At 64.5% G+C, this 111120-nt stretch carries 97 protein-coding genes; 53 read left to right on the top strand and 44 right to left on the bottom strand.

What is annotated here, in order from left to right:
- From E4O92_RS00530 to E4O92_RS00510, 5 genes are all read right to left on the bottom strand, one after another.
- Window positions 1-721: glycine-rich domain-containing protein (locus tag E4O92_RS00530; protein WP_135187788.1), on the bottom strand; the 721-nt coding region annotated here is incomplete at its 3' end.
- 299 nt (window positions 722-1020) lie between these two features.
- The gene (locus tag E4O92_RS00525; RefSeq protein ID WP_229482853.1) at window positions 1021-2889 is read right to left on the bottom strand and encodes a CHASE domain-containing protein; all 1869 of its coding nucleotides are present in this window, start codon (window positions 2887-2889) and stop codon (window positions 1021-1023) included.
- Window positions 2890-3118: 229 nt separating this feature from the next.
- The gene (locus E4O92_RS00520; RefSeq protein ID WP_135187787.1) at window positions 3119-4528 is read right to left on the bottom strand and encodes an efflux transporter outer membrane subunit; all 1410 of its coding nucleotides are present in this window, start codon (window positions 4526-4528) and stop codon (window positions 3119-3121) included.
- Window positions 4525-7683, bottom strand: coding sequence for an efflux RND transporter permease subunit (locus E4O92_RS00515; RefSeq protein WP_135187786.1), 3159 nt, complete (start codon window positions 7681-7683; stop codon window positions 4525-4527). Before E4O92_RS00515 ends, E4O92_RS00520 begins: the two co-directional genes overlap by 4 nt.
- A 33-nt stretch (window positions 7684-7716) precedes the next feature.
- Window positions 7717-8952, bottom strand: coding sequence for an efflux RND transporter periplasmic adaptor subunit (locus E4O92_RS00510; protein ID WP_135187785.1), 1236 nt, complete (start codon window positions 8950-8952; stop codon window positions 7717-7719).
- A gap of 160 nt (window positions 8953-9112) precedes the next feature.
- Here E4O92_RS00510 and E4O92_RS00505 point away from each other — a divergent pair, with 160 nt between their 5' ends.
- The 3 genes from E4O92_RS00505 (at window position 9113) to E4O92_RS00495 (ending at window position 13183) form a co-directional block, all read left to right on the top strand.
- Window positions 9113-9727 (top strand): TetR family transcriptional regulator, encoded by a 615-nt coding sequence (locus E4O92_RS00505; protein ID WP_135187784.1) that lies wholly within the window; start codon window positions 9113-9115, stop codon window positions 9725-9727.
- Window positions 9728-9846: 119 nt separating this feature from the next.
- Complete coding sequence (locus E4O92_RS00500; RefSeq protein ID WP_167759657.1) at window positions 9847-11445, top strand: EAL domain-containing protein; 1599 nt, start codon at window positions 9847-9849, stop codon at window positions 11443-11445.
- Window positions 11446-11584: 139 nt separating this feature from the next.
- On the top strand, window positions 11585-13183 hold the full coding sequence (locus E4O92_RS00495; RefSeq protein ID WP_167759656.1) for an EAL domain-containing protein: 1599 nt from the start codon (window positions 11585-11587) through the stop codon (window positions 13181-13183).
- Here the strand turns inward: E4O92_RS00495 and tal are convergent.
- The 8 genes from tal to pgi form a co-directional block, all read right to left on the bottom strand.
- A complete protein-coding gene (gene tal / locus E4O92_RS00490; RefSeq protein ID WP_135187781.1) occupies window positions 13180-14109 on the bottom strand; it encodes a transaldolase in 930 nt (309 codons plus the stop codon). The genes E4O92_RS00495 and tal overlap by 4 nt on opposite strands.
- Window positions 14110-14139: 30 nt before the next feature.
- A complete protein-coding gene (gene msrC, locus E4O92_RS00485) occupies window positions 14140-14640 on the bottom strand; it encodes a free L-methionine (R)-S-oxide reductase MsrC (RefSeq protein WP_135187780.1) in 501 nt (166 codons plus the stop codon).
- A gap of 206 nt (window positions 14641-14846) precedes the next feature.
- Window positions 14847-15461, bottom strand: coding sequence for a hypothetical protein (locus E4O92_RS00480; RefSeq protein WP_135187779.1), 615 nt, complete (start codon window positions 15459-15461; stop codon window positions 14847-14849).
- A 154-nt stretch (window positions 15462-15615) separates the two neighbouring features.
- Entirely contained in the window at window positions 15616-16473 is an 858-nt protein-coding gene (locus E4O92_RS00475) for an SIS domain-containing protein (RefSeq protein ID WP_135187778.1), read from the bottom strand.
- Window positions 16474-17943, bottom strand: a complete 1470-nt coding sequence (zwf, locus tag E4O92_RS00470; protein WP_135187777.1) for a glucose-6-phosphate dehydrogenase — start codon at window positions 17941-17943, stop codon at window positions 16474-16476.
- A gap of 319 nt (window positions 17944-18262) precedes the next feature.
- Window positions 18263-20815, bottom strand: a complete 2553-nt coding sequence (locus tag E4O92_RS00465) for a S9 family peptidase (protein WP_135187776.1) — start codon at window positions 20813-20815, stop codon at window positions 18263-18265.
- Between the two features lie 178 nt (window positions 20816-20993).
- Entirely contained in the window at window positions 20994-21890 is an 897-nt protein-coding gene (locus tag E4O92_RS00460; protein ID WP_135187775.1) for an SMP-30/gluconolactonase/LRE family protein, read from the bottom strand.
- A gap of 9 nt (window positions 21891-21899) precedes the next feature.
- Window positions 21900-23543 carry a glucose-6-phosphate isomerase gene (gene pgi, locus E4O92_RS00455; protein WP_135187774.1) on the bottom strand — a complete coding sequence of 548 codons (1644 nt, stop codon included), beginning with the start codon at window positions 23541-23543 and terminating at the stop codon, window positions 21900-21902.
- A gap of 293 nt (window positions 23544-23836) precedes the next feature.
- Here pgi and edd point away from each other — a divergent pair, with 293 nt between their 5' ends.
- The 7 genes from edd (at window position 23837) to E4O92_RS00420 (ending at window position 30079) form a co-directional block, all read left to right on the top strand.
- Complete coding sequence (gene edd / locus E4O92_RS00450) at window positions 23837-25750, top strand: phosphogluconate dehydratase (protein WP_135187773.1); 1914 nt, start codon at window positions 23837-23839, stop codon at window positions 25748-25750.
- Window positions 25747-26376, top strand: coding sequence for a bifunctional 4-hydroxy-2-oxoglutarate aldolase/2-dehydro-3-deoxy-phosphogluconate aldolase (eda, locus tag E4O92_RS00445; RefSeq protein ID WP_135187772.1), 630 nt, complete (start codon window positions 25747-25749; stop codon window positions 26374-26376). The genes edd and eda overlap by 4 nt, the downstream gene beginning before the upstream one ends.
- Before the next feature lie 43 nt (window positions 26377-26419).
- On the top strand, window positions 26420-26923 hold the full coding sequence (locus E4O92_RS00440; RefSeq protein ID WP_135187771.1) for a Rhs element Vgr protein: 504 nt from the start codon (window positions 26420-26422) through the stop codon (window positions 26921-26923).
- Window positions 26924-27230: 307 nt separating this feature from the next.
- Window positions 27231-27737 carry a hypothetical protein gene (locus E4O92_RS00435; RefSeq protein ID WP_135187770.1) on the top strand — a complete coding sequence of 169 codons (507 nt, stop codon included), beginning with the start codon at window positions 27231-27233 and terminating at the stop codon, window positions 27735-27737.
- 158 nt (window positions 27738-27895) lie between these two features.
- Window positions 27896-28957: an alpha/beta fold hydrolase gene (locus E4O92_RS00430; protein ID WP_229482851.1), complete on the top strand. Its 1062-nt coding sequence runs from the start codon at window positions 27896-27898 to the stop codon at window positions 28955-28957.
- A gap of 100 nt (window positions 28958-29057) precedes the next feature.
- Window positions 29058-29735, top strand: a complete 678-nt coding sequence (rpiA, locus tag E4O92_RS00425) for a ribose-5-phosphate isomerase RpiA (RefSeq protein WP_135187769.1) — start codon at window positions 29058-29060, stop codon at window positions 29733-29735.
- A 14-nt stretch (window positions 29736-29749) separates the two neighbouring features.
- The gene (locus tag E4O92_RS00420; RefSeq protein WP_135187768.1) at window positions 29750-30079 is read left to right on the top strand and encodes a hypothetical protein; all 330 of its coding nucleotides are present in this window, start codon (window positions 29750-29752) and stop codon (window positions 30077-30079) included.
- Window positions 30080-30322: 243 nt separating this feature from the next.
- Here the strand turns inward: E4O92_RS00420 and E4O92_RS00415 are convergent, their stop codons facing one another.
- Both E4O92_RS00415 and argA read right to left on the bottom strand, forming a co-directional pair.
- Window positions 30323-30595 carry an oxidative damage protection protein gene (locus E4O92_RS00415; protein ID WP_135187767.1) on the bottom strand — a complete coding sequence of 91 codons (273 nt, stop codon included), beginning with the start codon at window positions 30593-30595 and terminating at the stop codon, window positions 30323-30325.
- Between the two features lie 40 nt (window positions 30596-30635).
- Complete coding sequence (gene argA / locus E4O92_RS00410; RefSeq protein WP_135187766.1) at window positions 30636-31949, bottom strand: amino-acid N-acetyltransferase; 1314 nt, start codon at window positions 31947-31949, stop codon at window positions 30636-30638.
- A gap of 55 nt (window positions 31950-32004) precedes the next feature.
- Here argA and hrpA point away from each other — a divergent pair, with 55 nt between their 5' ends.
- From hrpA to E4O92_RS00390, 4 genes are all read left to right on the top strand, one after another.
- Complete coding sequence (gene hrpA / locus E4O92_RS00405; protein ID WP_135187765.1) at window positions 32005-36090, top strand: ATP-dependent RNA helicase HrpA; 4086 nt, start codon at window positions 32005-32007, stop codon at window positions 36088-36090.
- A 245-nt stretch (window positions 36091-36335) separates the two neighbouring features.
- A complete protein-coding gene (locus E4O92_RS00400) occupies window positions 36336-37232 on the top strand; it encodes a LysR substrate-binding domain-containing protein (protein ID WP_135187764.1) in 897 nt (298 codons plus the stop codon).
- A 128-nt stretch (window positions 37233-37360) separates the two neighbouring features.
- On the top strand, window positions 37361-38134 hold the full coding sequence (garL, locus tag E4O92_RS00395) for a 2-dehydro-3-deoxyglucarate aldolase (RefSeq protein WP_229482849.1): 774 nt from the start codon (window positions 37361-37363) through the stop codon (window positions 38132-38134).
- Between the two features lie 32 nt (window positions 38135-38166).
- Window positions 38167-39057 carry a 2-hydroxy-3-oxopropionate reductase gene (locus tag E4O92_RS00390; protein WP_135187762.1) on the top strand — a complete coding sequence of 297 codons (891 nt, stop codon included), beginning with the start codon at window positions 38167-38169 and terminating at the stop codon, window positions 39055-39057.
- 63 nt (window positions 39058-39120) lie between these two features.
- On the opposite strand, the gene E4O92_RS00385 is transcribed toward E4O92_RS00390, so the two are convergent.
- On the bottom strand, window positions 39121-39816 hold the full coding sequence (locus E4O92_RS00385) for a PRC-barrel domain-containing protein (protein ID WP_135187761.1): 696 nt from the start codon (window positions 39814-39816) through the stop codon (window positions 39121-39123).
- Window positions 39817-40234: 418 nt separating this feature from the next.
- Between E4O92_RS00385 and E4O92_RS00380 the strand changes: the two genes are divergently transcribed.
- Complete coding sequence (locus tag E4O92_RS00380; protein WP_135187760.1) at window positions 40235-40834, top strand: Yip1 family protein; 600 nt, start codon at window positions 40235-40237, stop codon at window positions 40832-40834.
- 180 nt (window positions 40835-41014) lie between these two features.
- On the opposite strand, the gene E4O92_RS00375 is transcribed toward E4O92_RS00380, so the two are convergent.
- From E4O92_RS00375 to E4O92_RS00360, 4 genes are all read right to left on the bottom strand, one after another.
- Window positions 41015-43849: an Hsp70 family protein gene (locus E4O92_RS00375; RefSeq protein ID WP_135187759.1), complete on the bottom strand. Its 2835-nt coding sequence runs from the start codon at window positions 43847-43849 to the stop codon at window positions 41015-41017.
- 10 nt (window positions 43850-43859) lie between these two features.
- Window positions 43860-45710 (bottom strand): Hsp70 family protein, encoded by a 1851-nt coding sequence (locus E4O92_RS00370; RefSeq protein ID WP_135187758.1) that lies wholly within the window; start codon window positions 45708-45710, stop codon window positions 43860-43862.
- Window positions 45707-46270, bottom strand: coding sequence for a DUF2760 domain-containing protein (locus tag E4O92_RS00365; protein ID WP_135187757.1), 564 nt, complete (start codon window positions 46268-46270; stop codon window positions 45707-45709). The genes E4O92_RS00370 and E4O92_RS00365 overlap by 4 nt, the downstream gene beginning before the upstream one ends.
- A 128-nt stretch (window positions 46271-46398) precedes the next feature.
- Window positions 46399-46635: an SDR family oxidoreductase gene (locus E4O92_RS00360; RefSeq protein WP_370659988.1), complete on the bottom strand. Its 237-nt coding sequence runs from the start codon at window positions 46633-46635 to the stop codon at window positions 46399-46401.
- Between the two features lie 291 nt (window positions 46636-46926).
- On the opposite strand from E4O92_RS00360, the gene E4O92_RS00355 reads away from it, so the two are divergent.
- The 11 genes from E4O92_RS00355 (at window position 46927) to E4O92_RS00305 (ending at window position 57052) form a co-directional block, all read left to right on the top strand.
- A complete protein-coding gene (locus tag E4O92_RS00355) occupies window positions 46927-48108 on the top strand; it encodes a type II secretion system F family protein (protein WP_135187755.1) in 1182 nt (393 codons plus the stop codon).
- Between the two features lie 2 nt (window positions 48109-48110).
- Window positions 48111-49775, top strand: a complete 1665-nt coding sequence (locus E4O92_RS00350; protein ID WP_135187754.1) for a GspE/PulE family protein — start codon at window positions 48111-48113, stop codon at window positions 49773-49775.
- Window positions 49756-50412 carry a hypothetical protein gene (locus E4O92_RS00345; RefSeq protein WP_135187753.1) on the top strand — a complete coding sequence of 219 codons (657 nt, stop codon included), beginning with the start codon at window positions 49756-49758 and terminating at the stop codon, window positions 50410-50412. The genes E4O92_RS00350 and E4O92_RS00345 overlap by 20 nt, the downstream gene beginning before the upstream one ends.
- Window positions 50409-50981 (top strand): hypothetical protein, encoded by a 573-nt coding sequence (locus tag E4O92_RS00340; RefSeq protein WP_135187752.1) that lies wholly within the window; start codon window positions 50409-50411, stop codon window positions 50979-50981. The genes E4O92_RS00345 and E4O92_RS00340 overlap by 4 nt, the downstream gene beginning before the upstream one ends.
- On the top strand, window positions 50978-51490 hold the full coding sequence (locus E4O92_RS00335; protein ID WP_135187751.1) for a type II secretion system protein GspM: 513 nt from the start codon (window positions 50978-50980) through the stop codon (window positions 51488-51490). The genes E4O92_RS00340 and E4O92_RS00335 overlap by 4 nt, the downstream gene beginning before the upstream one ends.
- Window positions 51490-51951: a hypothetical protein gene (locus E4O92_RS00330; RefSeq protein WP_135187750.1), complete on the top strand. Its 462-nt coding sequence runs from the start codon at window positions 51490-51492 to the stop codon at window positions 51949-51951. The genes E4O92_RS00335 and E4O92_RS00330 overlap by 1 nt, the downstream gene beginning before the upstream one ends.
- Window positions 51948-53792, top strand: coding sequence for a secretin GspD/PilQ domain-containing protein (locus E4O92_RS00325; protein WP_135187749.1), 1845 nt, complete (start codon window positions 51948-51950; stop codon window positions 53790-53792). Before E4O92_RS00330 ends, E4O92_RS00325 begins: the two co-directional genes overlap by 4 nt.
- A gap of 1 nt (window position 53793) precedes the next feature.
- The gene (locus E4O92_RS00320; protein ID WP_135187789.1) at window positions 53794-54264 is read left to right on the top strand and encodes a type II secretion system protein; all 471 of its coding nucleotides are present in this window, start codon (window positions 53794-53796) and stop codon (window positions 54262-54264) included.
- Complete coding sequence (locus E4O92_RS00315; protein ID WP_135187748.1) at window positions 54239-54622, top strand: type II secretion system protein; 384 nt, start codon at window positions 54239-54241, stop codon at window positions 54620-54622. Before E4O92_RS00320 ends, E4O92_RS00315 begins: the two co-directional genes overlap by 26 nt.
- A gap of 453 nt (window positions 54623-55075) precedes the next feature.
- Complete coding sequence (locus tag E4O92_RS00310; RefSeq protein WP_135187747.1) at window positions 55076-56125, top strand: pectate lyase family protein; 1050 nt, start codon at window positions 55076-55078, stop codon at window positions 56123-56125.
- A gap of 90 nt (window positions 56126-56215) precedes the next feature.
- Window positions 56216-57052, top strand: a complete 837-nt coding sequence (locus E4O92_RS00305) for a pectate lyase (protein WP_135187746.1) — start codon at window positions 56216-56218, stop codon at window positions 57050-57052.
- Between the two features lie 16 nt (window positions 57053-57068).
- Here the strand turns inward: E4O92_RS00305 and E4O92_RS00300 are convergent, their stop codons facing one another.
- The 3 genes from E4O92_RS00300 to E4O92_RS00290 are packed head-to-tail and all read right to left on the bottom strand — an operon-like array spanning window position 57069 to window position 59290.
- Window positions 57069-57578: a type II secretion system protein gene (locus E4O92_RS00300; RefSeq protein ID WP_135187745.1), complete on the bottom strand. Its 510-nt coding sequence runs from the start codon at window positions 57576-57578 to the stop codon at window positions 57069-57071.
- Between the two features lie 9 nt (window positions 57579-57587).
- Window positions 57588-58022, bottom strand: a complete 435-nt coding sequence (gene hepT, locus E4O92_RS00295; protein ID WP_135187744.1) for a type VII toxin-antitoxin system HepT family RNase toxin — start codon at window positions 58020-58022, stop codon at window positions 57588-57590.
- Between the two features lie 23 nt (window positions 58023-58045).
- Window positions 58046-59290, bottom strand: a complete 1245-nt coding sequence (locus tag E4O92_RS00290; protein WP_135187743.1) for a putative Na+/H+ antiporter — start codon at window positions 59288-59290, stop codon at window positions 58046-58048.
- Window positions 59291-59675: 385 nt separating this feature from the next.
- Between E4O92_RS00290 and imuA the strand changes: the two genes are divergently transcribed.
- The 7 genes from imuA to E4O92_RS00255 all read left to right on the top strand — a co-directional run bounded on the left by imuA (window position 59676) and on the right by E4O92_RS00255 (window position 67207).
- Window positions 59676-60383 (top strand): translesion DNA synthesis-associated protein ImuA, encoded by a 708-nt coding sequence (gene imuA / locus E4O92_RS00285; protein WP_135187742.1) that lies wholly within the window; start codon window positions 59676-59678, stop codon window positions 60381-60383.
- On the top strand, window positions 60313-61794 hold the full coding sequence (locus tag E4O92_RS00280) for a Y-family DNA polymerase (protein WP_135187741.1): 1482 nt from the start codon (window positions 60313-60315) through the stop codon (window positions 61792-61794). Before imuA ends, E4O92_RS00280 begins: the two co-directional genes overlap by 71 nt.
- A gap of 63 nt (window positions 61795-61857) precedes the next feature.
- A complete protein-coding gene (locus E4O92_RS00275; RefSeq protein WP_135187740.1) occupies window positions 61858-62622 on the top strand; it encodes an alpha/beta hydrolase family protein in 765 nt (254 codons plus the stop codon).
- Between the two features lie 272 nt (window positions 62623-62894).
- Window positions 62895-63359, top strand: a complete 465-nt coding sequence (locus tag E4O92_RS00270) for an Hsp20 family protein (protein ID WP_135187739.1) — start codon at window positions 62895-62897, stop codon at window positions 63357-63359.
- Window positions 63360-63659: 300 nt separating this feature from the next.
- Window positions 63660-65171 (top strand): DegQ family serine endoprotease, encoded by a 1512-nt coding sequence (locus E4O92_RS00265; protein ID WP_135187738.1) that lies wholly within the window; start codon window positions 63660-63662, stop codon window positions 65169-65171.
- Window positions 65172-65217: 46 nt separating this feature from the next.
- Entirely contained in the window at window positions 65218-65880 is a 663-nt protein-coding gene (locus E4O92_RS00260; protein WP_135187737.1) for a response regulator, read from the top strand.
- A 4-nt stretch (window positions 65881-65884) separates the two neighbouring features.
- Entirely contained in the window at window positions 65885-67207 is a 1323-nt protein-coding gene (locus E4O92_RS00255) for an ATP-binding protein (protein WP_135187736.1), read from the top strand.
- Between the two features lie 146 nt (window positions 67208-67353).
- Here the strand turns inward: E4O92_RS00255 and E4O92_RS00250 are convergent, their stop codons facing one another.
- The 4 genes from E4O92_RS00250 to E4O92_RS00235 all read right to left on the bottom strand — a co-directional run bounded on the left by E4O92_RS00250 (window position 67354) and on the right by E4O92_RS00235 (window position 73191).
- Window positions 67354-69753: a TonB-dependent receptor plug domain-containing protein gene (locus tag E4O92_RS00250; protein ID WP_135187735.1), complete on the bottom strand. Its 2400-nt coding sequence runs from the start codon at window positions 69751-69753 to the stop codon at window positions 67354-67356.
- A 218-nt stretch (window positions 69754-69971) separates the two neighbouring features.
- Entirely contained in the window at window positions 69972-70226 is a 255-nt protein-coding gene (locus tag E4O92_RS00245; protein ID WP_135187734.1) for a hypothetical protein, read from the bottom strand.
- Between the two features lie 286 nt (window positions 70227-70512).
- Entirely contained in the window at window positions 70513-72336 is a 1824-nt protein-coding gene (locus tag E4O92_RS00240; RefSeq protein WP_135187733.1) for a M61 family metallopeptidase, read from the bottom strand.
- 57 nt (window positions 72337-72393) lie between these two features.
- The gene (locus E4O92_RS00235; protein WP_135187732.1) at window positions 72394-73191 is read right to left on the bottom strand and encodes a PhzF family phenazine biosynthesis protein; all 798 of its coding nucleotides are present in this window, start codon (window positions 73189-73191) and stop codon (window positions 72394-72396) included.
- 122 nt (window positions 73192-73313) lie between these two features.
- Here E4O92_RS00235 and E4O92_RS00230 point away from each other — a divergent pair, with 122 nt between their 5' ends.
- Complete coding sequence (locus tag E4O92_RS00230) at window positions 73314-76466, top strand: error-prone DNA polymerase (RefSeq protein WP_229482847.1); 3153 nt, start codon at window positions 73314-73316, stop codon at window positions 76464-76466.
- A gap of 321 nt (window positions 76467-76787) precedes the next feature.
- Entirely contained in the window at window positions 76788-78119 is a 1332-nt protein-coding gene (locus tag E4O92_RS00225; RefSeq protein ID WP_135187730.1) for an amidohydrolase, read from the top strand.
- Here the strand turns inward: E4O92_RS00225 and E4O92_RS00220 are convergent.
- The 3 genes from E4O92_RS00220 to E4O92_RS24655 all read right to left on the bottom strand — a co-directional run bounded on the left by E4O92_RS00220 (window position 78058) and on the right by E4O92_RS24655 (window position 80636).
- The gene (locus tag E4O92_RS00220) at window positions 78058-79167 is read right to left on the bottom strand and encodes a M48 family metallopeptidase (protein WP_167759655.1); all 1110 of its coding nucleotides are present in this window, start codon (window positions 79165-79167) and stop codon (window positions 78058-78060) included. The two genes, E4O92_RS00225 and E4O92_RS00220, sit on opposite strands and share 62 nt — an antisense overlap.
- Before the next feature lie 8 nt (window positions 79168-79175).
- Window positions 79176-80345 (bottom strand): YjgN family protein, encoded by a 1170-nt coding sequence (locus tag E4O92_RS00215; protein WP_135187728.1) that lies wholly within the window; start codon window positions 80343-80345, stop codon window positions 79176-79178.
- Between the two features lie 75 nt (window positions 80346-80420).
- A complete protein-coding gene (locus tag E4O92_RS24655) occupies window positions 80421-80636 on the bottom strand; it encodes a hypothetical protein (RefSeq protein ID WP_167759654.1) in 216 nt (71 codons plus the stop codon).
- Between the two features lie 312 nt (window positions 80637-80948).
- On the opposite strand from E4O92_RS24655, the gene pyrG reads away from it, so the two are divergent.
- From pyrG to E4O92_RS00190, 5 genes are all read left to right on the top strand, one after another.
- Complete coding sequence (pyrG, locus tag E4O92_RS00210; RefSeq protein ID WP_135187727.1) at window positions 80949-82637, top strand: CTP synthase; 1689 nt, start codon at window positions 80949-80951, stop codon at window positions 82635-82637.
- The gene (gene kdsA / locus E4O92_RS00205) at window positions 82634-83491 is read left to right on the top strand and encodes a 3-deoxy-8-phosphooctulonate synthase (protein WP_135187726.1); all 858 of its coding nucleotides are present in this window, start codon (window positions 82634-82636) and stop codon (window positions 83489-83491) included. The genes pyrG and kdsA overlap by 4 nt, the downstream gene beginning before the upstream one ends.
- A gap of 77 nt (window positions 83492-83568) precedes the next feature.
- Entirely contained in the window at window positions 83569-84852 is a 1284-nt protein-coding gene (gene eno / locus E4O92_RS00200) for a phosphopyruvate hydratase (RefSeq protein ID WP_135187725.1), read from the top strand.
- A gap of 45 nt (window positions 84853-84897) precedes the next feature.
- Entirely contained in the window at window positions 84898-85254 is a 357-nt protein-coding gene (gene ftsB / locus E4O92_RS00195; RefSeq protein ID WP_135187724.1) for a cell division protein FtsB, read from the top strand.
- Window positions 85255-85268: 14 nt separating this feature from the next.
- Window positions 85269-85559, top strand: a complete 291-nt coding sequence (locus tag E4O92_RS00190; RefSeq protein WP_135187723.1) for a tape measure protein — start codon at window positions 85269-85271, stop codon at window positions 85557-85559.
- A 201-nt stretch (window positions 85560-85760) separates the two neighbouring features.
- Here the strand turns inward: E4O92_RS00190 and E4O92_RS00185 are convergent, their stop codons facing one another.
- From E4O92_RS00185 to E4O92_RS00155, 7 genes are all read right to left on the bottom strand, one after another.
- Complete coding sequence (locus E4O92_RS00185) at window positions 85761-86522, bottom strand: DUF3108 domain-containing protein (RefSeq protein ID WP_135187722.1); 762 nt, start codon at window positions 86520-86522, stop codon at window positions 85761-85763.
- 110 nt (window positions 86523-86632) lie between these two features.
- The gene (locus E4O92_RS00180; RefSeq protein WP_135187721.1) at window positions 86633-87253 is read right to left on the bottom strand and encodes a head GIN domain-containing protein; all 621 of its coding nucleotides are present in this window, start codon (window positions 87251-87253) and stop codon (window positions 86633-86635) included.
- Window positions 87254-87403: 150 nt separating this feature from the next.
- Entirely contained in the window at window positions 87404-87736 is a 333-nt protein-coding gene (locus tag E4O92_RS00175; protein WP_135187720.1) for a copper-binding protein, read from the bottom strand.
- A 43-nt stretch (window positions 87737-87779) separates the two neighbouring features.
- The gene (locus tag E4O92_RS00170; RefSeq protein WP_135187719.1) at window positions 87780-89171 is read right to left on the bottom strand and encodes a multicopper oxidase family protein; all 1392 of its coding nucleotides are present in this window, start codon (window positions 89169-89171) and stop codon (window positions 87780-87782) included.
- Entirely contained in the window at window positions 89168-90523 is a 1356-nt protein-coding gene (locus E4O92_RS00165; RefSeq protein WP_135187718.1) for a TolC family protein, read from the bottom strand. The genes E4O92_RS00170 and E4O92_RS00165 overlap by 4 nt, the downstream gene beginning before the upstream one ends.
- The gene (locus tag E4O92_RS00160; RefSeq protein ID WP_135187717.1) at window positions 90507-90839 is read right to left on the bottom strand and encodes a hypothetical protein; all 333 of its coding nucleotides are present in this window, start codon (window positions 90837-90839) and stop codon (window positions 90507-90509) included. Before E4O92_RS00160 ends, E4O92_RS00165 begins: the two co-directional genes overlap by 17 nt.
- Before the next feature lie 338 nt (window positions 90840-91177).
- Window positions 91178-91726 (bottom strand): DUF2939 domain-containing protein, encoded by a 549-nt coding sequence (locus E4O92_RS00155; protein WP_135187716.1) that lies wholly within the window; start codon window positions 91724-91726, stop codon window positions 91178-91180.
- 572 nt (window positions 91727-92298) lie between these two features.
- Between E4O92_RS00155 and E4O92_RS00150 the strand changes: the two genes are divergently transcribed.
- Window positions 92299-95220: an alkaline phosphatase family protein gene (locus E4O92_RS00150; protein WP_135187715.1), complete on the top strand. Its 2922-nt coding sequence runs from the start codon at window positions 92299-92301 to the stop codon at window positions 95218-95220.
- A gap of 56 nt (window positions 95221-95276) precedes the next feature.
- Here E4O92_RS00150 and hslO read toward each other — a convergent pair whose 3' ends face one another.
- Together hslO and E4O92_RS00140 are read right to left on the bottom strand one after the other, a co-directional pair.
- A complete protein-coding gene (hslO, locus tag E4O92_RS00145) occupies window positions 95277-96233 on the bottom strand; it encodes an Hsp33 family molecular chaperone HslO (protein ID WP_135187714.1) in 957 nt (318 codons plus the stop codon).
- 3 nt (window positions 96234-96236) lie between these two features.
- Window positions 96237-96761, bottom strand: a complete 525-nt coding sequence (locus E4O92_RS00140) for a gamma carbonic anhydrase family protein (protein ID WP_135187713.1) — start codon at window positions 96759-96761, stop codon at window positions 96237-96239.
- Window positions 96762-96908: 147 nt separating this feature from the next.
- Here E4O92_RS00140 and E4O92_RS00135 point away from each other — a divergent pair, with 147 nt between their 5' ends.
- The 3 genes from E4O92_RS00135 (at window position 96909) to E4O92_RS00125 (ending at window position 99165) form a co-directional block, all read left to right on the top strand.
- On the top strand, window positions 96909-97793 hold the full coding sequence (locus E4O92_RS00135; RefSeq protein ID WP_135187712.1) for an alpha/beta fold hydrolase: 885 nt from the start codon (window positions 96909-96911) through the stop codon (window positions 97791-97793).
- Window positions 97794-97912: 119 nt separating this feature from the next.
- The gene (locus E4O92_RS00130) at window positions 97913-98614 is read left to right on the top strand and encodes a hypothetical protein (protein ID WP_135187711.1); all 702 of its coding nucleotides are present in this window, start codon (window positions 97913-97915) and stop codon (window positions 98612-98614) included.
- Window positions 98611-99165: a FlgO family outer membrane protein gene (locus E4O92_RS00125; protein ID WP_135187710.1), complete on the top strand. Its 555-nt coding sequence runs from the start codon at window positions 98611-98613 to the stop codon at window positions 99163-99165. The genes E4O92_RS00130 and E4O92_RS00125 overlap by 4 nt, the downstream gene beginning before the upstream one ends.
- A 172-nt stretch (window positions 99166-99337) precedes the next feature.
- Here the strand turns inward: E4O92_RS00125 and E4O92_RS00120 are convergent, their stop codons facing one another.
- Window positions 99338-99736: a GFA family protein gene (locus E4O92_RS00120; protein WP_135187709.1), complete on the bottom strand. Its 399-nt coding sequence runs from the start codon at window positions 99734-99736 to the stop codon at window positions 99338-99340.
- Between the two features lie 138 nt (window positions 99737-99874).
- On the opposite strand from E4O92_RS00120, the gene E4O92_RS00115 reads away from it, so the two are divergent.
- From E4O92_RS00115 to bamC, 8 genes are all read left to right on the top strand, one after another.
- Window positions 99875-100708 carry a 3',5'-nucleoside bisphosphate phosphatase gene (locus E4O92_RS00115; protein WP_135187708.1) on the top strand — a complete coding sequence of 278 codons (834 nt, stop codon included), beginning with the start codon at window positions 99875-99877 and terminating at the stop codon, window positions 100706-100708.
- Window positions 100709-100994: 286 nt separating this feature from the next.
- A complete protein-coding gene (gene htpX, locus E4O92_RS00110; RefSeq protein ID WP_135187707.1) occupies window positions 100995-101876 on the top strand; it encodes a protease HtpX in 882 nt (293 codons plus the stop codon).
- A 19-nt stretch (window positions 101877-101895) separates the two neighbouring features.
- Entirely contained in the window at window positions 101896-102519 is a 624-nt protein-coding gene (locus E4O92_RS00105; protein ID WP_135187706.1) for an L-threonylcarbamoyladenylate synthase, read from the top strand.
- Between the two features lie 99 nt (window positions 102520-102618).
- Window positions 102619-103275, top strand: coding sequence for a site-2 protease family protein (locus tag E4O92_RS00100; protein ID WP_135187705.1), 657 nt, complete (start codon window positions 102619-102621; stop codon window positions 103273-103275).
- Window positions 103276-103281: 6 nt separating this feature from the next.
- The gene (locus tag E4O92_RS00095; RefSeq protein ID WP_135187704.1) at window positions 103282-104484 is read left to right on the top strand and encodes a tryptophan--tRNA ligase; all 1203 of its coding nucleotides are present in this window, start codon (window positions 103282-103284) and stop codon (window positions 104482-104484) included.
- Window positions 104484-105062: a class I SAM-dependent methyltransferase gene (locus tag E4O92_RS00090; RefSeq protein WP_135187703.1), complete on the top strand. Its 579-nt coding sequence runs from the start codon at window positions 104484-104486 to the stop codon at window positions 105060-105062. Before E4O92_RS00095 ends, E4O92_RS00090 begins: the two co-directional genes overlap by 1 nt.
- A gap of 60 nt (window positions 105063-105122) precedes the next feature.
- Window positions 105123-106007: a 4-hydroxy-tetrahydrodipicolinate synthase gene (gene dapA, locus E4O92_RS00085; protein ID WP_135187702.1), complete on the top strand. Its 885-nt coding sequence runs from the start codon at window positions 105123-105125 to the stop codon at window positions 106005-106007.
- A gap of 41 nt (window positions 106008-106048) precedes the next feature.
- Window positions 106049-107176: an NlpB/DapX family lipoprotein gene (gene bamC, locus E4O92_RS00080; protein WP_135187701.1), complete on the top strand. Its 1128-nt coding sequence runs from the start codon at window positions 106049-106051 to the stop codon at window positions 107174-107176.
- 303 nt (window positions 107177-107479) lie between these two features.
- Here bamC and E4O92_RS00075 read toward each other — a convergent pair whose 3' ends face one another.
- From E4O92_RS00075 to E4O92_RS00060, 4 genes are all read right to left on the bottom strand, one after another.
- Window positions 107480-107989: an aspartate carbamoyltransferase gene (locus E4O92_RS00075; RefSeq protein WP_135187700.1), complete on the bottom strand. Its 510-nt coding sequence runs from the start codon at window positions 107987-107989 to the stop codon at window positions 107480-107482.
- Window positions 107990-108136: 147 nt separating this feature from the next.
- Complete coding sequence (locus tag E4O92_RS00070) at window positions 108137-108385, bottom strand: hypothetical protein (RefSeq protein ID WP_135187699.1); 249 nt, start codon at window positions 108383-108385, stop codon at window positions 108137-108139.
- Between the two features lie 257 nt (window positions 108386-108642).
- The gene (locus E4O92_RS00065; protein ID WP_135187698.1) at window positions 108643-109122 is read right to left on the bottom strand and encodes a DUF7931 domain-containing protein; all 480 of its coding nucleotides are present in this window, start codon (window positions 109120-109122) and stop codon (window positions 108643-108645) included.
- Between the two features lie 9 nt (window positions 109123-109131).
- Window positions 109132-110253, bottom strand: coding sequence for a ribosomal protein uL16 3-hydroxylase (locus E4O92_RS00060; protein WP_135187697.1), 1122 nt, complete (start codon window positions 110251-110253; stop codon window positions 109132-109134).
- A gap of 79 nt (window positions 110254-110332) precedes the next feature.
- On the opposite strand from E4O92_RS00060, the gene E4O92_RS00055 reads away from it, so the two are divergent.
- Window positions 110333-110887: an FKBP-type peptidyl-prolyl cis-trans isomerase gene (locus E4O92_RS00055; RefSeq protein WP_135187696.1), complete on the top strand. Its 555-nt coding sequence runs from the start codon at window positions 110333-110335 to the stop codon at window positions 110885-110887.
- Window positions 110888-111120 lie beyond the last annotated feature (233 nt).

Raw genomic sequence — 111120 nt, 5'->3', positions numbered from 1 at the left:
AAGCTGCCGCCTGCTTACCGTCTACCCAGCAGAAAGCGGTCTTTTGTGCGGAAGCTGCCGCCTGCTTACCGTCTACCCAGCAGAAAGCGGTCTTTTGTGCGGAAGCCGCCGCCCGCTTGCCGTCTACCCAGCAAAAAGCGGTCTTTTGTGCGGAAGCAGCCGTCTGCTTGCCGTCTACCCAGCAGAAAGCGGTCTTTTGTGCGGAAGCCGGCGCCTGCTGGCCCTCGACCCAGCAGAAAGCGGTCTTTTGGGCGCAAGCTGTCGCCTGGGTGCCCTCTACCCAGCAGAAGGAGGTCTTTTTTGTGGAAGCCGCCGCCTGCTCGTTTACTGCAGCGGAACGAAGGTACGGTTCGCCGAAGGTTGCCTCGTAAAGTTGCTGCATGCGGGCGCCACCTTCCTTATGCAATTCCTCGTCCTCTTCGCCCCTCAGTCCGACATAGGGAAAATGATGCAGGAAATGGCCGAACACGCTGTCGCAGTCCGTCGCGTATTTCATGGTGTCCAGGATATGGTAATGCCAGAAAATGTCGACATCGAATAGCGGAGCAGCCGGCACATTGGGGAACTTTTTCATCAGATACAGAAAGCGCCGATATTCGAATTCGATCTGATTTGCATATTCCAGCGTCCATCCCTCCCCAGATTCCTTATGCATCAGCTTCACTTTGATTGGGTCCAGATCCAATTCAGCGATCGCTTGGAATTCGTCTTTCGAGATCATGGCTTTTCCTTTGCTTTGGCATTTGTTCTTCATTATTCGCGTTTTATTTGGCAATTATGGAAGTGAGATGTTGGACAATGATTTCCTCCTTTCCGATAGTGCAAGGACTAAAAGAGCGAATCCAACTTTTTCGAAACAAACTGATGAGAAGCGATGTGAAAGATGATTGCTGACAATCGCTTTCGCAAATTTGACATTCGTCAATTTCGACTCAGTCGATCCTTCTAGATGTATGAATCGTCCGAGGCCTTCCTATAGCAAACAGGAAGGCTGGCATTGGGAAACGTCTGGCCGCGCGCTCAGATTATGGCCGTTACGACGGGGTTCTGTTCAGGGAGATCGGTTTCGAACGGCGGCATAATGGAAGTGTCGTTCAACGGTATGCTGACGTTGATGGTGGTGCCGGCGCCCGGCATGCTGTTTACCCTGAACACGCCGCCCAGCATTCTGACCCGTTCCTCAATCCCAACTAAGCCGAACGATCCCGGCTTGTGACGACCGCCGGGCTGCAGGCCGCGGCCGTTGTCGCTGACCATCATGGAAACACGGTCCGTGTCGACCAGCAGTTCGACACGAACGCGGGTGGCGTTGGCGTGGCGCGCGACATTCGTTAGCGATTCCTGAAGAATCCGGAATAGGGCGGTCGCGCAGCTGTCGCTGATACTGATGTTCTGGTCGTTTTCGACCAGTTCACACGGTATTCCGGAACTCCGTTCAAATTGCGCGATTTGCCAGTCGACCGCCGCATTGAGCCCCAGGTCGAGGACATTCGGTCGCAGGTCATTGATGATCTGGCGCACGCTTCCGATCGTGGTATCGATCTGCTGCAAGGTCCACCGTACGCGTGAATTCAGCAACGGGTGGCGCTCGGCAGTTCGTGAGGCGAGCATGTCAACCTCAATCCGCAGTGCCAAGAGGTTCTGCCCCAGGTCGTCGTGGATTTCGCGGGCAATGCGCTTGCGCTCGCTTTCCTTGATTTCTTCCGCATGTGCCGCCAGATCACGCAAGCGGGAGTTGGAAATTTGAAGACTCGCTTTGCTGGCGCGCAGTTCCATGGTCATCCGGTCCGCCAGGCGGACCGCGGTCTGGCGTGACAAGGCCAATGCCTGAAAGAGTGCGTATACCAGCGCCGTGGTGACGAATCCCGCCGCCAGCGTCATCCAGGGTACGTAGGCGTCGAAGCCCGTATACAGGTCTGCTTTCTTGATGCGGAATTCGACTTCCCAGTTGCGGTTGCTAAATTCGACTGGCAAGGACATGTAGAATTCGTCATCCGCGACGGGAGGCATTGACGCGGGATGGTTGTGTGGCATCTGGCTGTCGTACAGCAGGAGGCGGCGCTTGGGATCGCCGGGCACGTCGCCATCGACCATGCCGATCAAACCCATGCGCATTCCGGACACCGGCAATTCCTCCAGTACGCCGTTCATCAGCGTCTCAATACTGAAGGCCAGGCCGACCGAACCAATATAGGCGGCGCGCCTCTGTTCGACAGTCTCGGTCGGCATGCCAATCTGGTAGACGGGCAGGCGCATCCCAAGTCCGGCCACCTTCTGAGGCAAATTCATATTCATTGGCCTGCCGGAAGCTGCCAAACCGCCGGTATCGCGTGAGTTGTCGAGAATCGCCGGCGTGCGGATTCCCGAGTGTGTTACCGTGCGCAACAGGTCATTCCCGAACATCTCGCGCCCGATCGTGTCAGGTTCGATATAGGTCACAACCAGATACTCATCGCGCCGGCCGGGCGGCTTGATCTTGAAATTCGGGATGCCTTCTGCGACCAGTTCCGCCGCCATGCGCTTCTCGAAAGCGGGACGCTCGGCATCCTTGACGAGCAACGCGTAATTAACTGCTTGCACGCCTGGGAATTCTTCCTGCAGATTCAGCCCATTGACGTAGCGGTGGAACTGCTCCCGGGTAATGTCCGGTGTGGTTTGGAACAGACTGGCGGTCCCGCGCAGTACGTCGACGTAGCTTTTGACGCGCCGGAGGATCGTGAAATGCGCGCTACGCACCTGGCTGACGAAGCGCTCCGATGCATCCTTTTCGGTCATTTCGGCTGTGACCGTGTAGCACGAGACTCCAACGGCAGTCGATAGCGCAGCACCGACCAGGGCTGAATGCTGCCAACTGAAGAAGCGTTCCAACCAACGAACAAGTTTGCGCATGGCTCGTGCTTTCACTCGCTCGGCACCCAAGTGTTGCAATTTGCTAGCCGAATTTTCGGGCCTCGGGGTTGATCTACATTACTTATCCTAAATGAAAGGAGTAGCTATTAATTCTAATAGGTTGTTTCATGCCAAATTGTGTAATGTGAAATGGCAAAAAAATCGGGGCCGGAAGGTAACCGGCCCCGATTCAGGCATGCCAGCCGGGCGCTTGCCCGGCCTGGTGCAATCAGCCCTTCGGCTCGCTCCAGCCCCCGCCCAGCACACGGTACAGCGTGACCTGGTTCTGCAGGCGCTGCAGGTTGGCCTGGATCGCCTGCTGCTGCGCCGCGAACAGCGAACGCTGCGCGTCGAGCAGGTCCAGATAGCTGGCGGTGCCGTTCTTGTAGAGCAGGTCCGACAGCCGGAAGCGGTCGGCCTCGGTCAGCGCCACCGCCCGCTGCGCACGCAGCTGCTCGGTGTAGGTGGCCTGGCCGGCCAGCGCGTTGGCCACGTCGCTGAATGCCGTCTGGATCGACCTCTCGTACTGCGCCAGCGCGATGTCGCGGCCGGCAACGGCCGACTCGATGCCGCCGCGTGTGCGGCCGAAGTCGAAGATCGGCATGGTGGCGTTGGCCGCGAGCGACCAGGCGTAGGTGCCACCTTTGAACAGGTTGGACAGCTCGGTGCTGGCGCTGCCGACCGTGCCGGTCAGCGCGATGCGCGGGAAGTAGGCCGCGCGCGCCGCGCCGATGTTGGCGTTGGCCGCGATCAGCTGCTGCTCGGCGGCGCGCACGTCCGGGCGGTTGGCCAGCAGGTCCGATGGCAGCCCGGCCGGCAGGTCGGGCAGGTTGGTCGCCGACAGCGTCTGCCCGGCCGGCAGGTTGTCGGGAATCGGCTGGCCCACCAGCAGCACGAGCAGGTTGCCGTCTTGCGCGCGCTGGCGCACCAGCTGGGCGAGCGAGGTGCGTGCCTGCTCGACCAGCGAAGCTGCCTGGTCCACGTCCAGCCTGGAGGCCACGCCGTTGTTAAAGCGCAGCTGGGTCAGGCGCAGCGATTCTTCGCGGGTCGTGAGGGTCTGCCGCGTCAGCTCGAGCAGTTCGTCGTCGGCCAGCACCGCCAGGTAGGCATTGGCGACCGACGAGATCAGGCTGATCTGCGTGCTCTTTCTCGCTTCCTCGGTGGCCAGGAACTGCGCCAACGCCGCCTGGGTCAGGTTGCGCACCCGGCCGAACAGGTCCAGTTCGAACCCCGAGACGCCCAGCCCCACGTTGTAGAAGGTGGAGATGTTTTCGGCCCCGGTCGAACGGTTGAAGTTCAGCCCCGCGCTCACGCCAGGGAACTGCTGCGAGCGCGTGATCTGGTACTGCGCGCGCACCTGCTCGATGTTAGCGATCGCGATGCGCAGGTCACGGTTGTTGACCAGCGCGAGCTTGATCAGCTCGCGCAGCCGCGCATCCTTGAAGAAGTCCTGCCATGCGATGTTGACCGGCGCCTCGGCGGCGACCGGGTTGCCGCTGGCTACCGTGCCGCCGACGGTCGGGAAGCTGGGCGCGACCGGCGCCCCCGGACGCTCATACTTGGGCGCCAGGTTTATGCAGCCGGTCAGTGCCATCGCGAGCGCCAGCGGAGTGGCGACGAGCTTGATTTTTGCAATCATATTTTTTCCTCAAATTCCGTACCGGCCTGGTCTTCGTGCGCGTACTTCTTGCGCTGGCGTTCGCTGCCCTTGAAGATACTGCGGATCACGACAAAGAACACCGGCACGAAGAACACGCCGAGCGCGGTCGCCGCGATCATGCCGCCCATCACACCGGTGCCGATCGCGCGCTGCGAGGCGGCGCCGGCGCCGCCGGCGACCACCAGCGGCAGCACGCCGAGGATGAAGGCCAGCGAGGTCATCACGATCGGACGGAAGCGCAGGTGGCAGGCCTTCAGTGCCGCTTCGGCCACCGACATGCCCTGCGCCTGCAGGTCTTTCGCGAACTCGATGATCAGGATCGCGTTCTTCGCCCCCAAGCCGATGATGGTGATCAGGCCGACCTTGAAGTACACGTCGTTGGGCAGCCCGCGCATCGTCGCCGCCAGCAGCGCGCCGAGCACGCCCAGCGGCACCACCAGCAGCACCGAGACCGGGATCGACCAGCTCTCGTACAGCGCGGCCAGCGCCAGGAACACCGCCAGCAGCGAGAAGCCGATCAGCACGAACACGGTCGAGCCAGCGAGGATCTCCTCGCGCGACTGGCCGGTCCACTCGAACGCGAAGCCAGGCGGCAGCCGGCTGGCCAGCTGCTCCATCTCGGCCAGCGCGTCACCGGACGAGTAGCCCGGCGCCGGTTCGCCGGTGATCGACATCGCCGGGTAGCCGTTGTAGCGGGTGGTCTGCATCGGACCGGTGATCCACTTGGTGGTCGCGAACGACGCCAGCGGCACCGGCTGGCCCTTGTTGTTCATCGCGGTCAGGCGCAGCAGGTCCGCCGCCTGCATGCGCGACGGCGCGTCCGCCTGCACCACCACGCGTTGCAGGCGGCCGGCGTTCGGGAAGTCGTTCACGTAGCTCGATCCGAGCGAGGTCGAGATCGCGCTGTTGATCGCGTCAAAGGTCACGCCCAGTGCCTGCGCCTTGTCGCGGTCGATGTCCAGCATGAGCTGCGGCGCGTCTTCCAGGCCTTCCGGACGGATGCCGGTCAGGACCTTGCTCTGCATCGCCATGCCCAGCATCTGGTTGCGCGCCGCCAGCAGCGCCGCGTGGCCGTTGCCGCCGCGGTCCTGCAGGCGGAACGAGAAACCGGCGCCGCGGCCCAGTTCAGGAATCGGCGGCGGGCTGACCACGAAGATGAACGCGTCGCGCATCTTCATCATCGCGCCGGTGATGCGCCCGGCCAGATCCTGCGCGCTGTGGCCGGGGCCCTTGCGCTGGTCCCAGTCCTTGAGCGGGATGAACGCCAGGCCCATGTTCTGGCCCTGGCCCGAGAACGAGAAGCCGGTCACGGCGACCATGTCGGCCACTTCCGGCTGCTTGAGGATGAACTCTTCGGCCTTCTCCAAAATGGCGCTGGTGCGCTCGGCGGTGGCGCCCGGCGGCAGCTGGATGTTGGCGATGATGTAGCCCTGGTCCTCGTTCGGCAGGAACGAGTTCGGCATCTTGGTGAAGATCAGGCCCACTACGCCCAGCACCAGCACGAACACCACCAGCGCGCGGCCGGTGCGTTTCAAGATGCGCGCGACGAAGCCTTCATAGCCCTTGGCGGTGCGGCTGAAGGTGCGGTTGAACCAGCCGAAGAAGCCGCGCTTTTCCATGTGGTGGCCGGCGTCGACGGGCTTGAGCAGGTGCGCGCACAGGGCGGGCGTGAGCGAGAGCGCCATGAACGCCGAGAAGGCGATCGAGGACACCATCACGGCCGAGAACTGGCGGTAGATGTTGCCGACCGCGCCGGCGAAGAACGCCAGCGGCACGAACACCGACATCAGCACCACGGTCACGCCGATGATCGCGCCCGAAATCTGGCCCATCGCCTTGCGCGTGGCCGCCAGCGGCGGCAGGCCTTCCTCGCTCATGATGCGCTCGACGTTCTCCACCACCACGATCGCGTCGTCGACCACGATACCGATCACCAGCACCATGCCGAACATGGTCAGCACGTTAATCGAGAAGCCCAGCGCGAGCAGGGTCGCGAACGAGCCGAGCAGGGCGACCGGCACCACGATGGTCGGGATCAGGGTGTAGCGGATGTTCTGCAGGAACACGAACATCACCAGGAACACCAGGATCACCGCCTCGATCAGGGTTTCGACCACCTGGCTGATCGAGATCTTGATGAACTTCGAGCTGTCGTAGGGGATCGCGTACTTCATCCCGTGCGGGAAGTACTTGGACAGCTGCTGCATGCGCTGCTTGATCAGGTTCGCGGTCTCGAGCGCGTTGCCGGTCGGCGAGAGCTGCACGCCGATGCCGGTCGACGGCTTGCCGTTCAGGCGCGCCGAGGTGGCGTAGTTCTGGCCGCCGATCTCGATGCGGGCCACGTCCTTCAGGCGTACGGTCGAGCCGTCCGGATTGGCGCGCAGCACAATGTTGCCGAACTGCTCGACGGTGCTGAGCTGGCCGGTGACCACGACGGTCGCACTGATCTGCTGGCCGGCCGCGAGCGGCAGGTCGCCGATCGTGCCCGACGCCACCTGGGCGTTCTGCTGGCGGATCGCGTTGTTCACGTCGGCCGGGGACAGGTTAAAGCCGAGCAGCTTGGCCGGATCGATCCAGATCCGCATGGCCTTTTCGGTGCCGAACAGCTGGGCCTGGCCCACGCCGGGGAGGCGCTGGATTTCCGGCAGGATGTTACGCGAGGCGTAGTCGCCCAGCGCGATCGGGTCCCACTTGGGGTCGCTTGATGACAGGATGGTAAACAGCAGGAAGTTCGAACGCGCCTTGTCCACGCGCACACCCTGCTGGGTCACCGCCTGCGGCAGGCGCGGGGTGGCGCGCGACAGGCGGTTCTGCACATCGACCTGGGCCAGGTCAGGATTGGTGCTGGTGTCAAAGCTGATCGTGATCGTGCCGGTGCCGTTGGCCTGGCTGGTCGACTCCATGTAGACCATGCCCGGTGAACCGTTCATCTCGCGCTCGATCACGGAAATGACCGAGTCTTCGAGGGTCTGGGCCGATGCGCCCGGGTAGGCGACCGACACCACGATCGACGGTGGCGCCACGGTCGGGTACTGCGCGATCGGCAACTGCTTGATCGCAACGCCGCCCACCACCATGATGAACAGCGCGATCACCCACGCAAAAATGGGGCGGTCAATAAAAAAACGTGCCATTGGAAAGTCCTAAGTCTTGTTACTAGCTTCGGATTAGCGGCTGGCCGTGTCTGCCGCGGCCGGCTGCTTGGCGCCAGCGGCAGGCCCGGCAGCTTCCGGGGCAGGCGTCGGACTCCAGGGAACGGCCTTGACCGGCGTGCCCGGCGGCATCATCTGCAGCTTCTGGAAGCCGTCGACGACCACCTGCTCGCCTGCCTGCAGGCCGTCGGTCACGACCCAGTTGGCGCCGTTTTGCGAACCGATCTTGACGATGCGCTGCATCGGCTTGCCGTCCTGGCCGACCACCAGCAGGGTGTCGCCCTGCGGGCCGCCGCGGGTGACCGCTTGCTGCGGCACCAGGATGCCGGCCGGCAGTTCGGCCTGCGCCAGGCGCACGCGCACGTACTGGCCCGGCAGCAGCGCGTAATCCGGATTAGGCATTTCGGCGCGCAGCGTGACCTGCCCGGTGGACGGGTCGACCGTCACGTCCGAGAACAGCAGGCGGCCCTTGCGCGGCATGACGCTGCCGTCGTCCAGCACCACGGATACCGGCAGGCCGGACGCGATGTTCTTCTCGCCCGCCTGCCTGCGCAGGTGCTGCAGTTCGTTGGCCGACTGGGTGATGTTCAGGTAGACCTTGTCCAGCTGCTGGATCACCGCCATCGGGCCGGTGTCGGCGGTCGACACCAGCGCGCCCTCGGTGACCAGGGCCTGGCCGATGCGTCCGGAGATCGGCGCGTACACGTTGGCGTAGTCGCGGTTGATCCTGGCGATCTGCAGCGCGGCCTTGGCAGTGCCGACGTCGGCTTCGGCCTGCTTTTTGGCGGCGACGGTGTTGGTGTACTCTTGCTTGGACACCGCTTCCGCCGCGAGCAGCGGCACGTAGCGCTCGAGGGTTGCCGAAACCGAGCTCAGGTTGGCCTCGGCCTTGGCCAGCGCGGCCTGCGCGCTGTTGACCTGCGCCTGGTAGGGCGCGGGATCGATCTGGAACAGCGACTGGCCTTCCTTGACCACGCCGCCCTCGGTGAACAGGCGCTTGAGCACGACGCCGTTGACGCGTGCTCGCACTTGGGACACGCGGATTGGCCCGACCCGTGCCGGCAATTCGGTCTCCAGCGCGACCGGCTGCAGCTTGGTGGTGATCACGCCGACTTCAGGCGCCGGCATCTTGCCGCCGGGCGGCTGGGCGGCATTGTTTTTGGAGCCGCAGGCCGACAGCAGGGTCAGCGCGACCAGGGTGCACGCGGCGACCCGGGTCAGGGACGGGGAGGAGGAGGTGGCAGAGCGCATTACGTGTGCTTCCTTCTAGTTTGAAATACAACATTCCCTCTGCGGTGGCGCTGGTGCCACCGAATTGGATTATTGCTGGCTTTTGTGGGTCGGCGGATATACTATCACGACTGTATGTTTATTGTCTGAGACCCTCTTCAAAACCGGAGTTAACTATTCGATGGCCCGCAGGACCAAGGAAGAAGCAGCGGCAACGCGCGACAGTATTTTGGACGCCGCTGAAAAATTGTTCGTAGAGCAGGGGGTGTCACGGACGACCTTGCAGCATATAGCAACCGCAGCCGGCGTGACGCGCGGAGCAATTTATTGGCATTTCGACGACAAGGCCGCGTTGTTTAACGCGATGATGGAGCGCGTGACCCTGCCGCTGGAGGCGGCACGCGACCTGCTCGACCGCTGCTGCGCGGCCGACCCGATGCAGGGCCTGCGCGACTACATGGTGGGCGGCCTGCACGTGACGGTCGAGAACGCGCACGCGCGCCGGGTGTTCGAGATCGCCTCGCTCAAGGTCGAGTTCGTCGATGAGATGGGCCCGGTGCGCGACCGCCGGCGCAAGAGCCTGGACGCCTGGATGGCGCGCGCCGAGGGCCGCATCCGGCTCGCGATCGAGCGCGGCGAGGTGCGGCCCGAGGTGCCGCCGCGCGCGGCGGCGATCGGGATGTGGGTGGTGATCGATGGGCTGATCAGGAACTGGCTGTTCGACCCGACGGCGTTCGACCTGATCGAAGTCGGGACCGAGGTCATCGACACGCACATCGCTGGCTTACGCAGTTGAGTCAGGCCGCAGTCGACCGCTGATAAATATAGGCGTGTGGCGAGTCCCGGTTCTTTTTCCTTATGATGTGACTTTCGTTTTCGTATCGGTCTCGTCGAGCAATGATGAACGAGCGGGGAATGAAAGTACTCGCGGTGCTGGGCATTGCGCTGGCGATCGCCTTGCCGGTCGGACTGTCGATCTACCTGGCGCGGCACCAGAGCCTGGAGCACGAGCAGGAGCGTGCCTTGGGGTATGCGCGGGAAGTCCTTAGCCGTTCCGAGTCGACCATCCAGGAGGTCGACGTCGACCTGGGCACGCTGGCGGCGCAGGCGGACGGCGATCCTTGCTCGGCGCGCAATATTGACCTGATGCGGCGGATCGACTTCTCGTCCCCCGCGACCCAATCCATCGGCGTGATCGACAATAATTATATAGTTTGCCTGTCGCAAACCGGCGCCAGCCAGCCGGTCTACCTGGGCCGGCCGGACGTCATCCAGCCCGACGGCGAGCAGATCTGGACCCAAGTCGCGCTGCCGTTCGCCGTGGGCAGGCGCTTTCTGGTGCTGGGACGCGGCCGCTATGTGGCGATCGTGCACGAGGAGTTGCCGCTCATGGTCGCCAACCCCGAAACGGGGCTGGCCGTCGCCGCCCTGTCCGGACCGCGGCGGGTGGTCCTTGCCTCGCAAGGCTACGTCGATCCTGCATGGCTGACCGCGCTGCACGGGCACGAGAGTGTGAGCTACGTCGACGACGGCCATGTGGTGGCGGTGGTAGCGTCGCGGCATTTTCCGATCGACGCCACCGCGGCCCTGCCGGTCGCCAAACTCGATGAGCGCACCTGGGCGGTCGCGCGCACGGTGGTGCCGTTCGGCGTGTTGACCGGAATCCTGCTGGCCTGGGCGACGGTTCTGCTGGCGCGCGCGCAGCTGGCCATGCCGGCCGTGCTCAAGGCGGCGCTCAGGCGCAAGGAGCTGTTCATGGTCTACCAGCCGGTGGTCGACCTGCGCACCGGCAGGTGGGTGGGGGCGGAGGCCCTGATCCGCTGGGAGCGGCCAAAAGGCGAAGTGGTGCGGCCGGACGTGTTCATCGAGGCGGCCGAGGACAGTGGCCTGATCCAGCAAGTGACCAAGGACGTGGTGCTGGAGCAGGTGCGCGTGCACGCTGAAATCCTGTTCAAGCAATTTCCCGACTTTCACATCGCCATCAACCTGGCGGCGGAGGACATGCAATCGGAACGCACGGTCGGCTTGCTGTGCAAGCTGGTGGAGGTGACCGGCGCGCCCGCGGGCAGCCTGATGGTGGAAGCCACCGAGCGCGGCTTCGCCGCGCCAAGCAGGGTGCGCAGCATCGTAGACGGACTGCACGCGCAAGGAATCCGCATTGCAATTGACGACTTCGGCACCGGATACTCGAGCCTGTCGTTCCTGGAAAGCCTGGATTTCGATCTGCTCAAGATCGACAAATCCTTCGTCGACACCCTCGACACCGGCGCCGCGACCAGCCAGGTCATCCACCACATCATAGAAATGGCCAAGGCGCTGAAGATGGAAATGATCGCCGAAGGCGTGGAGACCGAGGCGCAGGCGCAGTTCCTGCGCTCGCGCGGCGTGCATTATGCGCAGGGCTGGCTGTTTGCGCACCCGATGTCGTTCGAGCGCCTGCTCGAAGCGCTCAAGCAGGAACGGGAGCGGGAAGCAGGGCAGAGCCCTGCCGTCTCAGGCGCCGGCGCCGCTTAACACATCCCTTCGGTCTCGGCGCGAGGAGTCCGGGCCAGGTCGACAATGATAGGCGTGTGGCGAGTCCGCGTTCTTTTTCCTTATGATGTGACTTTCATCGTCGTATCTGTCTCGTCGAGAAATGATGAACGAGCGGGGAATGAGAGTGCTTGCGGTACTGGGCATCGCGCTGGCTATCGCCTTGCCGGTCGCGCTGTCGATCTACCTGGCGCGCTACCAGGGCATGGAGCAGGAGCAGCAACGTGCTCTCGGTTACGCGCGCGAAGTGCTCAGCCGATCCGAAGCGACACTGCAAGAGGTCGACCTTGACCTGAACACCTTGGCCGCGTCAGCGGCGATGGGGAACGATCCTTGCTCGGCGACCAATATTGCTCTGATGCGTCAGCTCGACGTCTCGTCCCCCAACACGCAGGCGATCGGCGTGGTGGAAGGCGATCGTCTGGTGTGCATGTCGCTGACCGGGGTCGTCGAATCGATCCACCTGGGCCCGCCTGACGTCATCCAGCCCGACGGCGAAAAAATCTGGACGCATGTCGAGTTGCCGTTCGCCCCGCACCGGCACTTTCTGGTACTGGGTCGTGGCCGTTTCGCCGCGATCGTGCACAAGGACTTGCCGATCATGGTCGCCAATGCCGAGACGGGGCTGGCGGTCGCCGCCTGGTCCGGGCCGCGCCGGGTAGTCCTGACCTCGCACGGTTTCATCGATCCCAAGTGGCTGAACGTGCTGCAAGGACGCGACCATGCGAGTTTTGTCGATGCCGGCTATGTCGTGGCGGTGGTGGCATCGCGGCAATATGCGATCGACGCCACGGCGGCCCTGCCGGTGAGCAAACTCGATGAGCGCACCTGGGTGGTCGCGCGCACGGTGGTGCCGTTCGGCGTGTTGACCGGTGTCCTGCTGGCCTGGGCGGCGATTCTGCTGGCGCGCGCGCAACTGGCCATGCCGGCCGTGCTCAAGGCGGCGCTCAAGCGCAAGGAATTGTTCATGGTCTACCAGCCGGTGGTCGATCTGCGTACCGGCAGGTGGGTGGGGGCGGAGGCCCTGATCCGCTGGCAGCGGCCAAAAGGCGAAGCGGTGCGGCCGGACGTGTTTATCGTGGTGGCCGAGGATAGTGGCCTGATCACGCAAGTGACCAAGGACGTGGTGCTGGAGCAGGTGCGCATGCACGCTGAAACCTTGTTCAAGGAATTCCCTGACTTTCACATTGCCATCAACCTGGCGGCTGAGGACATGCAATCGGAACGCACGATTGGTTTGCTGCGCAAGCTGGTCGAGGTGACCGGTGCACCCACGGGCAGCCTGATGGTGGAAGCCACCGAGCGCAGCTTCGCCGCGCCCAGCGCGGTGCGCAACATCGTCGAGGGACTGCACGCGGAAGGGATTCGCATCGCGATCGACGACTTCGGTACCGGTTACTCGAGCCTGTCGTTCCTGGAGAGCCTGGATTTCGACCTGCTCAAGATCGACAAGTCCTTCGTCGACACGCTCGACACCGGCGCCGCGACCAGCCAGGTCATCCACCACATCATTGAAATGGCCAAGGCGCTGAACCTGGAAATGATCGCCGAGGGGGTGGAGACCGAGGCGCAGGCGCAGTTCCTGCGCTCGCGCGGCGTGCATTATGCGCAGGGCTTTCTGTTCGCGCACCCGATGTCGTTCGAACGCCTGCTCGAGGAGCTCAAGCAGGAACGGGAACGGGAAGCGGGGCAGAACCCCGCCGCGTCAGGTACGGCTTAGCGCATCCCTTCGATCATCTGCTTGAGCTTGTTCGAATCCGCCACGAAGGCGCGGATGCCTTCGGCCAGCTTCTCGGTCGCCATCGCGTCCTCGTTGAGCATGAAGCGGAAGGTCTTCTCATCCATCGCGATTTTCTGGATATCCGCATCCACCTCCGCCGACAGCTTGCGCTCGAGCGGCGCATCGGAGTCGGCCAGCTTTTGCAGCAGGTCCGGCGAGATCGTCAGCAGATCGCAGCCGGCCAGTTCCAGGATCTGCGACGTGTTGCGGAAGCTCGCGCCCATCACCTCGGTTGCATAGCCGAACTTGCGGTAGTACTGGTAGATGCGCTTGACCGACTGGACGCCCGGATCGTCGGCGCCGGCGTATTCGATGCCGGTCGATTTCTTGTACCAGTCGTAGATGCGGCCGACGAACGGCGAAATCAGCTTGATGCCGCCTTCCGCGCACGCGATCGCCTGGCACAGCGAGAACAGCAGGGTCAGGTTGCAGTGGATGCCCTCGCGCTCGAGGATCTCGGCGGCGCGGATGCCTTCCCAGGTCGACGCGATCTTGATCAGCACGCGCTCGCGCGGCACGCCGGCCGCCTCGTACAGCGCGATCAGCTCACGGCCTTTTGCGACAGTGGCCTGGGTATCGAACGACAGCGCGGCATCGATCTCGGTCGACACGCGGCCCGGCACGTACTTGAGGATCTCGACGCCGAACGCGATCAGGAGGCGGTCGATGATCTCGCCGGTCGAGGCTTTCGGGAAGTCGGCGACGGTCTTTTCCAGCAGCGGGCGGTATTCCGGCTTCTGCACGGCCTTGAGGATCAGCGACGGGTTGGTGGTCGCGTCCTGCGGGGCATAGGCTTTGATCGACTGGAAGTCGCCCGTGTCGGCGACGACGGTGGTGTACTGCTTGAGCTGTTCGAGTTGGTTCATTGGGGTCAAGGACGTCAGGTGAGTGGAAGGTTAAGCGAAATCGGTCGCGTCAAGGAACGCGGCAATCATGCGCTCCAGGCCCACGCGGTCCTCTTCGCTGAAGCGGTTCAGGCTGGGGCTGTCGATGTCGAATACGCCGAGCACGGCGCCATCCTTGATCAGCGGGATCACGATTTCAGAATTGGACGCCGAATCGCAGGCGATATGTCCCGGGAACGCGTGCACGTCCGGCACCACGATGGTGCGGCGCTCGACCGCGGTGGTCCCGCACACGCCGCGCCCGAACGGGATGCGCGCGCACGCAGGCTTGCCCTGGAACGGGCCGACCAGCAGGTCCTGCCCGGTGCCGTTTTTGGCTGGCACAGTCAGGTAGAAGCCGGCCCAGTTCAGGTCGGCGAGGGTGTCGTAGACCAGGGCCGAAAATTGGGAGGCGTTGGAGGTCAGGTTGCGTTCGCCTTCAAGGACGCTCGCGACCTGGCGTACCAGCAGGTCGTAATCGGGACGGATACTGCGTTCTGGATTGATGTGCATGGCGGGTGACGGAAAAGACTGTCCAAACCTGCCATTCTAGCTGATCAGCCCAAGGCCCGTGATCACTCTACTTTCGAGAAGTTGATTACGGCGGTTTTGCGTTTGACAGCTACCGGCGCGACCGCGAGGCGCGCACGTCCGTCGTCGATGTGAACTGATCGGTGATTGCGATTGCGGGTAGGGAGTAGCGTGCGCGAGCGCAACTGTTAAACCGACAAGAGGATCCCGATAATTGCCGAAATCCAGAATAGGACGCCAATTACGACCCAAGCATAATTTGCTTTGGAAAAGCTGCTGTTGCTCACGCCGCCTGGGTCGCCGCAACTGATGTTGATCATTTCCTGCGCTTTTAGAAATTGGAAGAGGAGTGGCACCAGGAGGGCCAATGACAAAACCTCACCGTACGGTGGCCCAATCGCAGTGAACGGTGACCCAAGCACTCTGCTGGTTGAAGGATCAAAAACGGTTGACACAATCATTAGCAAAACTATCAGGGTTGCATGGACATTATTGCTCCACTTGCCGACCGCCGGGTTATCTTGTCCATGTGCCTTGATCTTGCGGAACAGAGCGTGCACGAAAAAAATCGAGAAAATCGCCCGCGGAACGGGCCAGATGGTACTGCCGAACTTGGAGGCATGTGGCCACTTGTCTTTGTAACGATCCCAGTTCTTGTAGAACCAGTAGACCAAATACAAGCTCATGGTGGCTAGAAAGAGAATTGCGAATTTTCGTTTCGAAACGACATAGAACATAGGGGCGCTGTCCGCGTTGCCAATATCGGTATCGTCGGCGGTTGGCGTATCGCTGCCTTGGGTCATAGATAGTCCTGAGTTTGCAATTTTGGAAACGGCGAACCGGACCATGTTATCACGTCAAATTTCCGCAATGCAATATCTTGCCTGGTACTGTTGATCTGACGTTAGCGCAGGATGCGCTCAAGAACCCCGCGACAGGGATCGCGATTGTCGGCAGCTAACCGATAAACGAATCGAACTGCATGTCGAATTCCTGCAGTGCCTTCTGCGCGTTCTGCATCTTCTTGCGGAATTCGGGGCCGCGCTGCAGGGCCAGGCCGACTGCCAGCACGTCGATCACCACCAGGTAGGCCAGGCGCGCCGAGATCGGCGTGTACGGGTCGATGTTGAAGATCAGGTCAATCGGGATCAGCACCGTCGCCATGTCCGCCAACGGGGTGCCGGATGGCGCCAGCACGATCACGTCGGCCCCGCCGCGCCGCGCCAGCTTGGCCGAGCGCACCAGCGCAGGGTTGTTCCCACGCTGGGAAATCGCCACCACCGCGTCGCCTTCGCGCAGCAGCGCCGCCGCGATCGAGTGGATCGCCGGATCGGTGTAGGCCACGGTCGGCACGCCCGAGCGGAAGAATTTGTGCTGCGCGTCGGCAGCCACGAAGCCGGAGGTGCCCTGGCCGTAGAACTCGATTTTGTTGGCGCGCGACAGGATGTCCAGCGCCTTCTGGATCATCTCCGGATTGAGGTTGTTGCGCAGGTCGAGCAGGGTGTTGATCGAGCGGCTGCAGATCTTGTTGACCAGGTCCGACGCCAGGTCGTCCTGCGCCGGCTGCTCGTTGGTCGGGCCGGGCAGGGCCAGCGCCAGGCCCTGGGCCAGCTTCAGCTTGAATTCGTGCCAGCCGTCGTAGCCCAGCGTGCGGCAAAAACGAACCACGGTCGGCTCGGACACCTGTGCGCTCTTGGCCAGCGCGGTGATGTTCTGGCTGACCGTGCGCGACGGATGCTCCAGCACCGCGAGCGCGACCTTGCGCTCGGACTTGGACAGCGCGTCGAGCTGGGTGCGGATGGAATCGAGCAGCATTTAGTCTTCCGGCAGCGCTTCTTCGCGCCACTGCAGCCCGTCGCGGCCGATCAGGGCCGACGAGGCGGCCGGGCCCCAGGTGCCGGACGCGTACGGCAGCGGCGAGGAGTCGTCCTGTTCCCAGTGGTTGAGGATCGGCTCCACCCATTCCCATGCCGCCTCCAGCTCGTCGCCGCGCATGAACAGCGTGAGCTGGCCGCGCAGCACGTCCAGCAGCAGGCGCTCGTAGGCCTCCATGCGCGGCGCCTTGAACTGCTCGCGGAAGTCCAGCTCGAGCTCGGCCTGCTTCAGGCGCATGCCTTCGCCCGGGGTCTTGGCCATCAGGTTCAGCGACAGGCCCTCGTTCGGCTGCAGGCGGATCACCAGGCTGTTCGGCTGGAAGCTCGACGTCGACTGATTGAAGATCGAATGCGGGATCGGCTTGAAGCGCACCACGATCTCGGCCAGCCGGTCGGACATGCGCTTGCCGGTGCGCAGATAGAACGGCACGCCGGCCCAGCGCCACGTATCGATCTCGGCCTTCAAGGCCACGAAGGTTTCGGTCTTGGAGTACTTGGGCGCCTCCGGCTCCTCGCGGTAGCCCGGCACCTGCTTGCCGTCGACATAGCCGGCGCGGTACTGGCCGCGCACGATGTTCTGCGCCAGCGTGGTCGGGGTGAAGCGCTTGAGCGAGCGCAGCACCTGCAGCTTGGCGTCGCGCACCGCGTCCGGCGCGATCGTGGCCGGCGGCTCCATCGCCACGATGCACAACAGCTGCAGCAGGTGGTTCTGCAGCATGTCGCGCAGCGCGCCCGAGGTGTCGTAGTAGCCCAGGCGGTTCCCCACGCCGATCTTCTCGGCGATCGTGATCTGCACGTCGCTGATCCATTCGCGCCGCCACAGCGGCTCGAACAGCACGTTCCCGAAGCGCAGGGCCAGCAGGTTCTGCACCGTCTCCTTGCCGAGGTAGTGGTCGATCCGGTAGATCTGCGATTCGCAGAACACCTTGCCCACTTCGGCATTGATTTGCTTGGCCGATTCGAGGTCGCGGCCGAGCGGCTTTTCCAGCACCACGCGCGAGTTCGCGGTGGCCAGGCCCGTGGCCTTGAGGTTGTCGCAAATCTGCGCGAACAGACTCGGTGGCGTAGCCAGGTAGTACACGCGGGTGATCGATTCATCCGGGCGCAGGGCGTCGACCAGCGGGCCGTAGGTGTTCACGTCGGTCGCGTTGACCGAGACGTAGACGATGCGTTCGAGGAAGCGCGCCCAATTCTTTTCGTTCGGCGTTTCCTTGACGTTCGGCTTGGCGGTGGTTTCGACGATGCGCAGGAACTCTTCCTGCGAGATAGCCGCGCGGCCGACGCAGATGATGCGTGCGCTCTCGGGCAGGTCACGGCATACGTCGCGCGCATACATCGCAGGAATCAACTTCCTCATCGCAAGGTCGCCGCTGCCGCCAAAGAGTACGAGGTCGAAATCGGAAATTGCCATAGGTGTATTCGGTTCGCAAAAAGATGGTGAGCGTCAGTGTAAATTTACTACACGAATATTCGCATAGCAAGAAAATTTACTACGATCGAGCGCCATGCCGGATCGATTATGGTGCCACATTCACGTGGGGAAGGCCGCGCACGAGACCTGGCTGGGGTGGGCGGAGAGCGAAGTGAGTATTCGCACAGCCGCCGCCATTTTAGTTGACGGTGTTGCCGGAGTGGTGCGACGTGGGGTGATTATGAAGCTGAAGCGCCACCAAGAAAGTTGGCCCCGTCATTTCCGGGAGGGAATGACGGGGCCCGCGCGCATGAATCGCTTAGCGGCCGGCTGTAGGCGTGCCGGCTGGCGTTGCCGGCGCATTCTTCACGTACTTGTCGAACCAGCGCAGCATTTCGTACACCAGTTGCTCGTTCGACTCGCGCGCTGCGTACCAGTGCGGCTCGTGCGGCAGCATCACCAGACGCGCCACACCGCCATTGCCGCGGATCGCTTCGAACAGCTTGGTCGATTGCAGTGGCGTGGTGCCCGGGTTGGCGTCGTCCGCGCCGTGCACGATCAAGAGCGGCGTCTTCAGCTTGTCAGCGTAGAAGAAGGTCGAGGCCTTGGTGTACACGTCCGGCGCTTCCCACACAGAGCGGCGCTCGTTCTGGAAACCGAACGGCGTCAGCGACTTGTTGTACGAGCCGCTGGTGGCCGCGCCGGCGCGGAACAGATTGGAATGCGCCAGCAGGTTGGCGGTCATCAGTGCGCCATGGCTATGGCCGGTCACGCCGACGCGGTCGGGGTCGGTCACGCCCAGGCGGACGGCTTCGTCGACCGCAGCCTTGGCGTTGGCCACCAGTTGCTCGGTGTAGGTGTCATACGCCTTGCGCGGATCGCCCACAATCGGGAATGCGGCGCTGTCGATGATGGCGTAGCCCGACAACAGTAGCAGACGGTACTGGCGCAGGCGGGTGAAGGTGGCCTGCGAGCCGGTGGTCTGGCCGGCCTCCGACGCGTCCGCATAGTCGCGCGGGTAGGCGTTCAGGATGGTCGGCAGGCGCGTGCCGTCCTTGTAGCCCGGCGGGGTATAGAGCGTGAACGACAACTCCATTCCGTCGGCGCGCTTGTATTTCACCAGGCGCTTCTTGATCTCGCGCACTTGCGGCACCGGGTCAAGCAGGTGGGTCAGCGCCACGCTGGACGAGGCATAGCTTGGCTCGCCAGCCGCTGCCGTGGTGCTGGCGCCCAGGGTGCGCACGAAGGCGTTCGGCGTTTCGTCGGCCGACTGGTACCAGGTCAGCAGGCGGCCCGTATCGTTGCCCACGAAGCCGATGAACTGTTCGTAGGAGGTTTTGCTGCTGCGGAACAGGCGCTCCGTTTGCTGCGTTTTCAGGTTGAACTTGTCCAGGAAAGGCCGGTCGCCGTCGGGCGAGGAACCAGCGCCGGCCAGGTAGATGGTGTCACCAATCTGGCGGATCACCGAGAAGCCGTTGGCTAGCTGGCGGCGCACCGGCGTGCCCGGGTTGGCGTACTTCTCATCGCTGGACATGTCCCAGATCAGGCGCCGCGAATTTTTCGCATCGTCGACATTGATCTGCCAGGTGCGGCGCCATTTGCGGTTGACGTCGTGGTCGCTCAGCAGGGCTACGCTCGGCTGCTCGCTCCAGGACAGGCTTCCGAAGCGGTGCTCGGTGCGGATAATTTCCACCGGTGCCCCTTTGAACGGCGCTTTCAGCATCATCAGCTTGTCGCGTTCGGCTGCCTTGACGTTCGGATTGCCGCCATCCAGCGCTTCAGCCCAGACCAGCGTCGCCGCTTCGGTAGGACGCCAGGTGAAGTGGCGTGGGCCGACAGGCACGCCACGGTTCGGCACGCGGTCGGCCAGCGGCAGCGCAGCGATTTCGCGCACCACCGGGTTGGCGCCTGTGGCCGGACGCTGGGCCAGGTCCCACAGGTCGATCTGTTTGGGGAAGCGGTCGAAGGTGGTAACGTAGGAATACGGCGGGCGAATTTCGGTCACGACCATGTGACGGCCATCGGGCGCCACGTTCAGGTTTTCATACAGGCCGGGCTTGCCGACCGGCGTGATCTTGCCGCTGGCGGCATCGACCAGCGCGAGCTGCGAGGTGCCGTAGTAGTTGAAAAGCTCTTCGTCGTGACGATTGCGCAGCGTGTCGCGGTTTTCATAAGTGCTGCTCTGACCGGTCTCGCCGTTCGATTCCTGGATGCCGGGGCCGGCCGAGCCAGGCGGCGCCACCGGCGGCCCCTTGCGCGCTGACACCAGCTTGACCAGCAGCGTTTTCTGGTCAGGCATCCACTTCACCTGGTCGCCGAACATTTGGTTCAGGCGCACACCTGGCAGACGGCGCACGGCGCCGGTCCTGGCGTCGCCAATCCACAGTTCAACCGCTTCGGCGGTGACGTTTTCGAAGGCAAAGCGCTGGCCGTCGGCGCTCCAGATCGGGCGGCGCGGGCAGGCGTCGGCCGGCAGCTTCACCGCGGTTTGCTTGCCATCGGCGACCTGGACCAGATCAATGGCGCTCACGCATGGTGGAATGCCGTAGCCACCCGGCGTGTCATGCTGGCTGTGGTTGCCCGGTTCGATACGCACGCCCGCCAGGCGCAGGAACGGCGTGGCCACCTTGGCGATCGATGGGTAATCGTCCATGGTGACCAGCATCAGCTTGTCGCGGGTCGGGCTGAGGGAAGCCGATGGCGGCGGTGGCGCGCGCATCACGTCGAGGATTTCCTTCGGCGGCTGATTGTAGGCGCTGGAGGCGGAAGCAGTGGCTGGCGTTGCGCTTGTCGTCGCCGCGATTGAGGTGGACGTAATGCCGACTGCGAGCGTGGCGCTCACGAGGCCGCACAACAGGTTTTTTCCCTGCATGGTCATTCTCCGTTTTTTAAACTACATGGATGCACGGACAGGATCGCTATCCGCACACGTGAAACGGAACATTGCCATGAAAGTTTTTCGGCGGCAACATTAAATCTGAGCAAAAAAAATAAAGCCGCAAATCTCTGCTCAAAGGTGGCGCGCCAACAACTGGTTGGCCGCGTTGGTTTTAGGGCTGGTATGCGGGCTCTGGGCGGCCGGCCACGTCCACCTGCAACGACAGCACGCAGCCAGTCAACGGGTACTGGGCACGCTCATCGAGCGAGCGATTGTGGCTGGCGCTGGTGATGTACAGCGTTTTCAGGTCCGCGCCGCCGAAGGCCATCATGGTCGGGCAGCGTACCGGCAGCTTCACTTCGCGCAGCAGTTCGCCATCTGGCGCAAAGCACAGCAGGCGGCCGCCTTCGAACATCGCGCACCAGTAGTTGCCTTCGCTGTCGACCGCCGCGCCGTCCGGGCGGCCGCCGTAGCCCGGCGCAGCCTTGTCGGTCGAGAACTGCTGGAACGGCCGCGGATTGGATGCGATACCGGTCGCCACGTCGAAATCGTAGCGGTCGATGCGATGCGCGGTGGTGTCGGCGTGGTACATGGTGCGCCCGTCGGGCGCGAAGGCCAGGCCGTTCGAGTTCGTCATGCCGCCGGTCCACTGGGTGCGCACCTGGCCGCGGTCGAGGCAGAACATCTGCGCGGCCGGTTGGTCGCGCGGCTCGTACATCGTGCCGACCCAGAACCGGCCGGCCGGATCGACGCGTCCGTCGTTGAAACGGAATTTGGATGTGTCGTATGGCGCAGCCGCGATTGGCGTCACGCTGCCATTGTCCGGGTCCAGGTGCACGAAGCCAGAGCGCAGCGCGACCACGAGTCCGCCGCTGGCGTGGATCGCCAGTGACGAAGGCTCGCTCTGCATGCGCCACGACGCATGTTCGCCGCTCGCCGGGTCCAGGCGGTACACGGCGAAGCCATCGATGTCGACCCAGTACAAATTCTGCTCGCCGTGGTGCCACAGCGGGCATTCGCCCACTGCCATCGGCTGGTTGAATGCGGCCTTGATGTCGCCTTTCGCCATGACGTCTCCTTACACCGCGGCTCGGGCGCGCTCGATCAGGCCATTGGTCGAACTGTCGTGCTGCCCTGGGTTGGTCTCCCCGGTGAGTTCGGCCTCCACCTGCTTGGCCAGCACCTTGCCCAGTTCGACGCCCCACTGGTCGAAGCTGTTCACGTCCCACAGCACGCCTTGCACAAATGTCTTGTGCTCGTACAGCGCGATCAGCGCGCCCAGCGTCGCCGGGTTCAGGTAATCCATCAGGATCGTGTTGCTGGGGCGGTTGCCGGGGAAGGTCTTGTGCGGTGTGAGGCGCTCGATCTCGGCCAGCGACAGGCCCTGCTCCTGCAGGTCCTTGCGCACTTCGTCCGCGGTTTTGCCCTTCATGAAGGCTTCGGACTGGGCGAAGCAGTTGGCCAGCAGCGCGGCGTGGTGGTTGTACAGGTCGTGCGCCGGGCGCAGCGCGGCGATGAAGTCGATCGGCGTGATGTCCGTCCCCTGGTGCAGCATCTGGAAGTACGCGTGCTGGCCGTTGGTGCCGCATTCGCCCCAGATCACCGGGCAGGTTTCGGTGTCGGCCAGGTCGCCGTCGCGCGTGACGCGCTTGCCGTTGCTCTCCATTTCGAGCTGCTGCAGGTAGGCCGGGAAGCGGTTCAGGTCCTGGTGGTAGGGCGCGATCGAGACCGACGGGCAGCCGATGAACTCGCGGTTCCAGAAGCCGATCAGGCCAAGCAGCATCGGCATGTTCTGTTCGACCGGCGCGCTGCGAAAGTGAACGTCCATGGCATGTGCGCCAGCGAGGAAATCGGAGAAGTAGCCGAAGCCCACGCACAGGGCGACCGGCAGCCCGATCGCCGACCAAACCGAGTAGCGGCCGCCGACCCAGTCCCAGAACGGGAACATGTTGGCGGTATCGATGCCGAATCTGGATACCGCCTGCTCGTTGGTCGAGACGGCGACGAAGTGTTTGGGCAGCGCTTCTTCGGGCGCCTGCTGCAGGAACCATTGGCGCGCGGTCTGCGCGTTCATCATGGTCTCGGCGGTAGTGAAGGTCTTGGAGGCGATGATGAAGAGCGTGGTCTGCGGATCCACGCGCGAGAGCGCGGCATCGATGTCATGGCCGTCGACGTTGGAGACGAAGTGCATGGCCAGGCGCGGATGGGCGAACGGGCGCAGCGCCAGGCATGCCATCTTGGGTCCAAGGTCCGAGCCGCCGATGCCGATGTTGACGATGTCGGTGATTGGCTTGCCGGTGTGCCCGAGCCAGTCGCCATTGCGTACTGCGTCGGTGAAGGCCTTCATGCGGGCGAGGACCGCGTGCACCTCGGCGATCACGTCCTGGCCGTCGACCACCAGCCTGGTGTCGATCGGTGCGCGCAGGGCGGCGTGCAGGACCGCGCGGTTTTCGGTGTTGTTGATCTTTTCGCCGGCGAACATGGCGTCGCGCTGCTGTTCCACGCCACGCTCGCGGGCCAGCGCGGCCAGCAGTTCAAGCGTGCGCCCGTCGACGCGGTTTTTTGAATAGTCTAGGAAAAGTCCGGCCGCCTCGACCGACATGCGCTCGAAGCGCTGCGGGTCGGCGGCGAACAGGGCGCGCAGGTGCCAATCCTCGGCTTCGATCGCATGGGTTTCCAGGGCTTGGTAGCTGGCAGTGCTGGTCAGAGCTGGCTTGCGCATGATTTGGCGGTAGGATGTTGTCGGTTCGGATAGCCAAATGATACAGGATTGGCGCGTAAAAACACTACATAAATTTGGTGCGGTGGGATGCGTGGTCCGCGTGCCCACGAGTGCGCACCCTACGGGCCAGGATGCCGCAACAATACAGGCGCTGTCGCGATGTCGATCGGCGTCCGAGATGCTCCTCTGCATAGCGGTACGTTGGCCGCCCGCGCTGCACATTTGAGGGTTTTACATTTGCCCGCTGGAATTTCGTAGTAAAATTTCAGGAATTGAATTCACAAGGAACGATCATGGCCCTGCACCCCGTACTCGAACAGGTCACCAACCGGATCATCGCGCGCAGCCGGCCTTCGCGCACGGCTTACCTTGCCCATTGCGATGCGGCCCGCATCGCCGGCGTGCAGCGCGGCGCACTCTCGTGCACAAACCTGGCGCACGGCTTTGCCGCGTTCCCGTCGAACGACAAGCTCAGGCTGAAGGAACTGACGAAACCGTCCGTGGCGATCGTCTCGTCGTACAACGACATGCTGTCGGCGCACCATCCGTTCGAGTCCTTTCCCAAGCTGATCAAGGACGCGGTGCGCGAAGTCGGCGCGGTAGCCCAGTTCGCAGGCGGTGTGCCGGCCATGTGCGACGGCGTCACCCAAGGCCAGCCGGGCATGGAACTGTCGCTGTTCTCGCGCGACACCATCGCGATGAGCACCGCGGTGGCGCTGTCGCACAACATGTTCGACGCCGGCCTGTACCTGGGCATCTGCGACAAGATCGTGCCGGGCCTGCTCATCGGCGCGCTGCACTTCGGCCACCTGCCGGCCGTGTTCGTGCCCGGCGGGCCGATGACCTCGGGCCTGTCCAACAAGGAAAAGGCGCGCGTGCGCCAGCTGTACGCGCAGGGCAAGGCCACGCGCGAACAGCTGCTCGAGTGCGAGTCGCAGTCGTACCATGATGCAGGCACCTGCACCTTCTACGGCACCGCCAACAGCAACCAGATGCTGATGGAGATGATGGGCCTGCATATGCCCAATTCCGCTTTCATCACGCCGTACACCCCGCTGCGCGACGCGCTCACCAAGGCCGCGGCGCGGCAGGCGGTGGCGATCACGCAGCAGGGCAGCTACATGCCGCTGTCGCGGATCGTCGACGAAAAGAGCATCGTCAACGCGATCGTCGCGCTGCTGGCCACCGGCGGCTCGACCAACCATACGCTGCACCTGGTTGCGATCGCGCGCGCCGCCGGCATCGTGATCAACTGGGACGACTTCGACGACCTGTCGAAGGCGGTGCCGCTCCTGACCCGCATCTACCCCAACGGCGACGCCGACGTGAACCACTTCCAGGCCGCCGGCGGTCCGGCCTTCGTGATCCGCGAACTGCTCGACGCCGGCCTGGCGCACGAGGACGTGAACACGGTGCTCGGCCGGGGCCTGCGCGCACACTGCAAGGAGCCGTTCCTGGAGGGCGACGAGGTGGTGTGGCGCGACCTGCCACAAAACAGCGGCGACGAGGCGGTGCTGCGCCCGGCCTCGAACCCGTTCGGCGACAACGGCGGCCTGGTGCTGGTGAAGGGCAACCTGGGCCGCGCGGTGATGAAGATTTCGGCGGTCAAGCGCGAGCACCACATCGTCGAGGCGCCGGCGCTGACCTTCGATTCGCAGGAGGCGTTCATGCACGCCTACAAGGCCGGCCACCTGAATCGCGACTTCGTGGCCGTGATCCGCTTCCAGGGCCCGCGCGCGAACGGCATGCCCGAACTGCACGCGCTGACCCCGGCGCTGTCGAACCTGCAGGACGCGGGGCATCACGTGGCGATGGTCACCGATGGCCGCATGTCCGGCGCGTCAGGCAAGGTGCCGGCCGCGATCCACGTGTCGCCGGAGATTGTGGCCGGCGGGCCGCTGGGCAAGGTGCGCGACGGTGATATCATCCGCGTCGACGCGACCGCAGGCAGGCTTGAAGCGCTGGTGCCGCAGGATGTATGGGCCGCGCGCGAGCAGGCATGCGCCGACCTCACGTCCAGCCATATCGGCATGGGACGCGAGCTGTTTGCCGTGTTCCGCAAATCGATCAGCGAGGCGGAAGATGGCGCGGCCACGTTCCCGCTGCCGTCGCCACTCGAACCAACCACGCCGCTGCATGAGGGCGCCGATACCGGCGAGATCATGCCCGGTTCCGATGAAGACTTCCTGTTCAGGACCTCGAAATGACCATGTCCCTTCTTGAAATCATGCGCTCGGCGAGCGTAATCCCGGTAATCGCGATTGACGACCCGGAGCACGCCGTACCGCTTGCCAAAGCCCTCGTCGCCGGCGGCATCCGTGTACTTGAGGTGACACTGCGCACCGCGCATGGCCTGTCCGCAATCCGCGCGATGGCCCAGGTCGAAGGCGCGATCGTCGGCGTCGGCACCTTGACCCAGCCGGAGGAATTTGCCGCCGCGCGCGATGCCGGCGCCGTGTTCGGGGTGTCGCCGGGGTTGACGCCAGCCCTGATCGACGCCGCCAAGAAGAGCGGCCTGCCGCTGCTGCCGGGCGTGATGACCCCGTCCGAAGTGATGGCCGCGCGCGAGGCGGGCTTCCGCCAGCTCAAGCTGTTCCCGGCGGTGCCTGCGGGCGGGGTGGGCATGCTCAATGCGATCGGCGGCCCGCTGCCGGACGTGACCTTCTGCCCGACCGGCGGCATCTCCCAGGACACCGCGCCCCAGTTCCTGGCCTGCAAAAACGTCGCCTGCGTCGGCGGCTCGTGGCTCACGCCCAAGGACGTGATGGCGGCCGGCGACTGGGACCTCATCACCGACCTGGCCAAAGCCGCGGCCGCGCTGCGCAGCGCGTGACGTGAGGCGCGTGGCGCGCCCGCTCTGCGCGGGGGAGATAGCCATGACGTCGCTGCTGTTTGGCGGCGCGCTCGACTATTCGCGCGTGCGGATCCACAACCACTGCTATCTGCCGTTCGGTCTGCAGCCGCGCAACTGCGCGATGACGCCCAACGGCAGCATCTACTTCCACCAATCCTGCTTCCTGCCCGATTACTCGCGCGCCGATATCGGCGCCAAGCACTGGTTCATGCACGAGATGGTGCACGTGTGGCAGCACCAGCTGGGCTATCCGGTGCGCTTGCGCGGCGCGCTGCGCATCGGCCTGTCGTATCGTTACGAACTGCGCGACGGCGCGACCCTGGCCGATTACAACATGGAGGCGCAGGGCGACCTGCTGGCCGACTATTTTGTGCTCAAGCACCTGGGCAAACCGGACGCGATGCGCCAGCAGCGCTACCGCGACAGCCTGGCCTTGTTCGAGCAGGTGCTGGCCGGCTTCCTGGACCAGCCGGCCAGCCGCGACAATTTGCATCGCGGCCTGGCGCGCATGCTCGTGCGCGCCTAGAGGTTGTTTCAAAATGAACATGACTGGTTGCGCTCCTTGGCTGCACACGCGGCCTGTGTAAGCCGTAGGGTGCGCACCAGTGCGCACGCGGACGTTAGCGCAGTGTTGGCGTTGACGGTGCGCCACGCGACCGCAACCCAGTTCAATTGTATAGCGCGCGCACCGGTCCTCGGCGGCTCTCGCCGTCGCACCTTGCCCTGCTCATTCTGAAACAACCTCATGGTTTTGCGCTTCCTCAACAGCTTCCTTGCGGCAACATCTTAAAGTTGATGTTGTTATCCTTGACCGTTCCGCTTGCGAGGTCGTAATGAGATCCCCGGTTGTCCTGTCCTGCGTCGTGCTGCTCGCGGCCTGCCCTGTGCAGGCTGCGCAGTCTGGCCGCGTGGGCGAGGCGGAGGTGCGGGAAGGCGCGAACAATGTGCCATGCTTTACGATTTCCGAGCGCGAGGAGCGGCGCGCCGGCGTGCCCAATTTCGACGCCGTCACCGTGAGCGAAACTTCGGGCCGGCGCACGGTGATGTGGCGGATGGTGATGCCGCAGGACAGGACCTTTCCGGTGAGCTTTTCGATGTGCGTCCCCTATGGCGGCCGGGTGCAGGCGCTGCCGCAGACGCCGGCCGCGCGGCTGGAGCAGGGCAAGGTCTACCACGTGCGCATCGACGCCCGGCGCACCAAGGGCGTGACCACTCCCGGCATCTACGAGGCGCGGTTTTGCCTGGCCGCGCAGCACGATGGATCGGTGATCGTGCACCATATCGGCCGCGACGACCACGAGGGCCGCTACCTGTACGGTTGCCGTCCACGGCTGGACTAGCAAGGGTAGTTGCCCTGTGGCTAGAGGGTGTTGACAGCCGGACCTTGAGGCACGTTAAACATCGCTCGCTGCGCGCGCGCGCCTGATTGGAATCCGTCAGCGCTTGGCGTAGAGTTTCGTCAGTTAAAACCTGACAGATTTCCACGACATTCTCCGACATGAACGCAATCAGTCCGTTGGGCGTGCTTGCCCTCAAGAACATGGATCGCTCGCGGCAGGCCCGTGGCCGCGCGCTCGACCAGGCCGGCTATGGCCCGCAAGAGACGCCATTTACCGTCCTGCATACCGAACCGGGCCTCGTACTGCGCAAGTACGGCCAGGACACCCCCGGTGCGCCGGCCGTGCTGCTGGTGCCCGCGCCGATCAAGAAGGCATACATCTGGGATCTGGCGCCGCAAGTGAGCGTGGTGCGGCGCTGGCTGGAGCAGGGGTTCCGGGTGTACCTGGCGGAGTGGGTGCCGGGCGCCGGGCCGGCTTTCGGGCTGCAGGACTATGCCGACCGCTTGCTCGGCGCCTGCCGGTGCGCGATCAAGGCCGACAGCGGCAACGACGCGCTCACGGTCGCCGGCCATTCGCTGGGCGGCATTCTGGCCGCGATCTTCTCCTGCGTGCATGCCGACGCGGTGCGCTCGCTCGTGCTGCTGGAAGCGCCCCTGCATTTTGGTCCGGACGTGGGATGCTTTGCCAACCTGGTCAGCGCAACGCCCCATGCCGGCAAGATCGCGGAGGCGTTCAGCGAAGTCCCGGGCGCTTTTCTGAACGTGGTCAGCGCAATGGCGGCGCCGCACGCCTTCGCGCTGGAGCGGATGCTGGACCGCTACCTGTGCATGGGCAATCCGCAGGCGCTGAAGATGCACATGCGTGTGGAGCGCTGGACACATGACGAATTCCCGTTGCCTGGCCGTCTGTTCACCGAAGTGATCGAATTGCTGTGGCGTGAAGACCGCTTCATGCGTGGCACGCTGCGCATCGGCGACCGGACGATCGGCCCCAGGGATTTGCACGCATCGCTGGTGTCGGTGATGGATCCGCGCAGCCATGTCATTCCGCCGCGGGCGGTGGTGCCATTCCACGACGCGGCCGCCAGCGGCGAAAAATGCCTGCTGCGTTATGAGGGAGATGTTGGCGTCGCCCTGCAGCATGTGGGCGTGCTGGTCGGCGCGAGCGCGCATGCCCGGCTCTGGCCGGCCATCTTCGACTGGCTGGGGACCGCATCCTGATCGCGGCCAAGGCGCTGGCGGCCCGGCCGCGCACCAGGAAATGGAAGAAGATCCATTCGCATCCGCTAAAATGGTGGATTATTCTTCCATTTCCAACATCATGACTCAGGACGAACTCAAGCAAGCGGTGGCGCGCGCCGCCATCGATTACGTGGTCGACGGCGAAATCATCGGCGTGGGCACCGGCTCGACCGCCAACTTCTTCATTGACGAACTGGCCCGGATCAAGGACCGCATCAAGGGCACGGTGGCTTCATCGGAAGCGACCGCGGCCCGCCTGCGCGGCCACGGCATCCCGGTCTACGACCTGAACGACGTATCCTCGATCGCGGTGTACATCGACGGCGCCGACGAGATCAACGCCGGCGGCGCGATGATCAAGGGCGGCGGCGCGGCGCTCACGCGTGAGAAGATCGTCGCGTCGGTGTCGAAAAAATTCGTCTGCATCGCCGACGGCTCCAAGCTGGTCCACGTGCTGGGCAAGTTCCCGCTGCCGGTCGAAGTGATCCCGATGGCGCGCGCCGCGGTGATGCGCCAACTGGAAGCGCTGGGCGGCCAGCCGCGCCTGCGCACGAAGGCCGGGAGCAGTGATCCGTTCATCACCGATAACGGTGGCGAGATCATCGACGTGGCGGGCCTCTCGATCGTTGACCCGGTGGCGCTCGAAACCCAAATCAATCAGATCGTAGGCGTGATCGCGGTCGGCCTGTTCGCGCAGCGCGGCGCGAATGTCTGCCTGCTTGGCAGGCCTGACGGCCTGCAGACGCTGACGTTCTGATTCGCGGGGGCGACATGAAGCGATTGCTGGTGCTGGCGGCGGTGCTGCTGGGCGGATGCGCCATGGTCAAGAGCAAGGTGGAACCTGCGCCGGTGGCGGTGCAGGCAAAGCCGGTACAAGGCCAGCTCATGGATGCTAATGGTGCGCCGATCGAGCGGGTTGCGTTTCGCGCTGGCGTGTCGTCCGCAACCGTGGAGAAGCTGGCCAAGGCGCATGGCTGCACCGGAGGGCAGGGCGCGGGGCTGTTGACCGAGCCGGGGCCGGTGGAGGTCTACCGGATGCAGTGCGAAAACAAGAAGGTGTTCCTCGCGCGCTGCGAACTGCGCCAGTGCCGGCAGATGTAAGAATCGAAGGACGTCATCGCACAGTGTCGCGTGCGCGCCGTAGGGTGCGCACCAGTGCGCACGCGGTCACGGTATGCGGGTTCGCGGCTCCGTTTTGGGCCGGAACCCGTGTGCACCCGTTATCACCGTAATTAGGTACGCGCCTTCTTTTTAAGCCGGAACCGCGTGCGCACAGGTGCGCACCCTACGCGCTAAGCGAACGCCGCCACAGCATTCTGTTCAGCGGCTTCGTTTGAACGACTCTTACTCGCTCGGCGGCACGTAGCCAGCGGCCTGGTCGGCGCCTTCGCCGAAGAAGTGCCTTTCCATTTGCGTGGCCAGGTACTTGCGTGCCCTAGCGTCAGCCATGTTCAGGCGGTTTTCGTTGATCAGCATGGTCTGGTGCTTCAACCAGCTCTGCCACGCTTCCTTCGACACGCTCTCGTAAATGCGCTTGCCCAGTTCGCCCGGGTACGGCGGAAAGTCGAGGCCTTCGGCTTCCTTGTTCAGCTTGATGCAATGGACTGTGCGGGCCATATTCTTTTGCTCCTGGTTCGATTGGTTCTGAAAACCGTGATTATAAGGTCTTGATCAGAACCTGCGATTTGCGCTGCCAGTTGTACATGTGCTGGCGGTCCTTCGGCAGGTCGTCCACGGTGGCGCTGACGAAGCCGCGCTTCTTGAACCAGTGCGCGGTGCGCGTGGTCAGCACGAACAGTTTGTTCAATCCGGCCCCGCGGGCGCGGTTTTCCATGTGCTTGAGGATGCGCTCGCCGTCGCCCTGCGCCTGCGCATCGGGGCTGACGGTCAGGCATGCCATTTCGGCCATCTTCTCATCGGTGAACGGATAGAGCGCCGCGCAGCCGAAGATCACGCCGTCGTGCTCGATCACTGAGAACTGGTCGATCTCGCGCTCGATCAGTTCGCGCGGGCGCTTGACCAGCGTGCCGTCCGCTTCGAGCGGCTCGATCAGCTTGATAATGCCGCCAACGTCCTCAATGGTGGCAGGACGCAGGCTTTCCAGGTTCTCGTGGCTGATCATCGTGCCCACGCCGTCGTGAGTGAACAGTTCCAGCAGCGTGGCGCCGTCCATCTCGTACGGCACGATGTGGGCGCGGTCGACGCCGCTGTTGCAGACCTTGACCGCGTGCTGCAGGTAGAACGCGACGTCGTTCGGCAAAAAGCCCGCCTGCAGCACCGCTTCGGCCTGGTGCGACGACAGTTCGCGGATCTCGGCGCCGGCGGCATCCGTCATCAAGGAGGCTTCGGTGAGGAAGATGAGCTTGTCGGCACGCAGCGCGATGGCGGCGCTCGATGCCACGTCTTCCATCGTCAGGTTGAACACTTCGCCGGTGGGCGAGAAGCCCAGCGGCGAGAGCAGCACCAGGCTGTCTTCGGTGGTCAGGATCGGGCGGATCTTGTCGGCGGCGATCTTGCGGGTCACGCCGGTCAGCTCGAAGTCGACGCCGTCGATCACGCCCAGCGGGCGCGCGGTGATGAAGTTGCCCGAGACGACGTTGATCTGGGCATGCGACATCGGGGTGTTGGGCAGGCCCTGGCTGAATGCCGCCTCAATGTCCAGTCGCAATTCGCCCGCGGCTTCCTTCGCGCATTCGAGCGCGGCGCTGTCGGTGATCCGGATGCCGTTGTGAAAGCGCCCTTCGACATTGCGCAGTGCCAGCTGGTCGGCGACCTGCGGCCGCGAGCCGTGCACCACCACCAGGCGGATGCCAAGGCCGAGCAGCAGGGACAGGTCGTGCGCCAGCACCGGAAGGGCACCGGCGGTGACCAGTTCACCAGGAAAAGCAACGACGAAAGTCTTGCCGCCAAAGGCGTGAATGTATGGCGCGACAGAGCGCAGCCACTGGACGAATTGGGTAGGGTTTTCCATTTGCCGCATTATAATTCGCTGCGCGACTTGCGCACCAAATACCTTGTAAAAATCAATGTCTGAACAGAGTAACAAGCCTGTGCCGAGCGCGGCGCGCGTACCATCGCCAAGTCGCAAGCCCAACGAGCCGCGACCGCGACCTGCCGCCGCCGACGCGCGCACGCACGAGCAGCGTGGCCGGCGCCCCGAGCGCAGCGGCGAGACCCGCGAAGCACACGATACACGGCGCGATGCCGCGGCACGCCCGCCGCGCGCCGCGCGTGAGGACGCGCGAGCGAGCGCCGTGCGCAACCCGCTGCCGCCGATTGTCTTCCCCGAGGACCTGCCGGTTTCAGGCCGCCGCCGCGAGATCGCACAGGCCCTGCGCGAGAACCAGGTGGTCATCGTGTCGGGCGAAACCGGTTCGGGCAAGACCACGCAGCTGCCCAAGATCTGCCTGGAGCTGGGCCGCGGCGAGAAGGGCCTGATCGGCCACACGCAGCCGCGCCGCATCGCGGCGTCGTCGACCGCGCGCCGCATCGCGTCGGAGCTGGGCACGCCGCTGGGCGAACACGTGGGCTTCAAGGTGCGCTTTAACGACACGCTGCAGCCTGGCGCCTGGGTCAAGCTGATGACCGACGGTATCCTGCTGGCCGAAACGCAGACCGATCCGCTGCTGCGCGCCTACGACACGATCATCATCGACGAGGCGCACGAGCGCAGCCTGAACATCGACTTTTTGCTCGGTTACCTGAAGCAGTTGCTGCCGCGCCGTCCGGACCTGAAGGTGATCATCACCTCGGCGACGATCGACGCTGACCGCTTCGCGCGCCATTTCGGCACGCCAGACAAGCCCGCGCCGGTGATCGAGGTCTCGGGCCGCCTGTACAAGGTCGAGGTGCGCTATCGCCCGGTCGAACGCGATGTCGCCACCGCCGCCGGGCAGGACACGGGCAAGCCGCAGTCCAAGGCCCAGGCGGCGCGCGACAAGCGCGACCTGATCGACGCTGTCGTCGACGGCGTGGACGAGCTGTCGCGCCTCGGCCCGGGCGACGTACTGGTGTTCCTGCCCGGCGAGCGCGAAATCCGCGACTGCGCCGAGGCGCTGCGCAAGCACCATCCCCCGCACGTGGAGATACTGCCGCTGTTCGCGCGCCTGTCGGTGGAGGAGCAGGACCGGGTGTTCCGCACCACGAACGCCCGCCGCATCGTCCTTGCCACCAACGTGGCCGAAACCTCGCTGACCGTGCCCGGCATCCGTTACGTGGTCGATTCGGGCCTGGCGCGAGTGAAGCGCTACAGCTTCCGCAACAAGGTCGAGCAGTTGCAGGTGGAGCCGGTGGCGCAGGCCGCCGCCAACCAGCGCGCCGGCCGCTGCGGCCGTGTGGCCGACGGCGTGTGCATCCGCTTGTACGACGAACAAGACTTCCAGCAGCGCCCGAAGTTCTCCGACCCGGAGATCCTGCGCTCGTCGCTGGCCGCGGTCATCCTGCGCATGAAGTCGCTGCACCTGACCGACGTCGAGACCTTTCCGTTCATCGAGCCGCCGCAGGGCCGCGCGATCGCGGACGGCTACCAGCTGCTGCAGGAAGTGGGCGCGGTCGACGAGTCCAACGAACTCACGCAGCTCGGCCGCAAGCTGGCCAAGCTGCCGCTTGACCCGCGCGTGGGGCGCATGATCCTGGCCGCGGTGGACAACGCCTGCCTGACCGAGATGCTGATCGTGGCATCCGCGCTCTCCGTGCAGGACCCGCGCGACCGGCCGATGGAATACCAGCAGCAGGCCGACGAGAAGCACAAGAAGTTCGCGGACGAGAAGTCCGAGTTCCTGTCGTACCTGAAGATCTGGAAGTGGTTCGAGCAGGCGATCGAGCACAAGAAGAGCAACCGCCAGTTGCAGGAGTCCTGCCGCGAAAACTTCCTGTCGCAGCTGCGCCTGCGCGAGTGGCGCGACGTGCATTCGCAGCTCGCGACGTTCGTGAAGGAGCAGGGCTGGCGCCTGAACGAGATGCCCGCGACCTACGACCAGTTCCACATGGCGCTGCTCACCGGCCTCTTGGGCAATATCGGCTACAAGCTGGAGGACGACAGCGCCTATCTGGGCGCGCGCGGCATCAAGTTCAACATCTGGCCGGGTTCGTCGCTGACCAAAAAGCCGGGCAAGTGGGTGATGGCCGCCGAACTGGTCGAAACCACCCGCCTGTATGCGCGCACCATCGCGAACATCCAGCCGGAGTGGGTGGAGAAGATCGGCGCGCACCTCCTGAAGAAATCGTGGGGCGAGCCGCGCTGGGAAAAGCGCCAGGCGCAGGTCACCGCGGCGGAACGCGCCACGCTGTACGGCATTGTCGTGTACAGCCAGCGCCGCATCAACTACGCCCAGCACAACCCGCTGGAGGCACGCGAAATCTTCATCCGCGACGCGCTGGTGGCGGGGGATTACGAAACGCGCTCGCCGTTCTTCGCCCACAACCAAAAGCTGATTCGCGAAATCGAGAACCTCGAACACAAGTCGCGCCGCCAGGACGTGCTGGTGGACGACCAGCTCATCGCAGCGTTCTACGACAAGGAGATCCCGACTTCGGTGGTCAACGGCGCCGGCTTCGAGAAGTGGTACAAGGACGCGGCGCGCGACAATCCCAAGCTCCTGTTCCTGAACCGTGAAGAGCTGATGCGCCATGAGGCGGCGGGCGTGACCACCGAGCTGTTCCCGAAGACGATGAGCGTCACCGGGATCGAGATGGGACTGACCTACCACTTCGAGCCGGGCAGCGTGCGCGACGGCGTGACGCTGGCGGTGCCGTTGTTCGCGCTTAACCAGATTCCGCGTGAGCGTGCGGCCTGGCTGGTGCCGGGCATGTTGAAGGAGAAGGTACACCTGCTGCTCAAGTCGCTGCCGCAGAAGCTGCGTCGACACATGGTGCCGCTGCCGGACTACGCCGCCAAATTCGTGGAGCGCATCCAGGACAGCTTTGGCCGCGGCGACCTGGCCGATGTGCTGATCGCGGATATTCGCGAGCAGACCGGGGTGCAGGTTCTTTCCACCGACTTCAAGCTGGAGACGCTGCCTGCGCACCTGTTCATGAACTTCAAGGTGGTCGACGAGCACGCACGCCAGCTGGACATGGGCCGCAACCTGGCGACGCTGCAGGCCGAGCTGGGCGGACAGGCGCGCCAGAGCTTCCAGAAGATGGCGGAAGCCGTGCCCAGCCCGGCGGCGCCGGTCAAGGCGGCAAACGTCAGCGCACCGGCTGCGGCAGCGAAGGGCAAGGGCGAAGCGGCTGCGCCGGCGCCTAGCGCACCCGCGGCCAGCCAGCACACCAACATCACGAGCTGGACCTTTGGCGAGCTGCCGGAGCTGCTGGAGATTAACCAGGGCAAGCTGACGCTGATCGGCTTTCCGGCGCTGGTCGACAAGGGCACGCACGCCGACCTGGAAGTGTTCGACGACCCCAACGTGGCCGCGCGCACTCATCGGATCGGCCTGCGGCGGCTATTTGCGCTGCAGTTCAAGGAGCAGCTCAAGTTCGCCGAGAAGAACATCCCGGGCCTGCAGCAGATGGGCATGCAGTTCATGGCGCTGGGAACGCAGGAGGAACTGCGCGAACAGATCGTCAACAAGGCAATCGAAATCGCCTGCCTGCAGGACCCGCTGCCGCATGACGCGGCGTCGTTCAACAAGCGCAAGGACGAGGGCAAGGGCCGCCTTGGCCTGTTGATCAACGAGGTCGCTCGCCTGGCCGGGCAGATACTGGCCGAGTTCCACGGGCTGCCGAAAAAGCTGCAAGGGCTGCCGCAGGCCGCCGCCAGCGACATGCAGGCGCAGTTGCAGGGGCTGGTGCACAAGCGCTTCATCTCGGATAACGAGTACAGCCAGCTGGCGCACTTCCCGCGCTACCTGAAGGCGATGAACGTGCGACTCGAGAAGCTGCGTGCGAATGCCACGCGCGATGCGCAGTTGATGGCGGAATGGCAGAACGCCGCCAACCAGTTCCAGCGTTCGGTGCGCAATCAGCCGATCAAGAACATCGACCCGCGTATGGTTGAATTCCGCTGGATGCTGGAAGAGCTGCGTGTGTCGTTGTTCGCGCAGGAGCTGCGTACGCCCATGCCGGTGTCGGTCAAGCGTCTGCAGAAGGTGTGGGAGTCGATGCTGCGTTAGACGAAGGCGTCGGGGGCGCGGGGCCGCCGAGGACCTGTGCGCACGCGGTTCGCGACGGCAGCGTAGTGAAGCGGCGGCCGCAAGTCGGCATGCCGTGACCGCGTGCGCACTGGTGCGCACCCTACGGCGATGTGCGAGCGCAGCCATGCATCTGGGCTGTGCGTGTACTCAAAATGACACGCGACCATGCGATAAGTTGTCGATATTGCATGACATAACTGATCATTGCTGTATCATCGGACCAAATGTTCGAGATCAGTCAGATTCGCTGTTTCATAGCGGTCGCCGAGGAGTTGCACTTCAGCCGGGCAGCGGAGCGTCTGAACATGACGCAGCCGCCGCTCAGCCGTCAGATCCGCCTGCTGGAGCATCAGGTGGGCGCGCAGCTCCTGGACCGCAGCGGTCGCGCCGTGCGCCTGACGGCCGCGGGCAAGGCATTTTTCCCGGAGGCGGCCCGCATCCTGCGCATGGCGGAGGAGGCGGTGGTCACCGCGCGCCGCGTCGCCAAGGGGGAACAGGGCGCGCTGGCCATCGGTTTTACCGCCGCCTTCGGCTACGGCCTGCTGCCCGAAATCGTGCGCCGCCTGCGCGCACGCGTGCCCGGCGTTTCGCTCACGCTCAAGGAACTGGTGACCATGTCGCAGCTCGAGGCGCTCGATGCCGGCCAGCTCGACCTGGGCCTGATGCGGCCCTACGTCGAGCACCCGGAGCTGGACACGGTGCCGCTCGCAAGCGAAGCGCTGATGCTGGCGATTCCCGAGCGCGATGCCGACCATTGGCCCGCCACGCCGACCCTCGACTGCCTGAACGGTAAGCACTTCCTGATGTATTCGCCGTATGAGGCGCGTTATTTCCACCAGCTGGTGAGCAACTGCCTGAATCGCACCGGGGTGATGCCGGACGTGGTCGAGCACGTCGGCCAGATCCATACGATGCTGGCACTGGTCCGGACCGGGGTGGGCGTGGCGCTGATTCCCGGCGCGGCGATGCGGCTGCAATTGAACGGCATCATCCTGCGCAAAGTCGCGACCGAACCAGCCGAGCCGGTGCAGATGCTCTGTTCGTACCGCCGCGACAACGACAATCCCATCCTCCAGCTCTTCAAGCGCGACATCCTGCCCACGTTCCGCTCGCATCGCTGATTCAATTCTTGAATCGCAACCGTCACTCATTGGTTTGATTGGGAATTACTGCCCAGCTACCATGGACTTCCTGGCAAGTTCAAAACAGGGACCACCTGGCGCAACATTAACGTCTGCAGGAGATAGTCGTGGATCACTACACTGGCTTACCCAACCGTTTCAAACGCGACCTGCGCGAAGGCAAGGTGCTGATCGGCTGCTGGGCGACCCTGGCCAACCCGAATACCACCGAAATTCTCGGACTGGCCGGCTTCGACTGGCTGATGCTCGACGGTGAACATGCGCCCAACGAACTGAACACGTTCATCGTGCAGCTGATGGCGCTCAAGGACAGCCGCAGCGCGCCGGTGGTGCGCCCGCAGTCGAACGACACGGTGCAGATCAAGCGCCTGCTCGATGCCGGCTTTTACAACTTCCTGATCCCGTTCGTGGAGTCAAAGGAGGAGGCGGCGCGCGCCGTCGCTGCGACCCGCTATCCGCCCGAGGGCGTGCGCGGAGTATCGGTGTCCATGCGCGGCAACCGTTTCGGCACCGTGGCCGATTATCACCTGATCAGCAACCAGAATATCGCTGTCGTGATCCAGATCGAAAGCCGCGCGGGCGTCGAAAACATCAAGGAGATCTGCGCCGTGGACGGCGTCGATGCGATCTTCATTGGCCCGTCGGACCTGGCGGCCGATCTTGGCCATTTCGGCAATCCGTCGCACCCGGAGGTGCAGGCGGCGATGCGGCGCGTCTTCACTTGTGCGAAGGCGGCCGGCGTGCCTTTTGGCATCCTGGCTCCGGCCGAGGCAGATGCGCGGCGCTACCTGGAAATGGGCGCGACGATGCTTGCCGTGGGCAGCGACCTGGGCCTGTTCCGCGCTGCCACCCAGACCCTGCGCGACAAGTACGCGCTTTGAGCTGAACAAGACTACTGATTACGGAGAAAGCAATGAGCAAGATTGGATTTATTGGCCTGGGCATCATGGGCAAACCGATGGCCGGGCACCTGATCAAGGCCGGGCACGAGGTTTACCTGCACAGCAGGTCGGGCGTGCCGGGCGAGCTGATCGAAGCCGGGGGCAGGGCTTTTGGAACGCCCAAGCTAGTGGCGCAGCAGGCGGACGTGATCATCACGATGCTGCCCGATACCCCGCACGTAGCATCGGTGCTGTTCGATCCCGACGGCGTCGCCGACGGCCTGTCGCCGGGCAAGGTGGTGGTCGACATGAGTTCGATCTCTCCGGTCGAGACCAAGGCTTTTGCCGCCCGCATCGAGGCTCTGGGCTGCGACTATGTCGATGCTCCCGTTTCCGGCGGCGAGGTCGGCGCCAGGGCTGCCAGCCTGACGATCATGGTCGGCGGTTCCGAGGCCGCCTTCGACCGGGTCAAGCCGCTGTTCGAACTGATGGGTAAGAACATCACGCTGGTCGGCGAGCACGGTGCCGGGCAGACCTGCAAGGTGGCCAACCAGATCATCGTCGCGCTCAACATCGAGGCGGTGGGGGAGGCGCTGCTGTTCGCCGCCAAGATGGGGACCGACCCGGCCAAGGTGCGCCAGGCGCTGATGGGTGGTTTTGCGGCCTCGCGCATCCTCGAGGTGCACGGCGAACGCATGGTCAAGCGCACGTTCGACCCCGGCTTTCGGATCGAACTGCACCAGAAGGACCTGAACCTGGCGCTGGCCAGTGCGCGCGCGATCGGCGTGGCGCTTCCGAACACGGCCACGGCCCAGCAGCTGTTCAGTGCCTGCGCCGCACACGGCGGCGGCGCCTGGGACCATTCGGCGATGGTGCGCGCGCTGGAAACGCTGGCCAATTTCGAGATCGGCCAGCAAGCCTGAGTCAGCCGGGCAGCGGCTGTCACAGGCTGTGACAGCCGCGATGCCGCCGGGTTTGTCCGTCTGTCAGGAGGTTCGGCTCCCGCCGCCACCGGCGGTGGTGCTGCCCAAGTCGCTGGCGCCCCTGCTTGTGCCGGCGCCCAGTCCGATGTTGCCGCCCGTTCCACCTTCGCTGCCCGTGCCCATCGCGCCGCCGCCCGTGCCGGTGGTCGAGCCGCCCGAGCCCGAGGAGAGGCCCACGCCGCTTCCGGCGGTATCGCTGCCGGCCATGCCTGCGCCCATGCCCGGACCGGTGCCGGCGCCACCGATCACGCCGCCCGTCGCCACGCTGCTGCCCGGGCCCATCGTCGGTGCGCCTTGACGGGCGGCGTCGGTGCCGTAGAAGGTGTGGACCTGGTTAGCCCACGCGATGTCGTTCATGTTGGGCCAGTTGTCCGGATTGAAGCCGGGGGCGTTTTTCAGCCGCTCCTTTTCGACGTTGAGCACGAAGCGCTTGTTGACGGTATCCAGGTGCAGCGCCGGCCATGGCACGGCAAACAGCTTTTCGCCCATGTGCAGGAAACCGCCGAAGGCCAGCACCGCATAGGCCACCTGACCGGTGTTCATGTTGAGCATGAGGTCCTTGATCTGGCCAAGGTTTTCTTCGGCGCCATTGACGACGCTGTCACCGATCAGCGTGTCGGCCCCCATCAGCTGCGGACCCGGCCCGGCGTCTGCGCTGTCCTTGTACATGCCGAGTTTGTCGCGGTCGAGGTAGCTCATCTCGTTTCTCCCTTTGTGAATATGTGCTGGCTGGCGACACCCGGAACAGCGTAGAAGGCGCGCCGCGAGCACGCTTGATGCTGGTCAATCGTGCGGTAGGGAGGGCGGGGTGAGGCTGGCCAGTGGCCAGCCGAACGAACGCCCACGCGTTTAAACAGAGCGTGCATCAACCGAACGCCCGCCGGCGATTGTTCGACCCGTTTTCGAGGAAATTGACAATATTTACCGGCAATCGTTGCTTTCCGAACAATTCTGGCGCTAGAATCGAACGCGGCTAGCGGGTTGATGTTGCCTCCGGGAGCCGCCGGTCGCGTCGCGCCTGTTCGTCCGATCTCGGCCGCGGTCATGGATTTCCGAAAATACTGTTGCGGGTGCTGGCAACGACACGCCCCGACCTATTAGAAAGGAAAACGAAGCGATGAATCTGATCGAACGCGCCAAGAATATCTCTCTGAACCCGCGAACCGAATGGGAGGTCATTGCTCCCGAAGCGACGACAACAAGCGAGCTTTACACGCGTTACATCGTTCCACTTGCTGCGATTGGTCCTTTGGCCTCGTTTGCCGGAATGACCGCCTTCGGAATCAGCATTCCGATCTTCGGTACGTATCGCATGCCGGTCATGATGAATTTGTCGATGCAGTTGACAAGTTATGTCGTTGCTTTGGTCAGCGTGTTTGTGCTTGCCTTGGTGATTGATGCGCTGTCGCCATCGTTTGGTGGGCAGAAGGGGCAGATTCAAGCGCTCAAGCTCGCAGCCTATGCGTACACGCCCGCCTGGATTGCGGGTGTGCTGCTGCTCCTTCCTTCGCTCAGCAGCCTTGTCTTGCTGGTTAGCCTGTACGGCTTTTATGTCTTCTACCTCGGCGTTTCACCGATGATGCAAGTCCCTAAGGACCGGGCGATAGGGTTTACAGCGGCGACGATCGCGTGTGCAATCGTCCTGGCGATCGTAGGCAGTGCAGTGACTGGCGTGTTCCTGGGCGCTGGGGAGGGACTTTTGGGGGGACGGCTCTAACGGTCGTTGCGTCACCCCGTATCATGAATCACGCAAAACGCATGTCACAACAATAGTCAGCTCCAGATATCGTCGTCCCCGCGCAGGCGGGGACCCATGCTGAGCATCACTTCACGCTGCCTATGGGGGGAACAGCGCCAGTGGCGCTGTTCCCGCCTGCGCGGGAACGACGTGCAATCGCTAATGCAGCAGCTTGAGCCCAGGCGGTAGCGCTTCGCCCAGCATCCGCGTTTCGCTGGCCTGGTCCAGTTCGAGCACCTCGCGCACCATGGCCGGCCATGAGGCCGGCGCGCCGGTCCCCGTCAGGCGGTTCAGCACCGCCTCGCGTACCGCTTCGCTGATATCGCGCGTGCGATCGCCCGTTTTGCGCGCCAGGTGTGCCGCGGCAAAGCCGGCCGGTTCGATCTTCTTCCAGTCCAGTTGCAGCAGTGATTCCAGCCACTGCTGCGCCGCCCCGGCGCTGGCCACCTCGTGCGCGCTGCCGTGCAGCGGCCGGCGTGCGCCCACGCGCGCCAGCGCCCACAGGTAGCGCGCGTAGCGTGCCGTCGTCTTGGCATCGGCCTTGGCGCCAGGCGCCGGCGTGGCCATGATTCTGTCGACCAGCCAATTGCCGATTTCGTCTTTGTACGCTGCCGGAATGCGCTCCAGCGAAGCGCCCAGGCGCAGCATGTCGTCCTCGTTGCCATCGACCAGCGTGGCCGGGCGGTGAGCGCGTTCGTCAGGGTCCGCCTGCAGGTTGAATGCGAAGTCATCGAGCAGGCGCAGCTGGGCCTCGGTATCGAGGCCGCCCGCCACGCGGCGCCAGAGGGTCCACCATTCGGCGCGCACCTGGCTGTCCTTGTGGTACTGGGCACCGGCCTCGAACAGTGGCCAGAGCTGTTCGATGCGCCAGTCGTCGAGCGGATGGCCGAAGCCGGGACGCAGGCTGTAGCCAACCAGGTTGAGCCAGACACGTTCATGCTCGGCAGAGCGGCGGCGGCCCTTGGCTCGGGCGATGAGTGCGTCGAACAGGCGCCGCAGCAGCGGCGTGGTCCAGCGTTCGCGCGCGCCGAGCAGATGTTCAAGCGTGCCGCGCAGCTGGCGCACTTCGCGCGAGTCGACCTGTTTGGAGCGGGTGCCGAAGATGCGGTCGATGCGCGCGAGGGCCTCGATCAGTTGGGCGGGCAGGGCGGCGCCTAATTCCGGCTCAGCCTCTTCCTCCAGGCCGCGCAGCTGGAATTCGAGCTGCCAGCGTTGGTCGCTGCCGTCCGCCGCCAAAGAGTGCACTTCAAGCGTGCCCACTTCCGACAGCGCGGCCGCCAGCTGGACGGGAATCTCGGTGCGCGCAGCGGAATCGACGCCGCGCAGCACGGTGGCGATCGCCGGCAGGCGTACCGCCTCGCTCGCGGGCAGTTCTACCAGATCGCCGGCGCCCGGTGGCCTGCCGCCGGGGTCGGCGATCGACGACACCAGGTGGAAGCGCACCGGGCGGCCAAGGCGCAGCGCGAAGGTGCGCTGTGCCAGCCGGACTTCGGTGCCGGCCTTCGTTCCGCGCGGGAGGATGCAGACGGTGTGGAGCAGCTCGCCGGGAACGTTTTCGCCGTCCAGCAGCAGATAGTAGCTGCGCGCCGCGCCGCTTTCGATCGCCGGCGCCATTCCCTGGCGCGCGAGCGAATAGGCCACACCGCCACGCGCCACCGCCACGTCCGGGTCGTCGTTGTGCAGTACTTTCAAAGGCTGGCCGCGCCACGCGGCTAGCGTGTCGGCCAGGCGCTGCGCCAATGCGTCGGCGCGGAAGACGCCGCCGTTGAGCAGCAAGGCGTCGGGCACAGGCAGGCGGCCGTCGTCCGGCAGGCCGAGCGCGTCGCGCGCCGCCGCCGCATGCTGGCGCAAAAAGCCCGCCAAATGGCGCGTGATGGCCGGGTCGCTGGCATAGGGCAGGCCGAATTCGACCAGCGCGCCACGTCCGCGGCGTGGCGCTTCCTGCTCCGGGTTCAAGGGGAAGAAGCCGTCGAGCACGATGCGCTCGACTTCTTCGCGCGCCAGTGCGGCCGAGCGGCTGGCGCCGATCAGCCGCGAGCCGGAACCGAGCAGGGTGACGGTCGCCTGTTCCGGCGCGTCGGCCGCCAGCAGCCGCTCCTTGGCCGCGCGGGCACGCTCGGTGAGCTGGGCCAGGCGCGCGGCAGACATCCGCTGCGGCGCGGCGGTCTCGTTCTGCCCGGCCAGGCGCGGCTCGAGCAGGTGCGCCAGCGCCAGGTCCATGTTGTCGCCGCCGAGGATCAGGTGGTTGCCCACGCCGATGCGGGTGAGCTTGGGCACGCCGGCGTCCAGCTCAACCTTCACCAGCGTGAAGTCGGTGGTGCCGCCGCCGACGTCGGCCACCAGCACCAGGCGCGTCGCGGCCAGCTCGTCGACCAGCGTGGCGCGGTGCCGGTACAGCCAGTCGTACAGCGCTGCCTGCGGTTCTTCCAGCAGGGAGAGGCTGGGCAGGCCGGCCATGCGCGCGGCTTCCAGCGTGAGCGCGCGTGCGCCTTCGTCGAACGAGGCGGGAATGGTCAGGACGATCTGCTGTCGCTCGAGCGGGGCGTGCGGAAAACGGGTATTCCAGGCAGCGCGCAGGTGCGCCAGATAGCTGGCGCTGGCGGCAACCGGCGACACCTTCGGCACCTCAGGATCGGCGCCCCACGGAAGGATCGGCGCCATGCGGTCGACGCCAGGGTGCGACAGCCAGCTCTTGCTTGATGCGACCAGGCGTCCCGGTGTTTGCGCGCCGAGCGTGCGCGCCAGGCGCCCGGTGACGACCTGCTTGAGGCCGGCGACATCGCGCTGCTGCCATGGCAGTTGCAGGGCGGCGTCCGCAAGCTCGCCTTCGAGCGGGTGATAGCGAACGGACGGCAGCAGCGGCGCGCCGGCCACTTCGCCGGGCGCCACGAGCTGGTCGATCGAAAACAGTTCGAGTCGGTCGGCACCTGGCGCCGCGTAGGCGAGCGCCGTGTTGGTGGTGCCAAGGTCGATGCTGACCAAATATCGGGTCACAGTCGTTGGATCACTGTTGCTGGGGAGCGGAACGCACGTCGAATTCAACCTTCCAGCGCTGCCCGTCGCGCGCGACCGCGGCCAGCTCCAGCGTGCCCGCCTCGGTGGCGAGCGAATGCAGCTTGACCTCCACGATCTCGCCCGGCGTGCGGCCTTCCGCCGGCAGCGTGGCCTGGATCTCGTTCAGTTCCTGCAGCTCGTCGGGGTTCCAGCTGTCGAGCACTTCGCCGATGGCGTCCTGCCGGCGGGTGCTGGAACCGAAGAAGCGGAAGTGCACCGGCTCGCCGATCACCAGGCCGAATTCACGGCCCGGCAACTCCAGTTCGCTGCCTTCCTCCATGCCGAACGGCGCCACGCACAGGGCTTCGATCGGCGGCTCGAAGCCGGGGATAGCCGGCATCGACGACTCCACACCCACGTAGTACGAACGCGCCGTGCCGCCGCGGATGCGCACGCCGCCGCCGCGCCGCGCATAGCCGAAGTAGGCTGCGCCGCGCGCGACCGCGAGGTCCAGGTCGGCGCCTTCGAGCATGCGTGCGGGCTCGGCGCCTTCCATGTACAGCCAGTCGTTGATGGTGTCCATCATGCGCTGGGCCAGAATACCCGACTTGAACACGCCGCCGTTGAACAGCACCGCGCTCGGGTGCAGGAACGTGTGTTCCTGCGACACGCGGCCGGCAAAGCCTTCCAGCTCGGCGGTGGCGCCGGCCTGGCGGCCCAGGAAGGCGGCCAGGTGGCGCGTGATCGCCGCGTCCTGCGCGTACGGCAGGCCGAGCGTGGTCAGGCCGGCGCGGGTGCGCACTGCCGGACGGCTGGACGCTTCCACGCGCGGGAAGAAGCCGTCGGTGATGAAGGTCGTGACCTCGTCGCGCGTGAGCTCGGTGCGGATCGAGCCGCCGATCAGCTTGGAGCCGCGGCTGGGCACGACGATCGGCCAGCTGGCTGCGTCGGCGTCGGCCAGCAGGTGCTCCTTGGCGCTGCGGCAGCCGTAGGTGAGGGCGCGCATCTGCCAGGCGTCGAGCTGGGTGCCGTTCGCCGCCAGCTTGCGCGCCACCAGGTGGGCCAGCGCCAGGTCCATGTTGTCGCCGCCCAGCAGGATGTGGTCGCCAACTGCCACGCGGTGCGGCTCCAGCTTGCCGTCGCGCTCCAGGATCGCGATCAGCGAAAAGTCGCTGGTGCCGCCGCCCACGTCCACCACCAGGATGATGTCGCCCGGCTGCACTTGCTTGCGCCAGCGGCCGGCGCTGCCCTGGATCCAGCTGTAGAGCGCTGCCTGCGGCTCTTCCAGCAGGGTCGGCGCGGCGTAGCCCGCTGCGCGCGCCGCCTCGGCGGTGAGCTCGCGCGCGGCCGGGTCGAACGAGGCCGGAATGGTGACCGTCACGGCCTGCTGGTCAAACGGCGCCTCGGGATGGGCGGCATCCCAGGCGCGGCGCAGGTGCTGGAGGTAGCGCGTCGAGGCTTCCAGCGGCGAGATGTGCGGCACCTCTTCCGGAGCGTCGGTGGGCAGGATCGCGGCGCGGCGGTCGACGCCCGGGTGGCACAGCCAGCTCTTGGCGGACGATACCAGGCGGATCGGCGTGGTGGCGCCGCGGCTCCTTGCCATTTCGCCGACGACTTGGGTTTCGCCGCCCGGTGCCCACGGCAGGGCCAGTTCGCCCGGCGCCAGTTCGTCCGGATGCGGCAGGTACAGGAAGGACGGCAGCAGCGGCAGCGCTTCGACGGTGCCGGGCGCGGAGAGCTGCGGGATCGGCTGCACCTCCTGCACCGGCTGTTCGCCGTCGCTGGTCTGCAGGTCCACATAGGACAGCGCGCTGTGGGTGGTGCCAAGGTCGATGCCGATGGCGTAGCGTGGATCGCTCACAGTTCCACCTCCGCGGGAGCGAGCACGCGCGCGTCGTGCTTGTCGGCCAGCTGCGGCAGGCGCACCTCGGCCGCGCGCCAGCCGCGGTGGCTGAGCGTGCCCTTGAATGGCGGCTTGCCGACCACGTTGCCGGTCAGGCGCACGCTGGCCGCGTCAAAACCTTCGTCGAGCGTGACGCGGCTGCCTTCGGCTTCGCCGCGCACCGGCTCGATGTTGAAATGCTCGCGCAGCACGCGGGCGCAGCCCTCGTGCACCACGCGCGCGGCGGCGCCGATGTCGGCGTCGGCGTAGGCGGAGAGGTTTTCATGGGCGAAGTCGATCAGGCGCGCCTCGCGTTGCAGCAGGCTGAGTAGCTGAAGCGCGGCGTCGGGCGTGGCCACGCGCAGTGGGGCCGCGGCCGGGGCAGGTGCGGGGGCAGGTGCGACCGGCGCCGCGACCGGGCCGATCTGGTCGTCGCGCACGCGCGCCGCGTACCCGGCGTCGCCCAGGATCTTGAAGAAGCTGCCAAAGGCAAGGGAAAGCCGGCTCCAGAAGGAGGGCAAGTTGTTCGGTTGGTTCATGTATTGTCGCTAGGAAGTAGGGGGACAGGCGTGCTGCGACGCAGCGAACCCTGTCCGAAAGCGCGCATGATACCAGTTAGCAGGCGGACAAGGCACGCGCCATCCCGGCCGGCCTTGATGCATTCAGCTTACGGATTGCCGTTGCCGCCAGACACGCCGTACACCTGGCCTGTGGTGTAAGTCGATTCGCTTGATGCCAGGGTCACGAAGGTCGGGGCCAGCTCGGCCGGCTGCCCGGTGCGCTTCATCGGCGTGTTGCCGCCGAACTGCTCCAGTTTGTTCTGGGGCGCGCCGCCGGAAACTTGAAGCGGGGTCCAGATCGGCCCCGGCGCGACCGCTCTTCCTCTCCAGTGCGGGGGCGAGATATCAACCGATCCGATGCGCCGATGGTAGCGTCAATGGACTGGACAGCGCATACGATACCCGTCGGCAAGAAATTCAGGTGGTCAGGCCATTTCTAACCGGTTGGGCCAAATGAGACATGCGGACTGTCCAGTTTTTGATATATTTATGTCATACTCAATTGACAACCTTTCGCTGCTGCGCCACTCGCCACGGGGAGCCCTATGCACCAGATTTTCTTCACAGAACGTCTTGCGTCGCGCCAGCAGCGTCCTGCCTGCGGCTTACGGTTCGCATAAACCCGGGGTGCGGCGGTGCGTTTCTCGATCCGTGCCATCGGCTTTGATAACCGGCTGCAGACGCTGGAACTGGACGCCAGCGACGCCCGCGCGGCCAGCCGTGCCGCCAGCGCGCGCCGCCTGACCGTTCTGGAGGTGCGTCCGCTGGCCGCAACCCGGCAGCGGCGCGGCAGGCGCTTTGCGCTGGTGCTGTTTACGCAGGAGCTGCTGGCGCTGCTGCAGTCCGGCCTAGGCCTGGTCGAGAGCCTGGAAGCGCTCGGCGAAAAAGAATCGCAGTCCGAGACCGGCGCCTTGCTCGCCCGGCTGCTGGCGCGCATGCGCGACGGCCTGCGCTTCTCAGAAGCGATCGGCGCCGAGCCCCAGTGCTTCCCGCCGCTTTTCGCCGGCATCGTCAAGGCGGCCGAACGCACCAGCGACCTGCCGCAGGCGCTCTCCCGCTACATCGAATACCAGGTGCGCGTGGACGGCGTGCGCAACCGTCTGGTCAATGCGGCGATCTACCCGGTTATCCTGCTGGTGGTCGGCAGCCTGGTCAGCCTGTTTTTGCTCGGTTACGTGGTGCCCAAGTTCGCGGTCGTCTACCAGGGCAACGGCCGCACGCTGCCGCTGCTGTCGCAGTGGCTGATCGCCTGGGGCGGCTTGGTCGCGCAGCATGGCATGGCGCTGCTGGCGGGGCTGGCCGTCCTGTTCGGCGCGTGCGCGCTCTGGCTGCGCCGCCTGCGGCGCGCGGGGCGCCTGATGGCCGCCTTGACGCGGCTGCCGGGCGTGGCGGAACGGGTGCGCATCCTGGAGCTCACGCGCCTGTATCTCACGGTCGGCATGCTGCTCGAAGGTGGCATTGCCGTCGTGGCCGCGCTGGAGATGGTCAGCGCGGCAGTTTCGCCTGCGCGCCAGCCGCTGTTAGCTGCTGCGCGCGAACGCATTGCGCAGGGCGGCAGCTTTTCCGAAGCGTTCGAACAGCATGGCTTGAGCACGCCGATCGCGTTGCGGATGCTGCGGGTGGGAGAACGCTCCGGCCAGCTCGGGCTGATGCTGACCCGGGCCGCGCTGTTCTACGACGCGGAGACCACGCTGTGGATCGAAAAATTCAGCAAGACCTTCGAACCGGTCCTGATGGCGGCGATCGGCATCGTGATCGGCGCCATCGTGGTGCTGTTGTACATGCCGATCTTTGAACTGGCCGGTAGCCTGCAGTGATCATGTCGACCAACACGATGGAAGCCCTGCACACCGCGCAGCACAAGGCGCGCGACAGCGGCCAGGACTTTTTCAGCGCGCTGGGCGCGGTGACCGGGCTGGGGCCGGCTGAACGGCTGGCCTACGCTGCCCGCGCGTTCAGGCTGCCGCCGATCGACCTGGCCGGCATGCTTGCGCTGCCGCCCGATTTTGCGTGCTTGCCGCTGGCGCGGGCCCAGCAGCGCCAGTGCGTGATGCTGCAGGGTGCCACCGCTCTGGTAGGCGTGTTTACCGACCCGTACGCGCAGGACCTGCAGGTCTGGGCCGAGACCCAGGCCGGCTCGCCCGTCCACTGGCATCTCGCGCTGCCGGACGACCTGCACGCCTACCTGGCCAAGCAGGAGGAAACGGTGCGCTCGCTCGACACCCTGTTCGCAGACGGCGAACGGCAAGAGGGCGCCGCCCGGACGCTGGAAAGCCTGAGCTATGCGGCGCTTGCCGAAGGCGCCAGTCCCGCTGTCAGGCTGGTCAACTCGACGATGTACGACGCCTTGAAGCTAGGGGTGTCGGACATCCACTTCGAAAGCACCCCGGCCGGCATGCTGACCAAATACCGCATCGACGGCGTGCTTGGGCCGGCGGCGCAGGTTGCGGGAACGGCGCTGGCGGAACAGGCCATTTCGCGCATCAAGGTGCTGGCCGAACTGGATATCGCCGAGCGCCGCGTGCCGCAGGACGGCAGCTTCCAGGTCGAGTACCAGGGCCGCGAGATCGACCTGCGGGTGTCGATCATGCCGAGCGTGCACGGCGAGGATGCGGTGATCCGTATCCTCGACAAGCAGCCGATGGTGCGCCCCCAAGGTGGGCTGACGCTCGATGCGTCGGGCTTCGCCACCGACCATCTCGCCACCATCCGGCGGCTGGTGGCCAAGCCGTACGGCATGGTGCTGGTGACCGGGCCGACCGGATCGGGCAAGACGACCACGCTGTACGGCGCGCTCACCGAGATCAACAGCGGGCGCGACAAGATCATCACCATCGAGGACCCGGTCGAGTACCAGTTGCCGGGCATTTTGCAGATTCCTGTCAACGACAAGAAAGGGCTGACCTTCGCGCGCGGGCTGCGATCGATCCTGCGCCACGATCCCGACATCGTCATGGTCGGCGAAATCCGGGACCGCGAAACCGGCGAGATCGCCGTGCAGTCGGCCTTGACCGGCCACCTGGTCCTGTCCACGGTCCATGCCAACAACGTGTTCGATGTATTCGGCCGCTTTGCGCACATGGGCATCGATCCGTATTCGTTCGTCTCGGCGCTGAACGGCGTGGTGGCCCAGCGCCTCGTGCGGCTGAACTGCCCGCATTGCAGCCACCCGTATCAGCCGGACGACGAGGAGCTGGCGAACGCCGCCCTCGCGCGCGCCGCTGCGGCGGGCTTTGATTTTCGTCAGGGCAGCGGCTGCGCCGAGTGTCGCGGCACCGGATTCAAGGGCCGGCGCGCGGTGGCCGAGATCCTGATTCTGGACGACGCGCTGGCCGAACTGGTGATCGAACGCCGGCCGCCCCGGCAGATCAAGGAGGCCGCGCGCGCCAACGGCATGCGCAGCCTGTTCGAGGATGCGCTGGCGCTGGTGGCCGGCGGCCAAACCACGCTCGAGGAGGTGGGACGTGTCACGCTGGCTGGCTGACCATTGCGAGCTGCATGTCAGCGCGCGCGGCATCAGCCTGCTGCGCGGCGGGGAGCGCATTGGCCTCGCATGCCAGGCAGGCGAATGGGAGCTGCTGGCCGCAGAACTGCCCGGCTGCGTACCTGCCAACGCGCGGCTGTCGGTGACGCTGGCCGATTGCTGGGCCAGGTACTTCCTGCTGGTGCCACCCGATGGCCTGGCCAGCTTGCGCGACTGCCGCCTGCTGCTCGCGGCGCGGTTCGAAGCGCTGTACGGCCAGCCGGCGGATGACTGGTTGCTGCAGGCCGACTGGCAAGCCGGCGCGCCGATGCTGGCCTGCGCCATTCCGCGCGGCGTGGTGCGCTCATTTGCCGCATTCCGGCTGGCGCGCCTGCTGCCCGAGCTGCTCGATCGATGGAACCGCTACTGCCCGCGGCTGCCGCTCACTGGCGCCTTGTGCGGCAACGCCGACGGCCTGGCCAATCTGCTGTACTGGCGCGACGGCCTGATGCGCGTGGTGCGCCAGCAGCGCGGCGCCGATCCCGATGCGCTGCTGGCCCTGGAACTGGCGCGGCTTGGCGCACAGCCGCCGCAGGCCCTGTTCTGGAGCGGGCCAGCCGCGCCGGCCGGCTGGGCTGGGCTGGAGGAGCGAGCGTGAAGCCGATGCTGATCGATTTTGCGCAGCGCCACAGCCCGTGGCGCTGGGACCTGCGCATGCCGGGCACGCGCCTGTTTGTGCTGATGGCGCTGGCGGCGCTGGCCATGCTGGCGCTCGCGTGGCAGCAGGGGCGGGTAATCCGGCACGAGCGCATAGAACTGGAAAGCGAGCTGGCCAGGCTGGCCGCCCACCAGCAGGCGCGCGCCGCCCAGGAGCGCAGCCGCGCGGGCGCCAGCAGCGAATATGAGCGTGCGCTGCGCCAGGCCTTTCAACAGCGCGCGCTGCCGTGGGAAGCCATCTTCCGCGCTTTCGAAGCAGTGCCCACGGTACGCCTCGAAGCCTTCCAGCCCGACCTCGCAAGCGGGGTGGTCAAGGTCCAGGCCCACGCAGGCGGCATTGACCAGATCCAGGATTATCTGGCCGCGCTGCGGGCAAGCCCGGTGTTCGTCCGGGTCGCGCTGCTGCGCCACGAGCTGCCGCCTCAGGGCGGGGGCGTGAACTTCAGCTACGAGGCGGTACTGGCCGCGCCTTTTCGCCTGCCCGACAGCGCAGAGAGGAGCCGGCCGTGAAAGCGTGGCGCTGGCAACTGGAAGTGCTCGCGGTGCGCCACGGCGTGTGGCTGCTGCCCGGATTGGTGTTGCTGCTGCTTGCAGTGGCCGCGTGGTTGGTCTGGCTGCCGGAACAGGAAGCATCAATGCTCAAGGCGCAGGAATCCTTGCGGCGCCAGCGCGTGCAGGCCACACCGCCCGAGCAGGCGCCGGCGCTGCGGTTGCCGCGCTTGCCGCAGCCGGACCAGGCGGATGCGAGCGTGCGCCAATTGTTCGCGCTGGCGCAGCAGCATGGGCTGACGATCGCGCAGGCCGACTACCGGCGCCAGGACAGCGGCCCGGTCGGGCGCTGGCAGATCCAGGTGCCGGCCACGGGCAGTTATCCGCAGGTGCGCCGCTTCGTTCGTTCCGCCCAGGCGATTGCCGGCCTGTCGCTCGACGAGATCAGCCTGCAGCGCAATCAGTCGGGAGGGGCGGTGGAGGCGCGCATGCTGTTCTCCATCTGGTACGAGGCTAAGGGAACGCCGTGATGACGATGCGCCTGAAAATGCTGCTGGCGCTACTGCTGGCGATCGCGGCTCTGGCGGTCTTCGACCGGCCGGCCCAGGTGGCGGTACCCGAGATCAGCGAAGGGCCGGCACGCGTGCAGCGGACCGCAGCCGTGGCGCCCGCGCAGGCGCTGTTCGCGGACACGGAGCCGGACGACGCTCTTGTGCCCGACCTGTTTGCTCTGAATGCCGAAGCAAGCGCGCCGGAGGAAGCGCTCGAGCCGCCTGTAAAACCGGCAAGGCCGTTCACGCTGCTGGGCTTCAAGCGCGAAGATGGCGTGCGCGAGGCCTACCTGCTGCGTAATGGCGACGTGCTCAAAGTGCGCGCCGGGGCAGTGCTGGAACAGCGCTACCGCGTGCTGGCGCTGACCGACGATGCGGTCGACATCAAGGACAACGTATCCGGCGCCGCGCTCCGGATCGGTTTCGAGGATCATCCATGAGCCAAATTGCAGCAAGACTGGTGCTTGCATCGCTGATCGCCTGCGTGGGCGGCTGTGCCAGCGCCCCCCATGGCACGCCGCCCGATATCCGCGCGCTGCTCGAATCCGGCCAGTTGGAGCAGGGTGCAGCGCGCCTGGAACAACTGCTGGCCGCAGCGCCGGACAACATCGAAGCGCGCATGCTGCTTGCGAACACGCGGCGCCAGTTGGCCAGCCAGTGGCTCGCCAGGGCTGGGCAGGCGGTGCGCAATGAGGCGTGGGAAGAAGCCCAGGACGGCTACCGCCGCGCCGCCGCGCTGGGCGAAGTGGACCAGGCCATGGTGGGCATGCGCATGCTCGGCTCGGCCCAGCGGCAGGGCGAATTGCTGGGCGCCGCGTCGGCCTTGCTTGCCGCGGGCAAGCGCGAGGAGGCGCGCAGCGCGCTGCAGGCCCTGCTCGCGCAATTCCCGAATAACCAGAAGGCGGCCGCCATGCTGCAGTCGCTGGGCGAGCGTGAGGCGCTTGCGCAGGGCGCGCTCGCCAAGGGCTTGGGCAAGCGCATGGACCTGCAGTTCCGCGACGCGCCGCTGCGTGCCGTGTTCGCCGCGCTGTCCCAGGCGTCAAGCATCAGCTTCACGTTCGACAAGGACGTGCCAAGCGAAACCCGCGTCACCGTCAATTTGGTCGATATGACGGTCGAGCAGGCCTTGCGCCAGGTGCTGGCGTCGGCCCAGCTTGACCACAGCGTGACCGACGAGCGCACGATCCTGGTCTATCCCCGCGATCCGGCCAAGCAGCGCGAACACCAGCGGCGCAGCATCCGCAGCTTCCGGATCGTCAATGCCGAAGCCAAAGCGGTGGCGGCCAGTTTGAAGACCTTGCTCAAGACGCGCGATGTGGTGGTCGACGAAAAGCTCAACATGCTGGTGGTGCGCGACACCCCCGAGACGCTGCAGATGGCCGCAAGGCTCGTGGCCTTGCATGACGTGGCCGAACCCGAAGTCATGCTGGAGGTGGAAATCCTGGAGGTGCAGCGCAGCGACCTGGAGGCGCTGGGCGTCAAATGGCCGGGCAGCGCCAGCCTCACGCCGCTGGCTGCCACGCGCACCGGGCCGGATGGCGGCGTGCTCACCAGCGCCGTGACGCTGTATGACCTGATGCGCCTGAACTCGCGCGGCGTGCAGGTTGCGCTCGACCCGATGAAGCTTTCCGCGCAAACCGGCCGCGACAGCGCCAGCGTGCTGGCCAACCCGCGCATCCGAATCAAGAGCCGCGAGAAGGCGCTGATCAGGGTGGGCGAACGGGTGCCGAGCATCTCGTCGAACGTGACTTCCACGGGGGTGACTTCGCAATCGGTGAACTATCTTGACGTCGGCATCAAGCTGGAAGCCGAGCCGGTGGTCTACCTGGATGACGAAATCTCCATCAAGCTCGGACTGGAAGTGAGCAGCATTCTCGGGACCATGGTGGACGGTAATGGCCAGCCGTACGGCTACCGCATCGGTGCGCGCAATGCCAACACGGTGCTGCGCCTGCGCGATGGCGAGAACCAGGTGCTTGCAGGGCTGATCAGCGATAACGACAAGCGCAGCGCCACCGCGGTGCCCGGGCTGGGCGAACTGCCTTTGCTGGACCGCCTGTTTGGCGTGAAGAGCAGCGAACGTACCAAGACCGAGATCGTGTTGTCGATCACGCCGCGCGTGGTGCGTAACCAGCCGCGCACCGCGTGGACCGAGGTGGAGTTCGATGCCGGGACCGATGCCAGCCTGCGGGGCAATGACGGAACACCCGTTGCGCCCCTGGTCGCGCCCGCGCCGCCGCCAGCGCCTGCCTTGCCCGCCCCCGAGCGTAGCGGTGGCTGACATGCGGCGCCGCGGCTTTACGCTGATCGAACTGATGGTCACGCTGGCGATCGTGGCGCTGCTGTCGTCCATTGCGCTGCCGCTGGCGCAGATCGCGGTGCAGCGCCAGAAGGAACAGGAGCTGCGCCTGGCCCTGCGCGAGATCCGCACCGCGCTTGACGATTACAAGCGCGCCGTCGGCGAAGGCCGCATCCTGGGCATGTTGGATGGGAGCGGTTATCCGGCCAGTCTTGAAGTGCTGGTCAAGGGCGTGCCGGACCAGCGCAGTGCCAAGCCCCGCATGGTCTACTTCCTGCGCAGTATTCCGCGCGACCCGTTTTGCGGCGACCCCGCGCTGCCCGATGCGCAGACCTGGGCATTACGCGCGTACCTGAGCGACCCGGATGACCCGAAGCCGGGCGAGGATGTCTACGACGTGCACTCCAAATCCGAACAGGTGGGCTTGAATGGCATCCCATACCGGCGCTGGTAGGCGCGGCTTCACGTTGATCGAACTCCTGGTCGTGCTGGCGATCCTGGCGCTGCTCATGACCGTGGCCGTGCCGCGCTATTTTCACAGTATCGACCAGTCGAAGGAAACCATCCTCAAGGAGAACCTGCGCATCACGCGCAGCGCCATCGACAGCTTCTATGGCGATAACGGCCGCTATCCGCAGTCGCTCGACGAACTGGTCGAGCGTGGTTACCTGCGCAGCCTGCCCGTCGATCCGGTCACCGAAAGCGTCGCCACCTGGATCGTCGTGCCGGCGGCGGATGGCAAGGGCGTATTCGACCTCCATAGCGGCGCGGCTGGCACCGCGCGGTCTGGTATTGCACTACAGTATCTGTAGTTTCTGGTCTGACCAGCATTGGGTTCAACGTAAGTTTGGTTAACCAGACACAACTAAGGTCTCTAACTTTGGTCGGACCGATTGTTGTTTTTTAGCGGATTGGTTTACCAATTTATGTGCCAGGTCGCAAGCAGCCCAGCTTGCGGCTGCAGCTGGCGAAACGTTTAATAATCAACGAGTTGTCTGGGCTTTTTGCGATCATTTCTCCCGTCGGGATTGAGTTTGGGTATCGAACTGCTCGGCTCCGATATAACACATTGATTGACCGATAATTTTTTTGCGCGCAATCTGGTTTTCACCAACGGTCGTTATTGAAAAATACAGATTTTGCGGTCGGCCAAATTCGCATTTCAGCGCCCGTTCGGTTCATTCTCGTCCCTTGCTGGCTGCCTTGATCGGGCAGTGATGGTGGTGGGGGCGGGACTCACGACATTCAACCTTGGAGAAACAGCGATGAACGGGATTATCCTGAGGGGCGCGCTCGTCCTTACTTTATGCGTGGCTGCCATGGAGGCGGCCGCAGGCCCGGTGGGCTATGGTTCGGCAACTACCGGCGGAGGCAGCAAAACCGCGGTCACGGTGACGTCGATGGCCGACATGCAGGCCAAGATCGATGCCTACACCAGTGGCGGCCTGGTTCTTCTTTACACCGGCAAGTTCAACTACGCCACCATTACCGACGTGTGTGCGCAGTGGCAGAAGCCAGCGCAGACGGTGCAAATCAAGAATAAAAGCGACATCACGATCAAAGGCTCGTCCGATTCGACCGCCAACTTCGGCATCCATATCGCCGGCAACGCGAACAACGTCATCGTGCAGAACATGACCTTCGGCCTGCTGCCCGGGGGCGATGCGGCCGACGCGATTTCGATTGAAGGCATGTCATCCGGCCAGCCAAGCAATATCTGGATCGACCATAACACCATCTTCGCATCGCTGACCATGTGTCCGGGCGCAGGCGACGCCTCGTTCGACGGCGGCATCGACATGAAGAAGGGGGCGCACCACATTACCGTCTCCTACAACTACATCTACAACTACCAGAAGGTGGCGTTGAACGGCTTTAGCGACAGCGACACCGCAAACAGCAACTCGCTGACGACCTACCACCACAACCGCTTCGAGAACGTCAAGTCGCGCCTGCCCCTGCTGCGTTTTGGCAAGGCGCACATCTACAACAACTACTTCGGCAACGTCGAGACCTCCGGCATCAACGTGCGCATGGGCGGTCTCGCGCTGATCGAGTCGAACTACTTCGAGAACATAGCCAATCCGGTCACCTCGCGCGACAGTTCCAGCATCGGCTACTGGGATCTGCGCAACAACTACGTCGGCAGCGGCATCACCTGGACTTCCGCCAGCGGCACGTATGTCAACGCCACCAACTGGGCCACCACCAAGTCCTACGGATCCGTGGGCTACAGCTACACGCCCGATGCGGCGGCCAATGTCAAGGCCAAGGTCATCGCCACCGCGGGCGCGCGCACCAATTTGGCCCAATAAGGCCGTGGCAGCACCCGGACCCGGAAGTCCGGTTTCCCGAGCCGTCCCGCGTGGACGGCGACTATAACCATGATTTAGGAGAGAGCGGAAATGATGAAGCATCTGAAAAAAGCACGCAGCGTCCTGTTCGCACTGGCTGGCCTGGCGCTGGCCGCCAACGTCCACGCCGCACCGGCCAAGCGCGCGGTACCCGCATGCACCAAGGTGACGGTCACCGGGTCCACCACCGTGGCCGCAGGCACCACCTGGGATGGCCTGGCCAAGTACGGCAAATGGGTGTGCATGGTCGGCAGCGGCACCAAGATGGACGGCAGCCAGTCTGAAAGCCAGGATCCGCACTTCATCCTGAACGAGGGCGCGACGCTGAAGAACGTGATCATTGGCGACCCCTCCATGGGCACCGGACGCAACCTGCTGGCCGGCGGCGCGGATGGCGTGCACTGCAAGGGCAACTGCCGCATCGAGAATGTCTACTGGGGCGATGTGGGCGAAGACGCAGCCACCATGGAAAGTTCCGCTCCGTCCGGTTCGGTCATGACCGTCGTTGGCGGAGCGGCCTACAAGGCGAACGACAAGATATTCCAGAACAACGGCAACAAGACACGCATCTCGATCAGCGACTTCTACGCCGAGGAAGCCGGCAAGCTGTATCGCTCGTGCGGCAACTGCTCCAGCCAGTACGTCCGCTACGCCACGGTCAACGGCGTCACGCTGTACAACGTCGGCACCGGGCTGGGCGTGAACAGCAGCTTCGATTCAGCCAAGCTGCCGGGGTTGGCCGGACAGTACGACGTGGCCGACATGACCGATTTCGTGTCCAACAGCAGCTCGAGCCGGTGCGTCGGCTACGTCGGCACCGCCAAAGGCTATGAGCCGGTGAAGGACACCAACAGCAGCAACGTCGCGCGCAGCTGCAAGTTCCACTGACCGAGGGCAGGGCGGCTCAGTCCTTCTCGGGCCGCTCGGCGTCGCTGCAGTTGGCGCCGCACGCCATGACGTAGGCGAAGATCCAGTCGCAATAGCGTTTTCGTCCGTCGAGGAACACGAAGTCGCCGTCCGGGAAGCTGTGCTTGATGGTGGTGGCGCAGGAGGCGCTGCGCACACCCATGATGCCACCGCCCGGTGCGCGGATCAGCTGCCAGTCCGGCTTGCCCGTGACCGGGTCGGCATACAGCTGGCGCAGGTAGCGGCGCACGCCGCTCTGGCGCGGGTCTTTCAACAGGTCTTCCAGGCGCGCAGGCGCCCGGTTGCCATTTCCTTCCGGGGTGTACAGCTCGTACTCGAGAAAGGCCTTGATGTACTGCTTGCCGACGTAGAGCAGCTCGGCCTCGGCGGCACGCCGCCGCGCGAGTTCTTGCACCTGGACCGCGGCCATGGCGGCGATACCGATGGTGGCCACCAGGATCATCAGGGCCACATAGGTAAAGCCCGGCTGGCGCTGCCGCGCTCTCATCGCTGGGCCTCAGGCGTCGCCGGCCCGATCGAGCCCGGTGCCGCGCGCCAGCAGCGAGCGCGCGTAGGCCTCGAAGTCGTGCAGCCCGCGCTTGATGATCGATACCAGCGCCGGCAGCGGCGCCGCCTGGTAATCCCATTCGGCGCGGCAGAATTCGCCGGTGCGCTTCAGGTCCTCGGCCAGCGCGGCATCGATCCAGCCATGCGCGGCCAGCATCGTGATCACCTCGCGCTCGTCCTTCGGCATGCCAAGCCCGGTCTGGCCGATCACGTAATCGCCCATTTCCACCGCCGCTTCCCAGGCGCGGATCACGTTCAGCGTTGCTGCGTCCTGGCGGGTGACGTCGCTGACGAACGTGGCCGGTTCCTTTTCGTATTCCTCGCGCGCCCGCCGGATGCAGCGCTCGATCGTGCCTGCCTTGCTTACCAATACTTCGTCATCCATACATCCTCCGGTTGAACGATCTTTCACAGCAAGAACAGCACGGCCGCAACAGCGGTGGGCCCCAGCGCGCCGAGGAGCAACTGCCCGGCACCGATCGATTCGTCGTTAAAGCCCCGGCGCAGCAGCGACACGCCGGCCGGGTTGGGCGCGTTGGCGATCACGGTCAGGCCGCCGCCCGCGACCGCGCCGGCCACCAGCATGTATTTCGCCTGGCTTGACAGGCCGGCGATCAGCGAGCCGAGGTAGGTCAGTGCTGCATTATCGGTGATTGCCGTCAGGCCCAGCGCGCCGAAGAACAGGGCGGTGGGCCCGAGCGAGGACACCAGCGGCTGCAGCCACCATCGCTGCATTCCGCCCAGCACCACCAGTCCGGCCAGGAAGAATCCGACCAGCAGGCCCTCCTTCAGGATCAGCGGGTCCTGGTAGCGCGGGTAAGCCGTGGTAAAGCCGAGGAACAGCATGAACAGGCCGAGGAACAGCACCGCGTGGTGCGCCAGCAGGACCACCGCGGCGAGGAACGCGAAGTGGATCGCCGATACCAGCGGCGGCACCGGCTGCCGGTCCGATACGGCCGCGGTGGATGCGCCAAGGTGCCGGCGCAGCAGCAGCGTGATGACGGTGGCATTGACCAGCGTGGCGGCCGCCGCGCGCCAGCCGAAGTGCTCGATCATGAATGTGCTGTCCCAGTCCCATTTACCGGCCACCATCAGCACCGGCGGGGCGGCGTACGAGGTCAGGGTGCCGCCGACCGACACGTTCACGAACAACACGCCCAGCGCGCCGTACTTGAGCCACTCGGGTATCCCCTGGCGGAACACCAGCGGCGCCAGCGTGAGCGCGGCCAGCGTCATCGCAGCCGGTTCGGTGATCAGCGAACCGGCCAGCGGCACCAGCGCCAGGCCCATCCAGGCCAGCGCCACCTCGGTACGCACCGGCACGCTGCGCGCGAGCGCGAACAGCAGGGTGCGCACCGCATCGAGCACCGGGCGCGAGGCGGCGATCACCATCACCACGAACACGAACAGCGGTTCGGTATATTCGCGCGATTCGGCATAGTCGACTGCGGTGTGGGCGCCGCCGATCAGGGCCATCGCCACCACCAGCACGAAGGCCCAGAAGCCGAACACGACCTCGACCTCGCCCAGCAGGTGGAACAGGCCCGCGTGATGCGGATGGCGCCGCGCCAGCACGTTGAAACCCTTGACGGCGAAGGTATGGACCAGCGCGAGCGCGAACAGGATGGCGCCGACCAGATCGAGCGTGGTCATGGCCTGCCCCTCGGGAAGTGTTCAGGGGCGGGGCGGAACCTGGCGGGGCGAAGTGGGGTCATCAAGAGAGAGGGTGCATGTAAAAGGGTCATTATTTCATTTTTTTAAGCTGCGTTGCGGCGCGTTGCCGTGCAACCGCCGTAGGGTGCGCACCCGTGCGCACGCGGACGTTAGCGTAGTGTTGGCGTTGACGGTACGCCACGGCGGGTCCCAACTCAGTTCAAACGTATGGCGCGCGCAGGGGCGTCGGCGGCTGTAAGTCGAAGAGCGGAGTCTTTGGGCAAGAACAAATGTCAAGTCCCCGCGTCAAAAAGACAGTCCTTGCCAAAACGAGAATCCGAGAGTACTGTATATCCATACAGTTATTTTTCCGCTTCCTTCTACCATGTCCAGTTCCGAATCCGTCGTCGCGCCGGAGGATTTGCACCCATCGCTCTGGCGCGCTTCCCAACTGGCGCAGGCCGATACGCGCTGCATCGATACCGGCCAGCCGGCGCTGTCGGCCCAGTTGCCGGGCGGCGGCTGGCCGACCGGCTGCCTGGTCGACTTGCTGCTGCAGCAGCCCGGCATTGGCGAAATGCGGCTGCTGCGCCCGGCGTTGGAGGCAGTGGCGTCGCGCCGCATCGTGCTGCTGCAGCCACCGCACCCGCCGCAGGCGCTGGCGCTGGCCGCGCTGGGGCTGGCGCCGTCGCAGCTGATCTGGGTGCGCAGCAACCGCGGCGCCGACGCGCTGTGGGCGGCCGAGCAGGTGCTCAAGAGCGGCAGCTGCGGCGCACTGCTGTTCTGGACCCAGCACGCGCGCGGCGAAAGCCTGCGCCGGCTGCACCTGGCGGCGCAAAGCGGCCAGACCCTGTTCTTCATGCTGCGTCCGCTGGCCGCGGCGCAGGACGCCTCGCCCGCGCCGCTGCGGCTGTCCCTCAAGCCGGCGGCGGGCGGCATCGACATCGGCTTCGTCAAACGCCGGGGGCCGGCACGCGACGCGTCGCTGTTCCTGCCACTCACCCTTTCGTTGTTGCAGCGTCATGCGCTTGTGGATCGGCCTCTGCCTGCCCCAGCTACCGCTCGAAGTCTTCAACCCGAACTGGTCGGCTGACGCCGGCAGTGTGGTGCTTGAGCAGGAGCGCGTGCTGGTGGCGTCCAGCGCGGCGCGCGCCGCCGGGGTGCAGACCGGGATGCGGCGCGGCGGCGTGCTGATGCTCATGCCCGAGGCGCGCCTGCACGAACGCTCCGCGGCGCGCGAGGCCGAGGCGCTGAACGAGGTTGCGATGGCGCTCATGCAGTACACGCCGCTGGTGGCGCAGGCCGAGGAAGCGGCGCTCCTGATCGACATCGGCGCCAGCCTGCGCCTGTTCGGCGGCATCCACGCACTGTGCCGGCGCGTGCGCGCCAACCTGCGCGCGCTTGGCTTTACCGCATTCGTGAGCTGCGCACCGACCGCGCGCGGCGCCTGGCTGCTGGCGCGCCGCAACGCCGGGCGCGCGCTCAAGATGGCGTCGCTGGAGCGTCGCCTGGACCGGCTGGACGTCGCACTGGCGCCGCCGGCGCGGCCGTTCGCCGGCTGGTTCGAGGGCATCGGCTGCTTCACCCTGGGCGACATGCGGCGCCTGCCGCGCCCGGGCCTGCAGCGCCGCTGCGGGCGGGCGCTGCTCGACCTGCTCGACGCCGCCTACGGCCTGTCGCCCGAGATGTTCGAATGGATCGAGGCGCCGACCACCTTCCATGCGCGGCTTGAACTGTTCGACCGCATCGAAAATGCCGAACACCTGCTGGCCGCCGCGCATCGACTGGTGCTGCAGCTGACCGGCTGGCTGTGCGCGCACCAGCTCGCGGTCGAACGCATCACCCTGCTGCTCGAACATGAGCGCGGCAAGCTTGCCCGCCCGCCGACTCCGATCGAGATCGCATTGGCCGAGCCGACTTGGCGCGACGAGCACCTGGTGCGCCTGCTCAAGGAGCGCCTGGCCAAGCAGGTGCTCGACGCGCCGGTGATCGGGCTGGGGCTGCAGGCCGAGCAGGTGCAGCCGATGGCGCCACCCAACGAGACGCTGTTCCCCGAGCCCGGCGGCACCGAGGAAGACCGCACGCGCATGCTCGAACTGCTGGCCGCGCGGCTGGGGGAGGACAACGTGCTGCAGGCCGCGCCGCAGGCCGACTACCGGCCGGAACTGGCCAATGTCTGGGTGCCGGTGCAGCAGAAAATCCGCGATGCCGCGCGTGATGCGCAGCTGCCGCCGGACCTGCACAGCCTGCCGCGCCCGGCCTGGCTGCTGGCCAAGCCAATTGCGCTCCTGATGCGCAATCACCGGCCGTTCTACGGCTCGCCCCTGAAGATGGCCTCCAATCCCGAGCGCATCGAGGCCGGCTGGTGGAGCGAGACGCAGACGCGCGACTACTTCATTGCCGAGGGCGAGGACCATGCGCTGTACTGGGTGTACCGCGAGCGCATCGTCGGCTCGGGCGAGGGCGCCGAGCCGCGCTGGTTCTTGCATGGACTGTTCGGCTAGCGGCTTGCGGCTTGCCGCGATCCGGTGCACAGTAGCGGCCGATTGCAAGAAAGAGGGGAATACATGCCGACTAAGAAGGTCGATTTTCGGACCGCCGCCGGCCACCTGCTGTCCGCCCGGCTGGAACTGCCCGACGGACCAGTTCGCGCCTACGCGTTGTATGCGCATTGCTACACCTGCGGCAAGGACGTCATCGCCGCGCGCCGCATTTCAGCCACGCTGGCCAGCCACGGGATCGGCGTGCTGCGCTTCGATTTCACCGGCCTGGGCGCCAGCGAGGGCGACTTCGCCGACACCAATTTTTCGTCCAACGTGCAGGAGCTGGTCGCTGCCGCCGGCCACCTGCGCCAGGTATATGCCGCGCCGCGGCTGCTCATCGGACACAGCCTGGGCGGCACGGCGGCGCTGGCAGCGGCAGGGTTGATACCCGAGGTCAAGGCGGTGGCGACGATCGCTTCGCCCAGCGAACCACGTTTTCTGATGGAGATGCTCGGCGAACGCGCCGGGACGATTGCCGAGCAGGGCGAGGCGCAGGTCATGCTCGCGGGGCGGGAATTCACGCTGCGCAGCCAGTTGCTGGACGACCTGACGCAGCATGGGTTGGAAGACAAGATACGCCACCTGAACCGCGCGCTGCTGGTGATGCATTCGCCGATCGACAGCGCGGTCGACGTCAGCCACGCGATGCGCATCTTCCAGCTTGCCAGGCATCCGAAAAGCTTTGTGTCGCTCGACCACATGGACCACCTGCTCACCAACAGGAACGATGGCGCCTATGTCGCCGGCGTGATCGCAGCGTGGAGCATGCGCTACCTGCAAAGCGAATAACTCGTAACGTGAATCACTCGCTAAGGCACGTCGTCCCCGCGGGAGTGCGGGGACCCATGCTGAGCGGGCGCCGAGCCCGGGGACGTGCTATCCGCGTACTTGCGGCTGCCGCTCGCTACGCCGCGTCCGGGTTGTCGAAACAAAATTTCGAAAAGGCTTAAAAAATTCGTATTTTGTATGCCTTGAAAAGGCGCTGACGTGCCATTAGATTGGCGTCAACGGATGCTCAATGAGGTCCGTCAACTTATCGCTTACTTGAAAGGATATTGAAAATGCGTACTTTTGATCTGACTCCCCTGTATCGTTCCGCCATCGGTTTTGACCGCCTGGTAAACATGCTCGAGCAGCGCGCTGAAGCGGTTCCGAGCTACCCGCCGTACAACATCGAACTGGTCGCTGAAGACAAGTACCGGATCGTGATGGCGCTGGCAGGCTTTAACCGCAGCGAAGTCGACATCGTGTCCGAGCGCGACACCCTGCGCGTCACCGGCCGCAAGCAAAAGGACGAGGTCCAACGCACCTTCCTGCATCGCGGGATCGCCGCACGCGACTTCGAACAGCGCTTCCAGCTGGCCGACCACGTGAGGGTCGTGAGCGCTGCGCTCGACAACGGCATGCTGACCATCGATCTGGTTCGCGAGATTCCGGAAGAATTCAAGCCGCGCAAGATCGCGATCGCTGACGCCAACGGCAACACCGACAACGTCCAGGTGCTGGAGCAGCGCCAGGCTGCGTAACGCCAAACAGGAAGCAGCAAAAGGAGGCGCCGAGGCGCCTCTTTTCACGTCTGCTGCTGGTCGTAGGGTGCGCACCTGTGCGCACGCGGTTCGCGAACGAGGCGTCGTGGCGCTGCCGCCGTGAGCCGCCAACGGTGACCGCGTACGCACATCGCATCAAAGGCACTCTACGCCTCCTGCAAGCTGCACGACCCACGCACAACGTTCAAAAGCTTAAGCATGTTCTAAGGCTGATGGGCGAATATAGTACCCATCAAAAGGGCATACCTCTAACAACCACTTCCGACTAGGAGCACGTACATGCAAACAGGTGCCGTAACTGCCATCACCGCTAAACGTCTCACGCTCGCGCTATGCGCGGCGGGCGTCATTGGCGGAGCGGTTGGTGCGATCGCTGTCAATCACAATAACGCAGTCGCTTCCGGCGAACCGCCCGCACCGGTGCCGGCCGCCGCGGTCTCCGCGCCACTGCCTGCCGCGGCACCGCAAACCGTCGTGGCCCTCCCGGACTTTACGCAGATCGTCAAGCGCTACGGCCCCGCCGTGGTCAACATCCGCATCGTCGGCACCACCAAGGTGAACAACCAGCGGATGCCGCAGTTCGACGAGGACGACCCGTTCTTCCAGTTCTTCCGTCCCTTCATGGGGCCGCAGATGCGCGGCCAGCAGCGTAACGTGCCGGTCCGCGGCGAAGGCTCGGGCTTCATCGTCAGCCCGGACGGCGTGATCCTGACCAACGCCCACGTCGTGCGCGACGCCAGCGAAGTCACGGTCAAGCTGCAGGACCGGCGCGAATACCGCGCCAAGGTGCTCGGTTCCGACCCCAAGACCGACGTCGCCGTGCTCAAGATCGACGCCAAGAACCTGCCGGTAGTCCCGATCGGCAGCACCCGCAACCTGCAGGTCGGCGAATGGGTGATTGCGATCGGCTCGCCATATGGCCTGGACAGCACCGTCACCGCCGGCGTGGTCAGTGCCAAGGGCCGCTCGCTGCCGGGCGACCGGGGCGTGCCCTTCATCCAGACTGACGTCGCGGTCAACCCGGGCAACTCGGGCGGTCCGCTGATTAACACGCGCGGCGAGGTGGTCGGCATCAACTCGCAGATCTACAGCCAGACCGGCGGCTACCAGGGCGTGTCGTTCGCGATCCCGATCGACCTCGCGGCGCGCATCAAGGACCAGATCGTCGCCACCGGCAAGGTGCAACATGCCAAACTGGGCGTGAGCGTGCAGGACGTGGACCAGGCCTTTGCCGATTCGTTCGGCCTGTCCACGGTTGAGGGCGCGCTGCTGTCGAATGTGGAGCGCGGCAGCGCCGCCGACAAGGCTGGCCTGAAGTCGGGCGACATCATCCGCAAGGTCGACGGCCAGCCGGTGATCGCTTCGAGCGACCTGACTGGATTGGTGTCGACCGCCAAGCCGGGCCAGAAAATCGCGCTTGAGGTCTGGCGCGACGGCAAACCGATGCAGGTCACCGCGACGCTGGGCAGCTCCAGTGACAAGGCCGCCCCTGCCGACCGCTCCGAACTGGCCAGCAACGACAGCGGCGCCAAGCTGGGCCTGGCCCTGCGCCAGCTGAACCCGCAGGAGCGGGCACAGTCCGGCATCGCCGACGGCCTCTTGATCGAGGACGTTGGTGGCGCGGCTGCCGCGGCGGACATCCAGCCGGGCGACGTGCTGCTGGCCGTGAATGGCAAGCCCGTCACGTCGGTCGGCCAGGTACGCGACTTGGTTGGCAAGGCCAGCAAGTCCGTGGCCTTGCTGATCCAACGCGGGAATGACAGAATCTTCATTCCGGTGCGGATCGGCTAAGGCGTCGTAACGTTTTCCATCCGCTGGGTTCAAGAACGGGGAAATCATGCGCCTGCTGTTGGTGGAAGACGATACGATGATCGGCGAAGTAGTGCTCGACCTCCTGCGGGCCGAGCACTACGCCGTCGACTGGGTGAAGGACGGCGAAATGGCCGACACTGCACTCATGCAGAACCAGAACTACGACCTGGTGCTGCTGGACCTGGGCCTGCCCCGCAAGGACGGGCTCGAGGTGCTGCGCGCCATGCGTGCTCGCAAGGACCGCACCCCGGTGCTGGTCGCCACCGCGCGCGACTCGGTCGCCCAGCGCATCGCCGGCCTGGACGCCGGCGCCGACGACTACGTCCTCAAACCCTACGACCTGGACGAACTGCTGGCACGCATCCGCGCGCTGCTGCGGCGTGCCGCCGGGCGCGCCGAACCCGTATTCGAATACAAGAACATCTCCGTCAACCCCGCCACCCGGGAAGTCTTAGTCGATGGCAGTCCGGCCACGCTGTCGGCGCGCGAATGGGCCGTGCTCGAAGCGCTGGTCGCGCGCCCGGGTGCGGTGCTGTCGCGCCAGCAGCTCGAGGAAAAGCTGTACAGCTGGCGCGATGAAGTCTCCAGCAACGCGGTGGAAGTCTACATCCATGGTCTGCGCAAGAAGCTCGGCAGTGATCTGATCCAAAACGTGCGCGGGGTTGGCTACATGGTGCCCAAGGCATGAACGAATGAAAGCGACGCACTCCCTGCGCGGCCGGCTGCTGTGGTACCTGCTGGCCGCCATCACCATTGCGGCGGTGGCGCAGGCCTTGATCGCGTACCGCACCGCGCTGCACGACGCCGACCAGATCTTCGACTACCACATGCAGCAGATGGCGCTGTCGCTGCGCTCGAACGCGCCGATGTCGGCCAGCGAAGCCGCCAACGGCGTCGAGCAGGACGGCGGCAACGACGACCTGGTGGTGCAGGTGTGGTCGCCCGACGGCGTGCAGGTGTTCCACAGCGTGTCGCGCGCGCGCCTGCCGCAGCGGGCGGTGCTCGGGTTTTCCAACGTGCGCGCCAACGGCACCACTTACCGCATCTTCTCGATCCAGTCCAACAACCAGACGGTGCAGGTCGCGCAGGACCTGTCTGTGCGCTCGAGCATGGCGCGCAACCTCGCGCTGCGCACGCTCGGGCCGATCGCTGTCATGATGCCGATCCTGATGCTGGTCGTGTGGTGGGTCGTATCCGGCTCGCTCGAGCCGGTGGAGCGGGTGCGCTCGCAGGTTGCCTCGCGCCAGGCCGACGACCTGTCGCCGGTGTCCGAGTCCGGGCTGCCGGACGAAGTGCAGCCGCTGGTACATGAACTGAACCTCCTGTTCGATCGCGTCAAGACCGCGTTCGAGACCCAGCAGCACTTCGTGGCCGATGCCGCGCATGAACTACGCACGCCGCTCGCCGCGCTCAAGCTGCAGGTGCAGAGCCTGGATCGCGCCGACAGCGACGACGCGCGGCGCATTGCGGTCGCGCGCCTGTCCGCCGGCATCGAGCGCGCCACCCGGTTGGTCGAACAGCTCCTGGTGCTGGCACGGCAGGAGGCCAGCGCGACCGAGGGCGTGGCCAGGCAGCCATTGGACCTGGCGCAGCTGGCGCGGCGCACCGTGGCCGAACTGGCCGCGGTGGCGCAGGCCAAGGGCGTCGACATCGGCGTGTGCCAGGCAGACCCCGTCAGCGTCGAGGGCCAGCCGCAAGCGCTTGGCATCCTGATGCGCAATCTGGTCGAGAATGCGATCAAGTACACACCGGCAGGCGGCACGGTGGACATCTCGGTCACGCAAGCACCGGGATCGGCGCGGCTTGTGGTCGAGGACAGCGGGCCCGGGATTCCGCCTCAAGAACGCGAGCGAGTGTTTGACCGGTTCTACCGGGTGCCGGGCAGCGAGGCGGCAGGCAGCGGACTGGGGCTGGCGATCATCAAGGCGATCGCCGAGCGGCACGGAGCCGGGCTCGTGCTCGACAAATCGGAGCGGCTGGGCGGATTGAGCGCCACGGTGACTTTCAACACGTAGGGTGCGCACCCGTGCGCACGCTGTACGTTCGTATGCCGTTGGCTCCTGCACACATACTTACCGCGTGCGCACAGGTGCAATCTACGCCGACTTGCGACTTCCGCTTCATTCCGCCGCGTTCGCGAATCGGTGCGCACGTACGAGCATCAGAACTTGTGCGACAACCTCGCAAAATACGCCGTCCCGTTCAATCCGAACTGCACGCTCTCGTACCGGAATCCGTTGTCGGTCTCATCCGGGTCCTGAGGCGTCGGGTGCACATTAAAGATGTTGGTGGCGCCCACCGTCAGCTTGGTCTTGCCCGTGAAAGACCATGTGAACGACAGGTCCGCCGAGGTCTTGGGCTCGTACTGCTGGTTCGGCACCGGCGGACCTGAGAACGTGCCCAGCGTCTGCGGCCCGAAGTGCACGATTCTAAAGTCGGTCTCAAGCCGTCCCAGCGTATAGTCAAAGTCCAGCGTGGCCTTGCGCCGCGGTCCGCCTTGTTCGATGAACAGGCGCTCGCGTTCGGACAGCAGCACATCGTCAAAGCCCTTAAGTGACGCCGGCGCATGCACGCCTGTCACTTCGGTCTTTGACAAGTTCAGCGCCAGGAAGGTGTTCAGCTTGCCCGCGCCGAGGCTCGCCTTGTTCGAGAACGTCAGGTCCAGGCCCTGGGTGCGGGTGTCGACCGAGTTCACGAAGAACTGCGCCTGGCCCACGCCCAGCTTCTCCAGTGTGTCCGCCAGCGCCGGATAGTTGTCGGCATCAAAGCGCCCGGACAGCACGATGCGATCAAGGATGCTGATGCGGTACAGGTCCGCGGTCAGCGAGGTCGCCTCGGTCGGGGTCCAGGTTGCGCCCAGCGTATAGTTCCTAGACTTTTCCTCCTTCAGCGCGGGGATGCCGGCAGCGTTGGCGACCGTGCCGCCGTTCGGTGCCAGCACCACGTCCAGCGGACGGCCGTTCACGAAGTCGGTAAAGGTCGACGAGAAGTACTTCTGCTGCAGAGACGGCGCGCGAAAGCCAGTGCTGGCCGAGGCGCGCAGCATCACGCCGCTACCGGCATTGAACGAGCCGGCCAGCTTGTAGTTAGTGGTCGCGCCGAAATCGGAGAAGCGTTCGTGGCGCAGCGCGGCCTGCAGCTTGACACGGTCGGTCACGTCGGTCTCCAGGTCGACATAAGCGGCAGTGCTGTGGCGATCGCGGTTGGTAGCGTCGCCCGGCTGGAAGCCCGGGAAGCCCTGGCTGCCGGCGTTGCCGCCAAAGCCCACGCCGTCGACATCGATGTACGAGCCCGGCTCGCCTGCGAAGATCTGATAGTTCTCCTTGCGGTACTCGAAACCGAACGCCGCGTTCAGGCCGTTCAGCACCCCGCTGTAAAAGCGCGAGAAGTCGGCGTTGGTGGTCAGCTGTTGGAACGAGAAGCCGCCGGCGTCAAAGCTGTCCGGGCTGATGCCTTTGCCGCCCTTAAGCAGGTCGGCGTTCGCGATCGATGCGTTGAGCGTGTGCGCGATCGTGTAGCGCATCCGGTTGTAGCCATAGGTCTGGGAGAAGTCGGCGTTCCATTCATCCAGTCGCATTCGGTAGCCGATCGTGCCGTAGCGGTCGTCGATGTCGCCATTGATGAAGGGGACAAAGCCGTCCGGGTACATCGCTGTCGAATTACGCGACGGGATGTCTTCGGAGCCGATGCCCTCGCGTGCCCAGGCTGCGGACGAGGCGTCGCGCTTCTGCGCGCCGGCGGTGAGATAAAGCTTGCCCGGTCCCGCGGCAAAGTCGCCGTTCGCGTACACGGTCTGGTTCTTTGACTGGGTGTCGCCGATGATGCGCGGGTTGCCCGGTTCGGCCCGGTTGGAGCGCCCGCGGTCGTAGTATTCGCCGGTGATGCCGAGCACACCGCCGGCCACCGCCACGCCGCAGTAGGCCGAGGCCAGGCCGTTCTTGCCGTCGCGCTTGGAGTATTGGCCATAGCCCAGCACCGATTCGCAGCCCAGGCTCTTTTTCAGTTCGATGTTGATCACGCCCGCGATCGCATCCGAGCCATATTGGGCGGCTGCGCCGTCGCGCAGCACCTGCACGTCCTTGATCGCAAGGAGCGGAACAGCGTTCATATCGGTGCCGGTGTTGCCGCGGTTGCGCGCGCCGAACAGGTTGACCAGCGCGACCGTGTGGCGGCGCTTGCCGTTGACCAGTACCAGGGTCTGGTCCGAACCCAGCCCGCGCAGCGCCGCCGAATCGATCAGGTCGGCCCCGTCGGCACCCGTCTGACGGGTGGAGTTGAACGATGGCGAGATGTTGGTCAGTGTTTGTGCCAGGTCGAACTGGCCGCCTTGTTCGGCGACCTTGGTTAGCGGGATGAAGTCGACCGGGACTGTGGTTTCGGTGGCCGAGGCATTGGCCGCGCGGCGCGAGCCGACCACGCTGACGCTTGGGATCACCTCGTTGTCCGCGGCCGGGGCGGCGGCAGTCTGGGCGACGGCCGGCGGAGCCAGGGCGGCGAGGGCGGTGGCGCCGGAAACACTGAGCACGGCACCTTGGCGGAAGAACTGTCGGAGCGAGGCCATCGATATCTCCACAAGAAAAATTGAATATTAATCAATTGTCTTGTGGAGTATCGTATCGTTTATGCAACAACAACCCGCTTTACAAACGCAGCAGAATGAAGCAGGGGCCGCAAATCTGCATTTGGCGACCGCAGCACCGGCCCAGAGCGTCCGGGTCAGGAGCCTTGGGTCAGACCCCATTTTCGTTTTTACACACCTGCGTCGAAAGCGAACGATTCCTAACGCTTGTCTTTCGCCGAATCGTTGAGTTGCTGCATCAGAGCATCAAGCTTACGCTCTAACTTCAAGTTCGATGCTCCAATGAAGAACCAAAGACAGGCAAAATTCACAATGGGAATCAGCGCGAGAATCGTCCAAAGCGTAACGTTCCTACCTTTCTCTTTGGCTAGAAGATGGGCAGGAATCGCCACCAGGAGGGACATGACGATCATCGGGAGGAATGCAATGAACATACTTGGGGCGTTGTTTTCCATGATTTAGAACCTGGATTGAGGATGGCTGTTGAGGGCGGGTGTTGAGGGCAGGGTCAGGTTGAGGGCGGGGTCAGACCCTAATTGCTGGAAATTCTAAAAAGTTTCCGATTAATTTGACTCTGACCCCGATTAGTATTTTTGCGATAAGGAAAAGGCGTGTCGGGGTCAGACCCTAATTGCTGGAAATTCTGAAAAGTTTCCAATTAATTTGACTCTGACCCCGATTGGTATTTTTGAGATAAGGAAAAGTTCCGGATAATTCGACTCTGACCCTTTTATGGTCGGTCTATTTTTTCGCCGGCTCGTCCTTCGACCACGCCACGCCCAGCCACGCCGAGCTCAAAGCCTTCTGTTCCGCGTCCGGCTTGTCCAGCGCCTTGACCTTGGCCTTGCCTTTCGGCTGCAGCACCGGGTTCAGTTCGAGCTCGCGCAGTTCGTCGCGGCGGAACAGGTGCAGTTTGAACGGGCCGGTCTTCGACAGCCACAGCTTGTCGCCGACGTCCTTGGCCGATACCTTGATGCCGTTCACCGCCAGCAGCGTGTCGCCTGCGACCACACCGGCCTTCCATGCCGGGCTGTCGCGCTCCACTTCGGTCACCAGCGCCGGGTCGCTCGCTTCCTTCAGCTTCCAGCCGGCCCACCATTCCTGCTTCTGTTCTTCGTCCTTGGGCACGTCGATCAGGTATTGCAGGCCTACGTTCTGCAGCAAGGTCTCGAACGGGATCTCGGCCGTGCCGTCGACGTACTGGTTCCACCAGCCGCTCCAGTCCTGGCCGCTGACCTGCTTGAGCGCTGCCTTCACGGCCGCCGGGTCGTAGCCGCCTTGCGCCACCGAGTGCTGGTCGAACAGGATGCGGTGCACGTCTTCCAGGCCGCGCGCGCCCTTGGTCTGGCGCCGCAGTTCGATATCCATCGCCAGCCCAAGCAGATGGCCCTTGCTGTAGATGTTCACCGACGCGTTGCGCGCGCGTTCGCCGCCCACGGCAATCCATTCGTCAAAGCTCGACTCGGTCGCGCTTTGCTGGAAGCGGCCCGGCTGGTGGCGGTAGTCGTCGATCAGCCTGGCGTGCTCCTCCAGGAATTCGTCGCGCTTGGCCAGGCCTGCCCGCAGCACGATCAGCTCTTCGAAGTACGAGGTATTGCCCTCGGCGACCCACAGCAGCGGGTTGTAGTTTTCGTTCTGGTAGTCGTACGGCACCATCTCTTTCGGGCGGTAGGCTTTCACGTTCCAAGTGTGGAAGAACTCGTGCGCGGCGGTGCGCAGGAAGCCCAGGTAATCCTTGTGCGTGCCGAACTTCCAGCGCGGGCGCTGGATCACCGTCGAGTTGATATGCTCGGTCGCGCCGCCCGCGCTGTCGGTCGCGTGCACGATGAACAGGTAGCGCTGCTGGTACGGCCACTTGTTCGCGTACAGCTTGCCGGTGGCGGCGACGATCTTCTGCAGGTCGGCGGACATTTGCTTGCCGTCGTAGTTACCGCGGCCCCAGATCGCCAGTTCGATCTTGCGCCCGTCGACGGTAGTCGAATAAAACTCGTGGATGCCGGTCTCGATCGGCGAATCGACCAGCACGTCGTAGTTCGGCGCGACGAAGCAGTGGTCGCAGCCGCCCGCGTCCATGCCCGAGCGCGACTGCCAGCCGGCGGGCACGTCGAGCTTGATCTTGACGGGCTCGCTGCGCAACGGCGCGGCGTACACGAATACGCCACTCGCATCCAGGTAGGCGTGGGTGTCGTCGATGTGGCGCGTGCGTTCGGCCAGCAGGTTGGCATACAGCTCGTAGCTGACGGTGACAGGCTCGCCCGGGCGGGTCTGCACGCGCCAGGTTCCCTTGTCGGTCTTGTGTACTTCGAGCGGCTCGCCCTTGGCGTTGACCGCCTTGAACAGGCGCACGCCATTGGCCAGGTTGAGGATCTGGTAGCGGCCGGTGCGCCAGTTGGGCATCTGCACGTCAAGGGTGTTCCCCTGCACGGCGGGGAAGGTCGCGCGCACTTCGGCCAGGTGCTGGGCGGCGTTGGTGATGCGCAGTTCGTAGTCGACGTCCGCGTGGGCGGTGGGGGCCAGTGCGAACAGGGAGAGGGTCAAGGCTGAGGCGAGGAAGGCAGGTTTCATTTACGCTCGAATCGGGTGAAAACGGGCGCCAGTGTATAACGCCTTGCGACGTTCAGGCTAGCCGGACGTGGCAGGTTCGGCCCGACCGCCGACGAGGATGGCATCGCCGTCGACACGCGTGCGGATCAGGCAGGCGTGCCCGGTCGCCTTGCCCTGCCGTAGTGTGATGCCGCGCCCGAGCAGTACCGTTAGCGCGCCGGCCGCGACCCCGGTCGCGCTGTCTTCCAGCGCCGGGTCGAGATGGTTGAAGTTGCGGCCCTCGTATGCTCCGTCTCCGGTGCGGCAGTACACGTAGCAGCCATTGACGGCGTTGGCCTTGCCCCATTCGACGATCGATTGCAGATCGGGACGCAGCCCATCCAGCAGCGCCGTGTCGGCCACTTCGATCAGCAGCTTGGGGCTGCCGACCGACGCCAGGCGCGGCGGCGCCGCGGGAACCAGGCCAGGCGCGGCCAGCAGACGGGCCGGCAGGTCGGGCGCGATGTCGATCTGCGGTACTTCCTGCGGACCCAGGCGCACGAACAGCTTGTCGCCATCCCTGGCCAGCACCAGGCGCTGGCCGCGCAGCTTGGTTGTCACCGCCAGCGAAGCGCTGCCATCCTGGCGCGCGAACAGGACCCGGGCTGCGGCCAGCGTCGCGTGCAGGCACAGCGGGCTTCTCGTGTGCGGATAAAAATAGTCGAGCACGCAGGCGGCATCCGGGGTATCGGCCGGATCGAGGAACACGCAGGTCATGTTGCGTTCGCGCGCGAACGCCTGGCGCTGCGGCGTGGTCGAATGGTCGTCTTCGATGACCAGCGCCGGATTGCCGTCGCCGGGATGTGCGCCAAAACACTTTAATTCCTGTAGTTGCATCGCTGGCCTTGATCGTGGGTGAGGGTGGGTTATACTGTGTTTTTATACAGTATCAGTGCCATCAGCAGAAATTGTAGCGTTTCTGCAAATTCCCAGTGATGTCGTCCTCGTTTTCACCATCCATGCAGGCATTGCCGGAGTATGCCGAGCTGTTCTGCCTGTCCAATTTCTCGTTCCTGCAAGGAGCATCGCACGCCGAGGAACTGGTCGCGCGCGCGGTCAAGCTCGGCTATTTTGCGCTGGCGCTCACCGACGAATGCTCGCTGGCGGGCGTGGTGCGCGCGCACGCGGATGCCAAGAAGGCCGGCCTGCCGCTGGTGATCGGCGCTCACTTCCACTTGAAGAACGAGGACGGCAGCCCGGCGCTGTCCCTGATCCTGCTGGCGCAGAACCGCAACGGCTACGGCAACCTGTCGGAGCTGATCACGCTCGGGCGCATGAGGAGCGAGAAGGGCGAATACCTGCTCACCCCAGCCGACATCGACGCGCCGGCGCCGCAATTTGCGCACCTGAAGGGCATGCCCGACTGCCTGGCGATCCTGCTGCCGGCCTATCCCGGCATCGAGGCGCTTGACGCCGATCGTCTGCACGCGCAGGCGGCGTGGATGGCGCGCCTGTTCCCGGGCCGGGCCTGGTTGGGCCTGACCTTGCTGCATCGGGCTTTCGATGACGCGCACCGCGCAACCGTCGAGGAGGTCGCGTGGCAGCATGGATTGCCGATCACGGCGCTCGGGCACGTGGTAATGCACGTGCGCTCGCGCAAGCCCATGCAGGACACCTTGACCGCGATCCGCCTGGTCAAGCCGGTCGCCGAGTGCGGCTATTCGCTGTCGCAGAACGCCGAGCAGCACCTGCGGGCGCGCCTGCGGCTGGCCAACATCTATTCGCGCGAGGCGCTGGCCGAGACGGTGCGCATCGCACAGCTGTGCACCTTTTCGCTGGACGAGCTGCGCTACGAATACCCGGACGAGGTGGTCCCGCCAGGCGAGAGCGCGACCAGCTACCTGCGCAAGGAGACCTACATCGGCGCGCACCGCCGCTTTCGCGAGGGGATACCGGCCAAGGTGCAGGAGCAGATCGAGCACGAGCTCGAACTGATCGCCGAAATGCGCTACGAGCACTACTTCCTGACCGTGTACGACATCGTGCGCTTCGCGCGCTCGAACAACATCCTGTGCCAGGGCCGGGGCTCGGCCGCCAACTCGGCGGTGTGCTACTGCCTCGGCATCACCGAGGTCGATCCGGCCCGCGCCAGCCTGCTGTTCGAGCGCTTCATCTCCAAGGAGCGCAACGAGCCGCCCGACATCGACGTCGACTTTGAGCACCAGCGGCGCGAGGAGGTGATCCAGTACATCTACAGCAAGTACGGGCGCGAGCGCGCGGCGCTGGCGGCGGTGGTGATCAGCTACCGGCCCAAGAGCGCGCTGCGCGACAGCGGCCGCGCGCTGGGCGTGGACCTGGCGATCGTCGAGAAGGTGGCCAAGGCACACCACTGGTTCGACGGCCGCGCCGATCTGCTGAACCGGCTGGCCGAGGCGGGGCTCGATCCCGAAGCGCCGGCATCGAGGCAGTGGGCGCTGCTGGCCAGCCAGCTGCTCGGTTTTCCGCGCCACCTGTCGCAGCACCCCGGCGGCTTCGTGATCGCACGCGGCAAGCTGTCGCGCCTGGTGCCGATCGAGAACGCGGCCATGCCGGAGCGCAGCGTGATCCAGTGGGACAAGGACGACCTCGAGGAGCTGGGCCTGATGAAGGTCGACGTGCTGGCGCTGGGCATGCTGTCGATGCTGCGGCGCGCGCTGGAGCTGGTGAGCCAGCGCCACGGCGACCTGTTCGAGATGCAGGATATTCCTGCCGACGACGCGGCCACCTACGACATGATCTGCAAGGCCGACACGGTCGGCGTGTTCCAGATCGAGTCGCGCGCGCAGATGAGCATGCTGCCGCGTATGCTGCCGCGTCGCTTCTATGATCTGGTGATCGAGGTCGCGGTGGTGCGCCCGGGTCCGATCCAGGGCGGCATGGTGCACCCCTACCTGCGCCGCCGCCAGGGGCTCGAACCGGTGCACTACCCGAGCGCGGACATGAAGCTCGCGCTCGAGCGCACGCTGGGCGTGCCGATCTTCCAGGAGCAGGTGATGCAGGTGGCGATCCTGGGCGCCGGTTTTTCGCCGGGCGAAGCGGACCAGCTGCGGCGCGCGATGGCGGCCTGGAAGCGCAAGGGCGGAATGGAGCAGTACTACGACCGCATCGTGCGCGGCATGCTCGAACGCGGCTACGACCTGGCGTTCGCCGAGGCGATCTACAGCCAGATCCAGGGCTTTGGCGAATACGGCTTTCCCGAGTCGCACGCGGCCAGCTTCGCGCTGCTTGCCTACGCCAGCGCCTGGCTCAAGTGCCACGAGCCGGCGGCCTTCCTGTGCGCGCTGCTCAACAGCCAGCCGATGGGCTTTTACAGTCCGTCGCAGCTGGTGCAGGACGCGCGGCGCCACGATATCGAGGTGCGCCCGGTGGATGCGGCGGTCAGCGGCTGGGAATCGACGCTGGAGGAGCATGGCGACAGGCGCGCGCAGCCGGCGGTGCGCCTGGGCCTGTCGCTGGTGCGCGGCATGAACTTTGACGCCGCGGCGCGCATCGAGGAGGCGCGCGCGATCCGGCCGTTCGACAGTGTGGCCGACCTTGCGCGGCGCGCCCGTCTGGATCGCGGCGACCTGCAGGTGCTGGCCGCGTCCAACGCATTGCGCGCGCTGGCCGGGCATCGCCGCGCAGCCTTGTGGCAGGCCGCCGGCGCGGTGCCCGACAAGGACCTGCTGCGCCCGACCGTGCCGGTGGAGGAGGCGCCGGTGCTGGCGGCGCCCTCCGAGGCTGACGAAATCGTCGGCGACTACCGCGCGCAGGGCCTGACCTTGGGCCGCCATCCACTCGCGCTGTTGCGCCCGCGCTTGCTGGCCAGGCGCTTCCTGCCGGCGGCCACGCTTTACGACTTCGCGGACGGCCAGCTGGCGCGCGCCTGCGGCATTGTCACGGTGCGCCAGCGGCCGGGCACCGCCAAGGGGGTGCTGTTCATGACGCTGGAGGACGAGACCGGCAATGTCAACCTGATCGTCTGGCCTGACCTGGTCGAAAAGCAGCGGCGCGAGGTGCTCAGCTCGACACTCCTGGGCGTGTATGGCGTCTGGCAGCGCCAGGGCGAGGTGCGCCACCTGGTGGCCAGGCGCCTGGTCGACATGTCGCACCTGCTCGGCCGCCTGAACACCCGCAGCCGCGATTTCTGCTGACCCTGGCGCCCGGCGCAAGTGGCATAAAAGCGCCAGAAGCGTAGGGTGCGCACCTGTGCGCACCCGGTCAGCGCATGCTGACTTGCGGCTGCACCTTCCCTGCGCAACGTTCGCGAACCGCGTGCGCACAGGTGCGCACCCTACGATGTGCGCGGCCACCGGCTTCGGCAGTTCGTAGCGCGTACGGGACCGCGATTGCCTCCCACACTTAGCGGTGACATAGCCTAAAAGAATCTTGTCGAATTAATATGTATTGATTAGTATTTGTGTGGCGCAACAGGTCATCTGTTTTGCCACTGACATTTACGACAAGGAGCACTCATGCCGGGCGTTCGTGTTGCTTCACGAGTCACATTTGTTGCATCCCTGTTCCTTGCCCCGTTTAGCGCCGCCAACGCTACCGAGGCCCCGTCCGGTTTTGGCGCCCAGATCGACGCGGTGTATCCGTCGGTGGAAGCGCTGTACATCGACCTGCACCGCAACCCCGAACTGAGCATGAATGAGCACCAGACGGCCAAGAAGCTGGCCGAACGCGTGCGTGCGCTGGGCTACGAGGTGACCACCGGCGTGGGCGGCACCGGCATCGTGGCGCTGCTGCGCAACGGGCCGGGGCCGGTGGTGATGCTGCGCACCGAGATGGACGCCTTACCGCTCAAGGAGAGCACCGGGCTGCCGTTTGCCAGCAGCGTGGTGGTGCGCAACGCGGCCGGGCAGGAGGTGCCGGTGATGCACGCTTGCGGCCACGACCTGCACATGGCGGCCTGGTACGGCACCGCCCAGCTGATGGCGGCCAATCGCCAGGCCTGGAGCGGCACCCTGATGCTGGTCGGGCAGCCGGGCGAGGAGATGGCCGCGGGCGCCGCGGCGATGCTCAAGGACGGCCTGTTCACCCGTTTTCCCAAGCCGGATTACGCGTTCACCGTGCACGACGACCCGATCCTGACGGTGGGAAAGATCGGCTACCACGCCGGTCCGTTCCGTGCCTCGGCCGACGCCGTCAACATCACTATTTTCGGACGGGGTGGACACGGCTCGGCGCCGCATGAATCGCGTGATCCGATCGTGGCCGGCGCGCGCATCGTGCTGGCGCTGCAGACCCTGGTCTCGCGCGAGAACAACCCAATGGACCCGGTGGTGATCACGGTCGGCAGCTTCCATGGCGGCTCGCGTTCCAACATCATTCCCGACGAGGTGCGCATGGAGCTGTCGGTGCGCGCCTTCACTGAAGAGGTGCGCAAGCGCGTGTTGGCCAGCATTGGGCGCGAAGTCAAGGGCGTGGCGCTCGCTGCCGGCCTGGATCGGGAGCCGCTGATCGAGATTCCCGTGAGCGTGCCCGCGATCTACAACGACCCCGAACTGATCGCGCGGGTGGTGCCGGCCCTGCAGCGCGCGCTCGGCGTGGAGAATGTGGTCGACATGGGCTTGCGCATGGCGAGCGACGATTTCACCTACTTCGGGCGGGCCGGCGTCAAAGCGGCGGAGTTGCATGTGGGTGCGGTGACGCGCGAGCAGCAGGAGGCCGCGCACCGCGCCGGGCAGCCGCTGCCGGTGCCGCATTCGCCGCTGTGGGCGCCGGCCTACCAGAGCACGCTCAAGGTCGCGATGAATGCGCAGTCGGCGATCCTGATGGATCTGCTGCAGGTTGCGCGCTGATCGGCGCTCCGGCGCGCAGGCGCGCGGCCCGCTCCTCGCTCGACGGATGGCTTGACGTGTACGCCATGCTCTTGGACAGCCAGCGCGGCATGTTGCGCTGCTCGCGTACACCGGGCATGTTGCCCAGGTATTCGAGCAGGTCGGCCAACGGCCCCGGTGCGATCGCGTGCTGCCGCAGCAGGGCAAGCGCATAGTCGTCCGCTTCGAGTTCCATCTCGCGCGAATATTGCATGTTCATCAGCACAGCCGGCACGCCGGCCGCCACCGCGCTGAAGTCGCCGAACAGCGTGGCCGAGAGCGCCGCTGTGAGCGAGGTGCGCGCCAGCACGCGCGCGGCGTGGCGCCGCTCGATGTGGCCGATCTCGTGCGCGAGCACGCCCGTCAGCGCGGCCGCGCCGGAGTCGTCGAAATCGTCGTTCTTGTCCAGGATGTCGAGGATCATCTGGTCCGTAACCACGATGGTCCCGTCGGGCAGGGCCAGCGCATTGGCTCCGAGCGCGTCGGATGCGCGTACCAGCAGGCGCACCGGCACCCGCGGGTGTGCGGGCACAATTCGGTTCATCAGCGCCTGTACCTGTTCCACCCGCTGGTCGGACAGGCGCGTCGCGTTCAGGATACGCTTGGCTTCCAGTCCCTCGAGCGCGCTCTTGCCCAGCGCGGCGTCGGCCGATGCGGGCAGGGCGGCAGCGATCTTCTCGGCTGCCGCCGGCACACCCCAGAAGACGGTGGCCACGATCAACGCCACCAGCAGGACCAGTGCCGCCAGCGCGGCCAGCCAGCGCTCCTGCCAGCGTACTACCCACGACTTGCGATAGCCCAGCACGGCGGCCAGCTCTTCGCGGCCAGGGCCCGCAACCTCGCAGCGCCCGCCATCGTTAAAGTACAGCACCGCAGGCGCGGCGGCGAATGGTTCTGCCAGCCGGGTGTCAGCGCGCGGGTAAGTCTTTTGCAGGTCGGTGCCGTGCAATTCGACCCGATCCGCGACCACTTGCAATAGCACTTGGTACATGCGGGCGCTGTGCCCGTCAAAGTAGATGGCGCTGGTCATTGTTGCTCCTACCATGAGAGATCGACGCCGAGGAAGTCGGCCGCGCCGTCACCGGCGGCACCAACAGGTCGCGGCGCGGCGCCCGCGGCAATCTGCTCGATATCGCCGTCCACTTCGAGCTCCACCTGCGCGAGCCGGTACTGGTAGACCCGCACCACCGCAAAGGGCCGGTACAGGCCCAGCGTCAGCAAGGTCAATATTGTGTTCGCCACTTGTAGCCGCATGAACGGCCAGACCTTCAGCGTGGAGCGGATGCGGATGCGTGGGAATGCGGTGTTCGACCAGGTCAGGTTAGCCAGCCGGACTTGCATGTACGGTCCCACGAGCAGGAACAGGACATACAGCCCTACCAATGCCGGAAGCAGGGAGAACATAACGGCCTGCGACGCGGAGTTCCCGCCTTGCCCTAGTCCGCCCAACGCGGCCGCCACTGCCGCGACGATGCCAACGGCAATGCCGACGACCACGCCGCCCAGCATGAACAGCAGCAGCGCCAACAGGTACGGCCGCATGAAGCGCCACGCGGACAGCGTATAGCTGGCTTGCTGGTCGCCGTAAGCAAGGTGCCGGTGCTGGTAGCCCTTCATTGCGCCGTGCATCAGCGGCCAGCCGAGATACAGGAGGAAACTGATGGCGGCCCATGCAGTGAATGGGTAAAGCGCCACCAGCACACCGGGCAGCAGAAACGTGATCACCGGTGGCAAGTTGGCCACATACGCGCCCAGGGTGCTGCCGGTGAAGCCCAGCGCCAGTCCGCGATAGCGCGTGTTGGTCAGCCGAAAGCGCAAGGCGCCGCGCATCAGGAACGGCAGGGCCAGCACCAGCGCGCTCGCCACCACCACACCGAACACACGCGAAAAGCCGAACGCGTAGTGGTACAGCGTCAGCAGCGCGACCGCCAGCAGGCGCCCCTTCAGGATCGCGCGCGGGTTGCCGCAAAAATCGAAGCTGGCGCCGGCCAGGATGGTGTTGCGGTCAAAATATTGCAGCCGCCTGACCTTGGCCCAGGCCGAATAGATGCCGAGCGTGGCGATGGTCAGCGTCAGGTTGACGATCCAGATTCGGAAATATTCCTTGCCGCTGCCCGTAAAGTGCAGGCGCTGCGTGGTTGCGGACGGCTCGCCGACGGGTGGCGCAGCCTGTTCGGGAACGGCAAGGAGGTCGGCTTGCTCAATCATGGGCGGCGGCGGTGGCGGTGGAAAGTGATGAGTGTACCTGTTTCTTAATTGAAATTGGGAATTTTGATGGTCAGTTTAACAACCGGGAGGGCGACCGGCGGCGCAGGGGCCGGAGCCGCCGAGGTCGTCGCGCTTCGCCAGGATGCCGAGGATCATCTGGTCGGTGACCACGATGATTCTGTCGGGCAGGGCGAGCGCATTGGCGGGTAGATTGCGCTTGCATGTGTTTCTCCTACCATGAGAGAGCGAGGCTGAAAAAGTCAGCTGCTGCGTCGCCGGCGGCACCAGCACGCCGCTGCGCCGTAAAGTGCAGGCGCTGTGTGGTTGCGGACGTCTCGCCCGCAGGCGGCGCCACCTGTTCGGGAGAGGCGAAGAGGTCGGCTTGCTCGAGCATGGGCGGCAGCGGTGGCGGTCAATTTGATGAGTGTATCTGTCCCGGATTCGGGAATTGGCGAATTTGATGGGAAGTTTGACAAGACTCACGGGGTGGCTGCTGGCGGCGCGACCGGGCGGTTTTGGCGTGTTGCTTTGATTGAAGAAGTCTTGGTTGGATTAAGGTATAATTTCAATTTCCCGCGCGTGCCGTTCGGCACCTTCTGCACAATGACCAAATTTGTCTTCGTCACTGGCGGCGTCGTGTCTTCCCTCGGTAAAGGGATCGCCGCTGCCTCCCTCGCTGCGATCCTCGAATCGCGCGGCCTCAAAGTCACGATGCTCAAGCTCGACCCGTACATCAACGTGGACCCGGGCACGATGAGCCCCATGCAGCATGGCGAAGTGTTCGTCACCGACGATGGCGCCGAAACCGACCTCGACCTGGGCCACTACGAGCGCTTCATCAGCACCCGCATGAAGAAGGTGAACAACTTCACCACCGGTCAGATTTACGAATCGGTGATCCGCAAGGAACGCCGCGGCGAATACCTGGGCAAGACCGTCCAGGTGATCCCGCACATCACCAACGAGATCCAGGACTACATCCGCCGCGGCGCGGAAGGCGTGGACGTGGCGCTGGTCGAAATCGGCGGCACGGTGGGCGACATCGAATCGCTGCCGTTCCTGGAGGCGGTGCGCCAGCTGTCGCTGCGCGTGGGCCGCAAGTCGGCCGCGTTCGTGCACCTGACCCTGGTGCCGTACATTGCCTCGGCCGGCGAACTGAAGACCAAGCCGACCCAGCACAGCGTGCAAAAGCTGCGCGAGATCGGCATTTCGCCCAACGCGCTGCTGTGCCGCGCCGACCGCCGCATTCCGGACGACGAGCGCTCGAAGATTTCGCTGTTCGCCAACGTCGAAGAGCAGGCCGTGATCTCGGTGTGGGACGTCGACACCATCTACAAGGTGCCGCAGATGCTGCACGACCAGGGCCTGGACGCGATCATCTGCGAGGCGCTGGACATCGACGCGCCGCCGGCCGACCTGGCGATGTGGACCCGCCTGATCGACAAGCTGGAGCATCCGAAGCAGGAAGTGACGATCGGTATGGTCGGCAAGTACGTCGACCTGACCGAGTCGTACAAGTCGCTGACCGAGGCCCTGCGCCACGCCGGCATCCACACCGAAAGCCGGGTAAACATCGAGTACCTCGATTCGGAAGAGATCGAGAGCACCGGCTGCGCCAACCTGGCCAAGTACGACGCGATCCTGGTGCCGGGCGGCTTCGGCAAGCGCGGCGTGGAAGGCAAGATCATGGCAGCGCGCTACGCCCGCGAGAACAAGATTCCTTACCTGGGCATTTGCCTGGGCATGCAGGTGGCGCTGATCGAATACGCGCGCCACATGGCTGGCCTGCCGAACGCTAACTCGACCGAATTCGATCCGGAGACCGACCAGCCGGTCGTGGCCCTGATCACCGAGTGGCAGAACCACGACGGCAAGGTCGAACAGCGCGACGAGAACTCGGACCTGGGCGGCACCATGCGCCTGGGCGCGCAGACCTGCGCGGTCAGCCCGGATACACTGGCGGCCGAAATCTACGGCAGCGTGGTGACCGAGCGCCACCGTCACCGCTACGAGGCGAACAATTACTACCTGCCGCGGGTCGAAGCCGCAGGCCTGATCGTGGCAGCGCGCACGCCGAACGAAGACCTGTGCGAAATCATGGAACTGCCGCGCAGCGGCGAGAACGCCCACCCGTGGTACATGGGCGTGCAGTTCCACCCCGAGTTCAAGTCGACCCCGCGCGGCGGCCACCCCCTGTTCACGTCGTTTATCAAGGCGGCACTGGCCCATAAAGAGGCCAATGGCGGCAAGGCGGCTGCCAATACGCCGGCTTTGCAAGGAGACGCAGCATGAAGCTTTGCGGTTTTGATGTAGGCCTCGAACATCCAATCTTCCTGATCGCCGGCACCTGCGTGATCGAGTCGCGCCAGCTGGCGCTCGACACCGCCGGCACGCTCAAGGAAATCACGTCGAGCCTGGGTATTCCGTTCATCTACAAGTCCTCGTTCGACAAGGCCAACCGCTCGTCGGGCAAGACGTTCCGCGGTCCCGGCATGGAAAAGGGGCTGGAGATCCTGGCCGACGTGAAAAAGCAGATCGGCGTGCCGGTGCTGACCGACGTGCACACCGAGGAGGAGATCCCGATCGTTGCGAGCGTGGTCGATGTGCTGCAGACCCCGGCCTTCCTGTGCCGCCAGACCGATTTCATCAACGCCTGCGCGCGTTCCGGCCTGCCGGTCAACATCAAGAAGGGCCAATTCCTGGCGCCGGGCGACATGAAGAACGTGATCGACAAGGCACGCACCGCCGCGCGCGAAGCGGGCCTGGTCGAGGACAACTTCATGGCCTGCGAGCGCGGCGCCTCGTTCGGCTACAACAACCTGGTCTCGGACATGCGCAGCCTTGCGATCATGCGCGAATCGAACTGCCCGGTGGTGTTCGACGCGACCCACTCGGTGCAGCTGCCGGGCGGGCAGGGCACGTCTTCGGGCGGCCAGCGCCAGCACATTCCGGTGCTCGCACGCGCCGCGGTGGCGGCCGGCGTGGCGGGCCTGTTCATGGAGACGCACCCGGACCCGGCCAAGGCGATGTCGGACGGCCCTAACGCGATGCCGCTTGGCCGCATGAAGGAGCTGTTGACGACCCTGGTCGAGCTTGACCGCGCGGTCAAGAAGGCGGGATTCCTCGAGAACGAACTGACGGCCTGATGCCTGTGCGTGCCGAAAACCGGAGAAGACCAGTTTTCGGCCCGGCGACACTTTTCTTAACTTCGGAGACTTAAAACATGAGTGCTATCGTTGATATTATCGGCCGCGAGATTATCGATTCGCGCGGCAATCCCACCGTGGAATGCGACGTGCTGCTCGAGTCGGGCGTGATGGGCCGCGCAGCAGTACCGTCGGGCGCGTCGACCGGCTCGCGCGAGGCGATCGAGCTGCGCGACGGCGACCCCAAGCGCTACTTCGGCAAGGGCGTGCTGCAAGCCTGCGAGAATATCAACACCGAGATCTCGGAAGCGATCATGGGCCTGGACGCGAACGAGCAGGCGTTCCTGGACCGCACCCTGATCGATCTCGATGGCACCGAAAACAAGAGCCGCCTGGGCGCGAACGCGATGCTGGCGGTGTCGATGGCGGTGGCCAAGGCCGCCGCCGAAGAAGCCGGCCTGCCGCTGTACCGCTATTTCGGCGGCTCGGGCGCGATGCAGATGCCGGTGCCGATGATGAACGTCATCAACGGCGGCGCCCACGCCGACAACAACCTGGACCTGCAGGAATTCATGATCATCCCGGTCGGCGCACCGTCGTTCCGCGAGGCGATCCGCTACGGCGCCGAGGTGTTCCACACCCTGAAGAAGATCCTGCACGCCAAGGGCCTGACCACGGCGGTCGGCGACGAGGGCGGCTTTGCCCCGTCGGTGGCCAACCATGAGGAAGCGCTCAAGCTGATCATGCAGGCGATCGAACAGGCCGGCTACGAGGCAGGCAAGGACATCGCGATCGGCCTGGACTGCGCCGCGAGCGAATTCTACAAGGACGGCAAATACCAGCTGGCCGGCGAAGGGCTGTCGCTGTCGGCGACCGAATTCACCAACATGCTCGCCACCTGGTGCGACCGCTACCCGATCATCTCGATCGAGGACGCGATGGCCGAAGGCGACTGGGACGGCTGGAAGATCCTGACCGACGCCCTGGGCAAGCGCGTGCAGCTGGTGGGCGACGACCTGTTCGTCACCAACACCAAGATCCTGAAAGAGGGCATCCAGAAGGGCGTCGCCAACTCGATCCTCATCAAGATCAACCAGATCGGCACCCTGACCGAGACCTTCGCCGCGATCGAAATGGCCAAGCGCGCCGGCTACACCGCCGTAATCTCGCACCGCTCGGGCGAGACCGAGGACTCGACCATTGCCGACATCGCGGTTGGCCTGAACGCCCTGCAGATCAAGACCGGCTCGATGTCGCGATCGGACCGCATGGCCAAGTACAACCAGCTGCTGCGCATCGAGGAAGACCTGGGCGACATTGCCAGCTACCCGGGCCGCGACGCGTTCTACAACCTGAAGTAAGACCTGCAGCCGGCCAGTCGACACTGGCCGGTTTTCTATCCAATCATGCGCCTGATCTCGCTAGCTCTTGCTGTCCTGCTGCTGCTGATCCAGTACCCGCTCTGGCTGGGCAAGGGGGGCTGGCTGGCCGTGCACGACCTGGGAGAGCAGGTTGCGGCGAGCCGCAAGAAGACCGACGAGCTCAAGGCGCGCAACGCCAAGCTCGACTCCGAAGTGCGCGACCTGAAGGACGGCCTGGGCGCCGTCGAGGAGCGTGCGCGCTACGAACTGGGCATGATCAAGCAAGGCGAGATCTTCATCCAGGTGCTCAAGAAGGACGAGAAGCCGGGCGTGATGATGACGCCACTGCCGCCGCCACGCCCGGCCAAGGGCGCGCCCCCGGGCAAGCCGCTCAACGACTGAAGACAGTAAGCATCATGAGTAACGAGGAATCTGCAGGCGGGTCCGATCTGGACAGCCTGGAAGGTGTCGCCGCTTGCCTGGCTCAGGCCTTCGAGTCCGGCGACGCGGACGTGATTGCGGCCGCGCTGAAAGCGGTCGCCGATTCAAAGGGATTGGCGGAGCTGGCTGCGGCCGCCGGCGTGCCGCGCGCCGAGTTGAAGGCGGCGCTGAACTCGGGAGAGCTCAGCCTGGACGTGACGCTCGCGATCATGCGCGTGATTGACCTGCATATGCCGCCATCATCCGACGGCGCGGCCATATCGTAGGGGGCGCGGGGCCGCCGAGGACCTGTGCGCACGCGGTACGTGTGCGTCTTGTAGGCTCGTCCAAAATCATATAAAAGTAGAGGCTTAGCGTGGGCACCTTTGCGCGCGCGGTACGTGTGCGCACCAGAGCCAACATTACTCAACCGTACCGCGTGCGCACAGGTGCGCACCCTACGTGCTGTAGGGCGTGCGCTCGCGCCATCACTCAATCAGCGTCTTCACCAACACCTTGCCGTTCCACACCCCTTCCTGCCGCAGCATCAGCTGACTGCCCTTTGCGAACCAGAACTTCGACAGCGTCCCATCGGGCCGGTTGTAATCGGTCGTCACCACCCAGCAATCGACTGGTCCCGCCGGTCCCGCGATCGTCTCCGATCCCGCGACCTTGAACGTGTAGCGCGCCGGCGGCCCTCCGCCCGGATGGTAGAAGTTGATGCGCGCCTCGTAGCCTTCGGCCAGCGGCAGCGTCTGCAGGAACTCCATATCGGTCTCGAAGTTATAGGTCGGCTCGCTCGAGGCGACGTCCAAATCCTTCTGCGTGTTGTCCGCCAGGTCCTTCATGCCGGTGATGCGGTCAGGCGCGAACACAAAGCCTTCGACCACGCGCTTGCCATCCTTTTCCCTTATCCGCTGGTGGGTGTGCGGCCGGAAGGTCCCGGTGTCGAACCAGGAATCGAGCAGCAGCGTGCCCGGAGTGGGGCCGGACCCATCCCAGCGCTGGTAGATGTGCAGCAGCTTTTTGCCGTCACGTTCTTCGAAACGCACGGTGCGCGTCCAGATGTCGTTCGGCGTGTTCGCATCGCCCGACTTCACATAGCGCAGGTAGCGATGTGTGCCTTCCTTGAGCAGCGCGAAGCGCGGCAACTGCATGCCGACGTCGACGTTCTGCACGGCGGCGTTGGCGTGCAGCGAAACGACTGCTGCAATCGCGACCAGCAGGGACCTGGAAACTGAAATACGCATAATTACCTCATCGCAGAAAATCGTGTTCGTGCGCCGTTAATTGACGGCAATTGGATTCGCGCCGGAACAGCGAAAAAAGCCACGCTTTTTTCACGCTTGTTTTCATCGCTTCAGTCCCCGGCGATGACTTTGCCGAGTCCTGCAACCGACTTGTTGACCGTTTGCGGCTTGCCGAAATAGGTAAGGCTCCCCATGCCACGCACCACCGCGTCGAGCTTGTTTTTTGCATAGACCTGGACTTCGCCGATGCCGCGGAAATCGACATCCGCGTCATGGGTGATCAAGCCTTTTGTATTAACCTCACCGACTCCCTCCGCTTTCAATTTGAGAGCGTCGACTTTACCGGTGATAAGCATGCGGCCCGCACCCTTGTAGCTGACGTCGAGACGTTCGCCGCGCATGTTCTCAAGCTTGATTTCACCCGCGCCTTCGGCGCTGAACGCGCGCAATTGAGGCATGGTGATGATGATGCGCTGGTCGCCCGCCTTTGTCATGAAACTCTTGTCGGGCAGACGGAGGCGGAGTTCGCCATTCACGACCTGGCTGGTCAGGGCTTGGATGAATTTATCGCTGCCACGAATGTTCATCGATTGTGTCGTGCCGCCTTCCACGGTGACGCTGATCGGTCCCTGCACACTGATGGAGGTGAATGCCGGCACGACACGGACCTCGTCGTTGGCTTGCGCAGTGAAGGCTAGACAGAGGGCGGTAACAAGTAAGACTAAACGCATAGTTCATTCTCAATTTGTTAAGATTAGGTCATTCTAAATGGTTAACTACCATCAACATGGTTTTTGAGATGAAATGCGGTATTTGGTGTATGGACTGCTGAATTCCCTTGTTTTGGTCGTTTGATTGACCTGACAAACGCGAGCGCCTTCCTATTGCGCCGCTTCCAGTTTGGTTACCGTGAAAACGCCGTTAATCTGTTCGGCCCGGAATCGAACCTTGTCGCCGACCTTTACCTGGCCGAGCATCGCTGTATCCTGCGCCGTGAAAATCATCGTCATGCTTGGCATGTTCAGGTTGGCCAGGGGGCCATGTTGAATGGTCAGCTTGCCGGTGTCCTTGTCCACTTTCTTGATTTGGCCGGACGAGAGCTGGGCCAGGTCCGCTGCCTTTGGCGCGTGCTGGGTTTGTGCGACGGCAGCCGGGGCAAAGGCGAATCCGGTGGTGAGGGCGACGATGGCGAAGAGGTTGGATAAGCGATTCATCTGATGCTCCTTCAATCAAACTGATTTATACAAGGGTGACTCTTCAGTGCCCGCCGTGGCCCGACGTTTTGCGGACGGTCAGCTCGATATCCGGCTTGTTCGCAACCGGCATCGAACTACCGCCAGCCGTGCCGCTGCGCGCAGGTTCGGGCAGTTGGCCGGTCCATTCGTAGGCGAGCGTTCCGGCCGGATGCTGGTACCAGCCGGGATCGCTGTAGTCGCCGCGGCGCTGGTCCTTGCGGACCTTGATCACCGTGAACATGCCACCCATCTCCACGCCGCCGAAGGGCCCTTGGCCGGTCATCATCGGCAGCGTGTTCTCCGGGAGCGGCATTTCCATCCCGCCCATCGATCCGCCTTTGTCGCCCATGACCATATAGTCCGGGATGATCTTGTTGATCTTCTCCGCAACGCCGCGGTGGTCGACCCCGATCAGGTTCGGCACGTTATGGCCCATCGCATTCATCGCGTGGTGCGACTTGTGGCAGTGAAACGCCCAGTCGCCTAATTCGGTGGCGTCGAATTCGATCGCCCGCATCTGGCCCACGGCAATGTCGGTAGTCACCTCCGGCCAATGCGAGGCGGGAGGCGTCCAGCCGCCATCGGTGCCGGTGACGATGAATTCATGTCCGTGCATGTGGATCGGGTGATTGGTCATCGTCAGGTTGCCGACCCGGATGCGCACGCGGTCGCCCAGGCGCACCGGCAGCGGGTCGATGCCCGGGAATACCCGGCTGTTGAATGTCCACAGATTAAAGTCGAGCATGGTGTTCACGCGCGGCGTATAGCTGCCGGGGTCGATGTCATACGCATTGAGCAGGAACACGAAATCGCGGTCGACCGCATGCTGAGTCGGGTCCTTCGGATGCGTGACCCAAAAGCCCATCATGCCCATCGCCATCTGCACCATCTCGTCGGCGTGAGGGTGGTACATGAAGGTGCCCGGGCGCCGCGCCACGAATTCGTAGACAAAGGTCTTGCCCGGCGCAATCGGGGGCTGTGTCAGGCCGGTCACCCCGTCCATCCCGTTTGGCAGGCGCTGGCCGTGCCAGTGCATGCTGGTCTGCTCGGGTAGCCTGTTGGTGACGAAGACGCGTACGCGGTCGCCCTCGACCACTTCGATCGTCGGTCCCGGGGACTGGCCGTTGTAGCCCCACAGGTTGGCTTTCATGCCCGGCGCCAGTTCGCGCACCACCGGCTCGGCGACCAGGTGAAACTCCTTGACGCCATTGTTCATCCGCCACGGCAGCGACCATCCGTTGAGGGTGACGACGGGATTGAAGGGCCGGCCGTTCGGCGGGGGCGGCGGCACTTGGGTGCGCGCATGATCCATGACGGCAGCTTCCGGCAGCGTCGCCGCACCGGCCCGGCTCACCGCCGCGGCGCTGACTGCCACCGCCCCCGCGCCCTTGAAAAAGTCTCTACGAGAAATCATTCGCCTGTCCTTGCTTCGATATTGCCGCCGTTGGTCATGGCGGATTGGAGATTGCTTTCGGCGATCCAGAAATCGCGCTGCGCCGCGATCGCCGCATCCACGCTGGCCAACTGCTCGCGCGAATCGGCCAGCAGTTCGAAGGTGCTGGCGAGCATGCCGTTGTAGCGCAGCAGCACCTCTTCCGAAATCTGCTTGCGCAGCGGTACCACTTCATCCCGGTAGTGGCGGGCGATATCGTAGGCGGTCCGGTAAGTGGCATAGGCGCTGCGGACTTCGGAGCGCGCCCGTACCGCGAGGTCGGCTGTCCTGTGCACCGCCATCATGTAGGTCGCTTCGGCGCGCGCCACGCGGGCGCCGCCCCAGTCGAACAGCGGCAGTTCGAGCGCGACCTCGTAGCCGTTCTGGCGCGGTTGGCCGGTAACGCTCTTGTTCGCATAGCCGGCATCGAAGACGTCGATGAAGCGGGTTGCGCGGGTGAGCCCGAGCGCGCGCGCGGTAGCTTCGGCATCGCGCCGCGCCGCGAGCACGTCCAGCCGTGTCGACAGCGCTTGCGCCTCGGCGTCGGCGGGCGTTTGCGGCGCTGCGGGAAGATCGGGCAGGCGGTCGGGCAGGGTGAACGCCAGTTGGCCGCCCCACAGTCCGAGCAAGCGCGCGAGCTGCTCGCGCGTGATTGTGGCCTGTAGCTGGGCGCGCGCCTGCAGCGTCACCGCATCCTGGTAGAACGCCCGCTCGCGCGCCTCGTCGAGCTTGCTCCAGTTGCCGGCTCCGCGCATGCGCGATGCCAGTTCGGCGCCGGCCTCGGCGGCCTGGCGCGCCTGGCCGCCGAAGGCTGCCGCCTGGGCCGCGGCGACGGCTGCAAAATAAGCCTGCCGCGTGTCTGTCGCCAGTCGAACCGCCTGGCTGGCCGCGTGCAGCTTGGCCTGCTCGAAGCGCTGGGTTTCGATGCCGGTGCGTGCGGGCATCGTCAGCAGCCCGGCAACGTCGAAGATGACGGCGCGATCGATCTCGGTCTCGCCGCCACCGCGGATACGGCCAAAGCTGACGCCCGGATTGCGCAGGCGCCCGGCCTGGGCCAGATCCGCTTGCGCGATGCCCAGCTCAGCCAGGGATGCTTTCAAGGCCTGGTTGTGCAACAGCGCCACCCGCACAGCCGATTCGGCCGACAGCGGCTTCGCCAACAGCGCCTCCACCTCTTTTGCGTCGATTTCGCGAGCCAGCGGCGCATCCTGGCCGATGCGCGATTGCGTGAGCCGTCCGACGTCGCCGATGCCGCCATCTTTGCTAACGCTGGCGCAACCGGCAAGCACGGCGAGGGCGACCACGGCGCTGGCAACTTTAATGTTTCTTTTCATCGCCGTGGCCTTCGTGGTGGATGTGGTGACTGTGCGTGCCGGTGGCGGGACTGGCTGTCGTGTCCTGTGCGGCCGGCGCTTGCGTCTGCGCTGGCGGCGCGCTGTCCCCGGCGACGATGCGGTTGGCGCGCTTCCAGTTGCGGTCAGGCGTTTGCTCGGGTTCCTTGGCCGCCACGTAGTCGGCGAACACAGATTGGTATTGCAAGGTTGGGACGGGTGATTTTTCGTCCGCAGCCGCTGGCGTCCGGGCGGTCTGTGCGCAGGCAATCAAGGGTGCGCCGAGCATCACGCACAGCAGCAGGGATAACTGTTTCATCGTCTACCTCAAGCTCAATTTGGAAGCGGGCTGAAGTAGCCCGACTTGGGATATTACGAAGAATAAACGTTCCCACAATGGCAATGTCAAGGGGGCCGTGAATAATTGGAGCGGAGATGCCAGCGGCTGCGTACGGGGGAGGGGAGGCGGTGAACTCGCCGCTTGGGGCGGCCAAGGTGAAACGGACGGCGGGCGGCGAGGCTTGGCTGAATTTAAGTCGTAACAGCCTTTGGAACTGCTGCTCGCCCGAGCCTGTTTACGGGGCAGCCGCCTGGCCAACGGTGTGGGCCGTTGGCGCCGGGGCGGCTTGCCAACAAATGAAACCTTCGAATTGAAGCTTAATGCATATCAGCCGAGATCTTGGCGGGAAGTTCAATGGCTACGAGCTTCCAACTCCAGAACCCGTAGCGTTTGAAAATGAAACTGCCTTCATTAGGTCCCTTCCCAGACAGCGCGAACTTGTCCCAGCTACGATACGACACCGAGTAATCGACCTTGTCGCTACCCGGAGACGGCTCACTTGCCACTTCACCGGGTTTCGGCAACTCGGCTTTACCGCTCCTCATCATTGCAATCACGCCAGCGGGTGAAACAGCTGCATCGATCAGTGGGTTGACGATGGCGATTGCCATCGCCTGGCCCAAGGCCGCGAATGGATTTTTGCTTGCATCCTCCCTGGCCATCTCTTTGCCAATGACGGCCATAACTTGGCCCTTGAGGTTTTCACGAAGGGAGGGGAAGTCTACATGTTCTGACACAGCGTCCGCATCTTGGCTTTGGATAGCGGAATGGATTCGATGCAGTTCCCAATAAGGGCTGGCAAAGATCGATGCTGCGAAAAGAGCAGCGGCGACACCGCCGGCGATGAGTGGTCGGTTAGGCTTCATTTGGGTCTCATGATGGATCGGGACACCATCATAACGAGTTCGTGATGGCCCGAATCTCACCAATTGTTTCCCATTCAGCAATAGGAGAGCTGCGAAGGAAGTTTTCGATCTGATCGGCCCGGATACCAGGATCAAGTGCAGCCCCGAGAAGCGCGACCGGGAGCGGAACAAAAAGGGCGTCACATGCACTTATACGGCTCAGTTGAACGACCCGAAGGACTACCACTACCGCTGCTGGATCGGGATCAATCTGCGCACTGGTGATGGCGACGTGCGTGTCTCCTGCTAATTTTGCATTTGCGACGGTGGCACTGGCAGCAGGAGATCTCTTTCGGAGCGCTCGCGCGCCTTATTGGGCGACCTGCCTGCCAATTGCGGTTAAGCGTCTGCTCCGGTTCCGCCGCCGGTAGTCGGCGAACACCAATTGGTATTGCAAGGGCGGGGTGTACGTCAGCAGATTTCGGGCGTTGTTGTTTTCTTGATCATTCTACTGTTACTGTTGGTAGCTTTTCTTATTTGAAAGGAAGGGGCACGATTTGAATATGTAGGATTTCTCTTACAGGAGGTCAGGCATGTTCCAAATCTCGGTAGTCAACCGCAGCCACACAGTTTCGGACGCGGAGTTGCACCGCGTCGTTCGCGCCATCAACCGCCAGATCAAGGAAGACTTCGAGCCCTATTGGGGGTTTGGCGGGACACTCCGGGTAGAGGGGCCGGCGCGGGGGCCTATCGATATCAGGGCATTGACCGAATTACGCGGCGACGCAATCCTGTACATCGTTGACTCCGGCACGTCCGACGACATGCTGGGCTACCACGAACGTAACCTGTGCGGCATTCCCTATGGTTTCGTCTATCTCGACCTGTGTGCCGAGCTCGGCGACCCCTGGTCGGCTACCCTGTCCCATGAGGCCCTCGAGCTGCTGGGCGATCCGCAAGCCAACCTGCTGGTACTGGGACCGAACCCGGCGGGCAGCAAGCCGGCCAAGGTTTATCACTGGTTTGAAATGTGCGACGCGGTGCAGGCCCAGTTCTACCAGATCGACGAGGTCACCGTCTCCAACTTTGTCCTGCCCAGCTACTTCTCGCCCAACGACGGCGGCGGGCGCACGAATTTCAGCGGCACGCCGCTGGAGCCGTTCAAGGCCGCTCCCGGGGGCTATATCGGTTTCTTCAAGCCAGGGAGAGAAGCCGCGCAGCAGTTTTTTGGCGACAGGATTGCCGAGCAGCGTTACGAGCTCAAGAAAGAAGCCTTGCTGCCGGTGGGCGATCAGCCGTGTGGCCGGAGCGCACGTCGCCAGGAAACCGGGATCAAGCCAGACGTGGATTCGCCGGCTCGGGAAGTCAACGGGAAAGACCCGATCCGTCACGTTGTCGTACTGATGCTCGAGAACCGCTCCTTCGATCATGTGCTCGGCGGCCTGCAAGGTGCCATTCCGGGGCTCGATGGCGTCGATCCAAAGGAGCCGGGCGTGAACGTCGACGCGAAGACCGGCAAGGCATATGAGCAGCTACCGATCGCCAGGGACTGGGTGTCGCATTCGTTTAAGGTGCCCCACGAATTCGACGACGTCACTGAACAACTTCAGGACCATGGCGCGCACTTCGTCAACAGCTTCGTCAGGAACCGACCGAACTCCACCCCTGAGGAACGGCAGCAGGTAATGGCGTACTTCAAAGACGGCGATCTTCCCGTGACGCATGCGCTCGCAAAAAAATACCTGGTCTGCAACCGCTGGTTCTCGTCGTTGCCCGGGCCGACCTGGCCAAACCGCTTTTTCGTACACAGCGGCACCTCACTTGGAAACGTCGTGATGCCGAGCCTGAGTGATCCCACCTCATTGGGGCAGTATTGGGGCAAGTTCAGCCAGCCCACCATCTATGATCGACTCGATGAGGCACGGGTGAACGGTAAGCCGGTGTCGTGGCGCATCTATCACGATGGTTTTCCTCAGTCGATCATTCTCGACCGGCTCAAGAGACCTTTCCTCACCGGGCGCTATTCGCCTATTGAAAATTTCGTCGAGGATGCCAAGGACGAAAAGAATTTTCCGGACTATGTGTTCATCGAGCCGCGCTTCCTGGGCGGGTTTTTCAGCAAGGAGAACGATCAGCATCCGCCCGTCGGCATGCTCGATGGCGAACGGTTGCTTGCGACGGTCTATAACGCGATCCGCAGCAACAAGGACTTGTGGCACTCCACGTTGCTGGTGTTGACCTATGACGAGCACGGCGGCTTTTATGACCATGTCGTGCCGCCGGCAGCCATCGCGCCGGACAACAGCGCTTCGAAATTTGCCTTCAACCAGCTCGGCGTGCGCGTGCCGGCCATCTTGATCTCGCCTTGGCTGCCCGCCGGCTGTGACGACACGGTCTACGACCACACGAGTATCCTGAGCTACCTTCTGGAAAAGTATGCCTTGCCGCCGCTGGGCGAGCGCACCCAGCCGCTGGCGCCTACTGGTTTTGCATCGCGTTTCCTGCAAAAGCCGCGCGAGGACGGCGACACATTGGCGCCGTTCGGGCTGGACGGGACAAGCCGGCGTGGCGCAATGGCGGGGCGTGAACCTGCCGAGCCGGACGAGGGACAGCTCCTTTTGCTGGCGATGGCCGAACAGCTCCGGCGGCACGACAAGGCGAAGGAACGCGGTGCGGCGCTGCCATCGGTTCCCTCGGACTTGCCATCCTTGATCCCGTCCGACGCGTACCGCTTTGCGCGGCACGTCGACACTCTTGACGAGTGGCTGCAGACGCGCGACAACGGCGGCGCGCGGCCACACGCTCCCCGGAAGGCTGGTTCGCGCACCCGCGCCAGCGCGGGCGCGTGGGGCATGGGCACTGGTCCGGTCGCGCAACATCCCGGATTGAAGGGCATCGATGTGTGGGCGGGCACCGGCAAGATCGAATGGGAGCAGGTCAAGGCATCCGGAATCGATTTTGTGTATGTGAGAGCGGCCTATGGTACCCATCCAGACAAGTTCGCCCTGGCCAATATCAACGGCGCGAAGGACGCTGGCTTGGCATGCGGCGTATATCATTTCCTCCGGACCAGTGAGGACTATCGGAAGCAGATCGATCTCATGTTGAAACAGCTCGATCTACTCGGGGTCGGGAAGGGCGATTTGCCACCGGCACTGGATGTGGAAGACAACCCTCAGTTCGATGGTCCGTGGAATGCGGCGAACAATGACGCCTATCTGACCGCGCTGAGATACTGGATCGATGACGTACGCAAGAAGACCGGCGATGCGGCACCCGTGCTGTACACCCGCGCAAGTTTTTGGCAGCAGTTGGGCAATCCGGATGGATACAACGACTGCCCGCTCTGGATTGCCCACTACACCGAAAAGAACCCGCGCTTGCCCCGGGGATGGCAAGACTATAAGTTGTGGCAATACAGCGAGAGCGGTCGAGTTCCCGGCATTGCGGTGCCGGTCGACCTCAATAGTTTCCCAGGGACGATGGCCGAGCTAAGGGCGCTGATGTTGAAGTAGCCTGCGTGCCGCAACGAGGCGTCGACAACGGGGTGGGTCGACGCCTTCGGAAAATGTCAGTGCTTCACCCCGGACGCCGGCATTACCGCATCGGCGGTAGTGCTCGTGGCGAACAGCTGCGCGCAGTCGACCTGGTCGAACGCGTAGTGCTTGCCGCAGAAGTCGCAGTTGATCGCCAGCGTGCCAAGATCGGCCAGCGCGGACTCGACTTCCTTCTGGCCCAGCATCTTGAGCATGTTGCCGACCTTTTCGCGAGTGCAGCTGCAGAAAAAGCTGGGGTGCGCCGGATCGAAAACACGCAGCGTCTCTTCCCAGAACAGGCGTGTGAGCAGCGTCTGCATGTCAGTGGAAAGCAGCTCTTCCCGCTTGACCGTATTGCCCAGCATAACCGCGCGGTTCCAGGTTTCGAGGTCTTCCTCCTCGCTGGCCTGCTTGACCTGGCCTTCGGCGGCGCTGTTGCGCGGCAGCTTTTGCAGCAGCAGGCCGCGCACGATATGGTCGTCGGCGGCGAGCCACAGCCGGGTGTCCATCTGTTCCGAGCGCAGCATGTAGTGCTCGATCACGGTCGCGATATCCTCGCCGTCGAGCGGCACCACGCCCTGGTAGGGCTGTTGGCCGGGCACCTTGTCGAGCGGGTCGAGCGTGATCACGAAGCGGCCCTTGCCGTGTACGTTCAGCAGCTGGGCCAGCGTGGCGTCGTCGGGGATCGTGCTGCCAGGGGCCAGCTTGGCGGTCGCGCGCAGGCGCAGGTCGGCGTCGCACTCGACCACCAGCAGCCTGATCGGGCCGTCGCCGTGAATCTGCATCACCATCGCGCCGTTGAATTTGAGGTTGGCCGACAGCAGTGCCGCCGCGCCGACCATTTCGCCCAACAAGGCGCGCACCGCCTTCGGGTAGTCGTGCCGTGCCTGGATTTCTTGCCAGGCCTCGGAAATCTCGACCAGTTCGCCGCGCACGGCGGCATTGTCGAAGATGAATCGTTGCAGGGTGTCCTTGTTGGTGTCTGTCGTCATTGTCTATCCAATTTTCTTGAGCTGCGCCTTGAATAGCTGGCCGCGTGCCACGTAGCTGGCGGCACTGCCTGCAAGGCGCTGCAGGTCGTCTTCCGTGAGCGTGCGCACCACCTTGGCGGGCGAACCGAGGATCAGCGAGTGGTCCGGGAACTCCTTGCCTTCGGTAACCAGCGCGCCAGCGCCGACCAGGCAGCCTTTGCCGATCTTCGCGCCGTTGAGCACTACCGCGCCGATACCGATCAGCGAACCGTCGCCGATGGTGCAGCCGTGCAGCATGGCCATGTGGCCGATGGTGACGTTGCTGCCGAGCGTGAGCGGAAAGCCCATGTCCGTGTGCATCACCGTATTTTCCTGCACGTTGCTGTTGTCGCCGATCGTGATGCGCTCGTTGTCGCCGCGGATCGTCACCCCGGACCACACCGAGGCGTTGGCCTGAACCGTCACCTTGCCGATCAGGTTGGCCGACTCGGCCACGTAGGCCGACGCGTCGATCTCGGGCGCATGCTCGCCCAGCTGGTATATCGCCATGGGATATGCTCGCGGAAGGGTTGAAATTGTCGCTATTTTACGCTCTTGGGCCTGCCATCGTCGGGTTGAGGGCAGATTGGGCTGTCTGACGGAAATTCAACGCCTCGCGTATAATCGTACGATCGTACTTTTATTGGCGTGCCAGCAATGCAGAAACCGTCCCGATCCGAATTCCTCTCCGTACGCGGCCTGTCCACCCACGTGCGCCACTGGGGCCGCGAAGGCGCGCCCAAAATCTTCATGCTGCATGGCTGGATGGACGTGGCCGCTTCATTCCAGTTCGTCGTCGATGCGCTTGAGAAAGACTGGCATGTGATCGCGCACGACTGGCGTGGCTTTGGCCTGACTGACCGGGCCAAAGCCGACACGTACTGGTTCCCCGATTATATGGGCGACCTGGAGGCGATCCTGGATCACTACGCGCCGGGCGAGGCGGTCAATCTGCTGGGGCACAGCATGGGCGGCAACATCGCCTGCCTGTACGCGGGCGTGCGGCCGGCGCGCATCGGCAAGCTGATCAATTTGGAGGGCTTCGGCCTGCCGGTAACCAATCCGGAGCAGGCGCCGGGCCGCTTTGCGCAATGGCTCGACGCCTTGACGCAGCCGCCGGCCATGCGCGGCTACGCCAGCCTGGATGAGGTGGCGGCGCGGCTGCAGAAGACCAATCCGCGCTTGTCAAACGAGAAGGCGGCCTTCCTTGCCGCGCACTGGTCGGCACCCAACGAGGCTGGCGAGTGGATGATCCTGGGCGATCCGGCGCACAAGATGACCAGCCCGCTGCTTTACCATTCGGAAGAGGTGCTGGCCTGCTGGCGCCGCATCACCGCACCGGTGCTGTGGGTCGAGGCCGAGGACACCAACATGTGGCGCTGGATGGGGCCGAAGGAGCAGGCGCGCGCCGAGATCGACCGCCGGCTCGGGCACCTGGCGCGTGTGACGCCGAAAATGATGCCGGATGCCGGCCACATGCTGCACCATGACCAGCCGGAATTGCTGGCGCAGATGATCGAGGATTTTCTCGGCGAACCGTAAGGCCGTTGCAAACAGTGGTCATCGGCAGGCCAAGTTAGTTGCTTTTGGGCAATGGATTGTGCTACAGTCCGTTGCCTTTGTATCTCGCGCGGCGGGTGCGGCAACTTGGAAAAATACAGATGAGAAGACAATTGCTTGGCCGTGCGGTCGCGCCTTGCACGGCAGCACTGCTCTTGGCGGGCTGTGCATTCCCCTATAGTCCTGCTCCGGTCGTCACGAACTTTCGCACGATTCATCAGGAGAAGGTGCTGGCGGCGGCCCACTGGAAGGCCATCTCGGCCCATATCGAACAGCAATTGAGTCCGGCGTTGCGGAACGCTCCGCGTCTGCCGCTGTATGTCCAGCCGGTACAGGCGACGCCGTTCAATCAGGCGCTCGCCAGCCAGATGATCACCTCGCTGGTCAACGATGGCTTCGTCGTCTCCAAGATGCCGGAAGGAGCGCTGCTGGTCGAGATCGATACCCAGGCCGTCGAGTTTTCGAGGAACCGGCCGCAATACAAGACCACCGGCGAGCACTCGGCACTGGCGGCCGGGCTGTGGGTGCTTACTGACATCCAGTCGCACACGCCGCAGTGGTTCGCGACCGCGGCGATCTTCACCCAGGACGCGTATAAGTGGTTCCAATCGCAATTCGCGACAGGTGAAACGCCGAAGACCGAGATCTTGATCAGCGTCGGTGTTTCGAGCGAGCAGCGCTACTATGCGCGCTCCACCTCGGTCTACTACACCAGCGACAGCGACCGCACGTTGTATCAGGTGGAGCCGCCCAAGGTCCAGCTCGTCAAATCCTTCGCTGTGAAAGGGGAGGGGCGGCAATGAGGGCGCGTGACAAACTGGCCAGCGCCATGCTCGCTTGCCCGCTGTTCTTGGCCGGGTGCTCGTTCGGCCCCCAACCCGACGCGCCGAGCTATGCGTCGGTTACGTCCAATACCTTTGTCGCGGCCAACTACCGGGCAGCGGATGAGCTGCTCAAGCAGCTGAGCGGCAAGATCGTGGACGGTCAGCCGCTCATCATGGCCACCATCGTCAACATCGACGCGCTCGACGAATCCTCGACGCTGGGGCGGGTGGTGTCCGAACAGGTTTCGACCCGGCTGGCGCAGGGCGGCTTGAAGATGCTCGAGATGAAGTTGCGCAGCAATGTGTACCTGAAGCGCAACCAGGGCGAGCTGATGCTGACCCGCGAGATCGGCGAGGTGGCGCATAACCACAACGCCCAGGCGGTCGTGGTCGGATCGTATGCGGAGACCAGCGAAGCAGTGTTCGTGAACATCAAGGTGATCCAGCCAACGAACAATTTCGTGCTGGCTGGCCACGACTTCGTGCTGGCGAAAGATCCGACGATCCGCTCGATGCTCAAGCGCTACTAGAATCAAGCCAAGCGCACGCCACAACAATAGTTAACCCCAAAATCGTCGTCCCCGCGCAGGCGGGGACCCATGCTGAGCGTCATTTCATGCGGCCTATGGGTTCCCGCCTGCGCGGGAACGACGTGCTTTACGTTGGTGATTCACGTTACGCCTCGGTAAGCCTCCAGGCTAGTCACAGGTGCCGGATCTCGCTTGGTGCCGTGGCCCAGTTGTCGTTGCGACCGTCGAGCACGCGCACTGGCGCGCCCATCAGTTCGTCGACCGGCAGGTCATCGAGGCAGGCGACGAAGACCGCGTAAAACGGTCCCATGCGCGGCGAGTCGCCGGTCGAAAACGTGTGGATGCCGCACCGCTTGCAGAAGAAATGGCCGTCGCGCATGCTGTGGTAGCGGTATTCGCCAAGTTCCTCTTTGCCTTCCAGGAGCCGGAACGCATCCGGTCCCACTTGCGCGCCCCAGAAGCGCATCTTGGTGCAGATCGTGCAGTTGCACTTGATCGTGCCCAGGCTCATGTCGATATCCGCTTCGAAACGCACCGCGCCGCAATGGCAGCTGCCGTGGTAGGTCTTCATGTTGTCCCGTCGTTATAGTTTTCTCCGGCGACACTCTAACATCAGCTCAGCGCAAGGCAAGCCGCCGTTCCTGGGAGCCCGGGGCCAATGCAGCGTACAATGGATGCATCAATGTACTTGCACGGAACTGTCGCATTCATGCTGAAAGTCGATCTCCATTGCCATTCTAATGTTTCCGACGGCGTGCTCGCGCCCGCCGCTGTGGCGGCGTACGCGCGCAAGGCTGGCGTCGATGCCTGGGCGCTGACCGACCATGACGAAATCGGTGGCATCAAGGCCGCGCGCGCCGCTGCGGCGGATGCGGGCATGCGCTTTGTGGCGGGCGTCGAGATCTCGATCACCTGGGCCGGCGAGACCGTGCACATCGTCGGCTTGCAGATCGACGAGGACAACCCGGCCCTGGTGCAGGGCCTGCACGATACGCGCAGCGGGCGCGACCGGCGCGGGCGCGAGATCGCCGCGCAGCTGGAGCAGGCCGGCATTCCCGGCGCCTTCGAGGGCGCGCTCAAGTACGTGGGCAATCCGGACCTGATGTCGCGTACGCACTTCGCGCGTTACCTGGTCGAGGTCGGCGCTTGCGATTCGACTGCGGAAGTGTTTCGAAAGTACCTGACCGAGGGCAAGCCAGGTTATGTGCCGCACCGCTGGGCAACATTGGAGCAGGCGGTCGGCTGGATTCGCGGCGCGGGCGGCATTGCGGTGATTGCGCACCCGGGTCGCTACAAGTTCACACCGATGATGGAAGGTGCGTTGTTCGACGAGTTCAGGCAACTGGGCGGCAGCGCGATCGAGGTCGTGACGGGCAGCCACACGCCGGACCAGTATCCGGTATATGCGGAGCTGGCGCGGCGCTATGGCTTTTTGGCGTCGCGCGGAACGGACTTCCACGCACCCGGCGAGTCGCGCATCGAGTTTGCGCAGCTGCCGGCGTTGCCGGCCGGAGTGACACCGATTTGGCATGACTGGTTCTGACGGCGTATGCCGGCCCATTGTGCATCAGTCGGGACGGCTTAAGTGATCAGAACCATGGGGCCTCCGGAAGGTTGGGAAGGTGGACGTACGCGAATATGCCGTGCCATCGGCCCTATCGTTTTAGCACGGGATATTGTATTTACAAACCGGCAGAACAGCTAGGTTGGAAAGCTGTTCGCCAAGTGGGACGGCTTTTAAGCAAGCGCTAAGGCAGAGCACTTGTATTTCCAAACAGGCACCCCTATCTTATGCCTGTTTATTCACTCGGCCGGGAGGCTAGACCACAATGAAGCGCATTTTCCTGTTCCTCGCTACCAACCTTGCGGTAGTGCTGGTACTTACCATCGTCATCAACGTGCTGGGGGTTGGCCGTGCCGTAACCGGCGCCGGCATCAACGTCGGGGCACTGGCGGTGTTCTCGCTCGTGGTCGGTTTTACCGGCGCGATCATCTCGCTTTTGATCAGCAAGCCAATGGCCAAGTGGTCCACCGGCGCGCGCGTGATCGAGCAGCCGGCCAACACGACCGAGGCGTGGTTGGTCAACACGGTTCAGAACCTGGCCCAGCGCGCCAACATCGGCATGCCGGAAGTGGCGGTGTACGAGGGCGAGGCGAATGCGTTCGCCACCGGCGCCTTCAAGAACTCGGCGCTGGTCGCGGTCTCGACGGGCCTGTTGGCCAACATGAACCGCGAAGAGGTGGAGGCGGTGCTCGGCCATGAAATCGCTCACGTGGCCAACGGCGACATGATCACCCTGACCCTGATCCAGGGCGTGGTCAACACCTTCGTCGTGTTCCTCTCGCGCGTGGTCGGCTTTTTCGTCGACCAGATGCTCCAGGGGAACAGCAATGAACGCCGTGGCCCGGGCATCGGCTACATGGTCACCGTGTTCGTGTGCCAGATCGTGTTCGGCATCCTGGCGTCGATGATCGTCGCCTGGTTCTCGCGCCAGCGTGAATTCCGCGCCGACGCCGGCTCCGCTCGCCTGCTGGGCAACACCTTGCCGATGCAGCATGCGCTGATGCGCCTGGGCGGCATCGAACCGGGCGCGCTGCCGCAGTCGATGGCCGCTTCCGGCATCTCGGGCGGCGGCAGCGGCTGGGGCGCGCTGTTCTCCAGCCACCCGCCGATCGAAGAGCGCATCGCCGCGCTGCAGCACCTGCGCTGACACCTCGCGTGTCCATGCCATGAGCCAGTACTTCCAGGTCCATCCCGTCAACCCGCAGCCGCGGCTGATCAGGCAGGCGGCGCAGATCATCGAGGGAGGCGGGATCGTCGCGGTGCCGACCGATTCCGCCTATGCGCTGGTGTGCCGGCTCGACGACAAGGCGGCCGCCGACCGCCTGCGCCACATCCGCGGCGTGGACGAGAAGCACCACCTGACGCTGTTGTGCCGCGACCTGTCCGAGATCGCGCTGTACGCGCGCGTGGACAACCAGCAGTACCGGCTGCTCAAGGCCACCACCCCTGGCCCGTACACGGTGATCCTGGAAGCCACGCGCGAAGTGCCGCGCCGGCTGTCGCACCCGTCGCGCAAGACGATCGGCCTGCGCGTGCCGGAAAACCGGATCATGCTGGCGCTGCTCGACGAATTGAAAGCGCCGCTGATCGGCACCACCCTGCAGGTCGCCGGGGACGAGCTCATGCTGTCCGACCCCGAGGTGGTGCAGGAGCGCCTGGGCAAGCAGATCGACCTGGTCATCGACGGCGGCGCCGGCACGCTCGAGCCGACCACCATCGTCGACCTGACCGGCCCCGAGCCAGCCCTGCTGCGGCAGGGCCGGGGCGACCCCGCCGCCTTCGGCTTGTAAGCGAGCCCATATCATCTTCCTGCGCTGCCACCGACTGGCTGCCCCTGGCCAGCAATTGCCCGGACTGCCTGACTCCGGGCTCTGATAGAATTCCCGCTTATGGATCCTGAACTCATACGTAACATCACAGTCTACGCACTGCCCGTCATTTTCGGCATTACCCTGCACGAAGCCGCCCATGCTTATGTCGCCAAGTACTTCGGCGATAACACGGCCTATGCCGCGGGGCGCATGACCATGAACCCGCTGGTCCACATCGACCTGTTCGGAACGATCATCATCCCGGCGTTGCTGTACCTGACGACCGGATTCGTGTTCGGCTACGCCAAGCCGGTGCCGATCGATTTTTCGCGCCTGAGGAAGCCCAAGCGCGACATGGCCTGGGTGGCGCTGGCCGGCCCTGGCGCCAATTTCGTGATGGCGCTGCTGTGGCTGGTGATGGCGGCACTGCTGGCCTTCTTCCAGGTGCAGGAGGCGTTCCCGAACGAGGTCGCCCGGGCCGGCGTGCTGACCAACCTGCTGCTGTTTGCGTTTAACCTGGTGCCGATTCCGCCGCTCGACGGCGGCCGGGTGCTCACCTCGATCCTGCCGAACCGGGCGGCTTACAAGTTTGCGCAGATCGAGCCGTACGGTTTTTTCATCGTGCTCGCCCTGATCTGGCTGAAGCTGCTCGGGTTCTGGGTCATCCCGGTGATGACCGTCGCCAATTACGTGCTGCACCTGATCGCATCTCCCCTGACTTTACTTTTGAGCTAACAGACTATGTACCCAGACCGTGTCGTCTCCGGTATGCGCCCGACCGGCGCCATGCACCTTGGCCACTACCATGGCGCCCTGAAAAACTGGATCAGGATGCAGTCCGAGCAGCCCTGCCTGTTCTTCGTCGCCGACTGGCATGCGCTGACCACCCACTACGACGACCCGTCGATCATCGTCAAGAGCACCTGGGACATGGTGATCGACTGGCTGGCGGCCGGCATCGATCCGTCCCAGGCCACGATCTTTATCCAGTCCAAGGTGCCCGAGCACGCCGAACTGCACCTGCTGCTGTCGATGGCCACGCCGCTTGGCTGGCTCGAGCGGGTGCCGACCTACAAGGACCAGATCGAGAACCTGTCCAACCGCGACCTGGCGACCTACGGCTTCCTCGGCTACCCGCTGCTGCAGGCGGCCGACGTGCTGATCTACCGCGCCAGCCAGGTGCCGGTGGGCGAAGACCAGATCCCGCACATCGAAATGATGCGCGAGATTGCGCGCCGCTTTAACCACCTGTACGGCAAGGAGCCGGGCTTCGAGGAAAAGGCGCTGGAAGCGGTCAAGAAGCTGGGCAGCAAGCGCGCCAAGCTGTACGCCGAACTGCGCACCGCCTTCCAGCAGGAGGGCGAGGAAGAGGCGCTGCAGCAGGCGCGCGCGATGCTGGACGATGCCGGCAGCCTGTCGAACATCGACCGCGAGCGCCTGTTCGGCTACCTCGAGGGCAGCCGCAAGATCATCCTGGTCGAGCCGCAGGTCAAGCTGACCGAGGCGTCGCGCCTGCCGGGCCTGGACGGCCGCAAAATGTCCAAGAGCTACGGCAACGCGATCACGCTGCGCGAAGACCGCGACTCGGTGACCAAGAAGATCCGCACCATGCCCACCGACCCGGCGCGCGTGCGCCGCAGCGATGCGGGCGATCCGAACAAGTGCCCGGTGTTCCAGCTGCACCAGGTCTATTCAGACAGCGAGACCAAGAACTGGGTCGTGAAGGGCTGCACCAGCGCCGGCATCGGTTGCCTGGAATGCAAGCAGCCGGTGGTGGACGCCGTGCTGGCCGAGCAGGAGCCGATGCGCGAACGCGCACAGCAGTACCTGGACGATCCTTCGCTGGTGCGCGCGATCGTCGCCGACGGCTGCGACAAGGCGCGCAAGCTGGCCCAGGAAACCATGCGCGACGTGCGCGAAGCGATGGGCCTGGACTACAGCTGATGGGCGACGGCTTCCACGGTACTGGCGCACCATCGCCATGGGTCCAGCGCTTCGCGCGCCTGGTCCCGCAAGGCGAGGTGCTCGACCTGGCCTGCGGCGGCGGGCGCCATGCGCGCCTGTTCGCAAGCCTGGGCCATCCCGTGCTGGCGCTCGATCGCGATCGAGAGGCGCTGGCGCTGGCTGCCGGCCCCGGCATCCGGACCATGGAGCATGACCTGGAGGTTGAAGGCGCCGTCTGGCCGTTCGAGCCCGGCCGCTTTGCCGGCATCGTGGTCACCAACTACCTGTACCGGCCCTTGCTGGCCAGCCTGGTCAAGTCGCTGGCGCCGAATGGCGTGCTGCTGTACGAGACCTTCGCAGTCGGCAACGAGGCATTCGGCAAGCCGTCCAATCCCGCTTTCCTGCTGGCGCCCGGCGAGTTGCTGGACATGGCGACGCGCGGCGGCCTGCGCGTGGTCGCGTACGAACATGGCGTCGTCAGCCAGCCGAAGAGCGCGCTGGTGCAGCGCCTGTGCGCCTGCGGTCCGCTGCTGCCAAGACTAGAGACCGGGCTCGACCATTTATCTCGGCAGGAATGAACCATAAGCGCGGGCTATCCGCTACAATCAGACTTTTATTTACGGCACAGTCCAAGAATTATGATTAAGGGCAGCATAGTAGCAATCGTCACGCCGATGTTTGACGACGGCAGTCTGGACAAGGACGGCCTGCGCAAGCTGATCGATTGGCACATTGCCGAAGGCACCGATGCGATGGTGATCGTCGGCACCACTGGCGAATCCGCCACCGTTTCTCCCGAAGAACACTGCGAACTGGTCAAACTGGCCGTCGAGCACACCGCCGGGCGCATTCCGGTCATCGCCGGCACGGGCGGCAACTCGACCGCCGAGGCGATCGCGCTGACCCGGCACGCCAAGGAAGTCGGCGCCGACGCTTCGCTGCAGGTGGTGCCGTACTACAACCGCCCGACCCAGGAAGGCATGTACCGCCACTTCAAGGCGATTGCCGAAGCGGTCGACCTGCCGGTAATCCTGTACAACGTGCCCGGCCGTACCGTCGCCGACATGAGCAACGACACCGTGGTGCGCCTGGCGCCGATCGAGAACATCGTCGGCATCAAGGACGCGACCGGAAATATCGCGCGCGGCATCGAACTGATCAAAGCGGTGCCGAGCGATTTTGCGGTTTACTCTGGCGACGACGCGACCGCGATGGCGCTGATGTTCTGCGGCGGCGCGGGCAACATTTCGGTCACCGCCAACGTGGCGCCGCGCGCGATGCATGAGCTGTGCGAGGCGGCGATGGCCGGCGATATCCGCCGCGCAATCGCGATCAACAACCGCGTGCTGGGGCTGCACAGCAAGCTGTTTATCGAGCCGAACCCGGTGCCGGTCAAGTGGGCACTGGCGGAAATGGGCATGATGCCGGCGGGCCTGCGCCTGCCGCTGGCGCCGTTGTCCGAGCAATTCCACGAAACCGTGCGCGCCGCGCTGCGCGAAGCGGACGTGTACCCGAAGGCCTGAACCGTCGCGCGGTTCGGAATACAGACCTGAAACGTAACGATATGACTATTCGCAACAAACAAACCCTGGGCGCCGTGGCGCTGACCGCTGTCGCACTCGGCCTGGCTGGTTGCTCGACCTTGTTCCCGTCGGATAAAGTGGATTACCGTGGCGCCTCCAAGGCCCCGCCGCTGGACGTGCCGCCGGACCTGACCCAGCTCCAGAAGGACAATCGTTACGCGATTCCAGACGGCCGCGGCGTTGCCACGGCTTCCAGCTTCCAGACCGTCGCCGGCACGCCGGTGGTGGCTGCCGCTCCGGGCGAGCGCATCGGCCCGGCCTCGAGCGAGGGCATGCGCGTCGAACGCGCCGGCAACCAGCGCTGGCTGGTGGTCAAGCAGACCCCGGAACAGCTGTGGCCGCAGCTCAAGGACTTCTGGCACGACGCCGGCTTTACGGTCGAATCGGAGTCGACCGCGGCCGGCACCATGGAAACCAACTGGGTCGAGAACCGCGCGAAGATCCCGCAGGACTTCATCCGCCGCACGCTCGGCAAAGTGTTTGACGGCGCCTATTCAACCGGCACGCGCGACAAGTTCCGTACGCGCCTTGAGCGCCTGCCGGACGGCTCGACCGAGATCTATGTCAGCCACCGCGGCGTCGAGGAAGTGCTGACCGGTGCGAACAAGGAAACGACGGCCTGGACCGCACGTCCGAACGACCCGGAGCTGGAAGCTGAGTTCCTGGGCCGCCTGATGGCCCGCCTGAGCGGCGCGCCGACCACCAAGGTAGCAGCGCAAACGGTGGCCAACGCACCGGAAGCGCCGCAGCACGCCAAGCTGGTGGGCGACAAGGTCGAAATGGACGAGGGATTCGACCGCGCATGGCGCCGCGTCGGCCTGGCGCTGGACCGCGTCGGCTTTACGGTGGAAGACCGCGACCGCGTGCAGGGTATCTATTTTGTGCGCTACATCGATCCGGATGCTCCCGAGCAGGGCTTCTTGAACAAGCTGCTGTCCTTCGGCAAGGATTCGGAGAAGGCCAAGGAAGCGCAGCGCTACCGTGTGCTGGTCAAGGCCGAGCAGGGCGCGAGCGTGTCCGAACTGACGGTGCAGTCGAAGGACGGCAAGCCGGAGACGTCGCCGACCGGGGCCAAGATCCTCAAGCTGTTGACCGACGAGCTGAAATAATTTCCCGAGGTGTCACGAAAAAAAACCGGCCTGCGCGGCCGGTTTTTTTTGGGGCTATCTCACCATAAAGTGTGGAGCCCTTGTGCGGCTTATCGGAGGCGTAGGGTGCGCACCTGTGCGCACGCGGTCACAGCATACTGACTTGCGGCTGCCGCTTGCCTGAGCAACGTTCGCGAACCGCGTGCGCACAGGTGCGCACCCTACAATGTCCAGCGGCTACGGGCTTCGGCGGCACTTAGCTGTGAAATAGCCTTTTGTTTTGCTCATGTCACGCGGCCGCCGGCGGGACGACATGCGTCGCCGCTATTTGGCATGAAGCTGGGGAGCTGGCTCCGCCTCCTTTCCATGCTCGGCCAACTGCGCACCAAACTTGTGGACCGCTGCCACCATCTGCTTGTCCTTGCTGCGATACTGCAGCTCCGCTCCGCCGACCACGTCGCGGTACTCGATCGCAAGTATCCCCGGCTTGGCGTTCTTCAGTTGCTCGAGCCCCGGCATCTGCTCGCCATGCACGCTCTCCGGCATTGAAAAATCCCCGGCACGGAACTGCTTGGCAATCTCGCGCAGGTGCTCCCGTACCTGCATCACCTGATGCAGGTCGCGCCGGTCCTTGGCGAGTACGCGCTGAACGCCGCCGTCGGGTAATTTGGTAAATTCATGGGGAGCCCCGGCCAGGTGGATTGGTGCGGCTTCTACGCTGCGCTCGGCCACCGGGTCCTGGTGCGCCACGCGCTCTTCATGCATGTGTTCGCCGTGCTGCGCAAAGGCGGGCAGGACGGCGAGCAGGGCGAGGGCGGGAAAGTACTGTTTCATCGTTGGTTTCTCCTTGTTGAACCAGCGAGATTATTGTCCTGTCCAGCCTGCTGCTCCATGATGGCAGTCAGTGTCGCGCTACTGCCGGGTATGCTAGGGACGAAAAAAAACCGGCCCGAAGGCCGGTTTTCAATCGCACGAAGCTGATTACTTCGAGGAAGCCGGAGCAGCAGCAGCCGGAGCAGCAGCAGCGTCAGCAGCCGAAGTAGCCGAGGTAGCAGCAGCAGCGTCAGCAGCCGGAGCAGCGGCAGCGTCAGCAGCCGGAGCAGCAGCGGTGTCAGCAGCCGGAGCCGGAGCAGCTTCAACTACCGGTGCCGGAGCAGCAGGCTCTTCTTTTTTGCTGCAAGCAGCCAGAGCAACAGCCATCAGGGAGACGATCAGCAGGGATTTTTTCATGATTTTCCTTAATTAATCCAAAAGTAAAGATACTACTTGTTGCGATGAATAATTACCGGTAATTATCGCTCGTCAGGAAAGGCTCGTAGACTTTCATACTGGTAACAGTGTCTGATAGACAACGGAACGTTCCTAACCCGATATTATAGCCAAATTTACTGAATCGCAATAGGAAAGGAATGTCAATTTGTAAGGGATTTGTTTCCCAGCAACATGTATTTTGTTACAAGATGATACGCGGGGAACGGACCGTTTCCTCACAGGCCGGTGGTGGTCGGCGCCAGGCCGGGACGGGACGCCTCCCAGATCGCGGCAAAGCGCTCGCGTGGCACTTCGGTTGCGGCCGGCGCGTCCAGTGCCGCTTCTCCACGCATGTGGTCGCTGTGAAAACGGCGCACGATATGCACGCCGTCGCCGATGCAGAACGAATCGGTCAGACCGGCCAGGCTGCGGTCGGTCGTCCGGCACTCGATCCGGTGGCCATAGTCGCGCAACAGGCGCAAAAAACGCGGGTAGTGGCGCTCGATGTGAGCGCTAGCATGCATCGCCAGGCGCAGCTCGCCGCCGCGCTCCAGGAAGGCGCGCAGCAGGGCATCGACGTCGCTGGCGCCCAGCGGATAGACCGCAAAATCAGGATCGAACATCTCCAGCCGCGCATGCGACGCGGCCAGACAGGCCCGGAAGGCCGCCTCGCAGTCGGCCCGGGTGTCGAAACGCGTCACTTGCGGCTCGGTCATCGTGCGCCTTCAGGAGAGTTCGATCCAGCCGTCCTGGTACCAGGTGTACAGGGCCTCGAGCACGTCGTCCGACGCCTGGGCCAGCAGCGCCCCGTCGAGCCGGCGCTGGTCGGCCAGCACATCGAGCACCACCTTATCCAGGCGGCTCACGGCGAACGATTCGCCGTTGATGAAAACATGCTTGCCGCGATAGAGCATCAAGGTCTTGGGCGAGAGCTTGAGCCCGCGCTTGGCTGCGGTTTCGTTGAAGCGGCCCACCGTCAGCGGCCGGGCCGGGCCGGTGAAGAATACGTTGTGCTTCGGCTCGGACAGGTGTTCGCCTAGGAAGACCGTCACGTCTTCCTCGTCCCAGCGCACCTTGTTCAATTCCTCCAGCACGGTGGTGAGCATGTCGCGCGGGATCTCGGCCGGGTTCTTGGCCGGCTGCAGATCCGGGTCGGCGTAGCGGCCCGGCAGGTCGATTGAGTCGGCCATGAACTGCAGGAAGTTTTCGCCCAGTTCCTGGAAGGCCGGCGCGCGAAAGCCGATCGAGTAGGTCATGCATTCGCCCTCGGCCACGCCGTCATGCGCGTAGTGCGGCGGCAGGTACAGCATGTCGCCCGGTTCGAGCACGAATTCCTGTTCCGGCTCGAAGTTGGCGAGGATCTTGAGCGGCAGGCCCTCGACCAGGGTCAGGTCCTGCTGGGCGCTGATGCGCCAGCGGCGCTTGCCGTGCGCCTGCAGCAGGAACACGTCATACGAATCGAAATGCGGGCCGACCCCGCCGCCATCGGTCGCATAGCTGATCATCAGGTCGTCCAGCCGGGCGTCTGCGATGAAGCGGAACTGGCGCAGCAGCTCGTCCGCGCGTTCGTCGTACAGGTTCACGCCCTGGACCAGCATCGTCCATTCGCGCTGGGTGCGCGGTGGCAGGGTGGTCAGCGGGCCGTGCTGCAGATCCCATTGGCCGTCATTCATCGTGATCAGGCGCGATTCGACGTAGTTCTGGGACGCAAGCGCAGCCAGCTTGTCGAACTTGAGCAGCGGCTTGAAATTGGGAATTGCCTGGCGGATCAGCAGCGGTTGTTTGTGCCAATAATTGCGCAGAAATGTTGCGGGGGTAAGATTGCCGAGGAGCTGTAATTTTTTCATGCGTCATTATAACCAACCGGACAACGGGATAGCGCAGGGCAGGGGGTATAATCCGCACCTTACAACGAAAGGAATCGCGATGAAGATTGCCCAGAACACGGTCGTGACGGTTAACTACAAGCTGTCGGACGCCCAGAACAACCTGATCGAGGAAGGCGTGCAGCCGATGGTGTACCTGCACGGCGGCTATGAGAATACGCTGCCGAAGATCGAGGAGGAGCTCGACGGCAAGGAACCGGGCTACAGCTCGATGATCCAGATCGAACCGGAAGACGCGTTCGGCGATTACGATCCTTCGCTGGTCAAGGTCGAACCGAAGAACCGCCTGCCGCAGCCGGTCGAAGTCGGCATGCAGTTCGAAGGAATGGCCGAAGGCGCCGACGCCGACGAAGAGCCGACCATCTTCACCGTGACCGAGATCGCGGACGACAAGGTGGTGCTTGATGGTAACCACCCGCTGGCTGGCATGGCGCTGCGCTTCGAGCTGTCGGTGGTGGACGTGCGCGCGGCCACGCCGGAAGAGATCACGCACGGGCACGTGCATGGCCCGCACGGACATCATCACGGCGAAGAGGATGAAGGCCTGCCAGACAGCGAGCCGGGGGATCATTTCCGTAGCCATCCGCTGCAGTAAATTCTTACGCATGCGGCATCAAGCCGCGTGTGTGAACCTGTTGGCCGCCGCCTTCCCGCGAAAGACGCCGAAGTTCGTAGGGTGCGCACCTGTGCGCACGCGGTCACGGCTTGAATCTCGGCGGCGCTGGCTTGTTGTGCACACGTGGACGGGTCAGGCATTTGTGGCATGGATGCGTACCGCGTGCGCACAGGTGCGCACCCTACGGTGGTCCGCTCGCGGCGACTTAGTCT

It is taken from the genome of Massilia horti (assembly GCF_004614195.1).
Taxonomy (GTDB): Bacteria; Pseudomonadota; Gammaproteobacteria; order Burkholderiales; family Burkholderiaceae_D; genus Telluria; species Telluria horti.
This window is presented reverse-complemented; position numbering and strand designations above follow the sequence as displayed.

Bases quoted from the DNA above. Each gene is read 5' to 3' on its own strand.
- E4O92_RS00525 (WP_229482853.1), bottom strand. From the start codon at position 2,889: ATGCGCAAACTTGTTCGTTGGTTGGAACGCTTCTTCAGTTGGCAGCAT.
- E4O92_RS00520 (WP_135187787.1), bottom strand. From the start codon at position 4,528: ATGATTGCAAAAATCAAGCTCGTCGCCACTCCGCTGGCGCTCGCGATG.
- E4O92_RS00515 (WP_135187786.1), bottom strand. From the start codon at position 7,683: ATGGCACGTTTTTTTATTGACCGCCCCATTTTTGCGTGGGTGATCGCG.
- E4O92_RS00510 (WP_135187785.1), bottom strand. From the start codon at position 8,952: ATGCGCTCTGCCACCTCCTCCTCCCCGTCCCTGACCCGGGTCGCCGCG.
- E4O92_RS00505 (WP_135187784.1), top strand. From the start codon at position 9,113: ATGGCCCGCAGGACCAAGGAAGAAGCAGCGGCAACGCGCGACAGTATT.
- E4O92_RS00500 (WP_167759657.1), top strand. From the start codon at position 9,847: ATGAAAGTACTCGCGGTGCTGGGCATTGCGCTGGCGATCGCCTTGCCG.
- E4O92_RS00495 (WP_167759656.1), top strand. From the start codon at position 11,585: ATGAGAGTGCTTGCGGTACTGGGCATCGCGCTGGCTATCGCCTTGCCG.
- tal (WP_135187781.1), bottom strand. From the start codon at position 14,109: ATGAACCAACTCGAACAGCTCAAGCAGTACACCACCGTCGTCGCCGAC.
- msrC (WP_135187780.1), bottom strand. From the start codon at position 14,640: ATGCACATCAATCCAGAACGCAGTATCCGTCCCGATTACGACCTGCTG.
- E4O92_RS00480 (WP_135187779.1), bottom strand. From the start codon at position 15,461: ATGACCCAAGGCAGCGATACGCCAACCGCCGACGATACCGATATTGGC.
- E4O92_RS00475 (WP_135187778.1), bottom strand. From the start codon at position 16,473: ATGCTGCTCGATTCCATCCGCACCCAGCTCGACGCGCTGTCCAAGTCC.
- zwf (WP_135187777.1), bottom strand. From the start codon at position 17,943: ATGGCAATTTCCGATTTCGACCTCGTACTCTTTGGCGGCAGCGGCGAC.
- E4O92_RS00465 (WP_135187776.1), bottom strand. From the start codon at position 20,815: ATGCAGGGAAAAAACCTGTTGTGCGGCCTCGTGAGCGCCACGCTCGCA.
- E4O92_RS00460 (WP_135187775.1), bottom strand. From the start codon at position 21,890: ATGGCGAAAGGCGACATCAAGGCCGCATTCAACCAGCCGATGGCAGTG.
- pgi (WP_135187774.1), bottom strand. From the start codon at position 23,543: ATGCGCAAGCCAGCTCTGACCAGCACTGCCAGCTACCAAGCCCTGGAA.
- edd (WP_135187773.1), top strand. From the start codon at position 23,837: ATGGCCCTGCACCCCGTACTCGAACAGGTCACCAACCGGATCATCGCG.
- eda (WP_135187772.1), top strand. From the start codon at position 25,747: ATGACCATGTCCCTTCTTGAAATCATGCGCTCGGCGAGCGTAATCCCG.
- E4O92_RS00440 (WP_135187771.1), top strand. From the start codon at position 26,420: ATGACGTCGCTGCTGTTTGGCGGCGCGCTCGACTATTCGCGCGTGCGG.
- E4O92_RS00435 (WP_135187770.1), top strand. From the start codon at position 27,231: ATGAGATCCCCGGTTGTCCTGTCCTGCGTCGTGCTGCTCGCGGCCTGC.
- E4O92_RS00430 (WP_229482851.1), top strand. From the start codon at position 27,896: ATGAACGCAATCAGTCCGTTGGGCGTGCTTGCCCTCAAGAACATGGAT.
- rpiA (WP_135187769.1), top strand. From the start codon at position 29,058: ATGACTCAGGACGAACTCAAGCAAGCGGTGGCGCGCGCCGCCATCGAT.
- E4O92_RS00420 (WP_135187768.1), top strand. From the start codon at position 29,750: ATGAAGCGATTGCTGGTGCTGGCGGCGGTGCTGCTGGGCGGATGCGCC.
- E4O92_RS00415 (WP_135187767.1), bottom strand. From the start codon at position 30,595: ATGGCCCGCACAGTCCATTGCATCAAGCTGAACAAGGAAGCCGAAGGC.
- argA (WP_135187766.1), bottom strand. From the start codon at position 31,949: ATGGAAAACCCTACCCAATTCGTCCAGTGGCTGCGCTCTGTCGCGCCA.
- hrpA (WP_135187765.1), top strand. From the start codon at position 32,005: ATGTCTGAACAGAGTAACAAGCCTGTGCCGAGCGCGGCGCGCGTACCA.
- E4O92_RS00400 (WP_135187764.1), top strand. From the start codon at position 36,336: ATGTTCGAGATCAGTCAGATTCGCTGTTTCATAGCGGTCGCCGAGGAG.
- E4O92_RS00390 (WP_135187762.1), top strand. From the start codon at position 38,167: ATGAGCAAGATTGGATTTATTGGCCTGGGCATCATGGGCAAACCGATG.
- E4O92_RS00385 (WP_135187761.1), bottom strand. From the start codon at position 39,816: ATGAGCTACCTCGACCGCGACAAACTCGGCATGTACAAGGACAGCGCA.
- E4O92_RS00380 (WP_135187760.1), top strand. From the start codon at position 40,235: ATGAATCTGATCGAACGCGCCAAGAATATCTCTCTGAACCCGCGAACC.
- E4O92_RS00365 (WP_135187757.1), bottom strand. From the start codon at position 46,270: ATGAACCAACCGAACAACTTGCCCTCCTTCTGGAGCCGGCTTTCCCTT.
- E4O92_RS00350 (WP_135187754.1), top strand. From the start codon at position 48,111: ATGTCGACCAACACGATGGAAGCCCTGCACACCGCGCAGCACAAGGCG.
- E4O92_RS00330 (WP_135187750.1), top strand. From the start codon at position 51,490: ATGACGATGCGCCTGAAAATGCTGCTGGCGCTACTGCTGGCGATCGCG.
- E4O92_RS00325 (WP_135187749.1), top strand. From the start codon at position 51,948: ATGAGCCAAATTGCAGCAAGACTGGTGCTTGCATCGCTGATCGCCTGC.
- E4O92_RS00320 (WP_135187789.1), top strand. From the start codon at position 53,794: ATGCGGCGCCGCGGCTTTACGCTGATCGAACTGATGGTCACGCTGGCG.
- E4O92_RS00315 (WP_135187748.1), top strand. From the start codon at position 54,239: ATGGCATCCCATACCGGCGCTGGTAGGCGCGGCTTCACGTTGATCGAA.
- E4O92_RS00310 (WP_135187747.1), top strand. From the start codon at position 55,076: ATGAACGGGATTATCCTGAGGGGCGCGCTCGTCCTTACTTTATGCGTG.
- E4O92_RS00305 (WP_135187746.1), top strand. From the start codon at position 56,216: ATGATGAAGCATCTGAAAAAAGCACGCAGCGTCCTGTTCGCACTGGCT.
- E4O92_RS00300 (WP_135187745.1), bottom strand. From the start codon at position 57,578: ATGAGAGCGCGGCAGCGCCAGCCGGGCTTTACCTATGTGGCCCTGATG.
- hepT (WP_135187744.1), bottom strand. From the start codon at position 58,022: ATGGATGACGAAGTATTGGTAAGCAAGGCAGGCACGATCGAGCGCTGC.
- E4O92_RS00290 (WP_135187743.1), bottom strand. From the start codon at position 59,290: ATGACCACGCTCGATCTGGTCGGCGCCATCCTGTTCGCGCTCGCGCTG.
- imuA (WP_135187742.1), top strand. From the start codon at position 59,676: ATGTCCAGTTCCGAATCCGTCGTCGCGCCGGAGGATTTGCACCCATCG.
- E4O92_RS00280 (WP_135187741.1), top strand. From the start codon at position 60,313: ATGCGCTTGTGGATCGGCCTCTGCCTGCCCCAGCTACCGCTCGAAGTC.
- E4O92_RS00275 (WP_135187740.1), top strand. From the start codon at position 61,858: ATGCCGACTAAGAAGGTCGATTTTCGGACCGCCGCCGGCCACCTGCTG.
- E4O92_RS00270 (WP_135187739.1), top strand. From the start codon at position 62,895: ATGCGTACTTTTGATCTGACTCCCCTGTATCGTTCCGCCATCGGTTTT.
- E4O92_RS00265 (WP_135187738.1), top strand. From the start codon at position 63,660: ATGCAAACAGGTGCCGTAACTGCCATCACCGCTAAACGTCTCACGCTC.
- E4O92_RS00260 (WP_135187737.1), top strand. From the start codon at position 65,218: ATGCGCCTGCTGTTGGTGGAAGACGATACGATGATCGGCGAAGTAGTG.
- E4O92_RS00255 (WP_135187736.1), top strand. From the start codon at position 65,885: ATGAAAGCGACGCACTCCCTGCGCGGCCGGCTGCTGTGGTACCTGCTG.
- E4O92_RS00250 (WP_135187735.1), bottom strand. From the start codon at position 69,753: ATGGCCTCGCTCCGACAGTTCTTCCGCCAAGGTGCCGTGCTCAGTGTT.
- E4O92_RS00245 (WP_135187734.1), bottom strand. From the start codon at position 70,226: ATGGAAAACAACGCCCCAAGTATGTTCATTGCATTCCTCCCGATGATC.
- E4O92_RS00240 (WP_135187733.1), bottom strand. From the start codon at position 72,336: ATGAAACCTGCCTTCCTCGCCTCAGCCTTGACCCTCTCCCTGTTCGCA.
- E4O92_RS00235 (WP_135187732.1), bottom strand. From the start codon at position 73,191: ATGCAACTACAGGAATTAAAGTGTTTTGGCGCACATCCCGGCGACGGC.
- E4O92_RS00230 (WP_229482847.1), top strand. From the start codon at position 73,314: ATGCAGGCATTGCCGGAGTATGCCGAGCTGTTCTGCCTGTCCAATTTC.
- E4O92_RS00225 (WP_135187730.1), top strand. From the start codon at position 76,788: ATGCCGGGCGTTCGTGTTGCTTCACGAGTCACATTTGTTGCATCCCTG.
- E4O92_RS00220 (WP_167759655.1), bottom strand. From the start codon at position 79,167: ATGACCAGCGCCATCTACTTTGACGGGCACAGCGCCCGCATGTACCAA.
- E4O92_RS00215 (WP_135187728.1), bottom strand. From the start codon at position 80,345: ATGATTGAGCAAGCCGACCTCCTTGCCGTTCCCGAACAGGCTGCGCCA.
- pyrG (WP_135187727.1), top strand. From the start codon at position 80,949: ATGACCAAATTTGTCTTCGTCACTGGCGGCGTCGTGTCTTCCCTCGGT.
- kdsA (WP_135187726.1), top strand. From the start codon at position 82,634: ATGAAGCTTTGCGGTTTTGATGTAGGCCTCGAACATCCAATCTTCCTG.
- eno (WP_135187725.1), top strand. From the start codon at position 83,569: ATGAGTGCTATCGTTGATATTATCGGCCGCGAGATTATCGATTCGCGC.
- ftsB (WP_135187724.1), top strand. From the start codon at position 84,898: ATGCGCCTGATCTCGCTAGCTCTTGCTGTCCTGCTGCTGCTGATCCAG.
- E4O92_RS00190 (WP_135187723.1), top strand. From the start codon at position 85,269: ATGAGTAACGAGGAATCTGCAGGCGGGTCCGATCTGGACAGCCTGGAA.
- E4O92_RS00185 (WP_135187722.1), bottom strand. From the start codon at position 86,522: ATGCGTATTTCAGTTTCCAGGTCCCTGCTGGTCGCGATTGCAGCAGTC.
- E4O92_RS00180 (WP_135187721.1), bottom strand. From the start codon at position 87,253: ATGCGTTTAGTCTTACTTGTTACCGCCCTCTGTCTAGCCTTCACTGCG.
- E4O92_RS00175 (WP_135187720.1), bottom strand. From the start codon at position 87,736: ATGAATCGCTTATCCAACCTCTTCGCCATCGTCGCCCTCACCACCGGA.
- E4O92_RS00170 (WP_135187719.1), bottom strand. From the start codon at position 89,171: ATGATTTCTCGTAGAGACTTTTTCAAGGGCGCGGGGGCGGTGGCAGTC.
- E4O92_RS00165 (WP_135187718.1), bottom strand. From the start codon at position 90,523: ATGAAAAGAAACATTAAAGTTGCCAGCGCCGTGGTCGCCCTCGCCGTG.
- E4O92_RS00160 (WP_135187717.1), bottom strand. From the start codon at position 90,839: ATGAAACAGTTATCCCTGCTGCTGTGCGTGATGCTCGGCGCACCCTTG.
- E4O92_RS00155 (WP_135187716.1), bottom strand. From the start codon at position 91,726: ATGAAGCCTAACCGACCACTCATCGCCGGCGGTGTCGCCGCTGCTCTT.
- E4O92_RS00150 (WP_135187715.1), top strand. From the start codon at position 92,299: ATGTTCCAAATCTCGGTAGTCAACCGCAGCCACACAGTTTCGGACGCG.
- hslO (WP_135187714.1), bottom strand. From the start codon at position 96,233: ATGACGACAGACACCAACAAGGACACCCTGCAACGATTCATCTTCGAC.
- E4O92_RS00140 (WP_135187713.1), bottom strand. From the start codon at position 96,761: ATGGCGATATACCAGCTGGGCGAGCATGCGCCCGAGATCGACGCGTCG.
- E4O92_RS00135 (WP_135187712.1), top strand. From the start codon at position 96,909: ATGCAGAAACCGTCCCGATCCGAATTCCTCTCCGTACGCGGCCTGTCC.
- E4O92_RS00130 (WP_135187711.1), top strand. From the start codon at position 97,913: ATGAGAAGACAATTGCTTGGCCGTGCGGTCGCGCCTTGCACGGCAGCA.
- E4O92_RS00125 (WP_135187710.1), top strand. From the start codon at position 98,611: ATGAGGGCGCGTGACAAACTGGCCAGCGCCATGCTCGCTTGCCCGCTG.
- E4O92_RS00120 (WP_135187709.1), bottom strand. From the start codon at position 99,736: ATGAAGACCTACCACGGCAGCTGCCATTGCGGCGCGGTGCGTTTCGAA.
- E4O92_RS00115 (WP_135187708.1), top strand. From the start codon at position 99,875: ATGCTGAAAGTCGATCTCCATTGCCATTCTAATGTTTCCGACGGCGTG.
- htpX (WP_135187707.1), top strand. From the start codon at position 100,995: ATGAAGCGCATTTTCCTGTTCCTCGCTACCAACCTTGCGGTAGTGCTG.
- E4O92_RS00105 (WP_135187706.1), top strand. From the start codon at position 101,896: ATGAGCCAGTACTTCCAGGTCCATCCCGTCAACCCGCAGCCGCGGCTG.
- E4O92_RS00100 (WP_135187705.1), top strand. From the start codon at position 102,619: ATGGATCCTGAACTCATACGTAACATCACAGTCTACGCACTGCCCGTC.
- E4O92_RS00095 (WP_135187704.1), top strand. From the start codon at position 103,282: ATGTACCCAGACCGTGTCGTCTCCGGTATGCGCCCGACCGGCGCCATG.
- E4O92_RS00090 (WP_135187703.1), top strand. From the start codon at position 104,484: ATGGGCGACGGCTTCCACGGTACTGGCGCACCATCGCCATGGGTCCAG.
- dapA (WP_135187702.1), top strand. From the start codon at position 105,123: ATGATTAAGGGCAGCATAGTAGCAATCGTCACGCCGATGTTTGACGAC.
- bamC (WP_135187701.1), top strand. From the start codon at position 106,049: ATGACTATTCGCAACAAACAAACCCTGGGCGCCGTGGCGCTGACCGCT.
- E4O92_RS00075 (WP_135187700.1), bottom strand. From the start codon at position 107,989: ATGAAACAGTACTTTCCCGCCCTCGCCCTGCTCGCCGTCCTGCCCGCC.
- E4O92_RS00070 (WP_135187699.1), bottom strand. From the start codon at position 108,385: ATGAAAAAATCCCTGCTGATCGTCTCCCTGATGGCTGTTGCTCTGGCT.
- E4O92_RS00065 (WP_135187698.1), bottom strand. From the start codon at position 109,122: ATGACCGAGCCGCAAGTGACGCGTTTCGACACCCGGGCCGACTGCGAG.
- E4O92_RS00060 (WP_135187697.1), bottom strand. From the start codon at position 110,253: ATGAAAAAATTACAGCTCCTCGGCAATCTTACCCCCGCAACATTTCTG.
- E4O92_RS00055 (WP_135187696.1), top strand. From the start codon at position 110,333: ATGAAGATTGCCCAGAACACGGTCGTGACGGTTAACTACAAGCTGTCG.